We start from the raw sequence: 115,343 nt of genomic DNA on the forward strand, positions 1-115,343 counted from the left end.
AAGGCCACTGACCCAGCGGCCGTCTGCCCACTGGGCATGAATGCGCGCGTTCAACGCCTGCCAATCGAGGTGTGAATAGTCGCGCTGAAACTCCGCGCTCTGGATGTCGACAAACCGCAAGTGTCCAGTGCCGTTGCGCGAACGCAGGGACTTCATCTCAGCTGCGCATAATGGACATAAGCCATCATAAAAAAGGGTTAGTTGCATAGTGTTACCGTTATTGCTCATTGTCGTGTATACGAACAACCGGCCATTTTAGATTGATTCTGTGTCGGGACTTGAAGATAAGCAATTAATCGCCACAATGATCGGTCTGACCTATCAGTATCCAGTCTACTACAGGAGCCAGCATGGCCAATCTTCAACAAGCCACCCTTGCAGGTGGATGTTTCTGGTGCATCGAGTCGGCGTTTAACAGCGTCAATGGTGTGGTTTCAGCCTTTTCCGGTTACGCCGGTGGTCATACCGATGCGCCGAGTTACGAGCAGGTGTGCAAGGGTGATACCGGTCACGCCGAAGTGGTACGTGTCACATTTGACGCCGACGTTATCGCTTTTCGGGATATTCTGGAAATCTTTTTCGCCCTGCATAACCCTACCCAGTTAAATCGACAGGGCAACGACATTGGCAGCCAGTATCGCAGTGCGGTCTTCTATCACGATGAAGCGCAAAAAGCCGCTGCAGAAGCGATCATTGCGGAAATCACTGATGCCGAAATCTGGCCGGACCCAGTGGTCACTGAGGTTGTGCCGGTCAATAACTATTCACAGGCTGAAGACTATCACCAGGATTACTTCCGCAATAACCCGCAAAACCAGTACTGCAATATGGTCGTCGCGCCCAAACTGGCCAAGTTCAAAAAGAATTTTGCCCAGCGACTGAAATCATAACGAAGTCCCCTGGAACCAGGCTGGATCCAGGGGCATATTGAACAATAACGGGGCCATGCGCTCGAAACGGGCGCGGTTTCCTTCGCATTGGACGTTTTTGAGGTAGTTCACTTTCCAGGGATCATTGATAAGCCATACCCTGCCGTCGACCACCGCCACCCCTTCCAACGAAGCATTGTCCATCATTTGGGCACTGATACATCCCTGCTCCGGATGGGGTGGTGTCATAAACTGCAGGTTGATCCGTTGCACGGTTTGACGTTTTTGAATATCCACCAGCCACAGCTCATCATCGTTGCGCGCGACAGCGAGTAAGTACTCACGCCCCTGATAAGCAAAGTGTTCCAGTCCATTGATGGGGTGGCGACCGCCGTTGAAGGATGGCAACACGAAACCGGGATCCTGCACCGCGATAAAATCGCTGGATTGCCAGAATTGTGGGTCCATCGGCACGGACAATATCCTCGCATTGCCGTGGGCGTCCTTTTCAAGCCCCAGGTACAGCGTACGATCCGGCCCCATGGCGAGCCCTTCGATACCGTCATTGGGAAAATCGCCGATCGCCAGTTGTGGGGCAAAATACAGTGGCCTGACATGGGTCAGGCTGACCTTTTGACGACTTTCATCCACCTGCAGTCTTACCAGCAGAGTGGGATAATCGGTAGAACCGGTATCACCAAAGCGCTCTGCACACTCACCGCTGAGCGGCGTGGTGCGGGAAGCATCTTCGGTGACGAGGTAAAAAACCCGATCATCGTCAGGGTCGACCACAATCGCTTCGTAATCCGGCTCTGTGGTCAGGTACTCACGAAAACAACTTGTCTCCACAGCGGGCTGCATGTCGAACACCCATTTTTGCGCTTCAACCGCTGCACTGCCCGGCAACAACCGTAACCACCGGCGCTGTTGACTGATATCGGCACTGCCATCTGCAATGGTCAGCAGATACCCGCGCCAATGGCTCAATCCGGATGTCTGTGGATCAAGCATCACCTGACCATTCGCTTCAACCACCCATTGGCCTTGCAGTGCGTACGGAGCAGGTGTTACCACAGCACGACTGCTACAGCCGGGTAACAAAATGAAAAACAAAAAAGACAGTACTGCGCTACGGGTCATTTGTCAGGACATCCTTGATTGTGCTAGAAAAGCGGTTATACGGCCTCGCACTAACAAGGTCAAGGATCGGAGGCGACCAGCTCTTTGGCAACGGTCGTTAACTCGCTAACTCGATAGGCATTAATTTGACTTCAGACGTTTCCCTCAGGGATGTTCCGGTTCCCGCACTGTTGTCGGGCCCTATTCTCAGACATGTCTCACACAACATCCTGACGGTGTGGATTGCTACCCGCGAACCGATGGATTGGCACCTCACCGTAACAGCAGATGATCAATCCACGGTCGTTGACGGTCAATTAGGCGACGACTGCGTCAATGCATTGCAGATTGGTCAACGGGCGTGGGTCTATTTGCTTCAGCCCCGTGATCTGTCACTACCCAGTGATCAGGAGCTGCACTATCGACTCCGCTACAGGCCCACTGAAACAACAACCTGGCACAGCATTGAAGGCATTTCCTATGCCGAAGATGACACGGCACGGTTTCGTGTTCCCACGACGTTGAACAATGTACTGCACGGTTCCTGTCGCAAGCCCCATCATGACAGCGATGATGGTTTGTTGCAGGTTGATCGACGATTGCAACAAGCCCACAACCAGCAGGTTGCTTTTCCGGATCTGTTGATGATGTCGGGTGATCAGGTTTACGCCGACGATGTGGCAGGACCGATGTTGTGGGCCATACAGCAAACCATAGACATGCTAGGTTTGTTTGAGGAGCAATTTGAAGGCGCCATTGTCAGCGACAGTCAGGCGCTGCGTCAGCACCCACACTCGTTTTACCAGCGACATCTGATGTTGCCGAAGACCGCGGCGATGAAACACGTTTACCGCACCTTCTTTGCCGCCAAGCGAAAGCCCGTATTCACCTCCGTAAATGCCAACAATCACCTGGTTTCGTTCAGTGAAATGATGGCCTTGTACCTGTTGTCATGGTCCCCTAACGTGTGGCAATGTCTGCCTGATTCGAATCCCGATATCGGCCCTGCATTTCAAGCCCAGTACGACAAAGAAGCCAAGCTCATCAACGGATTCCGCCAAGGCCTGGCAGAGGTACGCCGGGCGTTGGCCAACATTCCCTGCTATATGATTTTTGACGATCACGACGTCACCGATGACTGGAACCTGACCCGCGGCTGGGAAGAAGCCGTTTATCAACAGCCCTTTGCCCGGCGCATCGTCGGCAATGCATTGGCCGCCTACTGGGTATGTCAGGGCTGGGGGAATCCAGGCGGTAATACAGACGCGTTAAAAAACAGTGCACGACAGGCATTGTCTGCACCACTGGGTAGTGAACAGGATGCCTGGATAGATACCTTACTGGATTGGGATGAATGGGATTATCACCTGGATACCACGCCCAAAATGATCGTGCTGGATACTCGCACCCAACGGTGGCGTTCAGAGTCAAGCCTGACCAAGCCTTCGGGATTGATGGACTGGGAAAAGCTGTGTGATCTTCAACAGCAACTCATCGGTCAGCCATCCGTTATCCTGGTTAGCGCAGCACCCATTTTCGGGGTTAAGCTGATTGAGACCATCCAACGCATTTTCACTTTTTTTGGCAAAGCCCTGACCGTTGATGCCGAAAATTGGATGGCGCACAAAGGCACCGCCAGCGTGATGCTGAATATTTTCCGCCACCAGAAAACCCCACCGCACTTTATTATCCTGTCTGGGGATGTGCACTATTCTTTTGTGTACGACATCAGTTTGCGATTTCGCCGTAACAGCCCCCGCATCACACAGATCACCAGCTCGGGGATCAAAAACACCTTCCCTCACGGTCTGTTGCGCTGGTTAGATAGGTTAAACCGGGTGCTGTACCACCGGCGTTCCCCGTTAAACTGGTTTACCCAGCGTCGTCGTATGGTCGTACGTCACCGTCATCCCGATGATCATCCAACCCGGACCTTGCTGAATAGATCCGGCATCGGCTTGTTGAGTCTGTCGGAGAAAAACAATAAAGTTGGCGCCGAGTCGCTGACGTCAAGCGGTACTGTCCGGTTCAAATAACCCGGTTGCGACTAACTGACCACCAGCTTGTAAAAGTGGGTGGTCACCAAATACAGGGCCATCGCCGTCAACAGACCGCTTAGCACCCGTTTGAACACGCGCTGGGGCACGTGTTGCCGCAACCGGGTGCCTGCCCATGAGCCCACAATGGCCCCCAACGCCATCGCCAGCAAGGGGATCCACCAGTGCAGAAAATCAAAACCAATCACTACAAACAAGCCCAGCTTGATGCCATGGGTTAACCACATCAGCAGCGCATTGTTGGCAATTACGGCATCACGCTGAATCAGCCGGTGCTGCAACAAAGCCAGTGTGAGAGGGCCCGTCGCACCGACCACCAGACCGAGACCGGTTTGTACAAAGCCGGCGACATACAGGTTGTTGACCCGCTGCAGGGTGCGGATAAAACCCGGCCACCACTGCATTGCCAGAATGTACAACCCAATCAAAAAGGGGATCCCATCGGCAGACAGCTGTTGCACAAACAGCCAGCCAACACCTATCCCCAGCACAGAACCGATCACAAAAGGTGGCAACAAGCGAGGCTGAACGTCTGGGACGGCAAACAATACCCGACTACCATTGCTGACCCATTGAATCGCGGCGTGCAAGGGGATAATGACCTGCGCGGGAAAAAACGCTGGCATCACCGCGATTAACAACATGCCACCGCCCAATCCCACCACCGCAGCCAGCAATGATGTAAGGCAGGCAACCAGCCCCAGTATCAACTCTGACATTTTCTCTCCCACGCCCATGATCTGACAACAGACTAGTCATCAAACACGCAACTGTCCCATCTATCATCGCAATGTTGGTCATATACAACGATGAATAAAACCCGTGCTGCGGGTAGAACCCGGACGCACAAACCCCCATAATAACGCCATTCAAATTAACACAGGCTCGGCATGACACACGGCAACTTTCGTATCGGACTGTTTTACGGCTCCACCACCTGCTACACAGAGATGGCAGCAGAGAAAATCAAAGCGTCACTGGATGCCCTTTTTGAAGAGGATGTGGTGCACCTGCACAACATCAAGGATACCCCGTTGTCCGACACAACCCACTACGACGTGCTGATTTTCGGCATCTCAACCTGGGACTTTGGCGAACTGCAGGAAGACTGGGAATCTCACTGGGACGATGTGGCAACCCTCGACCTGAACGGCAAGACCATTGCGCTGTATGGCCTGGGCGATCAAATGGGCTACGCGGAATGGTTTCAGGATGCGTTGGGTATGTTGCACGACCTGATCCTGCCTGCGGGCTGTCGGATCATTGGCGCCTGGCCCAATCAGGGCTACGAATTTTCCGCCTCCAAAGCACTGACCGCCGACCAGCAACATTTCGTCGGATTGTCGCTGGACGATGAAAACCAATATGACCTTACCGATCAGCGCATCGCCCAATGGTGTCACCAATTGGTGGATGAACTCTGAACCGTGGATCAGCTTTCCCGCCTGCATCGCCCATACTACCGTAACGGTCCACCGCACAGAGACGGCGCAGATGTCAGTTTTGCTGACGTGCGCAAGTTGTTCTCGTTTCGCAGTATACAGATTGGTCGCTGGGTAACGGCTCAGGAGCAGCAACTCGCTGCGAATCTGTTTTTTGATGCCTTGTGCGACCTGATGGATATCCTTCAGGTGCCGGAACAGGTGATTTCGCTCAACGGCACTCTCGCGCTGGCCTTTGGTACCGGCGGCCAGAAATACAGTGCGGCCCACTATGCACCTGGCCAGCGCATGCTGGCAATGGCCAAGAATGCCGGAGGTGGCGCCCTGGCGCACGAATGGTTTCATGCCTTTGACCACTATATCTGTACCCGCATGTATGCCGATTGCAGCGCTGATCTGTTTGCCTCCCAGGCCTTTTTACAAGACAAGGTTCTGGTACCACACCCGCTCAATCAGCGGCTACAACAATGCTTTCAATACTTGTTCGTGGCCGATGATGGGGAACAACCCACACCTTACGTCATGAACAGCGCCAAAGCGGACAAGGTATTGGGCGCATTTTACTATGCCCAGCCGCAGGAAATGGCCGCCCGTGCGTTTGAGGCTGTCGTCCAGGATAACCCACGTAAAAACGCCTTTCTGGTCCAGGGCACCAAACAAAGTACGGAAGCAAACATCGGCATATACCCTAAAGGCCAGCACCTGGCCCGCCTAACCCAGGCATTTCATCGCTATTTTGTGGCGCTGGGCGATGCGCTGGACGGATGAGGACTGACCACTGGTCATAATTGTTGATTTTTTGTTCATCAGTGCAGGTTTTTGTGAATAAAAAACCGCAACGCATTTACTCCGGGGGGCAACTGCTTCTATACTAGGCGACTAAGAAAAATTAAGGCTGGTTTGTAATATGAGAAAAAAGAAGCACGGCTCGGCAGATGACGAAGCCCAAATCGACATGACGCCGATGTTGGATATCGTGTTCATCATGCTGATATTCTTCATTGTTACTACGTCTTTCGTGAAGGAAAAGGGCATGGAAGTGAATCGCCCTGAACCGAACAACACGCCACCGCCTCAGACCAACAAAAAATCGTTGGCTATCCGCATTGATGAAACCGGTCGGATTGTGATGAACAACCGCGAAGTGGATATTCGTCGCGTAGTGGCAAACGTTCAGACGTTTTTAGCAGAAAACCCTTCCGATTCAGCGGGTATTCTGGCTCACCCCAAAACCAAGCACGGTGTTGTGGTGGAAGTGATGGACCAGGTCAAAGAAGCAGGCATCGACAAAGTGTCGGTACTGGTACAAGACCAGTAACATCATCAAGCGATTACAGAAAAGCCCCGGTCACTGACCGGGGCTTTTTTTGTTTGTCCCCTGCAGTCGCTTAACCGCAGAATGTCATCGGCATCACACAAACGGCGCGACCAATTGTGATACCCGGGGATGATCGGCGCGCAAGCGCGCCTGTTGATTCACATAATCAGCAGGATAGGCATACAGGCCGAACCGGTTGCCTTTGCAATGACTGACCACCACGGCATACGCGGGTTGCTCGTCAAGCGTTCCCTGCAGCGGATCCACCAGCGGTACCCAATAGCGTTTAAGTTTCATCAAACCTATGCGTTTTCCGTCGCGAAACATATAACGCTGGCATACCGGGTTAGGGATAACCGAATAGATGGCAAATCGGGGCAGCTGAAATGCCACACCATGCCAGGTGATATGAGCGATCTGCAGATGCTCCACCAAGGGTTGTAGATTGTCGGGTAAATCGAGCTCTCGCATACACCCTCCAGACGCGCGCAACCAACATGCTGTTAGTCTAACTATAGTCAGTGAGATTTGATCCTGCGAGCCATCGATCAGAAATGCAGATAGTAGTCTCGACACAGGTCGCGGTACGCTGGGGTGTAATCACCGTTTTCATCACGGATAACCAGGGTCTGTGAGCGGGCCTCACTCGCCACACGAGACAGGCGTAGACAGGTACGTAGCGGCTCCCCGCCAGCGGCATGAAAAATCGTCAGCCTATCCTCACAAAACCAGCCTCGTGCAGCTGCCAGCGCTTCAAGATGATGGCTTTCTTCAGTAGGGAGAACCAGTGCCAGAGAACCACTCTCGGTAAGTAGGCGCTCACTAGCAATCAGTAGTTCTGCATGGCTTAGCGTGTGCTGCTGGCGCGCCGCAAAGCGCATTTTTGCCTGTGGGGTGGCACGGTTCGATGCGCCCCCAAGACCGGCATTAAAGTACGGGGGGTTGGACACCAGCAAATCAAACCCCTGCTCGTCTTCGAAATCGAGTACCGACTGGAGCACAAACGTCAGTTGTTGTGGCCACGGACTGTTGCGACCGTTCAGGGTTGCCTGTTGTATTGCATCGGGGTCTATATCAATCCCGGTGATGTGGGTGTCGGCGCTACAGCGTTGCGCCAGCATGATCGCGAGCAATCCACTGCCCGTACCCACATCAAGAATGCGCCCGGCACCTTGAGGCGACAACCAGCTACCTAACACAATACTGTCAGTACCCACTTTCATTGCACACTGATCGTGCGCAATGACAAATTGCTTAAACGTAAAGCCTGCTTTGCTGCTCATGCGCGAAATTCCTGCAAAGCAATCATCTGACCGGCAACGTCTTCACCTCGAACCGGCCGCCATTTAGCCAGCGGCCCGACACACAGCGGCGCGATCAGGGGAGCGACGAGCTGACCAATGGCTTCAGCCGGCCTGCTATCTTCTCGCGCGCCTAACAACAACGAAGGGTTTACATGCCGTATGGGGGTTTGTCCCGACAATCGGGCCAGTTGATCTTCCACCTCACCTTTGGTGCGTAAGTAAAGGTTTCTGCTGCCAGCATTTGCTCCGACCGAGGAAATCCACACTACACTGATGGCCTGCTGCGTTACAGCTTCCCTTGCCACCGCAATCACCAAATCGTGATCAATGGCCCGAAAAGCGGATGCTGAACCGGCTGTTTTCAATGTGGTGCCCAGACAAATATACACATGCACGGGTTTGTCCCATACCGGCAACCTGTCCAGGTGTTTGAAATCGGTACAATGCTGTATGACGTTTGTGTTCCCGGCAGCAAGTTCATTTAGCGCCCCTTCGCGGCGTACCAGGCAATGCACACGGCGGTAGCGGCTGTCGTTGCTCAATTGTTTTACCAGTGCCTGTCCGACCAATCCTGTCGCTCCCGCGACCAGTGCCTGCAAAGGGGGTGTCATGTTGGGTCCATTACTCTTACAATGTTGCGTCTTTTGGCAACAGCATACTGAGAATGATGAAAAAAATCCTCTACCTAATGGCATGCCTGCTCCCTACCAGCGCCATGGCGGCCGAAACACCGCTAAGCATCGATCGCATTTTTCAATCACCGGCACTTGAGGGCGCGGCTCCCAAAAGCCTGAAGATTTCTCCCGACGGCAAACGCGTGACCTTCCTGCGCGGCAAAGTCACCGACTATGAGCGCTACGACTTGTGGGAGTATGACATTGCATCGGGCAAAACCCGTATGCTGGTTAATTCAGATGATCTACATCAGGGTGAAGAGCAGCTTTCTGACGAAGAAAAGGCCAGACGAGAGCGCATGCGTGTACACGGCAGTGGGATCATGGAATACCACTGGTCTGATGATGGTACAGCGCTACTGTTCCCCCTGGCCGGCGATGCCTACTACTACAAATTAAGTGACAAGCGGGTCATCCCCCTGTTGCAAACCGACGCGTTTGAGACCGATATCCGCTTTTCACCCAAAGGCAATTACATTTCCTACGTACGGGCACAAAATCTGTACGTAAAACACATCGCCACTGGCACCGAAACAGCGCTGAGCAAAGACGGCGGTGGCCTCATTAAATACGGCATGGCCGAGTTCGTCGCTCAGGAGGAAATGGGCCGCATGACCGGCTATTGGTGGTCACCGGATGAATCAAAAGTCGCCTTTACCCGAGTCGACGAATCGCCGGTTGAAGTGATCACCCGCAGTGAGATTTACGCTGACAGTATTGAGATGATCGAACAGCGTTATCCCAGGGCCGGCACCCCGAACGTCGATATTGCCCTGGCGGTCAGCGATGTAAGCGGTAAGCACACCGACTGGATTGACCTGGGTATCGACAAAGACATCTATCTGGCACGGGCCAAATGGATGCGCGACAGCACAACACTGACCTATCAGTGGCAGAGCCGCGATCAGCAACAGTTGGAATTACGCGCCTACAACACCCAGACCAAACAGCAGAAGGTGTTGATCAAAGAGAGCAGCAACACCTGGGTAAACCTGCACGATGACCTGTATTTCCTGACCTCGAAGGACCAGTTTATCTGGGCGTCTGAGCGCAGCGGCTTCAAGCACCTCTACCTGTATGATCTGAATGGCAAGATGCTCCGTCCTCTGACGCAAGGCCAATGGGTGGTGGATAATCTGGAGGCCGTGAATGAAAACAGTGGAGAGGTGTTCTTTACCGGTCGCAAAGATACCCCCATCGAAAAACACCTCTACCGCGTGTCCCTCAATGGTGAGGCCGTTGCGCGGGTCAGCCAGCGTGAAGGCTACCATGACATTACCTTTGGTGAAGACGCATCAGTCTACGTCGACAAATACTCAACCATTAACACACCTTTCCAGGTCAGTCTGCACAAGGCCAATGGTGAACAACTCACCTGGCTGGAAGAGAATGTGGTTGACGATGATCACCCGCTGGCCCCTTATCAACAACAATGGGTAAAACCCAGCTTTGGCACCCTGCAAACCGCCGACGGCGCGACGTTGCACTACCGTCTGTTTACACCGCAAAAACGGCAGGGCAAACACCCGGTTATCGTGTTTGTTTACGGCGGCCCACATGCGCAAATTGTCACCAACAAGTGGTACGGCAACCGCGGCCTTTTGATGCAGCATTGGGTCAATAAAGGTTACGTGGTGTTCACGCTGGACAACCGGGGCTCGAACTACCGTGGCAAAGCATTTGAGGAACCTATCTACCAGAAGATGGGCAGTGTGGAAGTACGGGACCAGGTCGAAGGGGTTAAATTCCTGCGTGGCCTGGATTATGTGGATCCAGAGCGCATTGGCATCTATGGCCACAGTTACGGTGGCTATATGGCCCTGATGACCATGTTTAAAGCCGGTGACTACTTCGCCGCGGGTGTGGCTGGCGCACCGGTCACTGATTGGCGCTTGTATGACACCCACTACACCGAACGCTATATGGGCAACCCGAAACAGGTGGATGACGCCTACACGGCTTCATCGGTGTTCCCCTATGCTGATGGCCTGAAGGGTGACTTGCTGATTTACCACGGCATGGCTGATGATAACGTTCTGTTTACCCACAGTACCAAACTGTATAAACACCTGCAGGACATCGCCAAGCCCTTTGAAGTGATGGACTATCCCGGTAAAAAACACAGCATTCGTGGCAAACAGACGGGTATTCACCTGTACAACACGATCACGCGGTTTTTTGACCGCCACCTGGACAACTAACCCCTGGCTGGCGCACAACCCCGTCGGGATGTGCGCCACTCATGATTCAGGGCAGGAATGTCGCCAGGGTCTGCTGGATCCCGACCACCGTGTCCTTTTTCAATTCCTTCTCAATCGGCTCGGATTGACCCGACACCCAAATCTTCAACTCGGCATCTAAATCAAAATGCCCGGCGGTTTCCAGTTTGAACTGCACAATCGCTTTGTACGGTATGCTGTGATAATCCACTTTTTTGCCGGTGAGCCCCTGCTTATCAATCAGAATAAGCCGCTTACTGGTGAACACATACATATCGCGAATTTCTTTAAAAACCCGCTGTATCGCCTCGTTTTCACCCAGCATCGGAGCCAGTTCATCGGCCACTTCACTCACGTCAATTTCGGCCGCGTGGCCGAGCAATCCATCCAATAGTCCCATCAGTTTTCTCCTCGTTTTGGCTTGTAGCTTAGGCGAGTGCCGCCAAAAAACAAGAGGCTGGAGCGTGGATGTTTTTCATGGCAAAGTTGACCACCGCAGCGAGGAGGCACCATGCCAGGTTATGACGACATTCGACGGGCTCAAATCCGTGTACAAGAACACATTAAGCAAACACCGATTGTAGAATCTCATTTACTCAATCAATGGTTAGGTAGCCGCATCCTGTTCAAAGCAGAATGCTTACAAACCACCGGGGCATTCAAAGTACGCGGCGCGCTGAATGCGTTGTCGGCTTACATAGAGCGTCATGGAAAGCCCCGTCAAGTGGTGGCCAACAGTTCCGGCAATCATGCCCAAGCGGTTGCCTGGGCTGCCCACAACCAGGGCATTCCGGCAACCATTTACACAACCCACACGGTGTCTGCTGTCAAAGCGGCGGCAACCCGTCATTATGGCGCACAGTTGTGTCAATTCAGCACCCGGGTGGAGGCTGACGAAGCAGTGCAGCGCGCAGCCGAACAGGACGGTGTGTTCTGGATCCCACCGTTTAATCACGAAGATGTCATCGCCGGCCAGGGCACCCTGGCACTGGATGCATTTTCTCAACTGAACGGGCTAAATATTGATGCCATCTGCACACCCTGCGGTGGCGGAGGCCTGCTTTCGGGAACCCTGCTGACAACCCGCCAACATTTCCCTACAGCCAAGGTGTTGGGAGCCGAGCCTGCCAACGCCAACGATGCCGCCCGTTCGCTGAAACTGGGACACATCGTCGGCCTGGAAGGGACCGCGAATACGCTGGCGGATGGTGCCGCAACCCCAAGTGTGGGTCCATTGACGTTTCCATTGCTACAACAGGTTGATGGTTTCTATGAAGTGGAAGAAACTGCCATTGCTTACTGGACCCAGTGGTTGCAACACTTACTAAAACTGCACATCGAACCCACCTCGGCCATGACACTTGAGGCAGTCGCCCGCTACCTGCAGCAGCAAGGACGGGGACAAACCATCATGGTGCTGATTTCAGGGGGCAATATCTCACCGCAAACCTCACAACAGGTGTGGTCTGTCGACCACTTACAAAAGGTACCGGATGGTCCCTTTATAAGTAGCGGAAGTTGTTGAAATTATAATCGGAACCTGACATAACTAGGGTATGAACGCCATCAAAAAGCTCTTAAAATTGTCTGCCAGGTCGAGACTTGCCGTCGCCTGCCTGCTGTTTTTTGCGCTTTTAAGCCCTTCAGCATTGGCAAAAAAATGCACCATTATTTATGCTCTCGAAGGCATACCCTATCAGAGTTTCAGCAGTCAGCTAGATGCCCTGCATTGGCATCTCAAACAACTCGATATCACCCTGATTGATTTGAACCATTGGCACAGCGCGCCACTGCACGAACCCCTCAGTGGGCGGGAGCGCGCCTTGCTGAGAGATCGCTTTGTACTCAATGCGCCGCACACCGGCGCGGTATTGCTGAACCGTCATGGCACCATTTTGCAACGTTATGAACATATGGTGGATTTGGTTGACTTGTTAATGACCTGTCAGTCGCCGCAACGCTCCCAACCACGGCATCGCCAGATGGCCAGCCAGCAATAGTAGGTTTGTAAACGTTTTCATTTCAGCGTCTGATAACGTACAGTAACCTCCAGTCCTAACAGTCTATCTCCTAACAGAGTCAGGAGTTCAGGTGACGTCTTCATCCCCTTTTCATGTGGTTATCGTCGGTGGCGGCAGTGCCGGATGGCTAACCGCAGGTTTGCTGGCAGCGCGATTTGGCAGCGGCACCAACGGGGCTTATAAGTTTACCCTGATAGAGTCACCGGATGTACCCACCATCGGCGTCGGTGAAGGCACCTGGCCGTCTATGCGCAACACCCTGCAGCAGATTGGCATCCGTGAAGGCGATTTTTTGCGCCAGTGTCACGCCAGTTTCAAACAAGGCTCCCAGTTCATTGGCTGGCGTAATGGCGCTGATGATGATCGGTATTATCACCCTTTCACCACGCCGCTTGGGTATGGACAGCTGGATCTACACGCAGCATGGGCTCGGCAATCGACACAATCATTTGCTGAATGGCTTTGTCCTCAGGTAGCGGTCAGTGAAGCCGGATGTGCGCCCAAGCAACTGGCAACGCCAGACTATGCTGGCGTGACCAACTACGGTTATCACCTCGATGCGGGGCAGTTTTCACGGATGCTGGAAGCGCATTGCACAAAAGTCCTGGGCGTCGATTATTTACAGGACCATGTTAACGGGGTACGCAGTCACAGCAATGGCGATATTGCGGCACTGGACTGCGCCCAACATGGCGAGTTGTCTGGCGATCTGTTCATCGACTGTTCCGGCATGACAGGTCTGTTGATAGACCAGCATTACGGGGTACCTTGGTTGTCGCAAAAATCCGTGTTGTTCAATGATCGTGCGGTGGCTGCCCAGGTGCCCTATGTACAGCCTGATCAGGACATTGTGTCTACGACCCTGAGTACCGCACAGGCGGCAGGCTGGATATGGGATATCGGCTTACAACACCGACGGGGAACCGGCTACACCTACAGCAGCAACCATTGTGATCAAGCCAACGCCGAAGCGACCCTCAGAGACTACCTTGCATTGCCCGAAGACAGCGAGGTGTCATTCCGCCATTTATCCTTTACTCCGGGCTATCGGGAGCAAATGTGGGTCAACAACTGCGTTGCCATCGGCATGTCTTCAGGCTTCATTGAACCATTGGAAGCGTCTGCACTGGCCATGGTTGAATTATCAGCGACCATGCTCGGTGATGACATGCCACGGGATCATCAGCACATGAAAATCGTGCGCGAGCGCTTCAATCAGCGTTTCCGCTACCGTTGGGAACGCGTCATTGAGTTTCTCAAACTGCACTACGTGTTGAGCCAACGCACTGAACCCTACTGGCAACAGAACCGAAATCCGGACACAATCCCTGAACGTCTGCAGACACTGTTGTCATTATGGTCCTATCAACCCCCCAACCGTCATGATTTCATTCAGAACGAAGAGGTATTTCCCTCCGCAAGCTATCAGTATGTGCTGTATGGAATGGGCTTCACCACCCAGCCAGCAGGAGACCACATACTGCAGCGCCAGCAGTCTCGCATCGCTGACATTGTGGCCAGCAATCAGCAGCAAACCCAACGTTTGTTGGGAGGACTACCCAGCAACAGGGCGTTACTTGACGCGATAGTGGCACAAGCTTAGCACCTCGGTTGAACGGTTGCGCGCCACGACTTTTTAAGGCAACGTAACTGCTACCCTATTTCCGGAGGCATTGTTTTGCGCATAATTACGCTCTTGGTTGGCTTTTTCGTTAGCCTGTCTGCATTGGCCAAACCGATCCAATTCGTGAACGTCAATGGCTATACCTACACTCCTCAAGGTGAGCTGCGGACCTTTTCCAGTATCGTTATCGAGGACGACATCGTTCTGGCCACCTACGAACCCGATTCAATGCAACACTGGCCCGAGGCACAGACGATTGATTTGGCCGGTAAAACCATGCTGCCGGGACTCATTGATGCCCATGGCCACTTACTCGGTCTGGGCGACACCCTGCTAAAAGTGGATGTGCGTGACCAGACCAGTGCCGAGCGCGCCGCCCAACAGGTACAGGCGTATGCCCAGGGCCATCCCCAACTGCGTTGGATTGTCGGACGGGGCTGGAACCAGGTGCTCTGGCCAGGCAAGCAATTCCCCACCGCCGCGCAACTGGATGAATACGTCAGTGACAGACCAGTATTTCTGGAACGGGTGGATGGACACGCCGCCTGGCTGAACAGCAAGGCTCTTACGGCAGCAGGCATCAATAAAGACAGCGTGTCACCACCGGGCGGAAAAATTGAAAAGGGCCCGGATGGCGAACCGACCGGGATCCTGATCGACAATGCCATGAACCTGGTTACGCCTTTATTGCCCAAAGCAGACGATGACTACCTGTCCGCCAGCCTTGAGGCGGCTGGTGAGCACCTGTTGTCGGTCGGGATCACCAGCATGCACGACGCGGGCATTCCGGCCAACGTGTACAACTTTTATCAACAACAGGCCACCCAACAGCGTATGCCGGTGCGGGTTTACGCCATGCTTGCCGCCACCGAACCCACCCTACTGACATTGCTGCAAAAAGGTCCGGTTTACAGTGATGACGGCATGCTGTCGATCCGCAGTGTCAAAGCCTACGGAGATGGCGCACTGGGTAGTCGTGGGGCAGCGTTACTCGCTCCCTACAGCGACGCTGCAGACAATCAGGGCTTGTTGCTGACCGCTGAACAGGACATGAAAGACCTGTTTGATACCGTTATCGGCTATGGCTATCAGCTCAACTATCATGCCATTGGTGACAAAGCCAATCGCTATGCTCTGGATCAATATCAGGACACCTTCAAGCGCGTTGGCGGCAAAGCCCTGCGCCACCGTATCGAACATGCCCAGGTGATCGCATTAACTGACATTCCCCGTTTCGCCGAGCTGTCAGTGATAGCCTCCGTCCAGCCTACTCACGCCACCAGCGACATGAATATGGCTGAGGATCGACTCGGCAAAGAGCGATTGAAAGGCGCTTATGCCTGGCAGCGATTGCTGGATGCCGGTGCGACATTGGCATTTGGCTCTGACTTTCCCGTCGAACTGGCCAATCCGTTTTACGGATTGCACGCCGCCGTCACCCGACAGGATCGCAATGATCAGCCAGTCAATGGCTGGATACCCGAACAAGGTGTAACCCTGCAACAGGCGTTTAAAGCCTTTACCCTTGATGCAGCGTATGCCGCCCATCAGGAACACCGATTGGGCACCTTAACGGCGGGGAAATACGCCGATTTTATTGTCATAGATCGAGACATCTTCCAGCGCCCCGCATCGGAATTGTGGCAAGTGAAAGTGGAACAGACCTGGCTGGCAGGTAAACAGGTCTATTCTGCACAATAAGGGCGCAGCGGACAGCCTATTGCTGGCGCAACAACACCATGTACAGGGTTGCGCCATAGTTGTCCGGTAAATCCCCGGGATAAGGGGCCGGGACAAATCCGTAGCGACGGTAACTGTGAATTGCTGCACTATTGTCCTGATGCACAAACAACGACACGCCGTTGGCCGGTTGATGTTGATATGCCTGCTCAATCAACGCGTCCATCAAGTGGTGCACAAGGCCTTTGCCGCGCTGCAAAGGCGAAATGGTCAGGCGGGCCAGGTGGTGCAATCCATGGCGCGAATAGCACTGTCCGAAACCCAACAGCGGGGTTGCAGCGCTTTTCAGCGCATGACTGCGAATACCGGGCATCTGCAACTGTTGAATAAAATCGTCCAATGACGGGGTCAGACGTACATCGGGCCCCGCCCATGCCTGTAAGGCTTGTGGCGTATCAAACCAGTCTTGCAGGGTCTGATAGTCAGACCGGGTGGGGGGCGTCAGATGATAAGACAATGTCATCTCCGATAGGGTAACCGCCGCCGTAGTATACCAATAACCGACGCATCGACACATAAAAGGAGTCAACCCGTACAATGGACATTAAACGCTACCAGGGTTTACTGTGGTTGGTTGCCGGACTGCTGATTGCGCTGATCGTACAGTTCACCTCACAGCCTCAGTGGAACAGCAAAGTTCAACGGGTACCGGTCACACAAGATGCCCAGGGGCAATGGACGTACACCCAGGGAGACACAACAACGGTGATCTCTGCCCAGCCCTATACCCAATCGCCGCTGCATCCGGACAACCTGCGTCAGGCTGCAACGCCGCCGGACGTTGAACAACAATGGGTGCTGATCGCAGGGGAAGAAAAGCCCGTTCGCCTACAAGCCTACAGTCATCAGGGCATGGCTTCGTTGCTGCCGGCCTTCCTTGCGATTGTGTTATGCCTGGTCACCCGGGAGCCGCTGATGGCACTGCTGGGTGGGGTCATCAGTGCCGCCATCTTGTTGGGACGATTCGACCTGAGCAGCGATGTGTTCATCCCCGCGCTGGCCACCGAAAGTGCCGCGGGCATTCTGATCCTCTATTTGTGGTTACTCGGCGGCCTGATGGGGATATGGGGGAAAACCGGTGCAGCACAGGCCTTTGCAGAACTGATGACACGGCGGGTAGTCCGCGGTCCGCGTTCGGCCAAGCTGGTGACCTGGTTGCTGGGCCTGATCTTTTTTCAGGGCGGCACCATGAGTACCGTACTGGTCGGCACAACCGTGAAGCCAATGGCCGACAAAGCCAATGTCAGTCATGAAGAGCTCAGTTACGTGGTCGATTCTACCGCATCGCCAATTGCCATCCTGATTGCCTTCAATGCCTGGCCAGCCTATGTGCAAGCGTTGATCTTTGTGCCGGGCGTGACCTTTCTGGCCACCGAGGCTGACCGCCTGAGCTTTTTCTTCGCCAGTGTACCGCTGAGCTTTTATGCCGTACTGGCAATTCTGAGTACTTTCCTGCTCAGTCTCGACAAACCCTGGTTTTGCAGTGCTGAAATGCGCCAGGCAATGCAGCGGGCCCGACGGGGAGAAGGGCTCAATCGTCCCGATGCCCAACCGTTGAGTGCAAAAGAGTTACATGCCGTGACACCTCCCGCAGACTATGCATCACACTGGGGTGAGTTTGTCTGGCCTCTGGTCACTCTGATCGTCGTCGCTATCGGCACGTTCATGTTCAATGACAGCCCACAAATACACTGGGCGTTTGGCGCCGCACTGTTGCTGGCAACCATCATGGCCATGGTCAAAGGTATGGGATTGCGCCAGGTGATGGAAGGCTTCGCCAACGGCTGGAAAGGTGTGGTTGTCGCGTCAGTGGTACTGATGCTGGCCATCACCCTCGGCGGACTGAGCAAAGAGCTGGGTGGCGGTAACTACCTGGTCCAACTGTTAGGCGACAAACTGCCGTTTTGGTGTCTACCTGTGCTGCTGCAATGGCTGACCATGGTCATTGCCTTTTCAACCGGCACCAGTTGGGGCACCTATGCGGTGGCATTTCCGTTGGCCATGCCACTGGTATGGGCGGTGGCGCAAAGCCAGGGGGTGGCTAATCCTGAGCTACTCATGATGCTGTGTTTCGCAGCGGTTTTAAATGGCAGTGTCTACGGCGATCAGTGTTCGCCGATATCCGACACCACCATTCTCAGCGCCATGACCACCGGTTGTGATTTGATGGATCATGTTCGAACCCAGTGGGTACCCGCAACATTTGCTGCTGTAGGGGCCAGTGTGCTGTGGACCGGCTGCGCACTGGTCTGGGTCTGACTCAACGTAGCATGTCTGCCAAACGATCTTTATTGCGACGAGAAAGGGTCAGGCTGTCGCCGCTTTTGAGGATGACTTCGTAGTCCCCTTTGATATTGGGGCGCAGCTCACAGATACTGTCCCGGCGTACAATACTGGAGCGATGAATCCGCACAAAAACGTCTGGATCGAGTTGCCGCTCAAGGCTGCTCAGGGTCTCCCGATGCAGGATCATGCCATCATCGAGCAGGTGCACTTCTGCATAATTGCCGGCGCCGGCAATGTAGTTAATATTACTGACGTCTATCAGGCGGATCCGTCCCGGCTCCTTGACCACCAGCCGGGACTTGTACGACTGGCGCCGTTCACTCATGGCATATTGCAACAACACCTGTAAGTTTTCATGGTGCTGAGTCCGATGGCTCAATTGCTCCCGGGCCTTACTCAGAGCGACACGGAACCGTTCATCTTCAAAGGGCTTGAGCAGATAATCCACCGCACACAGGTCAAACGCATTAACGGCAAACTCATCATAGGCCGTAACGAACACCACCACACTGTCTGGTGGTAGCTTCTCCGCCAATTGCAAGCCGGTCTGCCCCGGCATCTGGATGTCGAGAAAGATGATGTCGGGTTGCCAGTCATTGGCCAGTTGCAATGCTTCATTGCCGTCGCGTGCTTCGCGGATGTCACTTACCTCACCATCCTGCTCCAGCAACATCACGATAATGTTACGGGCAATCGGTTCATCGTCAGCAACCAAAACTTTAAGCATCATCGCCTCCTACCGGGATGATCAGGGTAGTGATATAGGTATCCTCGTTTTCAGACTGACAGGACAATACAAACTGCTCGCCGTACAAGTGCTTCAGGCGCTGACGACAGTTGTCCAGGCCAATACCGAACCCGCCATGGTTGTCCGTTTTAGATACACGATTGGACAACACCAGAGTAAGCTTGCCATGGTCAACCTTGCCCCTTAACGACAATATGTTCTCATCACTTTCCAACTGGGACCCGTGCTGAACAGCATTCTCCACCAGGGTATGCAGCAGCATAAACGGGAGTTCACATTCCAGCGTATCCGGATCCAGGGCGATGCGAATGGACAGTTTGTTGCTAAAGCGTAGCTGCTGGATTGACAGATAGCTGTCAATGAAGGCCATTTCGGTAGCCAGCGTGGTCAGTTGCTGCTTCTGGTTCTCCAGCACTTTACGAAACATTTTTGATAATTCGCTCAGCGCTTTGACCGCCGCATCGGTCTCTTTCATACGCACCAGGCCTGAAATGGTGTTCAGCGCGTTGAACAGAAAATGGGGGCTTAACTGAGACTTCAGCGCCTGTAGCTCAACACTCAGCAACTGATTGCTGAGTACCTGATTCTGGAGGGCCTGGTCCCGGCTGTGTTGATAGTAATGCAAGGTTAACCCAAAGCTGGCCACCGCCAGGTACACCAGAAGGTCCATGTGCAGCGGGCTGACCATCAGGTGATTGAACACCTCACTGGCTACCGACCAGTGCCATTCACCGCTACCGTGCAACCAGGTCGCAAAAAATACCGTCAGCGCCCAATAAATTGTCATGGAAAGCACCAGGATCAGGGCCTGAAAACCGATAAACCGCGCCCACTTGCCCTCTTGATAGGGGGTCGCGCGGATCGCGGCAATGATGAATGGCGCCACCAGTGCCCAGTTGCCCCACCAGGGCAGAAAATCGAGCCAGGTCGATACAAAATTGGACGGCCGGCCGTAGAACAACCGGGTGCGGTGAGTATGATCCGCGGCAATCGTATTCAGCACCAACCAAAACAGCACATTGGAGAGGCAGAACAGCCGGGAAGGGAAATAGTCAATCAGCCTTTTCATTCACGTACAACTTACTCATGAGCATATCCATTGATGTCTTCATGGCATTAACGCCCATCCTGAAGGCGCAATTATCAGGCACTGAGACGGGTTTTGGCAAATCAGCCCCGGTCCGGGGGCTTGAAAAGCGGGGATTTTAGCGGTTTTGGCTGTCTATTTCTGCACCAGATCAGACCGTTAAACGTCGATATTCGGCAGTTTGTCCCACCGTTCATGCAGACGGTGTATTTGCCCGGCAAACCCCGCATTGGCCAACTAAACTGCGATACGGGGAAGTCCAAGCTGCGGAAAGTGTGATCAGTGGGTTAATTCTTCCAGTTTACTGCGGTTGCGCCGGGACAGAGTCAGGACTTCACCGGAGCGCAAAATCACCGAGTAATCTCCTTTATCATTGGGGCGCAATTCGGTCACTGCACTGCGACGCACAATCGATGATCGATGAATGCGCACAAACACCTCTGGATCGAGCTGGGTCTCCAGCGTGGTCAAGGTTTCCCGTTGCAGCACCTGTTTACCGTCCAACAAATGGATCTCGGCATAATTGCCTGCACCGGTGATAAACTCAATCTGATCAACATCGACCAGACGTATTCGACCGGGCTCACGGATCACGAGGCGAGTTTTGAACGGTTGATGCTGTTCCGCCAGTAAGCCCTGCAGGGCATTACTGATTTTGGCGTAGTCCTGTTGATGATTTTCACGGTACTTGGTCCTGGCCCGCTCCAGGGCGCGGAAAAAGCGCTCGTCTTCGAAAGGCTTAAGCAGATAGTCGATGGCATTCAGTTCAAAAGCAGCAACCGCATGCTCGTTGTAAGCGGTGGCGAAAATCACGATGCTCGACGAAGGTATCTCCCGTGCCACATCAATACCACTTAATCCCGGCATTTCAATGTCCAGAATAACGATATCCGGCTGGTGTTGAATCACCATATCCCGGGCTTGCAGGCCGTCTTCCGCCTCCAGCACCATTCCAATATCAGACTGTTCTTCCAGCAACAACTTGACCGTGTCCCGGGCCAGGCCTTCGTCGTCTGCAATCAATACTTTAAGCATCCAGCTCCCCTATGGGTATTGCCAGCAGTGTTTCAAACAAGTCATCGTCCAACGGGCGTAATTCCAATAAATAGTGGCTGTAAAGGCGTGATAAGCGTTCGCGGGTGTTGGTCAGTCCTATGCCAAACCCTTCGTGCTTGTCGTTCTTGGCCACTTTATTGGTGAGCCTGATGTTCAGTTCACCGCTGTTTATTCTTATGTCCAAACTGAGGAGGTTTTTGTTCGATTCAAGCTGCGAACCATGTTGAACCGCATTCTCCACCAAGGGATGTAATATCATGTTCGGAATTTCAATGTCCAGACAATCTGGCGCGATGGTAATTTTTGTATCCAACTTTTCTGTAAATCGAAGTTTCTGAATCGCCAGATAGCTGTCAATAAAGGCCACTTCATCACGCAATTTCACATCGGTACTGTTTTTATGTTCGAGGATTTTCCGCAGCATGTTGCTCAATTCAGACAGAGCTCTGACCGCCTCTTTTTCACGCTTAAGTCTGACCAGACTGGCGACCGTATTCAGGGCATTGAACAGAAAGTGTGGATTGAGCTGCGAATGCAGAGACTTCAGTTGCTCGTCGAGCAGTGCAGCCTGTAACTGGCGAATCTCAACCCGCTCTTCCAGACGCTTGCGGACATAACAAATGCCGATACTGACAAACACCGTACACCCGTACAGCAAGATGTCCAGCTGAAAGGCAATCTTGGTCAGGTTCTCCCAGTAGTAGCTCATGTCTGGCGACACGATCAGGGTTTTAAAAAACACCGCATTGGGGAAGTACACCAGACTGACCAGGGGAATGAACAGCGCATGCTGTAACACAGCGCGCACCAGGTTGGTGAACGTTTCGTATTGCCAGCGCACAAAGGCATAGGTGAGCGGTGCAATCCAGATCCAGTTGAAATACCACGGACTGAACAACAGCCAGGCATCCAGCCAGCTCATTTTGGTGTCGACAGCGACCATGGCCCGGTATTGCAGATTGGTAAACAGGGCGTGAAAAGCCAGCCAAAAGAAAACGTTGGCGATAAAAAAGGGCCGTCGTGGCAGGTATCCCAGTATGCGTTCCAACATAGGTGTTGCGGTTCATTCTCAAAAAGGGCCAATCAACATACCTTGTTCACGCACGTTGCACCAGCCCCCAGAAACCTCCTGTTACAGGTCATTCATCCCTGAAATCTGTTCACTCTTCGCAAGTTTCCCCGTTTTGTCCCTTCGCAGCGACCATTTATCACCCCGTTCTGACGATTAGCGGAATGGCACTAGTGAAGACTGCGCCATGGGCATAGCTTAACGTCAGATAACTACCGTTATCGACAACAAAAACGCTTATCGGGCGATTCATCGTTCGGTAACAGGGAGAAAATACATGTTTAATAACTCTAAGCTCGCTCGATCTGTTCGTCGGGCCATTGTACTGGGAGCGGCCTCGGCGGCAGCGCTCAGCACAATGCAACTGCAGGCTCAGGAAGCTGATGCGGCAGCAGAAGAAGCTGCCAATCTTGAAGTCATCGCCATTACCGGTAGCCGCATTCGTGCACCGGGTGTCGAATCCTCCAGCCCGATCATGAGTATCGGCGATGAGGAAATCGGCAAACTGGGTACACCAGAATTTGAACGGGTTATCCGTTCACTGCCCTCCACCATTCCTGCCGACGGCGGTAACGTGAACAACGGTACTGCCGGTGCGGCCACCATCGATTTGCGCGGCCTCGGTGCACAGCGTAACCTGGTGCTGCTGAACGGCAAACGTATGGTGCCATTTAACTTTAATGGCCAGGTAGATACCGCCAACATCCCCACGGCATTGATTGAGCGTATTGATGTACTGACCGGTGGTGCGTCCACCGTGTACGGTTCCGATGCGATTTCCGGTGCGGTCAACGTTATCCTGAAAAACAACTTTGAAGGTGCGGCGCTGGACATCAATCACTCCCAGACGTCGGAAAGCGACGGTGATCAGGACAACATTGCCCTGACCCTGGGTGCAAACTTTGATGGTGACCGCGGTAACGCAGTACTGTCAGTCAGTTGGATGGACCGTAAACCCATTCTGTTGGGTGACCGTCCATTGGGTCAATTCGGTATCAACTCCAACAGCGGTTCTGGCCTGGCTGAATACCTGGCGGGTGAAGAAGCCATCCTGCCACCGGCAGGCTGTCAGGGCCCTAACGTGGTCGACATCAATGGCTCCGGTTCAACCACCGCCATTCCGACCCGCTTCGAGCTGATTGGTACTGGTGTGAGTGGCCAGTTCCGTGAAGACGGTACTCTGGGCGCCAACTGTAGTTTGTTCAACTTCAACCCCTTCAACTACTACCAGACGCCAGCCGAGCGCTACAGCGCAACCGCACTGGCTCGCTACCAGATCAACGATGATCACGAGTTCTATTCCTCGTTCAACTTCACCAACACCACGGTAGAGCAACAGGTAGCACCGTCAGGTACCTTCGGTCAGGCGTTTAACCTGCCGTTGTACAACCCGCTGATCGGTTCTCAGGCGCTGGACTTTATCATCGACGGTGCTAACGCCGCAGTATTGAGTGGCACCCTTCTCGACGGTGGCAGCTGGACCGATGCCAATGGCAACGGAGTGGTTGATACCGAAGATTCACTGAACGTACGTCTGCGTCGTCGTACCCTGGAACTGGGACCACGTACCGAGCGTTACGATTCTGAAATCTGGCAGTTGAACACCGGTGTTCGTGGTGCCTTTTACGGTGACTGGAACTATGACTTCTCCTATCAGTATGGCGAAGCCAACCGTACCACCGTGCGTGACGGCTACACCAACCTGCCCAACATCCAGAACGCGCTGGACACCCGTGACGGTGTAACCTGTGCGGTCGGCGGCAACTGTGTGCCGATCAACCTGTTTGGTGGCTTCGGTACCATCACTGAAGACATGGCAGCCTATGCCCGTGCCATCGCGATTCAACAACAAAAATACGAACAGGAAATCATCTCTTTCGTATTGGATGGCCCGGTAGACGGCATCGAGTTGCCGACTGCAGCCGGTCCTCTGGCCATGAGTGTGGGTTATGAGCACCGTAAAGAAACCGGTTTGCTTGAGCCTGACGAGTGTCTGAAAGAGTCACCTGCCAGCTGTCAAGGTGGTGCCGGCGGTAACCTGTTACCGATCAAAGGTGGCTTCACTGTGGAAGAGTTCTTCCTCGAAGGTATCCTGCCAATCTTCGATGGTCAGCCCTTTGCTGAACGTCTGGACGTAGAGTTCGGTTTCCGTACCTCCGACTATGACTCTGTCGGCTCTGTTGATTCCTGGAAGTTAGGTTTCAACTGGCGCCCGGTTGAAGAAGTGATGTTCCGTGTTATGCAGCAACGCGCAAACCGTGCTCCTAATGTTGGCGAGTTGTCTTCTCCGGTAACCACCGGTCTGGACAATGCGGTACAGGATCCCTGTTCAGTTGCCAACGCGGCTAACATTGACGCAAACCTGCGTCAGCTGTGTGTATCCACCGGCATGAGCGAAGCACAGGTTGGTGTGGTACCGGACATCATCTCCGGTCAGATCAATACCTTCAACGGTAGCGATCCTGCTAACCCTCCAGGTCCTGAGAAAGCCGATACCACCACAGCCGGTATCGTGTGGACACCTGATTTTGCCTGGGCCAATGACTTCACCTTGTCTGTTGATTACTACAACATCGAAATCGAAGACATCATTGGTAGCTTCTCTGCCCAGGAAATCATGGACGCCTGTTACAAGAACGGCGATACCGCTGAGTGTGCCAAAATCATCCGTGTGGGTGGTGACCTGACAGGCTCTTCCGCCGGTGTGCAGCAGTTCATTACCAACCTGAAGTATCTGCAGGCTGAAGGTATCGAAATCGGCTTCAACATGAACTTCGATTTGGATGACATGGGTAGCCTGGCGTTCTCCGGAACCATCAACAAGTACCTGACCCAAGAGTCTCAAAGCTCTGACACCGTACCGGTACTGGATTGTAAAGGTTACTACGGCACCAGCTGTGACCCTATCTCCGACCTGCGTTGGATCCAGCGGACTACCTGGAGCTATGACGATTTCGAATTGTCATTGCTGTGGCGTCACATTGACGGCGTAGACGTTGAACCAGGCGAAGCATCACTGCGCTTTGAGCAGTTCCGTAAGATTGATTCTTACGATTACTTCGACCTGTACGGTAGCTGGGCGTTCCATGAGAACATGACGTTCACCCTGGGTATCGACAACATGTTCGACAAAGATCCACCGGTTGTGGGTAACGATGTAGGTGACACCAGCTCTAACTCTGGTAACACCTTCCCCAGTAACTACGACGCCATTGGTCGTGTTTACAAAGCGGGCATCCGTTTCCGCTTCTAATCCAGCATGGTCGCAAGACCTCGCAAAAGGGAGCCTTAAGGCTCCCTTTTTTTATCCTTCTATGCGGGCAAACCGCGGTATGGATTTGCCATCCACCTCAACGGTTTCAGTAAACATCGATAACGGACGCACCCACAAGGCACGTTCGCCATAAAAGGGACGATACACCACCAACTGCGACTCATCTTCCGAGTGCGTCGCCACACCAATCACCTCGTAGTCGTTGCCCTTGTAATGGCGATAACGCCCAGGAGCTATGCTCATATCAGTTCTCCTCCTGAAGCTGCCACTGGGGTCTGCGCAGGCGTTGCAGTTGCCATAGCATCAACAGTGCCTGCACACCCAGTAACAGTAAGCTTATCATCAGCATGCCTTGCCAACCGGTCATGGTCAGCACCACACCGGCGCCTAAAGACGCCAGCGCCTGCATGGAAAACACCACCGCATCATGCAAGCCCTGCACCTTCGCCTTGTGCGTGCCGTCCTGCATCTGGTTGAGGATCACCGTACCGCCCAGGAACAAGAAGTTCCAGCCAATGCCCAACAACACCAGCGCAGTGAAATAATTCATCCAGGCCTGACCGGCAAACGCCATCATGATGGTCAGCACATAAGCGACACTGCCCAACCAGGCAACCCGAACAGGGCCCCACTGACGGATCAACCAACCGCTGAACAGACTGGGTAAAAACATCGCCACAATGTGACTTTGTATTACCCACTTAGTGTCTGCCAGCGAATGGCCACTGTGTACATGCATGTGCACCGGCGTCGCGGTCATGATAAAACTCATCAAACCGTAGCCCAGTGCCGAGGCACACAATGCCAGAATAAAACGGGGGTGGGTCAGTGTACCGGATGGCACAACAACGGGGCCGTGGTGGTTGACCCGTGACGCCTGAGGCTGACGATAGAACAGGAACAATATGCCGCATAACAGGCCGATCATGGCCAATGCGTAAAACGCGCCGGCATAGTCAACGTCAGACAGCAGTTTACCGAACACCGCCAGTTCCGGGCCTAAAAACGCTGCCACAAGTCCTCCCAGCAGCACCTTCGAAGCGGCATTGGGGGCCTGTTCAACTGGGACACTTTCCATCGCTGCAAAGCGCAACTGTTGAAAACCACTGATGGCAAATCCCAGCAGTGTGGTCGCTGCAAGAAATACGCTAAAAGCCTGTTGATTGACCGCGTAGGCAGCCACAAGTGCCGCCGTGACCGCCAAACCGGCGCTGCCCAGAAAACCGGCTTGTCGGCCATAGCGGGCCATCGCTCGGGTCATCGGGATCACCGCCACGGCAGTTCCGATAATCATGGTTGCCAGCGGCAATGTCGACAGTGACGGTTGCGGCGCCAGGTGGGCTCCGACTACGCCCCCCAACAACGCCATCATTGCCCCGCCGCTCATCGCCAGGGCCTGGATGACGGTTAACAGCCAGACTTGCTGGCGACCGTTCATTTAGCGACCACGCAAATAAGTGGCAGCCAAGGCTACCACCGGTGCAGCGGTTGGCTTGCCATGCTGCCAGTCACCTTTCTCTACACCACTACCGGCGATGTCGACATGGGTATAGGCCAGCGGATTGGCGTTGTGTTGATTGTGCCGATCCAGACCGGACGCGATGGCCAGAAAGGCCATCGGGAATTGGTGGCCACGGGGCGTGCTCACTGAAGGTGCATTGTTGGACGACAACACATCATCCGCTTTGCTGCGAGGGCGAATAAAGTCAAAGTCTTCGCGCCGTGACAGCGATTGTTCAGCCGGGTCGCCCCACACCTCTCCGGCAGCAATGATCCGCGGTGCAACCTGCTGCTGTTTGGCGGCGCCGTTTTCAACCAACGCGGTGTACGGGCCAAAGGCAATCGCAGCATGACCCGTCAGGGTCGCTACCGAAAACAATTCCGGCGCCTGTGCGCTGACGGCCTCCTCGCGCAGGTGGGACAGAATGTCGGCTAACACCATACGCCCTTCCGCATCGGTATTACCGACCCGTACACGCACCCCTGCATGACTGGTAATGATTTCATCCGGCACAAACGCATCGGCACCGATACTGTTGCGCACGGCGCCCAGTTCAGCCACCACTTTAAGACCTTTGGGTTTGCACTGTTCTACCACTTTCATGAAGCCAGCGACGGCGGCAGCGCCGCCTTTATCGCGACTCATACCGGCCATGTGGCCGCCCACTTTAAGATCCGCGCCACCGGTATCAAAGGTGATCCCTTTACCGGCCAGATACAGGGTTTTGTCGACCGCTCCCTCGGGAGTATATTCCAAACGGATCACTCTCGGCTGGTGACGCTCAACGGCCACAGACGCGCGAGCCACTGCGTGTAACAGCGGGTACTCATTGCATAACCGGGCATCATCTTCGATCACTGACACCGCAACGCTGCCGTCGGTGAAGTGCTCCTGGCAATAGCTGGCGAAGCCGGGAGGCGCCATGCGCTCAGGTTCGGTGCCACACAAGTCCCGCGCAACCCGACGGCCAGCTTCCAATGCACTCAACCAGGCGGTATCAACCTCTGTTTGGGCCAGCAGGCCAATCGCCTCAACCGGTTCTACTGCGTCTTCACCCAGCGACTGGCGGGCTTCAAGCGGCTGCCACAATGCCTGACAAGCACCCAGGTAGGCGACTTCCAGGGCATGTTCAAAGGCGACCGAGGGGGCAGTGACATTCACCACCACCAAGGGTTTGATACTGCCCGCCTGCGCAGCGAGTTGCATGCCGTCCCGTGCCGCATCATACACCCGACGCACATCGTCATAATCCCGATGCAACGGACCCGTCGGCGCAACAATCATACGAGAGCCAGGCAACGCCGTTGCGGTGATCATCAGCGCTTGCTGACCGAGGCGCTGATCGACTTTGGCATGGGCACTGAGCAAATCATTCAGTGGTGCCGGAGCAGCCTGAATGTCTGGATCAGTGATCAGCAGAATGCTGTCCCATTGTGAGGTTTTCAGTGCTGCAGAAAGATCCGCTACATGGTGCGCGCGTGGAAAAGCCATAATTGTCCTGTTGGTAAATTACTGAAGGCCTATTTTGCCTGTCCTTGACCATCCTGCTCAACCTTCTCGAACACAAAACTCAGTTGTTCGGTGTCAGTCTTTGTTGGCAGGGCAACGTGCAGGCCGACCAGACGCACGCCACGGCCTTTGGCCCGTGCCCAGGCTGTTTCCAGCAAGGTGTAGAAATAGTCAGGATCCCAGTCACTAAGCCGGTGTTCAACCGTGGTTTGCTGAAAGTCGCTGAACTTCAGCTTCACGCCCTGACTGGCTATTCGACAATGGGGATCTTTAGCCCGCAGGCGCTGGATGAGTTTCGGCAGCAGCGCCGCTATCATTTGTTTGCAGCCATCCAGATCGTCTAGATCATCGGGCACCGTGCGCTCAACACCGATGGATTTGCGTTCCCGGGACAAGGTCAGACCCCGCTCATCGATACCGTGACTGCGTGACCAGATCACCGGACCAAACTTACCAAACTGCTTCACCAGGTGTTCTAACGGATACCCACGCACATCCGCACAGGTGTAGAGGCCCAGATGGTGGAGCTTCTCCACCGTGACTTTTCCAACCCCCGGGATCTTTCCCAGCGGCAGGTGTTTAACAAACTCGTCCAACTTATCCGGAGTGATCACACACAACCCATCAGGTTTGTTTTCGTCGCTGGCGACCTTTGCCACAAATTTGCACGGCGCCACACCGGCTGATGCCGTCAGACCGGTTTCCTGGTGAATGGCGCGGCGGATATCCTCGGCAATCAGGGTGGCGCTGCCACCAAACAGGGTCACGTCGGAAACATCAAGGTAGGCTTCGTCCAGCGACAACGGCTCAATCTTATCCGTATAGCGTTCGAAAATGGCGCGGATCTGCTTTGACACCTGCACATAAACGTCCATGCGCCCGGGGATCAGCAATAGATCCGGGCACAGTTTCAATGCCAGGCCACTGGCCATCGCCGAACGCACACCAAACTGGCGGGCAAGATAGTTGCAGGTCGAAATAACGCCGCGGCGATCGGCACTACCGCCCACGGCAATGGGTTTATCGCGCAGTGCAGGATTATCGCGCATCTCTATCGCCGCATAGAAACAATCCATGTCAATGTGGATGATTTTTCGCACCGTCAATTAACCACTGTACTTTAATACAGTGCTATTGTGCGGGTATCGCGATAAATTGCAATAAAAAACGCCGCTTGATGCGGCGCTTTATAGGGATGTGACAGGAACGTCAGATGATTTGATTTTGTTTCCACTCTTCGAGCTTTTTGTCTCGAAGGGCTTCTTTTTCCATCCGGGCTTTCTTGCGATCACAAGGCTCAGGGCAATCGCAGGCCTTTTCAATACCCAGCGCACCCAAGCCGCCGCAGCTGCCGGAAATGGTCTTGCGTTGTACCAGATAGCCCACTGCCATCGCGGTGACAACGATCAGAAAAAATACAAAAGCCAGAAAAAAAGTGCTCACGGTGAATCCTGTTACAGCTGGTAAGTTTTAACGTTTTGTTCAAAAGCGGGACTAGTATACTCGAAAAATCCATCGGATTCGCGGCTAATCAACAATACTGCCAAGTGCTCTTTTTCCGCCAGCGCAATGGCCGCTTCTTTGCCCATCACGTTCAGTGCCGTGGCCAGGCCATCAGCGGTCATTGAAGAGGGATGCACCACCGTTACCGCAACCAGATTGTGCTCAATCGGGTAGCCTGTGCGGGGGTCAATCAGATGTGAATAGCGCTTGCCATCCTCTTCATAATAATTGCGGTAATCACCCGAGGTCGCAATGGCATTGTTTCCAATCGAGATCAGACGCTGAACAAGCCGTTGTTCAGAGACCGGTTTCTCCACTGCGATTCGCCACGGCTCATCATTGGCCTTGTGACCTGCCACACGCATTTCGCCGCCAATTTCGACCAGGTAATTTGTGATCCCACGCTGTTCAATCAGGTCGGCCACCACGTCAACCCCATACCCTTTGGCAATGGTCGACAAATCGACGTACAAATCGGTATGGGTCTTTTGCGCGGTGGTATCACCTAACAGGAGCTTATCCAAACCCGTTTGCCCTTTTACCTGTGCAATCAACGCAGCATCAGGCACAGTGACCGGACGCGCTTTAGGGCCAAATCCCCACAGGTTGACCAAGGGACCCACCGTCACGTCAAGCACACCGCCGCTCAGTTCACCGAGTCGCTTGGCTTCGCGCATCACCTGCAGGGTCTGTGCAGACAGTGGAAATGGCTCAACACTGTTCCATTGGTTGAAACGCGACAATTCCGAATCTGCTATGTACGTCGACATTAACTGGTTAACGTTAACCAGCAGTGCGTCGATATCCGCCTGCAACGCGCTACCGTCGACTTTGTCTGCCGTCACCACTTTGACATTGTACGTGGTGCCCATGGTATGGCCCTGCAAATGCAGGCTGTGTAACGCCGTCATTTTCTGGAGGATCATCATCATCACAATGAACACCACCAAGCCCATGACGGCCGCTTTTAATTTCAACATCATTGTTCCAATACAGGTGACACCACTGTGGTGCCTTTGACCTAATAAAAAAGGGGCAAACTGCCCCTTCCTTTGTATTTTGCGGGGTCTGCAAATGCAGCCCCTCATCCTGCATCAATGACTAGCCGCCAAAGTCATCCAACAGGATGTTTTCATCTTCAACGCCCAAATCCTTGAGCATGTTGATAACGGCAGCGTTCATCATCGGTGGCCCACACATGTAGAACTCACAATCTTCAGGCGCAGGGTGATCCTTCAGGTAGTTTTCCAGCAACACCTGGTGGATGAAGCCTGTGTGACCTTCCCAGTTGTCTTCCGGTTGCGGATCAGACAAGGCCACGTGCCACTCAAAGTTGTCGTTTTCTTTGGCCAGCATGTCGAAATCTTCTACATAGAACATTTCGCGCAATGAACGGGCACCGTACCAGAAGGTGATCTTACGATCCGTTTTGATACGACGCAGCTGGTCGAAAATGTGCGAACGCATCGGCGCCATACCTGCACCACCGCCGACGAATACCATTTCGGCGTCGGTTTCTTTGGCGAAGAACTCACCAAAGGGTCCGGAGATGGTCGCTTTGTCACCTTCCTTCAGGCTCCAGATATAGGAAGACATTTTACCGGCCGGCAGGCTCAGGTTGTTGGGCGGCGGCGTTGCGATCCGCACGTTCAACATGATGATGCCTTCTTCTTCCGGATAGTTAGCCATCGAATAAGCACGGATGGTTTCGTCGTCGACTTTTGACTCAATGTCAAAGAAGCCAAAGCGTTCCCAATCGCCGCGATATTCTTCTGGAATGTCGAAGTCTTTGTATTTGACGTGATGAGGTGGCGCCTCAATCTGAATGTAGCCACCGGCACGGAAAGGTACACTCTCACCGTTAGGGATTTTCAGCTTCAGTTCTTTAATGAACGTTGCTTTGTTGTCATTAGAAATGACTTCACAATCCCATTTACGGATACCGAACACTTCTTCCGGCAGTTCAATGTCCATGTCTTGCTTAACCGCAACCTGACAGGACAAACGGCAGCCTTCACGAGCTTCACGCTTGGTGATGTGGTCCAGCTCAGTTGGCAGGATTTCACCGCCACCGGATTTAATGTCAACACGACACTGGCCACATGAGCCACCGCCACCACAGGCGGAAGAGACAAAAATACCACTGTCGGCCAATGCGCCCAACAGCTTGCCACCCGGTGAAGCAGTAATTGCCTTGTCTGGATCACCGTTGATGGTAATGGTTACGTCACCTGAGGGCACCAGCTTGGATTTGGCGAACATGATAATGAACACCAACGCCAATACGATGGCGATAAACATGCCTACACCCAGGTAAATTTCTACTTGATTCATCGTTAAAACTCCTCAGTGTCGCTGTTTACAGGGCTACGCCGGTGAACGACTGGAAACCCAGCGCCATCAGGCCTGCAATCATGAAGACCGATCCCAGACCACGAATGCCTTCAGGCATATCTGCGTACTTCAGCTTCTCACGCACGGCTGCCAGCAGGGTAATGGCAATCGCCCAGCCCAGGCCACTGCCCACGCCGTACACGATGCTCTCTGTGAAGTTATATTCACGCTGAACCGCGAATGCGACACCACCGAAAATGGCGCAGTTAACCGTGATCAATGGCAGGAAAATCCCCAATGCGTTGTACAACGCCGGGAAAAACTTATCCAGACTCATTTCCAGGATCTGTACCAGAGCGGCGATAACACCGATGAAGGTCAGGAAGTTCAGGAAGCTCAGGTCAGCATCCGGAAAGCCTGCCCATGCCAATGCACCGGGCGCCAGAATGTTAACGTAAATCACCTGGTTAACCGGTACTGAGATACCCAGCACCACAACCACTGCGACACCAAGGCCCATGGCGGTTTTTACTTTCTTTGACACTGCCAGGAATGTACACATCCCGAGGAACAGTGACAGGGCCATGTTCTCGATGAAAATCGAGCGAACAAACAAACTCAGATAATGTTCCATCACTTACTCCTTGGGCTCAACCTGGGCAGGGCGAATCGTACGGATAAACCAGATCATACCGCCAATCAGGAAGAATGAACTGAACGGCAAAATCAACAAGCCGTTACCTTGATACCAGCCACCGTTTTGGATCAACGGCAGGATTTCAAAGCCCAGGATGGTGCCGAAGCCCGCCAGTTCTTTGATCGTACCGATCACAATCAGGATGAAGGAATAACCCAGACCATTACCAATGCCGTCCAGGAAGCTCATCAGCGGTGGACTCTTCATCGCATACGCTTCTGCACGTCCCATCACGATACAGTTAGTGATGATCAAGCCAACGAACACCGACAGCTCCTTGGCAATCTGATAGGAGTAGGCCTGCAGGATCTGGTCTACAACGATTACCAGTGACGCAATGATGGTCATCTGAATGATGATCCGCACACTCGAAGGAATGTGATTACGGATCAGCGAGATAAACAGGTTGGAGAAAGCCACAACCGAGGTCAATGCCAGAGACATTACCAGCGCCGTTTCCAACTTGGTGGTGATTGCCAGCGCTGAACAGATGCCCAGAACCTGTAATGCAATCGGGTTGTTGTCCAGGACAGGCCCGAACAATACCTTTTTCATTTCTTTTGTATCAGCCATTGTTCAATACCTCTCTAGGATTTCCAGCTCTGGCGCTTCAGGAAAGTGCCATAACCGTTTTCACCCACCCAGTAGCTCAGGGTGTTTTGCACACCATTACTGGTCAGGGTTGCACCTGACAGGGCATCAACGGAATATGGGTTATCGGCGGCAGCGTTTTTCTTCACCTGAATGGCAACGTCACCATCCTTGTAAAGTTTCTTGCCGTCCCACTTCGCTTTCCAACTGGGGTTTTGAACTTCACCGCCCAATCCGGGGGTTTCTTTGTGCTTGTAGTACACCAACTCACGGGTGGTATTGCCGTCAGCATCTACCGCCAGGAAGCCGTACATCAGATCCCACAATCCACTGCCGTGCACCGGCAACACAATGCGACTGACCGCGCCACTTGGGTCTTTGACCAGATACACACTGGCGACGTCAGGACGGGTCTGGAAGCCCACGTTGGAGTTCTCTACGCGGCTGCTGTACTCGGGCATTTTCGCCGCTTTGTACATGTCATAGCCTTCATAGGGAGCGTCCACGAACTGACCTGTATTGAGGTCGACGAAACGCTCTTCAACCAACGCATCGTAGGTTTCCATGATTTTGCCGTTAGCTTGCTCAAGCAGGCCAGCGGCTTCGAGAATATTGGTTTGCTTGTCCAATGCTGCATTGGTCTGTTGCAACGAACGCAGACCGACCGCGGCACCCGATACAACAATGGAGCACACCAAACACACTGCCAGCACGATGCCGACGGTTTTTCCTAAGGTTTCCTTCTTAGCCGACACGTGCAACCCTCCGCTTGATGTTACTTTGTGCAACGAAATAGTCGAATAGTGGCGCCCACAGGTTGGCAAACAGAATGGCCAACATCATTCCTTCAGGGAATGCAGGGTTAAGTACACGGATCATTACGGTCATGAAACCGATCAGGATACCGTATGCCCACTTGCCTTGGTTGGTAAAGGACGCCGACACCGGATCGGTCGCCATAAAGAACATACCAAAAGCAAAGCCACCCAATACCACGTGCCAGTACCACGGCATGGCAAACATGGGGTTGGTGTCGCTACCGATCATATTCAGCAAAGTGCTGAAGAACATGGCACCGAGCAATACACCCAGCACGATGCGCCATGAGGCGATGCGCAGGTAAATAATCGCCAGGCCACCAATCATCAGCATCAGGGTGGAGACTTCACCCATGGAGCCTTGAATGTTGCCGTAGAAAGCGTCCCACCACTGGGCGTTGATGCTCCAGTCGGTGAATTCACCGGCCGCGGCTTTACCCAACCATGTTGCACCCGAGAAACCGTCGGCAGCCGTCCAGATCGCATCACCGGAGATTTGTGCCGGATAAGCAAAGTACAGGAACGCACGACCAGACAAGGCGGGGTTCAGGAAGTTACGGCCAGTACCGCCAAACACTTCTTTGGCGATAACGACACCGAAGGTAATACCCAATGCGACCTGCCACAGTGGGATGGTAGCGGGCAATGTCAGCGCAAACAGGACCGAGGTAACGAAGAAGCCTTCGTTCACTTCGTGCTTACGCACAGAAGCAAACAACACTTCCCAGAAGCCACCGACCACAAAGGTGGTCAGATAAATCGGCAGGAAGAAACAGGCGCCGTAGGCCATCATGCCCAGCCAGGTCACACCATCAACACCCAGCTCACCGCCCAGGGCAGTAAACAAGGCCGCCTGCCACATGTCAGGCAAGGTGCCTGCACCGGCGGCAATCGCCATGTGCGCCTGTGCACCGATATTGTACATGCCGTAGAACATGGCCGGGAATGTTGCCATCCAAACCATGATCATGATGCGTTTCAGATCGATGCTGTCTTTTACGTGGGTGGTCGATTTGTTGACCTTACCCGGCGTGTAGAAAATGGTCGCGGCTGCTTCATACAGGGCGTACCACTTTTCATACTTACCACCCGGTTCAAAATCGGGTTCAATTTTCTCTAAAAATGCTTTCAAACCCATGAATTAGCCCTCTTTCTCAATCGTGGTCAGACAGTTACGCAAGATTGGGCCGTAATTGTATTTGCCAGGGCAAACGTACGTACACAACGCCAAATCTTCTTCGTCCAACTCCAGACAACCCAGTGACTGCGCACCGTCGGTGTCACCGGAAATCAAGTCGCGCAACAACAAGGTTGGCAAAATGTCCAATGGCATGATCCGCTCATAGTTGCCAATCGGCACCATGGAACGATCGGAGCCGTTGGTGGTGGTGGTCATATTGAACAGACGCTTGGGGCTCAGGTGGCCCAGATAGGCACGGGTCACAGAGTGTTTGTCGCCGCCTGGACGCAGCCAGCCGAACAGCTCTTTTTCACGGCCTTCCAGCAAAGCTGAAATCTGGGTGTGATAGCGTCCCAGATAGCCATGTACGCCATAGGCGTGGCTACCTTGCAACACAGAACCGGATACCACACGCACTTCACCGTCTTTAAGCTCATTGGCAGTGATTTGCGCAGTATCCGCGCCCATCACCGTGGTCAGCAAACGGGGATTCTTCACCGCCGGGCCGCCCAATGCAACAACACGACGGTTGTCGATCTTACCGGTGGTAAACAGGGCACCGATTGCAATCACATCCTGATAGCCAACGTGCCAGACGGTTTTACCCGCGCCAGCGGCATCAATGAAGTGAATGTGGGTACCCACCAGACCGGCAGGGTGTGGGCCGTCAAATTCGCGAACCTCAACGCTGGCGTCACCGGTGGCAACGTCGCTACCGTAGGCTTTGGTCACATAGACCGTGCCTTCGGTGAGATTTTTCAGCACCTTCAGACCGCTGATAAAGTCATCTTTACGCGCAGCAATCACAACCGCAGGATCGGCGGCCAGAGGATTGGTGTCCATGGTGTTGACGAAAATCGAACGGGGAGCACTGCCCAGCGCAGGGATCTTGCTGTAAGGACGGGTACGAATACCGGTCCACAAGCCAGAATCCACCAACTGCTTCTCAACCGCGTCGCGGTCGATGCTGGTCAGTTGTGCCTGCTCATAAGCGGTAAACGTTTCTTCGTCATCACCCTGTACATCAATCACAACGGATTGCAGTACACGCTTGGCGCCACGGTTGACTTCAGAGACGGTACCGGCTGCGGGTGCTGTGAATTTAACCCCAGGATTCTTTTTGTCTTCAAAAAGAACCTGACCTTTTTTCACAGTGTCACCTACCTGAACATACATGGTAGGCCGCATGCCGACGTATTCTTCACCCAAAACTGCCACACGCGTAATCGCGGGACCGTCGTGGATTTGCTGTGTTGGCGCACCCTCAATGGGGAGGTCCAAACCTTTCTTGATTTTTATCATACGCAATCGCACTACTTTTAAACTAAAGACAAATCACGATTAGACTCTCAGCCCCACCACCCACAGTGGAAAGCCCAATCGTGATACGGTAAATGCTTTGCCGAGAAAACGACGAAAAGCGAACGGCACCTGCACCGTATATCCGGCCACGCCTCCTGTGCTGTACAGGGTAGCAAGCCATCCCAATAAGCGCTAAATAATTCCGCTACGCTTAACTACGGGATTTTAGCATTAATCCCCTTGGTTTCGCTATGCCTATTACAGCTAATCACTGATATCACCGGCTTTTTTGCACAAATTATCACCAACACCCCTGCATGAAGCGTGTTCGATTGCTGACAATTCCATGCTGTCGTCATGCGCCAATAAAAAAGCCGTCGAATGACGGCTTTTTCTTCTGCTTACCAATCTGCCAGTGGATTGACATCAGCGTCGTAATCCACCGACGGGATATCAAAACCAAACAGCTTAAGAAACTCGTGATGGTAGCCGGCATAGTCACTCAGGGTGTGGAAGTTTTCCTGGGTCACCTGATCCCACAGGGCTTTGATTTTCGCCTGTGTCGCTTCATTGGTCTCTTTGCCGTCCATACGCAGACGGTTCATGTCATCGGTCTGCGGGTTTTCCAGCAACAGTTTTTCACGGAACAATCCGGTGATTTGCTCGATGCAGCCCTCATGGGTGCCCTCTTCTTTCATGACTTTATAAATCAATGAAATGTACAGTGGCATCACCGGGATCGCCGAGCTGGCTTGTGTCACTAAGGCTTTTAGCGAGGAGACATAGGCCTTAACCGCCTTGTCGTTGTGCCGGGTCTGAATAGCGGCAGCAGCGCGATCCAGGTCTTCTTTGGCTTTACCGATGGTCGCCTGACCATAAATCGGCCAGGTCAGCTCCTTGCCAATGTAGGTATACGCGGTGGTCTTACAATTATCCGCCAGCAAATCTGCATCAGCCAGGGCTTGCAACCACAATTCCCAATCCTCACCGCCCATCACTTTGATGGTGTTTTGGATTTCTTCTTCATTGGCCGGTTCCAATTCGACTTCATGGATCAGATCTTTGTCGGTGTCGTAGGTTTTGGTCTTATAGGCCTGACCAACCGGCTTAAGCGTCGACTTGTAGACTTCACCGGTCTCGGGATCGGTGCGTCGTGGCGAGGCCAGGCTGTAGATAACCAGATCAACCTTGCCCATGTCGGCTTTTAATGTGTCGATGACTTGCTGCTTCATCTCTTTGGAAAACGCATCGCCATTCAGGGTCTTAGCGTACAAGCCAGCCTGCTGAGCTTGTTGATGGAACGCCGCAGTATTGTACCAGCCGGCAGTGCCTGTCTTGCGGTCGCTGGGAGCTTTTTCGAAACAGACACCCAGGGTTTTGGCACCGTAACCGAACGCTGATACGATGCGTGACGCCAGGCCATAGCCGGTTGAACAACCCAACACCAATACATTCTTTGGTCCGTCGCCCAACGCCCCTTGCTGTTTCACGTAGTCGATCTGTTCCTGCACGCTGGCGGCACAGCCCACCGGATGGGCATTAGTGCAAATGAAGCCACGTACTTTGGGCTTGATAACCATAAGTCATATCCTTGTTTGAAATGTGCGCCTATTGTAATCGGCGCACTTCATTAAACAACTCTGAGCAGCTACACACTGTCTGAACCTAAGGCTCCTGGTATTGCTGACGGTTTTTGTAGTATTCCTGTTCAGACAGGGCATGGAACTTCCAGATACCGTCCTGGAATGCTTTATAGGAGGCATACACCTTGGCAAACACCGGATCGGCAGCCACCTGTTCAGCCATGACCTGTTCAGTCGCCTCCCGCAACGCATCCATGACATCTTCAGGCAACGCACGTAGTTGCACCCCGTGCTTTTCTACCAGGGCCTGCATGGCTTCATAATTGCGCGCAGTGTACTCGTCCAGCATATCCTGGTTGGCCGCTCTGGCTGCCACTTCAATGATGGCCTGTAAGTCTTCGGGCAGCGCTTCATAAGCCGCTTTGTTGACCGTGAATTCAAGAGTAGCGCCGGGCTCATGCCAACCACTGTAGTAGTAATAGTCAGCGGCTTTGTACAAACCGAAGGCCAGGTCATTGTATGGACCTACCCATTCTGTTGCATCAATTGCGCCGGATTGCAGTGACGTAAACAACTCTCCACCTGTTAATGCCACGGGCACACCACCCACTTTTTTGAACACCTCACCACCCAGACCGGGGATGCGCATTTTCAGGCCCTGCATGTCTTCGATGCTGTTGATTTCCTTTTTGAACCAACCTGCCATCTGCACGCCGGTATTGCCACCGGCAAACGGGATCACACCAAACGGCTCATACACTTCACGCCACAGTGCCAGGCCGCCGCCGTAGTGCAGCCAGCCATTGAACTCCTGTACGTTCATGCCAAACGGAATGGCGCCGAAGATTTGTGCCGCGGGGGCTTTGCCTTTCCAGTAGTAAGCACCGGAATGGCCCATCTGCACGGTACCGGAAGACACCGCATCAAACACTTCAAATCCGGGCACCAACTCGCCGGCACCATACACTTTGATGGTCAGACGTCCGCCGGACATGCGCTCAACATACTTGGCAAATGTCTCGGGCGCCCGGCCCAGACCAGGAAAGTTCTTCGGCCAGGAGGTGACCAGTTTCCACTCGTAGGTTTGCTGTGGCGCTGCCGTGGTGGTGCTATTACTTTGTGGGCTGTCGCCAGAACACGCGGCCAACACCCACGCCAACAATGTTGCAACCATCACACGGCCGCAGACGTTCATAAGCATTTTCACAATCAGTCTCCATACACTAAATTAGGCAACCAGGTCACCAGCTCTGGCCATATGGCCAGACTTATCAACAATAACAGTTGCATCACAATAAACGGTATCACACCACGATAGATTGCCGTGGTTGGTACGGACGCCGGGGCAACGCCGCGCAGATAAAACAGCGCAAAGCCAAACGGGGGGGTCAGAAATGAAGTCTGCAAATTGACCGCAATCATGATCCCCAGCCAGATCGGATCCACCCCCATGGTTAACAACACCGGCGCCACCAAAGGCACCACCACAAAGGTGATCTCGATAAAGTCCAGGATGAAGCCGAGCAGGAAAATCACCAGCATCACCACCAGCATCGCCATCCATACACCGCCCGGCAACTGTTCAAACAGTTCCTCGATCAGCGTTTCACCACCCAGGCCTCTGAATACCAGTGAAAATATCGACGCACCGATCAGGATCAGGAACACCATCGCCGTCACATGGGTAGTTGACTGGCACACCTCACGCAGTCGCTGCCAATTCAGTGAACCTTGTATCGCAGCCAAAAGCATGGCGCCAAAGGCACCGACACCCGCCGCTTCGGTCGGGGTCGCATAACCCGCCAGTATCGAGCCCAGAACCACCACCATCAGGACCAGAGGCGGTAGCAACGCTTTCAGCAGCCCGGACAGGGAAGCGTGTTCCGGTGTGTCTTTTTCGACATCACCGGCATCTTGGGGACGCAGCACGCTGATCAACAGTACATAACCAATGTACAAGGTGACCAGTAACAGCCCAGGCACCATGGCGCCCACGAATAAATCCCCCACAGAGACCGACTCGGGCGAAAAGATCCCCATGTTCAATTGCGCCTGCTGATACGCACTGGACAACACATCCCCCAGTAACACCAGCGCAATCGACGGCGGAATGATCTGCCCCAGCGTGCCGGTAGCACAGATACTGCCGGTTGCGAATGCCGGTGAATAGCCCCGCTTAAGCATGGTTGGCAGCGACAACAATCCCATGGTCACCACCGTTGCACCGACAATACCGGTACTGGCAGCGAGCAACATACCGACCAGGATCACTGACAGCGCAAGACCGCCATGGAAGCGCCCGAACAATTGCGCCATCGCGGTGAGTAAGCGTTCGGCAATACGGGATTTTTCCAGCATAACGCCCATAAACACAAATAAAGGCACAGCTAACAACGTCTGGTTGGTCATAATGCCGTACAGGCGACTGGGTAGGGCATGCAGGAAGGCACTTTCCAACTGACCGGTCCAAACCCCGATACCGGCAAACAGCAACGCGACACCGGCCAGCGATAAGGCCACCGGATATCCCGCCAGCAGCACCACACACACAACAGCAAACAGGATCAACGGCATAAACTCAATCATGCAGTTTCTCCCTTGTGTAAAGTCAGGGCGTTGCGGATGACCTCGGCAACCCCCTGTAAACACAGTGACGTGGCGAACAATAACAGCAACGACTTAAGGGCATAGACCAACGGCAGCCCACCGGCTTCTCCGGAACGTTCCATCATTTGCCAGGACGTCATCACGTAATCCCAGCACATGACAAAAATGAACACACTGACCGGCATTAGCAACAACACAGCACCGAGCAGATCAACCCAGGCCTTACGCCGCCCGCTGAAGCCCCGATAGAAAATGTCCACCCGCACATGCTCATTTTTCTGTAATGCATACGAACAGGCGAGTAAAAACAGGCTGGCGTGCAGGTACATGACAGACTCTTGCAGGGCTATCCAACCGAGGTTAAAACCGTAACGCAACACCACGATGGCAAATGTGAGAACAACCATCAGCACGCTAAACACGCTGACCATACGGCCCAGCCAGGCGTTGGCCGTGTCGATGCCCGAACGTACAGCGGACAACCAGGAAATGAGGTTCATTGACTAACGCTACTCGGGGCACCCCACAGGGCTTCCCTATCCAATTGAGTTATGTAGCGTTTTTTTAACAAAAAAGGACTGTAAAAGAAACAAAACCAGCGCGGAATCGCGCTGGTCGGGGCAGGCGATCAGGACGCCTGGCGATGCATGCCTCCCAGGCAACGTGGTGAATCCGGGGCTTCACCATACAGGCTGTGCCACTCTTCATCGGTGTAAGTGTGCAATGCCAAGGCATGAATTTCGTTGGCTAATTCATCTTTGAGCACTGCGTTCACCGCACGGTGACGGTTGATCAGACGTTCGCCACTGAATTTGGGCGTCACCAACACCACTTTAAAGTGGGTTTCCGCGCCATCAGGAACGTTGTGCATGAAGCTTTCATTGATCACCTCCAGATGCGCCGGTTCAAAGTGATCCAGTAGCTTTTTTTCGATGTTGTTCTGAATATTCATAGTCGCTCCTGTCCGGTTACTGCATGTTGGGCGAAACTTCCTTTTCACCCTTAAAGTTAGTCTGAATATGCCAAGGACAAAAACCCAATTCCAGCGAGAATTGATAAGCCTTTGTCCTTACTTGTTATATTTTTTTCAGGTTGTTTTTGTGCCGCTTATAACACCTTTCTCTCAGGCCTGTATCCGCCTGAACGTCAGGTTAATACGGCCGTTGTCAATCGATTTCCGCTTCGGCACGGCGTGCTGCCAGTACTGTTGGGTGGTGCCAGACATAATCAGTAAACTCCCGTTTTGTAAAGGAATTCTGATTTTTTGCCCGGTCACTTTGTGGCGCAGATCAAAGTCCCTGCAGCTGCCCAACGTCAACGACGCAATCACAGGCTGGGCGCCAAGCTCGGGTTCATCGTCACTGTGCCAGCCCATGCTGTCGTCTCCGTCCCGATACCAGTTCGCCAGCACCGCATTGAACACCTGACCGGTGTGAGACTGACAACGCTCGCGCAACGATTGCAAATGTTCCGTCCAGGGTTGTGGCAACATCCACAAACCGGAATAACGATAGCGGGCTTGCGGATCGCCGTAATAGGCCTGCAAACGTGGTATCCTTACCGTTCGACCAAACATTTTGATATTATCCTGCCGCCAGTTGAGGCTGTCACACAACGCGCGGTAATGGTCATCGGCATCCCTGACATTCAGAAACGCTGGCACGTACTGCAAGGTGGCGTCCGGTAAATCCAGCGTTTGCAGCGCTGAACTATCATTTGTCGCAAACATATCACCTTGCATCACATCAACCATTGATCGAAGACACATGAACACAGAACTGACCCTGGCAGGGCGCACTCTGCACCTGACACGCTACCCGACAGCTGCCCAACACCCCAGTTTGCAGGCCTGGGATGCTGCTGACGAACTGTTGATAAACCATGTCGTTGAAACCTACGGCGAGCAGTTTAACGGTCGCTGTCACATTTACAATGACGATTTCGGTGCCCTTGGGTGTTGGTTTGCCGCCTGGCAGACCGACTGGGTCAATGACTCGTTTGTCGCCCGTCAGGCCCTACAGGCAAATCTCGATGCAAATCAGTTGATGGCCGCCGAGGTAAACTGCCATGATCCCCTGTGGCAACCTGCATCTCCAGTCGATCGGGTATTGATCAAGATCCCTAAAACCACCGCACTGCTGGAGCACCAGTTAGCACAATTGCAGCCTTGGGTCGGACCGGAAACGCAAATCATTGCTGCAGGTAAAGTCAAAGCCATACACACCTCGACCCTGAAATTATTTGAACGCTATCTGGGGCCAACCACCACATCCCTGGCGAAAAAGAAAGCCAGATTGATTTTCTGCACCCCAACTGCGTCGGGGATTGTACCAATGCCTCCCCCTACCGAGTGGTATACCGACAATCCGCGCTTTCGGATCAGCAATCATGCCAACGTATTTGCCCGTCAGCAGCTCGATATCGGCGCCCGTTTCCTGCTCGATAATTTGCCAGACTGCAGTGGCCAGCGGATCATCGATTTGGGCTGCGGCAACGGGGTGCTGGGATTGCACGTGCTGGCACAGTGGCCCGACAGTCGCGTAACCTTTGTGGACGAATCTTTTATGGCCATTGCCTCCGCACGGGACAATGTCACCGGCAACCTGCAAGATGGGCTACAACGCAGTGAATTTCTGGTCAGCAACTGTCTGGAGCAGTTCAGTGGCGGCCAGGTCGACCGAATACTGTGCAATCCCCCCTTCCATCAACAAAACACCATCACCGACCACATTGCCGATCAGATGTTTGCTGATGCTCGCCAACACTTGCGTCCCGGCGGTGAGTTACGCATCATTGGCAATCGTCATTTGGATTACCCGGCCAAGTTGAAGCGGTTGTTTGGTGGCTACACGGTTGTGGCTGCCAATCGAAAATTCAGCATTTTATCGGCCATTAAACGATAAGGAATTGGTATGTTTCGTTTGTTCCCAATGTTGTGTCTGCTGCTCACCAGTCATAGTGCCAACGCGGCGCAGGACGGTTCCCACATTCAGCCCGACAACTTTTATCCGCGAGTAAAACTGGAAACCACCATGGGTGATATTGTGGTCGAGCTTGATCGCACCCGTGCGCCCCGTTCAGCCAATAACTTTTTGCGCTATGTCGACAAACGTTCCTTTGAAGGGACCATTTTCCATCGCATCATTGAGGGTTTCGTGGTGCAGGGCGGCGGCTATGATGAAGAATTCCGTGAAAAACCCAAATTTCCGCCGATCATTAATGAGTCCGGCAATGGCTTGAAAAATGACATGTACACCATCGCCATGGCACGGGAGAACGATCCCCACACGGCGACACGGCAGTTTTTCTTTAATGTAAATGACAACGACAGCCTCAACCCAGGCAGGGATTGGGGCTATGCAGTGTTTGGTATGGTGGTCGAAGGCTACGATGTGGTCGATGCAATGGCCCAGGTTGAAACCTTCTATAAAGCCACCATCGGCTGGGCCGACGTGCCCCGTGAACCGATCATACTGACCAAAGCAACGGTATTACCCCCCTTTTCACCGACGACTGAGCAAAGTGCTACCAACGACGGCGATACACAACCGTAGGGCCATCGAATTCGTCACACTGACAATCATCACAGTGTGACATGCCCAACCGTTGCAATACTTTGATAGACGCCCCGTTGTGAGGGGCCGCCAGTCCGAGTATTTCAGCGGTACCAAAACGGGCGACTGCTTCGTCAATCACCGCCTGGGCTGCCTCAAAGGCATAGCCCTTACCGCGGTATTCAGGCAAAAAGGCAAAGCCAATGTCCGGGCTATCGAGGTTAGGGCGCTGCAGCAAACCACACAAACCGACCGGCACGCTGTCATGTCGCTGTACCACACACTTCAGCCCCAACGGCGGCTGCCGATAGTGTGTCAGCGGTCCTTTTTGAAGATAGTCACGGGCCGTTTCCTCATCGCGAACCCCCCGATCACCAATGTTTCGGATCCAGTCGGGATCCCGCTGCAATGCATGAATAAATGCGGCGTCATCCAGGGTCAGGTGACGAAGCAATAGACGCGAGGTTTCCAGGATTGTGTGGGTATTCAACACGACGACCTTCTAACGATTGGGTTTCAGTAGCGCATCAATCACCTGCCAATGGGGCTGAGTATTGCGCGCGCGACGAGGGTAAATGGGCTCATGCCGATCCCAATGCCAATGTACATCCTGCCAATGGGTGGTGTCGATAAAAGCCTGGGCAAAATCATGTCCACCGACTTCCAGACAACCGGTCAGGCAGGTATCCACGTAACTCTGCGACACCGGATAATCAGGGTTGGCAGGCTGTCTCGCCCGGGTATGGCAAATCCATATCCGGCTGTCACGCAACGTTACAGGCAATGGGTCTTGCGGCTGGGCACTGCTCACCTGGGCAGGATCAACCTGCTCAAAGGTGTAATCCTGTTCACGCTTGCGAAAATCGGCACTGAAGCCGTCTACTGGCAGCAGCACGGCATTGAGTGTGGCATGGGCAACCGGCCAGGCTCCGACGTAGGTTTGCAGCTCGGTCATTGAGCGGGTCACCCAGCCCCGTTGCCACCCCTTTACGTTAACCGCCACGGCGTGGTCAGATAACGCCGAGTAGTGGGTTCGGCTGTCGTGGCTGAGCAGACTGCCATAGCCCAGTAAAAAATCAGACATATCGGGTTTTCCTCAGGTACGTACGGACGATACCACAGCACGTGCCATTTGCACCCGGTCCTTACCCTTTTGCTTAGCCTGATAAAGGGCTTTATCAGCCCGTTCGATCAACGCAATTAAGCTCTCCCCCTCAAATTGCGCATGCCCGACACTGACGGTCAGCGTGGGTAGCCCGGCTACCATAGGAATTTTACTCACCTGCTGGCGCATTCGCTCGGCCACCTGCAGGGCATGCCGTTTGTCGGTTTCGATCAGGATCACGATAAATTCATCCCCGCCCAGGCGACCGACAAAATCAACATCCCGTACGTGCTGCTGCAAACAATGGGCAATACTTTTCAGTACTTCATCGCCCTGCACATGCCCAAGCGAATCGTTAATGTGTTTAAAGTTGTCAACATCCAGCATCAGGATCGACAATGCATGACCAAACCGTTCGCTGCGGGCTATTTCCTGTTCAAGGGTGCGATCAAGCGCCCGGCGGTTCAGCAGGCCGGTGAGGTGATCCTGATTTGACAACCGCTGCAACTGCCGGTTTTCCGAATGGAGTTTTTGCTGCAGTTCGAACTGCGTGATCCGCGAACACTCAGTCATGTTGGCAACCATGATACACGCCAGTGCGGCCGTGAAGCTGATGGCAATCTCCGGCGATAACCACGGCACGCCCAGCAACAGCACCAATGCAACGGCCAACGCACCCCAACTGAACAAAACCAGGCCAACCACCAGCAGATACTGACCCTGCAGCAATACACTGATCAACATCATCATGACCGGATAGGTCGTAACCCCCTGCTGATTACCGGCCGAAAGCACCGACAATGCCACCGCAATCAGTGCCATAAAGACCGGAAATGCTTGTTCAACGAACACCGCCAATGGCCCCATGGCGGGATACTGTTTGACATAACGGAGGGTCAGCAAAATAACTGCGGGATAGCCGATACCAAAGGTATACAGAAGGGTATAGGGCATCATCTGTGCACTGAGCACGTCAACACCCAGACGAGCGTGGTGCAGTAAATGCAGACCGAAGACGATACAGGCAAGCAGGGCAAAGCGCTCCACACAACGCATGTTGTGTTCATTACAGGCGCGTCGATAAACATCCCGCAACGGGGTTGTTGGCCTTGGAAAAAGAGTCATTCGCTTCACGCTGAACATTGCTTCCGTTTTGCAACCACAGTAGACCGCCACGACGGTGACGGATTGAGCAGCGCTTCCAGCGGAAGTTGCTCTTCCAACGCTAAGTGTAGGTCGCCTTACGGCATTCGTCAGGCATTGTGGTACGAAAAACTTAAAACCTCTTTAATTTCGCGAGCGCCGCAGGCCAGCATCACCAGTCGATCGACCCCCAATGCAACACCCGCACAATCCGGCAATCCACTGCGAAGGGCATCCAACAAATAGTGATCCAAGGGCACTTGCGGCAGACCCAGGCGCTGGCGCTGCTGGTTATCCTGCTCAAAACGCGCCTGTTGCTCATCGGCATCCGCCAATTCATGAAACCCATTCGCCAATTCCATGCCCTTGTAATAAAGTTCAAATCGTCTCGCCGTGCGTGGGTCTTGCTCATCAATGCGCGCCAGGGCCGCCTGGCTGGCAGGAAAGTGAGTCACAAAGCACGGTGCCTGCTGACCAATGCGCGGCTCCACTTCCATGCAAAACAGCAACTGTAGCAGCGTGTCTTTATCGGTCTCGTTCTCGGCGACATCACCGTGACCTCTCTGCATGGCTACATCCCGCAATGCCTCGATGTCCGCACAGAGTGGATCCACACCAACATGATCGACAAACACCTGTTGGTAGGTAAAAATTTCGGCGCCCGGGCAAGCCAGCACGTGCTGCATTAATGCGTCAACTTCGCTGATCAACTGTCGATGGTCAAACCCCGGCCGGTACCATTCCAGCAAGGTAAACTCGGGGTTATGATGCCGCCCGGCTTCCTCGTTTCGGTACGCTCTGAACAACTGGAAAATAGGGCCACTGCCGGCACACAACAGACGTTTCATGGCATATTCCGGCGATGTTTGCAGGAACAACTGTTGTCCCTGCTGCTTGCCGGGCATGTGTAAGTGTGTGGTAAAGGCCTGCAGGTGCACGTCGGTCACCCCCGCAGCACACAAACTGGGCGTCTCAACCTCAAGGACACCACGGGCAGCAAAAAACGCCCGAATACGCTGCATTACCTCTGCCCGGGCCTGCAAACGGGTCAGTGTTGCACTGGGTTGCCAATCACTCATGCTGTCCTCCAAGGCACAAAAAAAGCCCACCAGGTGAGCTTCTTTAACGGTCTGTCGATGTGACTATTTCTGTGCCCGTGACACATACTCACCGCTACGGGTATCGACCTTGATCACTTCGCCGGTTTGCACGAACAGCGGAACGCGCACAACAGCACCGGTTGCCAGGGTTGCTGGCTTACCACCGGTACCGGCGGTGTCACCCTTGAGGCCAGGATCCGTCTCAGTGATTTCCAGCTCAACGAAGTTGGGCGGTGTTACAGCGATAGGAGAACCGTTCCACAACGTCAGTGTGCAGGTGTCATTTTCCACCAGCCATTTGACCGCGTCGCCTACGGCTTTTTCATCAGCAGCGATTTGTTCGAAGGTTTCATTGTTCATGAAATGGAAGAACTCGCCATCGTTGTAAAGATAGGCCAACTCGGTATCCAACACGTCGGCACCTTCCACAGAATCCCCTGATTTAAAGGTTTTCTCCAACACTTTGTTGGAAATCAGCTTGCGGATTTTGACCCGGTTGAACGCCTGACCTTTGCCCGGCTTTACATATTCGTTCTCAAGAATGTTGCAAGGTTCGCCATCGAGCATTATTTTAAGGCCCGCTTTGAACTCGTTTGTGCTGTAATTAGCCATATTTCCTCTAATCCAATTTACTGTTGAGCACTCAGTTGGCGCAAATAATACCTAAAAATCCCATTGCTGTAGAGAATAACTGGCAAAAAGAACTGGCGATGGCCTTTACCGACCCGGATCGCTTGTTGTCACATTTGCAATTGGACCCTCAAGCCTACCGCGAACACAGTAAAGCCCGGCGTTTATTTCCGATGCGCGTACCCCGTCCATTCGTCGCCCGAATGAGCAAGGGCAATCCCGACGATCCGCTGCTGCGACAGGTGTTGCCGCTGTCCGATGAATTTGTCGCAGCCCCCGGTTTTGGTCACGATCCACTGCAAGAACAAAACAGCCCGCAAAAAGGCCTACTACACAAATACCACAGCCGCGTTTTGTTGTTGGTACGTGGCGGTTGTGCGGTCAATTGTCGCTATTGCTTTCGTCGCCATTTCCCGTATGCCGACAACAAAGTCAACAAGCAAGGATGGCTTGAGGTATTGGACTACATCCGTGCTGACCACGGGATCAATGAAGTGATTTACTCCGGTGGCGATCCGCTGATGGCCAATGATGAGCAGCTGGCCTGGCTCACCGAACAATTACAGGACATTCCTCATCTCACCCGATTGCGCATTCACACACGCCTGCCGGTGGTCATTCCAAGCCGCATTACGCCCTCGCTGATTGACTGGTTTGCACGCCAACGGCTGAAGCCGGTCATGGTATTGCACATCAATCACAGTAACGAAATCGATAAGGCCTTACGCGAGCGTCTCGCCCAACTGCGGGATGCGGGGGTAACCTTGCTGAACCAGGCGGTTTTACTGCGGGGTATCAATGACAGCGCAGACGCCCAGGTTGCGTTGAGTGAGGCGTTGTTTGCAGCCGGCGTATTACCCTATTACCTGCATATGCTGGATAAGGTTGACGGTGCCAGCCATTTTGATGTGCAGGAGGACGATGCCAGAAACATCATGGCAGAGGTGATAAAGCGCCAGCCAGGTTTCCTGGTGCCGAAACTCGTGAGAGAAATCGGCGGCCAGCCTGGCAAAACGCTGTTGGACTTACATCTTCAACCGTAATCAGGCGTAGGTATCGATCGTCGAACCTACTGCCGGATTTGCGGATGAAGTTTTTGGTACGTCAGCGGCTGATTCCAGCAGCTGAAGCGTGGCCTGACCTTCCTGCTCCTGACGAGATTTCGCCAGTTGCAAGGCTTTCAGTTCCAACGCACCGGACGTTCCAGAGGTGTTTGCACCTTGAAGTTCCATACCAATTTCCTCTATTGCTTGTGGCAATGCTTAAAAACAGGCAGAATTGCCCGCCTTCGGTCCTGTATCGGCCACACTTAACCAGACTTTAGCGTTTTTTTTGATTTTTTTTACAAGGCTTTTTCATGCAAGGCATTCTCGACAAATTGGCAGAAAATCTTCAGCACATTTACCGCCAGGCAATTGATGCCGATGATGCGCTGGCCAAACTGGCCCAACAGGGACACGGCAAGTTTCAGAATGTGTTCGCCGCAGACGCCGGTTTTAGCGTAGCCAGCAAACGCTTTATGCCCTATGTAGAAGAAGTTGCAAAGCAGGTAGCTGAGTTGTCAGACGCGGATGATAAAGTCCTTAAAGCGGCATTGCCAGCGCTGGTGAAAAAAATCGAACTACTGCACGTCACCCTGGCAAACTTCAAATCGTCGTTGAAAGCAAAGCCCTGATCCTGCCAGCACCACAGGTTGAATTTTCACCAATTTGTCGCATACTTAAAGTGAGTAATTGGGTGAGATTAAACGATGGAAATTGGTGGCATTACTGCATTTCCCACCGTGACGGTGAACACGGGCACTGCCCGTCAGGCCGAGCCGTCTGACAGCAGCCCGAATGCGTTTGGCATTGGTCGTGCCAACCAGCCTGAAGTGCAATTGTCCCCCCAAGCCCGGATTCTGCAACAAAACGAGCAAAACGACAGCGCCCGACGTGAAGCCCTCGGCCAGGACCGCAGTCAGCAAGATTCTCAACCAAGTCAGGACGTGGCCGGTAACGATTACGTGCGGGTATCCAGTAGCGTAGGTTCTGCCCAGCGCAACAATCTCACCACCGAACAAGCCACTGAGGTGTATCGCTCGATACAAGATTTACTCTGAGGGATCAGCGGATTGTCGTTGGCGGAGTTGCTGAAACAACGGGACCCTGTTAACACGCTGTTCAATCTGCGCTACCTGCTGTCGATACGCCTGACTGTCAATATTACCGTAAGTCATCTGAAACTGTCGTTTGTCGAGTCCTTCCGGCAGCCCCTCAATACCGGGAAAATAATCAGCCGAGCTTTCCACACTGGCAAGATGCCGCTGAATGTCCTGAGCAACCGTCGGCTGCGCCAGCCAACGGGCGAGAGAAATACCGGCCATATCGGCTGCCAGATCAACAAAACTGTAGCCACTGCCGCCATTGGCCCGATCCATCAGTTCCTTGAATTCACCAATCGCACTGCTTACGCCCTGTTGGGCGAGGATCTGTAATGCCGCGGAGATCAGAAAATGCTGGGTCAAATCGGTTCTTCCATGCAAGGTAGGCCGACGCTTGGGCAACAACACCTGATCCGGTGGCTGTACTGCGCCAATCAGATTGGCCACCCGATGGTGGCCCGCATACACGGCCAATGCCAGAATCGCTGCCTGGTTTTCTTCCATGCTGCGACACACGTCTGCGGCTTCGCATTCGCGGCGCACCCGCTCAAACAACGGCTGTAAAAAGGTGTTTAAATCACTGGCGCTGGACAAGCTGGCAGCAGGTAAGCCATGCAAAAAGCGCAGGTAGGTCGCCACACGCTGGCGTTGAAACTCATTTTCTTCACCGGCAATCCCGGTACGGATCGTGTTGAGCTGTTGCAGCAACGCATCCACAGGCTGCAGCGTCAGGACCATCTGCTCAGGTAAAAACCGGACCTGGCTGATTTTACTCACAAACTGGCTGGCAATGTCACTTTGGGTGTGCCAATCCGCCAACCATACCAGCAGCTCAAGCACCGTATTGGCAGGCAATGGAAGTCTGCCCACAGACACGGCGTCCAGTTGCACACCATCGCTGTCTTTGGCGGCGATATGAACATTCAGATAACGGGGTGATGCCCCTTTCCAGACCTGCCAGGTAAACGCCACATGACCGCGCTGTTCGCGCAATGAAACGTTGCCGCCCAGATGTGGACGTGCACGTTGCACAAGACCCATTAAGCTGTTCAATTGGGCTTCGTAAAGGGACACGTGCTGAGTTTGATTGCGCCGTACACTGCTGAGCTGCAGTTGCTGCATCAGCGCTTTGACCGTGTCCGCGTCTTCCAGTTGCTGGGCGGAGTTCGCCTGCACTGCCGGCTCGGTTTCCAACACCCACCAGAACAACGCGCAGGCGGCGCCAACAAAGACAAGCAAAGCAACCACAAATCCACGCAACACTGCAAACACCGGTATCCTATCCGACCGTCAGAAGATGGAAAGGATGCTAGCATGAATCTGCCCATCCCTGTAGCGTCAAACACCTTTTCCTGACTCAGATGTGCATCCCTAGCCACGGTTGTTCAAGGTTGTGTTGCTCCAGGTGGGACTTGATGGACGCCAGATCGCAGGGCGCCTTGGCACATTCGGCCAACAACGCGTCGGAGGATTTGCCCAGTGCATTGGCCAACGCCCATACATGCATCACCCGATTGCCCGAACGGCAATAGCTGTGTACACGATGGTTACACCCATTCAAGGTGGTTCTGAGCATATTGACCGCATCCTCTGCATACATACCGGGTACAATGGGCAAGTACACATAAGCCATATTCGCCTGCTGGGCAGCTGCTGCGATGGCATCACTGCGCAAATGGGGCTCCACTTCTTCATCCGGGCGCATATTGACCAGCTCGGTGACCCCCTGTTGCGCCAGTATTGCCACATCGTCAGGGGTGATTTGATCCGACACCGAAAACCGATCATTGATAAGACTGACTTGCATACCCTTCTCCTAACCCAACCATTGCCCAACGAGCATGCCACTACCGAGCAGCAACAACGTCACGGCAAACACCTTTTTCAACACCGGGGCCGGTACTTTATTGGCAATAGCTTGTCCGATGACAGCTCCCAGCACCCCCAACAAAACCACCTTGAGGATTAGCCCAAAGTCCACTGCTAAACCAAGCCCCAGCAGGACATGGTAATGCTTAGCAAATCCGACAAACGACTGCAGGGCAATCACCACCAAAGACGTTGCCGTTGCATGTAACATGCTGAGACCCGCCAGCCCCACCAGCGCCGGTACAATCAGAAAGCCGCCCCCGATCCCGACCAGGCCGGCCAGTATTCCGACCCCCAGCCCCCCCAACAGCATGGCAAGCCAGTGTGGCTCAGCTGAGGTATTTTGTTGTACTTTCAGTGGCCTGAACATAAACCCGGCAGCGATCAACATCACTAGCGCAAAGATCATCAACTGCACCTGACCACTCAACCACTGGGACAACCAGGCCCCCAGCAAGGTAGCCAGCATACTGGGTATTCCAAATCCCAGTACCATTGACCACACAACCCGCCCCTGGCGGGCCGGTGCTATGCTGCTCAGGGCGGCGATGATACCGACAATTAACAGCGCCTGTGCAATCGCCAGTTTGCCGCCCTGATCAAACCCGTAAACCAGCAGTGGCACCGTAACGATCGACCCTCCGGCACCGAGAATACCCAGCAACAGACCAATGATCAGCGCCCCTAACCAACCCAGCATCGCCGTCATCAGACGTCCAGACCACTCAGCGGTAACTTAAGGTAACGCACACCGTTGGACTCCGCCGGTGGCAGCTGTCCGGCCCGGATATTAACCTGTAGTGCCGGTAGTAATAACCGGGGCGCACCAAGGGTGGCATCACGGCTTTCCCGCTGTTGAATGAAATCCGTTGCAGAAACACCGTCGTGGACATGGATATTGCTACGCTTCTGCTCCATGACCGTGGTTTCCCAGGCGTAATCCTCTCGCCCTTCAGGCAGGTAATCATGGCCGACAAACATGCGCGTCGACGGCGGCAATGCGAGCAGCTTTGAAATTGAACGGTGCAGCGTTTTGGCGCTGCCATCGGGGAAATCGGTACGGGCAGTGCCATAGTCCGGCATGAACAGGGTATCGCCGACAAACACCGCATCTTCAATGTGGTAGGACACACAGGCAGGGGTGTGTCCGGGCGTGTGCAATACGGTGATATCAACGTGGCCCACGGTGATCACTTCACCATCGGCCAATAAGTGATCAAATTGTGAGCCATCACAAGGAAAGTCATCCGGCAAATTAAACCGCCCCTTGAAGGTACTCTGAACCCGGCGGATGTGTTCACCGATACCAATACTGCCACCCCGACGCTGGCGTAAAAGGTGGGCTGCACTTAAGTGATCGGCATGCACATGGGTTTCCAGGATCCATTCGAGGTTCAAGCCCTCCCGGTCAAGAAAGGCGATAACACGATTGATCTGGGTATCAGAAATCACCCCAGATGCAGGGTCGTAGTCCAGCACCGGGTCGATCACCGCAGCAAGTCCACTGGCAACATCCGCGACCACGTAAGTCACCGTGTGCGTCACGGGGTCAAAAAAGCTTTGTATACGTATTTTACTCATCTCGTACCTCCGAAAATCGAACCCCGTTCACCTGACACCGGCTCACAATGCGCGAGCTCCATAGCACACGACATTCAAACCGATTATTCAACCGGAGTAAACGTCAGCGTAAAAGCGCCGCGTAGCTCACCGGGCTGAAACCCGGTTGCCTGATCCAGCGGGTAGTGACGTGCAATGGCCTGCTGCACCTCTGGCGCGATTGAGCGTCCGTGACATTGCATACACAGCTGACCTGTCGGGATCCCCTTCATCATGCGAAAACGGCCGTCAATCAATGTTGCCTGACGCCATTGTTGCGGTGATTGTTGCAAAAAGTCCTGTAACACACGGTTTTCCCAGGCATCCGGCGCATTGTCAGGATTGCGGGTTTTGTGGCTGGTACGGCCAATCAGCCAGCCGTCGGTTGACAGCTGTCGGGCAATGACGGGCGCCCGTTGATGACACACATCCACCGCCGCAGCGAGCCCACCTTTGCCGATGGCCCCAAGCAGCTCACTTTTAAGCTGTGCAGAAAACTGCGCAATACGCTGCTCGCCCCCGGCAATTAATGCCTCCGGCGGCGCTTGCGCCATGGTGCGGCTGGCCAATAGCGCAACCATCAATAGTACTGTCCATTTCATTTGTCGGACTCCAGTCGTTCGATACCCAATGCCTTGAGGACATATTTTTCGTACACCGGCTCGCTGGTACCGGTTTTCATCTTACGCATAAAGTACTTCTCAAACGCTATTTTCGCCAGGTGCACCCATTTGCCTTTTTTAAACCAGGTCACATTGCGCGGTGGGATCTGCGGCATGGCCACAAACGCAGCACCCGTGTCTCCCATGTCTGCTAGGCAGATAGCATGCCAGGTGCCTTTGGCATGGGGTTGTTTGTCTTCCAGCAGTATCGCCTTCAGATTGTGCGCAATCGCGGTCATCATGGTCTCAATCATGTAGCCGGTTTTAGGCGTTCCGGTCGGTACCGGTGTCGCTTCTACCGGTGGCAATGCCACACACACGCCGCCGGAGAAAATAGTCGGGTATGTTGGTGAACGCTGGAATTCATCAGTGATCACAAATCCCTTGGGATTGCACAACCCCTCCACATTGGCCACCGCCTCAACACCCGAGAAAGGGGGGATCAGCATGCTGTGATGGAAGGGCTGCGTGTGCTCAAACGCCACGTCGCCCTTGCGATCCAGCTCACTGATGTGCATGGTTTGTGGCTCCACCCGGTCAACCCGCGCATTGCAAATCCATTTGATGTCCCGTTGCCGCAACTCTGATTCCAGCAGTGATTTCGAGTCTCCCACACCACCCAGCCCCAGGTGGCCGATGTAGGGTTCACTGGTGACAAAATGCATCGGTACTTTGTGACGGATTTTGGCGTCCCGAAGCGCCTTATCAAGGATAAACGCATATTCATAAGCGGGCCCGAAGCAGCTGGCCCCCTGAAAGGCGCCCACCACCACCGGCCCGGGTTTCTCAATCAGACGTTGCACATCCTCATAGCATTGCACGGCATGATCCAGGGTACACACCGACTGTGTATGTCCTTTGGGACCCGCGCCTTCGATCGCTTCAAAAGCGAGTTTAGGCCCGGTCGCGATAACCAGGAAATCATAGTCCAGCACCTCGCCACTGTCGGTATGCAGTTGTTGCTTGTCAGCGTCAATCCTATCGACACGGGCACACACAAATCCAATCCCTTTTTTGGACAGGTACTTCTCGATCGGTATGCAAATCGCTTCTGGCTCTCGCCATCCCACAGCGACCCAAGGGTTAGAAGGTACAAAGCGGAATTCAGGGCGTTCATTGACCATGACGACGTCATGGGCTTTGCCCAACGCTTCTTTGATTTCATAGGCGGCAGGCATGCCCCCCGTTCCCGCACCCAGCACGATGATCTTGGCCATGTTCAGTTCTCCGTTGTGCGCCTTGCCGGCGCGAGTCATGTAAACAGACTGTTAACAAGACCCGTGCCATGTCCCACCAATTTTTTATCTTATTGTTTTAATTAGCTTTAATGCTGTTATGACTAATTTGGCATTGCATCACCGCAGAACCTATGCCATTTTTGACAGTACATTTTTGACACCGGCGCCAATTTTGTCAGACACTGTCAATACCTCTGTGATCCAATCGATGATCGATGCCATCGATAAACCGGCCATTTACATCACTCCGGATTACGTTATCCAGGCCGTCAATGCCGCCTATGCTGAGACCTATCAGACGCGGGTGAAAATCGGCAGCAGCAAGTGTCACCAGGTCTCCCACAAGCAGGAACAACCCTGTGATCAACACGGTGAGGATTGTCCCCTTCAACAATGTCGCGTAAGTGGACGCGCCACAAGCGTGGTGCATATTCACACGCTGCCTGGGGGCAAGCAGTACTGCGACATATTGATGAAACCCGTGCGCGACGCATCGGGCATGACAGTGGGCTTTCTCGAAATCCTGGAAAACATCGACTACGCATCCGCCGACCCTGACAAGGACAAAATGATTGGCCAGTCCCCGGCCTTTCGCAGCCTGCTCAACCAAATCAACCGCGCCGCCCGTTCAGACATCGCCGTTTTGCTGCAGGGCGAAACCGGCACCGGAAAAGAACTGGTGGCACAAGCCCTGCACGACTCCAGTCATCGGCAGGAAAAGCCGTTTGTGGTGATCGAATGCACCGGATTGAATGAGAGCCTGTTTGAGTCTGAGCTGTTTGGCTATGAAAAAGGCGCTTTTACTGGCGCCACCGCGCCCAAAAAAGGCTTGGTCGAGGTGGCCAATGGCGGCACTATTTTCTTCGATGAAATCGGCGACGTACCGCTCAACATGCAGGTTAAATTGTTGCGTTTGCTGGAAACCCAGTGTTTCCGGGCAGTCGGAGGCCTGAAGCAGAAAAAAGCCGACTTTCGCCTGATCTGTGCGACGCACAAGGATCTGCTGGCATTGGTTGAGCGCGGAGAGTTTCGAAAAGACCTGTACTACCGTATCGCCGGTTTTCCAATCCATCTGCCGTCTTTGCATGAACGCACCGAGGACATTGACCAATTAGCCGACCATTTCCTCCATTACAGCAACCAGCCCAACCGCCGTTTCAGCGCCAACGCATTAGCAACGCTGCGCCAGTATCCATTTCCGGGTAACATTCGCGAGTTAAAAAGCGCGGTAGAGCAAGCCGCCCTGCTGGCCGACGAAGATATCATCAACGTCACGGACCTGCCCCCCCGAATTCAGAACTGGCAAGCAACCTCAGCCACTCAACAACCCACAACACTGATGCCGCTGGATGCAGTCGAAAGGGATTATTTGCGCCGCGTTGTTGCCCAGCATGAAGGAACTGCGGAAACACTGGCCAGTGCACTGGGGATCAGTCAGCGTACCCTGTATCGCAAACTGCAGCGCTACGGCATCCGCCTGAAGCATGCTTAATGCTCGGTGCTGATGGTCTGGGGTGAAGGCGCGTAAAAACCTTTGATCAGCTGTTGTTCGAGGGTTTCCAGCGTGCCATCACGCCGACATTGGGCCAATCCAGCGTTAAAGGCAACTTTCAGTGACTCACCGTCAGGGTGCTTGCGGGAAAAAAGCACATGCCCTTGCTGCACGCCCAATACGGGCTGCATCACCTCAATCAACTGGCGCTGCTCCGGCGCAAATCGTGAGTGCAGAATATGCCATAGCATCAATTCATCAACCGGGAACACGTCAATTCGATCGAGTAACAACATTTCAATGTTTTGCGCGTCGGTATTGACCACGGAAACATGATTTTGATGCTGGCGGGCAAATGCCTGCCAGTCCGGTGTATAGGAATATCCACGGGTCATGCCAATTCGCACATCACTGAAACTGTCCAGTCCGGACCAGGTCGAGGGTATGGGGTTGCGGCGGCGCTTCACAAGCACCAGTGTTTCTTCGTGCATCGGGTCGCTGTAGTAAAAGTCTTTGGCCCGCTCGTCAGTGTAAAACCAGTACGCCGATGCCGGGTACTCGCCATCACGGGCCAAATCATAAGCCCTGACCCAATTCACAAACAGGAATTTAACGCCAATGCCCTGTGTGCCGAAAGCACACCGCACCACGTCGGCAACAAACCCCTGGTGCGGATGTTCTTCGCTCATGTAAGGCGGATATTCGGATGTAGTGATGGTGATTCCGTCAGCTGTCGCAGCTGGGTGAAAGCTTCCCAACAGCAGGAGCGTACAAACATAACTGAAGGTTTTTAACATCGCAGCGAGATCATTTAGGCGCATGGTTAAAGTATGGGCCATACCGATAAAGTTGCCACATTGTGTCTGAAGTAGCCCGCCATGAGCGGGTAAACTTTATTACCTTCAAGGTTGTGTTATATTGGCAGCCAGTCTGTGGTGAATGGCCTTTCGCAATCTGCGTATACCCATTGCAACTGAAGGTGTGTGGAAATGATAAGGAATGTGATTTTACTCTCCGCGCTTGTTCTGACCTCAACAAGCGCTTCGGCGGACTCATTTCGCTGCAACAATAAGGTGGTAGTTGACGGCGAGTCGACCGGAGAGGTGCTGGCAAAATGCGGGACACCCAAGATGCAGGAAACCGTGGGGTATGTGAAGATTGATGATGCATACGTTAACGTGGTTAAACTCTACTATGACAAAGGCAAAGGCAAATTGCTGCATATCCTCGAGTTCCACAACGGAAAACTATTCAGCATTACAACGGGTGCCCGTCAGTAATGGATAACGGGGCCGCTGGCGGCCCCCGTCCTGGCACTCATTGCGACTTAATACCTTTCCCAACGTATGACACCGGTGGCGTCATAGATTGTCGCATTCTGGCTTCTGCCATAATTGTTGATCAAGACCTCTTTGCCCGCTTTATTATCGATGTTTTGAGCACCGTTAACAAAATATGCCCCACTGATCCCATAATTTCGCCACCGGTAGTCACGCAGATCAAACAGGGTAAAATAGCCAGAGCTCACCACCCCCAATTCAACACCGGGATCGCCATCGGTGTCGTAATTGCCATTGATGGACCATGAATTCCAGCTCAGATAAAAGTCTGTTGTATCTTGATCAATATCCTCAATGAACACCAGGTGGTGGGACTTTACGATGCCGATTTCGTTACCACTACGACCATTGGCATCGTAGTGACCATTGATCGCCCAATTGCTACCGAGGTAGTAACTTCTTTTGCGATCATCGGCGGCATCGACTATTTCCAGGTACGGTGCATTGACGACGACGATTTCGACACCCGCCTCACCGTCGGTATCATAGACCCCATTGATTGCCACGTTGCCGGAAAAATTGTAATACCGGGTTCTGCTGGCGCAGGGCATGGTGATTGAAATCCGATCACCATTGACGGTTGCGGTGTCAGTACAGCCATCACCGTTAAAATCACCGCTCAAGTTGTAGCTGTAAGCCTGGGGCGATGCTTTGCGACTGTTTTTCCCCTTTAGTCCGTTACTCCCCAGTGATTCAGTCACCGCAATGTTAAGGTTGGCCCGCTCAATCGAATAGTCGCCGTCATCGGTAGCACCCATTGACTGATTGATAGAACGCAGAGTGGTATTTGAGCCGTGTGGGCTGATTTTCTGTGTGCCTTGCTGGAAAACACCATCAGCGGTCTGAATGACATACTCCCCTGTCTCTTTAACATACCGCGCGCTTTCAACTGGCTCCTTCGCGAAAACAAACGTCGATGCCAGTAGACCAATCAACAATGCAGAAATCTGCTGCGGATATACCTTTCTCGTCGGTGCTGCACTATTTACATTCTTCATTCCATTTTCCTTTGCTTGTAAATAATTAAATGGGTAAATATCTTTACCCTTCACTATTCAAGCATGGATGGAGGCAACCAACAAGTCAGTACACATGTTGCAATAAAATCAAAAGCTAACTCGCCACTGAATGGGAGCAATTCACCCATACACAGTGAATGTATGAAAAATTAAGCTGATACGGACGAAGACCTGACCCATCAGAATACTCTCAGCATGGTTCAGCCTGGAGGAGCGTCCAATTGATATTAGCCCCCTTACTAAAATCAGCCTTGTTGAATGGATTTGGCTTCAGCCCCAGCGTCACACAGTGTGTAGTAACGTCTTTGCTCACTCGGCAGTTGCGCAATGGTCAGGAAAATCGAGATATTAAAGCCGCGCTGCTCACTCACCGGACTCCTGACATCGACCCTGCCCTGATATTTTTGCATGACCACGTTGTAAATAATGCTTAGTCCTAATCCGGTACATTGCTTGCTGCGGGCCGTGGTGTAAAACGGTTCAAAAATATGCTCCAGTGCCTCTGCATCTATCCCCATACCGTCGTCCTGAAACGATAACACCAATTGATCTGCCTCTACACGGGCTGATATATCAACCTGACCACCTTTCCCCTCAACCATGCCATGCTGCAGTGCATTGGTCACCGCGTGCCGAGCGATGTTCATGAACTCCAGAGAAGATCCTTTGATCATCAGTCCTTCAGGTATATCAATGGATAACGTCACATTGTTTCGATCCAATGCATCCTGTAGTGAGTAAACGGCAGAGTGAATCGCCTCCGCCAAAGAAAAAACCTGCTCCTCACCCGCCTGCTTGTTAACCGCCAATAACTTAAAGTCATGGATCAAGTTAGACAGGCGTTTAAGATTTTTGTCCACCAATCCCCCGGACTCTTCGGTATAGCGCAGATATTCTTTAAGACACGACTTTGAAAGCAAACCATCCGTATATTTCTTTTCAATTTCCGCCGTCGATGAAAGCAAACAGCTGTTTGCCGTTATCGCCACCCCCAACGGGGTGTTTATCTCATGCGCCACACCAAATACGATCTGTCCCAGAGACGCCATCTTTTCCTTCTCGACAATGTACGCGAGCATGCTTTGCTTGGCCTGTTGACTTTGTTTTAATTCAACGTCTTTCTGTGCAACGACCTTGGCCTTTCGTTGCAGCTTGACCAATGACAAGTTGAGTAGCACGGTAATCGTTAACGCCGCGATCAATGTCCCACTGGCTAACCACCATGCATTATTTTTTGACTGTTGATAAAACTGCCGATCCATTCTCACAACAACAGCCCCGATCACCTTGCCGCTGAAGTCTTCCAGTCTGTCAGCATATAACCGGTAGTGAACCTCCTCCTGCTCAGTAAGCCACTGAACAGGTTCGACGATGGCATGCGCCAGCGCTTGCTCATCGATTGATGCTCCTTCCCATGTGCTGATGTAGGGTTGCAATTGCCCGTCCCGGAGCAGATACAGTGCCACGTCTGCTCCTCTTCGTTGTCTGAAACCCTCAAGGAAGGTTTCATCAACCGCAAAGCCGATCTCCACTGAGCCGACATTCTGCTTGCTAACGGGGTCAGTGAGCGGCTCAACCCCGCGTATTCCGACACCGTATACGCCTTTTTCGAGACCCACTACAGGTTGATTGGTGTTTTGAGACTGGACAACCGTAAACCGAAAATCAGCCAGTGAATCACCATACTCATCAGGGGAGTGTAAACGCAAAAAGGAATCTGCGTCGGGGGCATGAAACTGAAACTGTCTGACATTGAATCGTTGATTCAGCATCGTCCATGTATCGGATAATTCGCGCCGCAGATAAGCACGATCACCACGGATAACCGCATCGATGTACAAAGGCATGCTTGAGATTGTGGCCGCAACCGTCAACGCACTGTCACCTTTGTTCTGGATCTCAGCAACAAACCCCTGATAAAGATCCGACACCTTGCGGCTCTCGGCTTCCTGTAGAAACCCCAGGGATTGCTTCAACAACAAACCAACACAGATGGTCAAAAACAAGAAAAAGGCTAAGCTGTAAAGTGCCTTTGGACTGACTTGCATACCTTTTCCTGTTCACACGTTCTAAATTTTAAAACTACCAACGATTTTATTGAGTTGATAACTGAGTTCCTGAACCTTCTTCGTGCCGCTCTGCGCCTTCATGACATCGTCCAATGACAGCGTCGCCAGTTCATCAATCTTGCTGGTGTTGCGATTAATTTCATCCGACACATAGGTTTGCTCTTCCACCGCCGTCGCGATCTGGTAGTTCAGATCCCTGATCTCCACCGCGGATTGCTTCACGGTCTGCAGCGCTTCAGCCGTCTCCTTAGTAAGGGCGACACCGCTGCTGGCCTGCTCACGACTTTGTTTGATGGTACTCACCGCTTCCGAAACCCGGTTTTGCAAACTACTGATCATGGTATCAATTTCTTCAGTTGAGGATTGCGTCCTGCTAGCCAGAGTTCTGACCTCATCTGCCACCACGGCAAAGCCGCGTCCCTGCTCACCGGCCCGGGCGGCTTCAATGGCCGCATTCAGCGCCAGTAAGTTGGTTTGCTCAGCGATACCACGAATGACATCAAGTACGCTACCGATGTTGGTGCTCTCATCACTGACCTTGGAGATCACGTCATTGGCTTGTGAAATTCGCGCGTCTAATTGTTGGATCTGGTCGCTGGCTCTATCCAGCAATTCGACACTGCCACCTGATTCCTGCTCAACTCTGTCCGCCGCTTTGGCGGCGTCAGAACCACTTTTAGAGACCTCGTGAATCGTTGTGGTCATCTCCGTGATGGCGGTCGCAACAGAGCCGATCTCTTCACGCTGCTTGGCAGTGTGATCGGTAATACTGACCATCATTTGATTCACTTCCTGCACGGCTTCATCGAGGACCTTGGTCGAGCCGCTGACGTCAAAGATGGACCCTCGAACCTTCTCGGCAAAATCGTTGAATGCCTCAGCCAATCGGCTGAACTCGTTGTTACCAACCACCGGCAATCGTTTAGTAAGATCCCCTTCGCCCTTTGAAATGTCTTTCATGGCATCGACGGCACGGTTCAACGGCGTGGTAATCAGCACCGAAAGGAAGTAAGCAATCGCAACGCCAACGGCCACGATCAATACGCTGATAATGGCAATATTGCGTTTTGCAGCGCTGATTTGCGCTTCATAATCCCGCCGGTCCATTGCCAGGGTTACCGTTCCGATAACCTCTCCGGCGTAATCTGTCAGGACGGACGCAAATAAAGCAAAGCTCTGCTCCCCCTGATCCAGATCAAACACCACAGGGCTGGAGCGCGCGGCCAGGATCTGGTCAGTTGAGAGATCAATAACCTCTTTGTCAGTATTGGCCAGCAACCTTACCTTGCCGTTCTCGATGGCGTGCATACTGATATCAATGTCGTATTTGCTTTTTATCATCTCCAGGAACGCCTCATTCAAGGACAGGCCAAACTCGACACTGCCGAGATGGCTCCCCTGATAGGAAACAGGCACGACGCCACGAATACCAAAGCCGGCAACCCCTTTCTCAATGCCAGACACCGGGTTACGCCGCCGATTGACATCAACAACGGTGCTGCGGAACTCGGACAGGTCATCGCCAAACTTTTCGGTCCTGTGTAAGCGCAGGAATGACGTTGCAGGCGGCAAATGAAACTGGGCCTGCTTAACCCCGTAATCCCGGGCCGCCAGAAGGTAAAAGGGTTCAGTTAATTGTTGCAGCGTTGCTCTGTCCTGGTCTTGAAATGCCTGTTGAACGGGCGGGGAGCTGGCGAAGGTTTGTGACAACGCGGTGGCCAATTTTCCCTGAGATTCAATCTCAGACAAAACCGCCTTGTATAAGTTGGACAATTCTCTCAACTCCGCCTGCCGCGACATGCTCACCAATGTTGTGACGGACGAGATGGCAAACACCGTTGCAATCAGCACCACCAGCACGGTAAATACACCGATCAAGGTTTGCTTCATTCCAAGGCGTTGAAATAGTGCGGTAATTCCCATAGTCGTGTATCCCTGCGTTCACCATTACTAGGTATAGCAGAGAGTGAGATGCTTCGGAGACTATCAGGGCTAGGAATAGACAAAAGTCTGAGAAAAAGACGCAGGCCTGATCACAATAGCGGTTTGGTTGTGTCGCTGTGCAAACAGGCCATCGGTGACGACCCACCCCCGAACGACCTGAGTGATAACCGGATAAACAGCCAGCCCTTCGCTGGCACTGGGTGTTGTGCCTCTAAAGCTGAGAAACTAACTATACAACCGCCATATTGCCCTTGGCTTCCAGCCAGGCTTTGCGATCGCCGGCGCGTTTCTTGGCCAGCAGCATGTCCATCAGCTCCAGCATGCCTTCGGCATCATCGATGGTCAGCTGGACCAGACGTCGCGTGTTGGGATCCATGGTGGTTTCACGCAATTGCAGCGGGTTCATTTCACCCAGACCTTTAAAGCGCTGAACGTTGACTTTGCCACGCTTATTCTCGGCTTCGATACGATCCAGGATGCCCTGCTTTTCACCTTCATCGAGGGCGTAGTAAACCTCTTTGCCCACGTCGATGCGGAACAACGGCGGCATCGCCACATAAACATGGCCCTGATCAACCAGGGTTCTGAAGTGTTGTACAAACAACGCGCACAGCAAGGTCGCGATATGCAGACCGTCGGAGTCGGCATCGGCCAGAATACAGATTTTACCGTAACGCAGGCCGCTTAAATCATCGCTGTCCGGATCAATGCCCAGCGCCACCGAGATGTCATGAATTTCCTGCGAAGCCAGTACCTGAGAAGAGTCCACCTCCCAGGAGTTAAGGATCTTACCCCGTAGCGGCATGATGGCCTGAAACTCCCGGTCCCGGGCCTGCTTTGCAGAGCCACCGGCCGAATCCCCTTCGACCAGAAACAGTTCGGAGCGGGTGATGTCCTGACTGGAGCAATCGGTCAGTTTGCCAGGCAGGGCCGGCCCCTGAGTCACCTTCTTACGCGCCACTTTCTTATTCTGACGCATGCGGCGCTGGGCATTGTTGATGCACATTTCAGCCAGCAATTCGGCCACATCAGTGTGCTGATTCAACCACAAGCTGAAAGCATCCTTGACCACACCGGAGACAAACGCGGCCGCCTGGCGGGATGACAAACGCTCTTTGGTTTGGCCAGCAAACTGGGGGTCCTGCATTTTGGTCGACAGGATATAACAACACCGGTCCCAGATATCTTCCGGGGTCAGCTTGACGCCACGGGGCAGCAAATTACGGAACTCACAGAATTCACGCATTGATTCCAACAGGCCCTGGCGCAAACCATTGACGTGAGTTCCGCCCTGGGCGGTGGGGATCAGGTTGACGTAACTTTCGTTGACCATGTCGCCCCCTTCCGGTAGCCACATGACCGCCCAATCCGCCGCTTCATGATTACCGGAAAACGTGCCGACAAACGGGCTGTCTTCTGGAATACAGGTAAACTGCTGCACAGATTGGTACAGGTAGTCTCTCAGACCGTCTTCGAAATACCATTCATCACTTTGCTTGTTGACCTTATCGTCAAATCGGATCCGCAAACCGGGGCACAAAACGGCTTTGGCGCGCAGAACATGACGCAATTTGCTGACCGAAAACTTGGCTGAATCGAAATACACCGCATCTGGCCAGAAGTGCACCGATGTGCCGGTATTGCGTTTGCCGCAACTGTCGACGACCGTCAGTTCTTCGACCTTGTCACCGTTTTCAAACGCCATCCTATACACATTGCTGTCCCGACGAATGGTCACTTCCACCCGTTTTGACAGCGCGTTGACCACCGAGATACCGACACCGTGCAAACCACCGGAGAACTGGTAGTTTTTGTTCGAGAACTTGCCTCCGGCGTGCAGCTTGCTCATGATCAGTTCGACACCGGAGATCCCCTCCTCGGGGTGGATGTCCACCGGCATGCCTCGCCCGTCATCGATCACTTCCAGCGATTGATCTTCATGCAGAATCACTTTGATGTTGGTGGCATGCCCGGCCAGTGCTTCGTCCACACTGTTGTCAATGACTTCCTGACTTAAATGGTTAGGGCGTGTGGTGTCTGTGTACATGCCTGGGCGGCGTTTCACCGGTTCCAGACCGTTTAAGACTTCAATGGCATCGGCTGTGTATTGATTGGACATATTATTGTTTTCGTTGGTCACAAAAGAGGGCGGCAGATCACCACCGGAATGCATTGATGTTATCAACTAACCTACCCCCCCGCAATGTACTTGCAACGGGGTCTTCTGCTCACCTTCAGGGACTGATCAGAAAGTCCAGGATCGGGGTGAGAAAACGCTCATAACCGACAAAGCTGTGATCACCATCAGGCTCTATGGTGAGTTTGGCGCCCTGGTATTTGGCTTCGGCCTGACGATAATCCAGGGTCTCATCACCTTGTTGCAATAACACCCAGTAGTCACCCCCGTGCTGCAGTGTTGGTGTGTCCAGCGCCAGCAATTCATCCAGGTGTTGATTGGTGAGTGTGAATCGCTGACCGGTGTACGGATTTTCATGGTCACCCAGATAATCCTTGAGCAGGGCATAGGGCTTAACCGCAGGGTTGATCAGGACCCCTTTGCCGCCATACTTTTCCACAAAGTGGGTACTCAGAAAGCCGCCCATAGAGCTGCCGATAAAGCGCAGTCGTTTACCGCGGTGCTTTTTCACCACGTCTTCAACCTGCTGTGCAGCCTCGCCAGGGTAATTGGACAATTGCGGCACCTCTATGTTGAGGTGAGGGAAATACTGATCAATGAAGGCGACAGTTTGTTGTGCCTTGACCGATTGGGGTGAGCTTAAAAAGCCGTGTAGGTAAATCAGCTGATAGTCCATCTCATACCATCACTACGCGTTTCACTGTTGTGGTCCATTGACCGTCCGAGCCCAAGTGTATCATACGGTAGCCCGGACGCTCATCACTGACGGCAAATTCCGCCCCGTTGGCCCACTGCCAGCACGTTGAGGGACAGCCCAATATCGCCGTCGACGCCAGGGTTTGCTCCGTTGCCATGTGGGTATGGCCATGCAGCACAAATTTAACCTGCGGGTGGGCAGCCAGCCAGGTGGCAAAGGCCTCCCGGTTGACCCAGGCATGGCGGTCCATCCAACCGTTCACCGCCACCGGGTGATGATGCACGGCAACGGCATGATGCCGTTCAGGGTGCCCGGCGATCCGCGCGGACAAACGGTCTAATGCGTCCGGCGTCACCTGTCCCAGGGTGCCACGATAGTGACTGCTCAGCCCATGCAACATCCAATGGCTGCCAATCGGTATCCCTTGGTCCACCATGCTCTGAACAGACGATGTCGCCATCAGCGCGTCCGGCTCATCATGGTTGCCGGGAATGGCATGCAGCGGTAAGCCAATATCCGCCTGCTGCCACAGCTGACTCAGGTGTTGATAACCGGTGGTATCATGTTCGCCCAGTACATCGCCGGTCAGCACAATGGCGTCTGCCGGTTGCCTGGCGATATCCGCCAATACTGCAGCAAGACTGTGATAGGGATTGCATTGCGCGTAGCCGCTGCGTTCAACATCGGCAAACAGGTGACAATCACTGAACTGGATCAGCGTACACGGGTTTTGCATCAACGATCAGGCCTGAGTCAGTGTGCGGGTCGCATTGTTTTGACAAAACACCAACCACTCGGCCAGAAAGCGGTTAACCATTTCTTTCTCGTTACGCTGATGCATGCGCTGGTTGGGGTAGGCATAGCTGGCTTTGAGGGCACCGATATGCTGGGATTTCAATACTTCAGCCATTTGCGCATCATGGTACATGCGTACCTGCATGACCGGATTCAGATAGCCCGGATTACCCTGGGTTATCTGACGGCATTCCAGAGTACTGGTATAGCGGCTGCTGTCGAGAATTCGGATCTGGTAGTACAAACGGTCATTGACACTGAAGCGGTAACATAAATCTTCGGAGTCACAATCGGGTAACAGGCGCAACAAACGGGCATAGTTCACCTCGCACACCGCCAACAACGTTGGCAAATGCGGTACATACTTGGTTTGTAGCCGTTGCTTATTGACCCCAGTCATCCAGCACCTTTTGTTTATTCAACAAGAACCATTGTACTGCAATCAGGGTGGCAGCGTTATCAATTTTACCGCCATCCAGCCAATCGCGAATTTCCGGTTCAGGGATAACATGCACCAGAATGTCTTCACCTTCGTGGTCCAGACCATGCACGCCACCCGCCTGGCTCGCATCCACACAACCGACAAATACGTGCAAACGCTCTGTGGTGCCACCAGGGCTGGACAAATAGGTCAGTGCAGGTGTGAGGTGTTGCAATGTCAGGCCAGTCTCCTCGACTGTTTCACGATAGCAAACCTCGCGAGCATCCTCGCCCGGTTCAATAATACCGGCCACCACTTCCAACAACCACGGACAGTCAGAGGTGGCCATTGCGCCGATACGAAACTGCTCGATCATCACAAAGGCTTCCTCGCGGGGATCGTACAACAGCACCGCCACAGCATGGCCGCGCTCAAACACCTCGCGACTCAGGATTGGTGTCCAGCCACCTTCAAACAGGCGGTGCTGAAACTGGTACCTGACCATCTTAAAGAAGCCCTTGAAAAGGGGGGTCTTCGTCTCAACTTTTACATCGTCAGTGGAAAATCGAAATGGACGTTTCAACGGGAATATCCTCAGTCTTGTCGTAATTGCCTTTTTCTTGCACATATTCTGTTACACTTGAGAGCCTTGTGTTACGTCTGATCAGTTTTGTTTAGCAATTGATTTCCTTAGACTTTGCAAGGGAAAAGAAATTACACTGAACATAAAGCATACTGAAATTGCAACCTTAACAGGAAAACCCATGAAAAAATCGATTCTGTCTCTGCTTGTAGGTTTTAGCGTGGCCTCACAAGCGCTCGCAGACGATCTATACCAGGTCTATCAACAGGCTCTGGCCAAGGATCCTACCATTAACCGTGCCAAAGCAGAGCGCGATGCTGCCTTTGAAGGCATCGGTATCTCACGGGCGAATTTGTTGCCACAAATCTCAGGCTCCGTCAGCTACTCTGACAGCAGCCGTGAATCCCTTGATCCCGTTGTGACTGAAAACGATGATGGTAGCTCTACGTTAGAAGGCTTCAATGTGATCAAAACCGATACCACCGGCGTCGGCCTTGGTCTGCAACTGGACTTGTCCATCTATGATCACAGCAACTGGATCAATCTGGGGCGTGCCGAGAAGGTAGCCCAGCAGAGCGATACCCAATATGCCGTGTCCAAACAAGACCTGATTGTGCGTACCACCACAGCGTACCTGAATGTGTTGCGGGCATTGGACTCTCTGGAGTTTGTTCAGGCCGAAAAACGCGCCATTGAGCGTCAGCTGGAACAAACTAAGCAGCGTTTTGAAGTGGGTTTGACCGCCATCACCGATGTGCATGAAGCCCAGGCTAACTACGACAACACCCTGGCGCAGGAAATCCGTGCCCAGAATACTGTCGAACTGCGCCGCGAAGAACTGCGTGAGATCACCGGTAAATACCATGACGGACTGTCGGTACTGAACACCGAACGATTCGAAGCTACCCGACCTACCCCTGCCGATGTGGACAGCTGGTTAGGTTTGGCTGAGGAACGTAACCTTGACCTGATGGCCCAGCGCCTGGGTGTCGAAATTGCCAAAGATGACATCGAATCCAGCCGTGCCGGACACTACCCGACACTGGGTTTACGTGCTACCGCTTCTCGCGATGACGACGAAGCCAATGGTGTTTCTTTGCCAAAAACCGATGCTCACTCGATTAGCCTGACACTCAACGTGCCCATTTATTCCGGCGGCGCTACCAGTGCCCGTACCGACCAAGCCCGTTACAACTACGTGGCTGCCAGTGAAAACATGGAACTGACTTACCGTACCACCGTGCGTTCGGTACGCAGCTCCTACAATGATGTCACGGCTGCCATCTCGACCATCCGGGCATTGCAACAAGCGGTTGTGTCAGCGGAAAGTGCACTGAAAGCTACCGAGGCAGGTTTTGATGTTGGTACCCGTACCATCGTTGACGTATTGAACAGTACCCGTAACCTGTTTGACGCCCGTCGCAACCTGGCCGGTGCCCGCTACGACTTTATCTCGTCGATCCTGGCGCTGAAGCGAGCAGCAGGTACCCTGACCGAAGAAGACCTGGTTGCCATCAACAGCGGTTTGAAGAAAGCCTCTTAACGGGTCTTGATGAAACAATAAAAAAAGCGAGGCTATGCCTCGCTTTTTTGTGTCTTGGGTACAGCCTTCAACCTGCGTTGACTTCATGACCGTCCAGTTGTGACGCCAGATCATCCAGCGCACTGGCGGTACTATCAAAGCGACCTTCTCCGTAGGTATAGCGCACCCTGACCCTGTCGCCAGCGCCAGCAAGGCGCGCGTCGACTTTGCTCACCGACCAGCTGGTCAGCGTATTCAGAAAACGATTGGCAATCTGTGCCGAGGGAAACTCATAGGTGATTTGCGCGCTGATCATTTCAATGACTCCCGATCATTCGACTGATTGTCAGTCAGGGTTTTCAGCATGCGCTGCACATCATTCAACTGCGCCTGCAATTCCCCCAGGGTTGGCTCCCGCGTTTCCGCGTCTTCCTGGCGCGCACGGGTGTGCTCCTCTTCCATCACATTCACCACAATGCCGATCACCATGTTCAGAAACGCAAATGCGGTAAAGAAGATAAAACTCATGTAGTACATCCAGCTCATCGGATACACGTCCATGGTTTCATATTGAATGTCCGTCCAGTCCTCAAAGGTCATCACCCTGAACAGGGTCAGCATGGAAATGGCGATGTTGCCCCACAACACCGGGTTGATGTCCTTGAACAGGTAGCTGCCAATGGCGGCATAAATGTAGAAGATAATGAACATCAACAGCACCACGTAGCCCAATTGCGGCAGCGCCTTGATCAACGAGTTGATCAGTACCCGCAATTCCGGGATCACGGACACCATCCGCAGTACACGGAAAACCCGCACCAGTCGCGCCAGCAACGCCATCTCTGAATCTTGCACCGGGATCAGGCTGATCACCACAACCAGGGTGTCAAACACGTTCCAGCCAGAACGGAAAAAGCCCTTTTTATTCGGTTCAGCAAGAAATCGAATGGTGATTTCAAACAGGAAAAACAGGGTGATAAACACATCCAGATACTGGGTTATCAGCGCAGCCCAGCCTGGTAAGTCGTAGGTTTTGGCGCCGATTTCCAGCGCCGAAATGATAATAACGCTGACCACAAACAGCTCAAAAATGCGGTTATTTTTCAGGCGTTGCAGTTGATGTTGAAACCGTTCGTACATGACTCAAACTCGAAATAATTACAGCGATACAAACATAAAAGAGCCTCCCGGCATGGGAGGCTCTTCCAGGGTGGAGCATTAGTGGGGCAAAATCTCGCGATTTTCAAGCCCCGTCGATCAGATACCGTATTCAGCCTTTAGCGTGGCAAGACGGGCCTGGGCATCAGGATTTGACACATTGCGTGCTGCCAAACGACGTTTAGCCTGGGTATCCCTACCAGCCTTGAGCAACGCTTCAATGTAATTCAGGAAGATTTCATCATTCTCCAGTGACGCAAGGTCAATGCGCTGATACAGGGTCAACGCTTCGTCCAGATCATCCTGTCGCACTCGAATTTGCGCCAGCGTGTCCACCGCAGCAATGTTTTCAGGCTGCATTTCAACCGCTTTATTGGCCAGGGCTGCAGCCTGGGACAGTTGCCCTTCTTCCATATACAGGTAGGCAAGATTGTTCAGCGCGACAAAATTGTTCGGATTCTGCTCCAGCGCTTTCACGTAGGTTTTGATCGCGGAGGCATTGCCACTTGCGCCGCCGATCTGACGCTCAGCCAGCAACATTTGCGCAGCAATATCCTCAGGCGCGCGTTGCAGGTGGCGCTCAAGCAACGCGATCCCCTCTGCGGTTTTGCCCTGCAGTTCCAGTGCTGCCAGCAACACAATCAAATTGCGGCTGTTGGGTAGTGCTTCATAGGCATCGCTGGCCAACGGCAGAGCCGTTTCACCGTCCCGCTGAGACACGCTAATCCGCGCCGAAATGCTTTTCACGAAGGGTTGGTCCAACACATCCTTGGACAATCCCTGCAACGCATTTTGCGCCTGATCAAACTGGCCGGTTAATGTCAGGAAATGAGCGCGCAACAGGTGTAATTGCTGATCGTCTCGCTGCGTTAACACCTTGTCGAGCAAGCCAAGGGCTTCCTTGGCTTTATTTTGTGAATCCAACAACAGTAACTTGCCCACAACGGCCTGCTTGTTATTGGGCATCTCCGTCAACCAGGCATCGTAATGTGCTTGTGCCTGTTCGACTTTTTGTTGCTTTAACAGCGCTTGTCCACGCAATGCCCAATACACCACTGGCACATCATCGCTCACGGTGACGTTACCGGTGACGGACTCAACATCGCTCCAACGCCCTTCGGTGGCGTAGATACGGGCCAGCAACAAGGCCAAATCGGTACGTTGTGGCGCCTTCTGATAAGCCGCTACGGCCGGCGCCATGCCTTCTTCACCCTGTTGCTGACGTTTAAAGAACAGGTAATGGGTGGCGAGACCGGGCAAATAGTCTGGCGCCTCGTTAATCACCGCAGTCACTTGCTGTTGAGCACTGTCCATATCCCCTTGCTTGAAGGCCAGGTTCGCCAGTGCCAGTTTGGCCTGCAACATATCAGGCTGGGCAGCCAGCGCCCGTTCAAAAGCCTGCTGGGCAGCGGCCCAATCATTATTGCGCGAGGCCACTTCACCGAGTAGCAGGTGGGCTTCGGCATCATCAGGGTTTGTGCTCAACCACTGGTTAGCCAACGCCTCTGCCTTGTCTAGCTGACCCGCAGCAAGATACGCGGTCGCCAGTGTGGTACGCACACCCGGCAATTGAGGAGACTGACTGACCGCTTGCTCAAGGTCGACAATGCCTTCAACGTCATTGAGGGACAATTTCAACACACCCAGCCGCGCCAGATCATCGGCACTGCGAGAAATGTCGGCCGAACGCTCAACCATCTCTCGGGCTTGCTTGAGACTGCCCTGCTTGATCAATGCAAGACCAGTACTGCTGAACAACGGCGCATCCTGTTCGGTGATCGAGTCCAGTCGGGTCAACACATCTGATGCTTCACCACTCTGGCCCAACTGCAGTTGAGCAGCCGCCAACATTTTCAACGCGGGGTGGTTGTCAGGTAGCGAACTGGCGACAAAACTCAGGTGTTCGGCAGCCGATTCAAAGTCTTTGTTCTGATAGGCGGCATAACCGGCAATCAAGCGCAACGCAGGATCGCCTCTGCCCAGGGTGATTGCCCGCTCGGCGTGTTGCTGCGCCAATGCATGTTGTCCTTCACCTGCGGCGATGGTGGCTTTCAGTTGGTTCAACATCGGATGGTCAGGGTGATCGGCCAGCAGGCGATCGACATGCACCTGGGCTTCATCCATTCTTCCGGCTTCAACCAATAAACTGCTCAGGATAAAGATGATTTGTTTGTCGTCAGGAAATTGCTGCACATAGACCTGATAAACGTCAGCCGCCTGTTCAGGGCGTTGTAGCATCAACAGCACCTGACCCTGTAGTTTAAGCACATCAGGGTTGAACGGCGACTGCTTACGCAAGGCTTCTATGGCTGTCAGTGCGCCCTGGGTGTCATCCTGCAACAGGGGCTGGTAGGCCAAAATCAGTCCTTTGTAGACCGAGTTGGTATCCAACGCACCCAGTTCTTCAATCTGGGCCAGCGCGTCTTCACGGCGATCCAGTTGCACCAAAGACTGTAGTTTAAAAAACCCTGCTTCGGCCTTTTCTGCATCTGACATACCGGCGGCGGCAACATCAAGCTCGGTCAGGGCAGCATGGGCACCGGTGCGCTGATAGGCTTTGGACAACAAAGGAATGACCTCAGAGGCTGGCTGGCCGTATTCCAACGCGCGATTCAATTCCTTTTCAGCGCTGTCGAAGTCATTCATGGCCAGATACACTTTGCCCAGCTCAAAGCGGGCTGTGGCAGATTGCGGGGATTGCTGTACGGCGTTTTTCAGTTCAACCACCGCCGCTTCAAAATTATTTTGCGCAACGAATTTCTGAGCATTTTCAATATGTTCTTCACTGGTTTGCCCCGAGCACCCCATCAGTGCACTTAACAGAATCAACCACAACGCCTTTTTCATCTTACTTTCCTTATTATTGTGATGCGGGATACCGCAGAGGTTACCTTACCGCGAAGCAGGCGAGCTGTGAACGTCAATTTTCTGATAAGACACAATCAATGTCGCGGTTGTTTGGTATATCCGTACCATATGGAATATAATTGCGGTTTTAAATAACCCGGCGTATTAAGCGGGCCGTTCTCACGCCATGCCCCCCTACTGACCAGCCGGCAACCAGGGATCTTAAATGACCACCACCACTGATATAACGTTCCGCGATCTAGCATTGCCTGAACCCATTCTGCAAGCGCTGGAAAAAGTGGGGTATGAAAAGCCTTCGCCCATCCAGGCTGAAAGCATTCCGCTGTTGTTAGAGGGGCATGACCTGCTTGGACAAGCGCAAACCGGTACGGGTAAAACCGCCGCCTTTGCATTGCCCATGCTGGCACAAATCAACAGCGAACAAACAACACCGCAACTACTGGTACTGGCGCCTACCCGCGAACTGGCCATTCAGGTTGCGGAAGCCTTTCAGGTTTACGCCAGTTTTTCCAATAAAATCAAAGTTCTGCCTGTTTACGGCGGACAATCCTATGACAACCAAATTCGCCAATTGAAACGGGGTGTTCAAGTGGTTGTCGGTACACCTGGCCGGGTGATTGACCACATCAAGCGCGGCACACTGAAGCTCGATCAGTTACGCTTCCTGGTGCTCGACGAGGCCGACGAAATGCTGCGCATGGGATTCATCGACGACGTCGAATGGATCCTCAGCCACGCGCCAGAGACCCGTCAGACAGCGCTGTTTTCCGCCACCATGCCGGAGCCGATCCGTAAGATCACGCAACGTTACCTGAACGATCCAAAGCAGGTCAAAATCGCCGCTAAGGTTTCCACTGCCAGCACCATTCGCCAGCGTTACTGCCAGGTTGCCGGACACCACAAACTGGAAGCACTGACCCGTATTCTGGAAGTCGAGCCTTTTGACGGTGTGATCATCTTCGTGCGTACCAAAACCGCCACCGTTGAACTGGCGGAGAAATTGTCTGCCCGCGGCTATGATGTGGAACCCCTCAATGGTGATATTCCACAACAAGCCCGTGAGCGCACGGTCGAACGCCTCAAAAAAGGCACCATCGATGTATTGGTCGCCACCGATGTTGTGGCGCGGGGTTTGGATGTTGAGCGGGTTAGTCACGTGATCAATTTTGACATTCCCTACGACACGGAATCCTACGTTCACCGTATCGGCCGAACCGGGCGAGCCGGCCGTCAGGGGGATGCCATTCTGTTCATCTCACACCGCGAAAAGCGCCTGTTGTTTGCGATTGAAAAGGCCACCAAGCAAAAGATCGATGTGATGCCAATCCCATCGGTGTCTGAGCTGAACGAAAACCGCCTGACACGTTTCAAACAAAACGTGATCAATGCCCTGGAAGACGACAGCATCGAAAGCCTGATCCCGATTGTTGAATCAATTCAGCAGGAATCGGAAGCGTCTCCTGAGAAAATCATGGCTGCGCTGGCCAAACTGGCGCAAGGTGACGAGCCACTGATCCTGAAAGAGAGTGACCGTCCGGATCTGACAGCCAAGCCACCGCGCCGTGAAAACGGTCCCCGTGACCGCAATGACCGAAATGACCGCGGTGGTCGGGATGATCGTAAGGGCAAAGGTCGACAACGGGGTAAGCCGGAAGCCGGCATGCAACGCTACCGTATTGAAGTGGGCCACAGTCATGGCGTCAAACCCGGCAATATCGTCGGTGCCATCGCCAACGAAGGGAACATTGACAGCAAGCACATCGGCGCGATCGAAATCTTCGACCGTTTCAGCACCGTGGACTTGCCCCAGGGTATGCCGCCAGAAACCCGTGATGCATTGCAAAAAGCCCGTGTTTCCGGACAACGTCTGGGCCTGCGGGAGTGGCGCGACGAGCCACCAAAACGCAAAAAGCGTAAAGACTAAGTTTTAAAGGCGGCATTGACCGCCTTTTTTATTTCCTAATGGAATAAAATTTAACTTTTAAATTCTTTATTGAAATACTTGATTCAGGCAAACTGCGCACACTGAACAGAGAGTAGGCCCGATGCGTTATTTCCCCTTATTTATCGATACCCAACACTTACACTGCCTGGTCGTCGGCGGTGGGGAAGTCGCTGCACGCAAACTGGAACTGCTCGCCAATACTGAAGCCGCCATAACGGTGGTTACCCGGGAAGCCTGTCCGACGGTACAAAAAATGGCCGAGGAAGGACGCATTACCCTGCATCTTCGCCCATTTGAGGACAGCGACATTGTCGCTGCGCGGGTGATCTTCGTGGCCACCAATGATGGCGAGCTCAACGGCCATATTCAATCCCTTGGGACCGCCGAGGGCGCGCTGGTCAATGTGGTGGATGACGTTAAGCGCTGCAATTTCATTACGCCGTCAATTGTTAATCGTGGTCCGGTCACCATCGCCATGGCCAGCGGTGGCGTTGCACCGGTACTGTTGCGCTACCTGCGTCAGAAGCTGGAAGCCTGGATCCCACAACGCATTGCGCGACTGGGCGAGTTTGCCGAGCGTTTCCGTGATCAGGTTAAAGGCCGCTTTAACACCGTGACCCAACGGCGTTACTTCTGGGAAGAAGTGTTCGATGGCCCAATTGCCGAAGCGATTTTGCAGGGCAACGATGCACAGGCGGAACAAGCGATGCTGGACAAGCTGAACAGCGAGCGGCCCGAACAACCCGGCGAAGTGTATCTGGTCGGTGCCGGTCCGGGCGATCCGGAATTGCTGACCTTTCGTGCACTGCGCCTGATGCAAAAGGCCGATGTGGTTATCTACGACCGGCTGGTGTCCCCCGAAATTCTCGCCATGGTAAGACGTGACGCTGAGAAGCACTACGTGGGCAAAGCCAAGAGTAACCATACCCTTCCACAACAGGACATCAACGCCTTACTGGTCAAAGAAGCCAAAGCCGGCAAACGGGTCGTACGGCTCAAAGGTGGCGATCCGTTTATTTTCGGCCGAGGTGGCGAAGAACTCGAAACCCTGGTTGAGCATCAGGTGCGTTTTCAGGTCGTGCCGGGGATCACCGCTGCCAGTGGCGCAGCGAGCTATGCCGGTATCCCATTGACCCACCGGGATCATGCCCAATCCGTAGTGTTTGCAACCGGTCATTTACGCGACAATTCCATCGACCTGGATTGGCCAGCGCTGGTACAAACCGGTCAAACCCTGGTGTTTTACATGGGCCTGACCGGCCTGCCGATCATCTGCGAACAATTGGTGAAGCATGGCATGTCGGCACAAACCCCGATCGCGATGATCGCCAATGCCACCACGGCGCAACAGCGCGTGGTTACCGGTAACTTAAACACCATCTGTGCGAAGGCCGAAGCGGCAAACATTCAACCTCCTGCATTGATTGTGATCGGTTCGGTGGTCAGCCTGCACGATTCACTCAACTGGTTTCACCCTGCACCAGAGGCCCTTGCTTAATACTTTGTCGTATAGACGCCGCTGAAGTTGTCGATATACTGAGTATAACGACCAGTCAGGTGAGTCATGCGCGGCATTACACTCGTCATGGCAATCTTGTTGGCCGTGCTGTCGCACGGTAACGGGTTTGCCAAACAACTCAGCTTTCAACGGACACCGCAGGAAAACGGGGTGGCCCTGCGCTATGTATGGCAGGACCATGCGGGCCGGCAGCGGGAACTGTCGTTTGTGCTCGACAATCAGGAACTGGACAAGCAATTTCGCAATACCGTGTTGTACAAACCCGATGTGGCCACCCGCTACCTGTACATTGAACTGCTCAAGCATGCCCGTGAAGTCAATCCCAGAGAAGCCCGTGTTTCGGTACAACGGTTAGGCAAAGACGTACGGATTGTGGTCAAGGGGCGCAACGAAACCCTGCGCGAAAAATGGCAAGACTTTATGCTGACTCAGCAAGATGTGGCGTTTCGCGACTACCTGGCAATCCAGTATTTCGTGCCCTGGACCAATCATATGGGGCAAAAAGGCATCAAGCCGGATCACATCCGCTACCTGCAGGAAAGCCGCCAGATCCTGATGCCCGTCGCCCAAGCCATTTACAACATGCTAGAGCCCGGCAGCAACACCAGGGATTACGTTAACTTGCTGCTCAGTTGGATACAGAGCATTCCCTACAACCCATTGGAAAACCGGCTGACCTCAAACGGTGCGGGCTATCTGGCCCCGGTCGAAGTGCTACTGAGCAATCAGGGCGATTGTGACAGCAAAACCACCCTTATGGCGGCACTGATGCGCTCGCTGCTGCCCCGCCTGCGCATGGAATTGGTGTACCTTCCCCGCCATGCCTTAATGGCAGCGGCATTGTCACACCGGGAGGAAGAACAAACCCTGCAGGTCGGCAAAAGTCGCTTGTTGTTAATGGAACCCACCGGACCAGCCCCCTTGCCGGTGGGTGAAATCTCGACCCAGTCAGCCAGCAAACTCGCCAGTGGCATGGTGACCCATGAAACTATTCCGCTGTATCAGCAGGCTGCGGTTCAAAGCGACGAATAGCCAGGCGGTTACGACCGGCTGATTTTGCTGCATACAGCTGCTCGTCGGCAGCCTCCAGCGCGGCCATTTTGTCCATGCCCTTTTCAGGAACCACCACCACAGCACCGAAACTCAGGGTCACATGCTCTGCACAGTCCGAATACTCATGAGGAATGGCCAGATGACTGAGGTTTTCAATCAGCTTTTGAACAAAGCCTTTGGTGGCTTTTTCGTCACTCTCGGGCAACAACATGACAAACTCTTCACCACCATAGCGGGCCACAAAATCTCCGGCCCGTTTGGCCACCTTGGCCAATAACCCCGCGACGCTGATCAACGCATCGTCGCCCACCGCATGACCGTATTTGTCGTTGTATTGTTTGAAATAATCGATATCCGCCATGCAGATCCCCAGCGGCTTGCCGTGTCGCTTGGCGCGTCGCCACTCCTCTTCAAAGCGCTTATCGAACGAACGACGATTGGGGATGTCGGTCAAACCATCCATGTCCACCAGCGACTCCAGCAGATCCGTTTTGTGCTTCAACTCCAGTTGCTTGGCGATGCGGGCCCTGGCCAGCGGCATTTTAATCGGCTTGGTAAAATAGTCCGCCGCGCCCATTCTGAGACCCTTGACCTCATTTTCGTCTGAATCCTGACCGGTGACAAAAATGATCGGAATGGATTTGGTGTCGGGGTGGTTTTTGAGGGATTTTAGCACCGTATACCCACTCATATCGGGCAAACGGATGTCCAACAACACCAGATCGGGTTTTTCCTCACAGGCCAGTTCGATGGCACGTTTTCCCGTATCAGCCATGATCACCCGATAATCTTCAGACAAGCCCTGGCCGATAATGCGCAGATTGATCTGCTCATCATCGACAGCAAGGATCACCGGTTGTGACTTCTTTCGTGGCATCGTAACCTCTTAACAAAACGGTCAATACTGTATCGGCCCACAATGGCCAAGTCTTACTGCTCTCATCACCAGGCAGGTAAAAAGAACTTGTCCACGGGCATCGCACGGTGTGCCCGAAAGTAAGGCCGCTCGCAACTGCTCACCGCAACATTTTTACCTGTGAGACCGCGATTTCGATCAATCCCACAGCCAATGAAGTGCAAGACTACAGTTGCGTTTCAGCAAACTCCGCCAGGCGGCTACGCACCACACCATCCAGGTTCATGGTTGCACTGCCGGAAAAGTTCTTAAATTTTTCCACCAGATAAGTCAGGCCCGACGTGACTGCAGACAGGTAGTTGCTGTCGATTTGCGCCAGGTTACCGCTACAAATCAATTTGGTGCCTTCACCACAACGGGTAATGATGGTTTTCAATTGGGATGCAGTGAGGTTTTGTGATTCGTCCAGGATCACAATGGCATTCTGAATACTGCGCCCACGCATGAAATTCACTGACTTGAACTGAATGTTGGCTTTTTCCATGATGTAATTCATCGAGCCTTTCACGTTCTCATCATTTTTATGCAGCACTTCCAACGAGTCGGTGATAGCCGCCAGCCAGGGGGCCATCTTCTCTTCTTCGGTGCCCGGCAAAAAGCCGATCGACTCGGCAATTTCCGGTGTGCTGCGGGTCACGATGATCTTGTCATACATGTTTTTCTCGACCACCATTTCCAAGGCAGCAGCCAATGCCAGCAAGGTTTTACCACTGCCCGCCGGGCCGGTCAGGATGACCAGATCAATGTGTGGGTCCAATAGCGCATGCATCCCCATCGCCTGACCGATATTCTTGGGTGAAATCCCCCACGCACTGCGCCCCATCATGCGCTCATAGCCCAGATCTAACACCTCAAGGCTGTCTTCAGTAATCGACTCTACCAGTCCGGCAAAACTGTGGCTTTCGTCAATCAGAAACTCATTCACATAGGCTTCCGGCAACAGCTTGCGGTCGATGGTGTGAATGGTATCCCGACCTTCGCTGCGGCTGTCCACCGATTTAACTTTGTCCCAGAAATTGCCCGGAAACACGTGATAACCCTTGGACAGGTATTTGATGTCACTGACCAGCTGATCGGTGCGGTAATCCTCAACATGTGCCAATCCGGCGCCTTTGGCTTTCAGTCGCATGTTGATGTCTTTGGTCACCAGTACCACCTGGCGGGGCGCTTTCATCCCCTGCAGATGCAACGCCGCATTGATGATGCGGTTATCGTTTTCATTACTGGTGAACACCTGCTGTTCAATGGGCAGCCCATGGTCGGCGAAGATCGACAGGGTGCCTGAAGGCGCTGATACACCGGAGCCCCGTCCGGCCATGGAAACACCGGCCACTAACTGCTCTGGTGTAGCGTTGTGCAGCAAATCTTCCATTGAACGAATCGACACCCTGGCATCCCGGGCGACGTCTTTTTTGCTGTCTTTGATGTAATCGAGTTCTTCCAGGACCGTCATCGGAACGACAACGTCGTGTTCTTTGAAAGAGAGAAAGGCGAGTGGTTCGTGTAGCAGAATGTTGGTGTCCAGAACGTAAATCTTGGTGTCTGTCACTTTCTTTTTAGGCATCCGTCACCCCATAGCAATAAATGGCACAAAGAGGATAAGCGCTCATTAGACCATGCATCGGTGCGACGCCGAGCTTTTCGCCGCAACCCCTGCATCACTGAAAAGCCCTTAAGACCACAATAAACCACTTTTTGCCGATCTTCACCTACTTTTATAGCATCCGTGAACGATTGCGTTACAATGCGCGCCCCCAACGCTATCAAACCCTGTCAGGAGGTATCATTTTGACCACACAGCCCCCCTTTGCACCAGGACAACGCTGGCTCAGCAACGCCGAATCCGACTTGGGACTGGGGTTGGTGATTGAAGTGAGTGATCGCACTGTCACTTTGTTGTTTCCGGTCACGGGTGAACAGCGGGTTTACGCGCGCAACAATGCACCACTGACCCGCATTCGTTTTGCACCGGGCGAAACCATCACTGCTGCCGACGGCTTCACGTTGCGTATCGTAGAGTGTCTGGAGCAGGATGGGTTACTGATCTACGCCGGCACCCGGGAAGATAGTGGCAATCATGAAACACTGCCGGAAACCCAGCTGGATCACGAGTACCAGCTCGACAACCCGATTGATCGCCTGCGCGCCGGGCACAGCGATCATCCTCGCTGGTACAGTCTTCGCCAGGACTGCCTGACCCATCGCTATGACTACGACAGTTCACCACTGCAAGGCATGCTGGGGGCCCGGGTGACGCTCATTCCTCACCAGCTGCACATCGCCAATGAAGTGGCCAATCGCTACGCCCCACGGGTACTGCTGGCCGACGAAGTCGGGTTGGGTAAGACGATTGAAGCTGCGCTGATCATCCACCAGCAACTGCTGACCGGACGCGCGCAGCGGGTCTTGATTGTGGTGCCCTCCTCCCTGGTCCATCAATGGTTGGTGGAAATGTTACGCAGGGTCAATCTGTCGTTTGCCATCTTTGACGAAGAACGCATAAGCGCGTTAAAGGAGCAAGGCGATAACCCGTTTGATACCGAACAATGTGTGCTGTGCAGCCTGGACTTCATTCAGCAACCTGAGCATCTCGACGCCGCAGCACAGGCAGGTTGGGATCTGCTGGTGGTGGATGAAGCCCATCACCTGCAATGGTCTGCACAATCACCATCAACCGAATATCAGGCCATTGAGACATTGGCACAAGCGACCAAAGGGGTTTTACTGTTGACCGCCACGCCCGATCAACTGGGCCACGAGAGTCATTTTGCGCGCTTACGCCTGCTCGATCCCGCTCGTTTTCCCGACTACCAGCAATTTGTTGAAGAAGAGCAGGACTATGCTGCGCTGGCCAGTGCCATTAAGCCGCTACTCAATAACCAGCCACTCAGTGAACAGGACAGTCAGCACATCGCACGCTTTTCACGCCACTACGATGCAACGCAGCTGCAACAGCTTGACCCCAGCCAGCAACAACAGCTGGTCAATGAACTGCTGGACCAGCACGGCACTGGCCGGGTGTTGTTTCGCAATACCCGTAGCGGCATCGCCGGCTTCCCGATGCGCCATCTGAACGCCTATCCATTGGCCTTGCCTGGTGAATACCAATCGCTGACCTTTGCCGACCCGTTCGAGGCACTCACGCCGGAGCATCACGGACAGGTCAACGAACAATGGACCAGCATCGACCCCCGGGTCGACTGGCTGATTGCACTGCTCAGCGAGCACAAACAGGAAAAGATCCTGACCATTTGTCATCATGCCAGTACCGCCTTACAGCTGGCAGAGGCTCTGCGGGTTAAGGCCGGCATTCACGCCGGCGTATTCCATCAGGGCATGAGCATCGTGGAGCGGGATCGCACCGCCAATTTCTTTGCTCAATCCGAAGGTGGCACGCCGATACTGATCTGCAGTGAAATTGGCAGTGAAGGGCGTAATTTCCAGTTTGCCCATCATCTGGTGCTGTTCGACCTGCCCCGCCTGCCAGACCTGCTGGAACAGCGTATTGGTCGATTGGATCGCATTGGCCAGCGTCACGATATCCAGTTGCACGTGCCCTATTTCAGCGACAGCCCGCAGCACATCATGCTCAACTGGTATCACCGTGGATTGGATGCCTTTGAACACACCTGTGCCACCGGCACTGCGGTATTTGAGGCCCTGGGTGAACAGCTCAAAGACGCGCTAGGCAATCCTGACAACGCCGAAGCCATTATCACCGCGTGTCAGCAGCGCCACCAGGCCCTCAAAGCCGAACTGGAAGCAGGCCGCGACCGTCTGCTGGAACTCAATGCCAGTGGTGTGGGACGGGTGGAACCGGTGTTGCAAGGATTACAGGACGCGGATGATTCCCCCACCCTGGAGCGCTTCATGAGCCGGTTGCTCGACGCTCTGGGGGTTGTGCAGGAAGAAAAAGACGATGCCTGTTACCTGCTGCGACCGGGCGAATCCATGCAGGCGCCGCTGCGCGGACTGGACGAAGAGGGCATGACCGTGACCTTCGAACGCCACACCGCAACCGCACTGGAGCAGGTACACTTTCTGAGCTGGGATCACCCGATGGTTCAGCATGCGATGGATCTGGTACTGGATGATGCGCAGGGCAAAAGTACCGTGGCCCTGACCAAAGAACCGGCGCTGCCGGCGGGCGCGTACTGGCTGGAATGCTTGTTTGTGCTGGCACCGAAGGCCCCGCCGCAACTGCAGGCGAACCGTTTTATGCCGGTGACGCCAATCACGCTGTGCATCGACAGCAAAGGCCAGATCATCGATAAAACCTTTACCGTGCTGAGCAAAGTCAATCAACAAACCGCCAACCAGTTGATCAAAGCCCTGAGCGCACAGATTGATCAGGCCCTGAGTGTGGCAGAACAAGGCGCCAACCAACGTGCCGAGCAATGCCGTGCTGACAGTGTGGAAAAACTCAACGCCCTGTTGGGCGAGGAAATTCAGCGTCTGACCCAGTTAAAAGAGGTCAATCCGGCGATCCGACAGGAAGAAATCGACTTTATCGTGCATCAGCAGACAGCCCTGAAAGACGTGTTGCAGGACGCCAAGCTGCGCCTGGATGCCGTGCGCCTCGTGATCAACAACCCCGGATAAACCATGGCTTTGCTTCACTATAACCCACCGACCACGCCATACCTGCAGATCGTTTACCGGGATGATGATCTGATCATCCTCGACAAACCCAGTGGCTTGCTCAGCGTGCCGGGCAAAGCAGCCGAACACAAAGACAGCCTGGCACTGCGGGTTGCACGAGTCTGGCCCGAAGCGCGCATTGTGCATCGTCTCGACATGGCAACGTCGGGACTTATCGTCATGGCACTGGGCAAGGACAACCACAGAACCTTGTCACGCCAGTTCGAACTGCGCCAGACCCACAAACGTTACGAAGCACGGGTATGGGGTGTGCCACAGGACACTACCGGAACGGTCAACCTGCCGCTGATTTGTGATTGGCCGAACCGTCCCAAACAGAAAGTCGATATGGACAATGGCAAGCCCTCAGAGACCCATTGGCAGGTGCTGGCGCGGGGCAACCATCAAACCCTGATGTCACTGACACCGATCACCGGACGTTCTCACCAGTTGCGGGTGCATATGTTGAGCCTCGGTCATCCTATCCTTGGCGACCGTCTGTACGCCCATGAACAGGCGCTGGCGATGGCGCCCCGGTTGCAGCTTCACGCCTGCGAGCTGGGCCTGACCCACCCAAGGACCGGGGAAGACCTGCACTTTCACAGTCCCAGTGGATTTCGGGTGGATTGCGCTGATTAACTGAAACGTTGTTTCAGGGACTCTTTGTAACGCCGGGATAAACTTACCACCTGACCGCTTTGCAGGGTAATTTCGCCGTCGCCACTGGGCAAATAGCTGATGTGGGCTATGGCGCTGTGGTTCACCGCCGCAGAACGGTGTACACGACTGAAACCACCAGCGGCCATCCGCTCTGACAACGTGCTCAGAGTACCCCGTAGTGGATAGATCCGACCGCCACTGTGCAAATTGACATAGTTTCCGGCCGCTTCCATCCACTCAATATCCCGCACTTTAACCAAAAACTCCCGATCCAGTTTTTTAACCAGAAAATGCTCCGGAATGTCGCTATCCGCGCTCGGTTTTTCCGGGGTCTGACCAACAAAGTCCGCTTCGCCGCGCAGCCGACGGTAGATGAACGAACCACCCTGATACATCACGAAGAAGGTCAGATATCCCCACACGTCTTTGCGGTATTCGTAGAAAAACTCTCGCCCCCAGGGACCAAACTCATAATTCCCACCGGCCAGGGCATACACCCCTTCGCGTATCGCGACCATCAACACCACATGCAACACACTGACCAGGGTTGCCAGTAACAGGTGCATAACCAGTTGACGACGCCAGTGTTCGAAGCGCAGAGGCATGCGCTTCCAGGCCAGGTACATGGGTACCAGCAGGATCAGGGTCGCGATGGCACTGGAATACTCCCAGCAAAAAGGTTCCCACAGCGCAAACTCGGCAACCCCGTCACGGGTGGCTTCCATCCAGGCTGATGTGGCATTGATGGTGTTGTTGATCAGAATGTACAGGCTGACCGCCACACCCGTGTAAAAATAAGGTCGTTGTTCGAATCGACTGAATAACGTCATTGGTCCCTGTATTCCACCGTTTGTCCCCAGAGCACACCAGGTCAGCCTTTGACACTGGCAGCAGCGCTGTTGCTCGGGCTTACTTGGTGTAAGCATTTAACCTGAGAGACGACCATGACTCAAGTCCAATCCACCCGCCGCGTCGACCTAGACTGGCTGCGCTTCCTCGCTTTTTGTCTGCTCATCCTGTATCACGTGGGCATGTATTATGTGGCCGACTGGGGCTGGCACATCAAAAGTCCTCATCAAAGCGAGCCATTACAGGATGTGATGATCCTGTCCAACCAATGGCGCATGTCGATGCTGTTTTTTATCTCTGCCATGGCCCTTGGACTGGTCAGTGAACGCTATAGCGCCGGGCGACTGCTGAAATTACGCAGTCATCGCCTGTTGGCACCCTTACTGTTAGGTATGTTGGTGATTGTCCCACCGCAACTGTTTTACGAACTGGTTTACCGGGGAGATTGGCAGGGCGGATATCTGGGCTTTCTGGCAGAGTATTACAACATGGACACCACACTGGCCCCGGACAAGCAGTCAGACATCGGTCTGTTGACCTGGAATCACCTGTGGTTTTTGCCCTATTTGTGGGTGTATACGCTGATCTGGATAGTACTGAAACCGGCGCTGGATGCCGTGGCCACATCGCTCAACGCACGCCCCGTGTCACCGTTGATATGGGTGGCAACGATGGTGATTGGTCTGGCCGTCATCTGGCAACTGCTGCGCCATTTGTACCCAACTACCCACGATTTGATCCATGACTGGTACAGCCATGCGAAATACGGATTCGTATTTGTGTGTGGGTACTTACTGTCTAAAAATGATCAGGTTTGGGAGGCCATCGCCCGTTGGCGCTGGTATTTCCTGGGCACCGCAGTCGTTGCCTACGGCGTGATCATCGCGGACCGTCACGGCATGCTGCCGTTTCTGAACGAAAACACCGTTCAGATTGTGTGGGTGCGCAGTCTGATCGCTGCCGTATTGAGCCTGAATCACTGGGCCTGGATCCTCACACTGGTGGGTTTCGCCGCCATTCACTTGCGTGTCGCGCCAGCATGGTTGCCCACCGCCAACCGAGCCATTCTGCCATGCTATGTCTTGCACCAGAGCGTGATCATTGTGCTGGCGGTGATGCTGGCCCCGTTTGCAATCCCTATGGCACTGGAAGCCGTGACCCTGATACTGCTCACCACAGTGGTGTGCTGGTTGGGCTTTCGATGGGTCGATAAGACCCGCATCAGTCGCTGGTGGTTTGGCCTGGGTACCCCCAAACCCGAATCATCCGACCCAGTAGCGCCGATCCCTGCATTGTCACCTCAAGTATCAGCCCAGACTGACCGATAATAAGAGGATGACTGTAAACACCCGATATCGCCATTTGCTACATTGTCTGAACCTTGCTGCGCTCCTGTTGTGGTCGAGCGCGGCACCGGCGCGGGTGGGTGATGAGCGCCAGTTGATGCAGGACATCGCATCTCAGCGGCTGCCCGATACCTATCAGACACTGCTGGTCGGCGATCGGGAAGTGGTGATGGTTGAATATCCGGCCAGGACCCCCATCACTCGCGGACTGGCGGTTTTGATCACCGAGGCCGGTGGCGTACCGCAGGATGACCATCAGTTGGCCCGTCTTGCCCGTCAACTGACCCACTATGGCTGGCACACGCTGACCATGGCAGCACCACCACTGGGCGATCCACAAATACTTCTGACATTGCCTCCAGCGACGGATGCGGCGCCTCAAGCTGCCCCCGAGCAAGAAGCTGAGGCAGCCCTGCATGGGCGTGCCGATCTGCTTCACTCCCCCGTCCAACACCTGCAGGCTCAACAGTACGCCCTGCAACAACAAATGTTGCAACTTGAAGACCGGCGTGCCGAGGTGGCGGGTTTCTACCTGATCATCGCCCAGGGCACCACCGCGGCCTCACTGGCCCGCCTGTACACTGAGCAGGCGATCCCGCAACCGGATGGACTGGTCAGTCTGGGGGCGTTTTTACCCGAGCGGAACCTCAACAAAGCGTTGCCAGAAATGTTTGCCCAATTACAGCCCGCGTTACTGGACGTTTATTCTGCCTGGGATAACCGCTGGACCCTGTCGACCACCGACGCCCGTCGGGTCGCCGCAACCCGGGGGCTTAAACTGCACTACCGGCAACAGGAACTGGTGGGCCAGCCCCGGGATGAGCAGCAAACCCTGCGTCTGGCAAAGATGATTTATGGGTGGTTAACCTACATGGGTTGGTAGCCGGGTGAAAAAATTATTTCACGAAATTTCAATTGGATAATTTATCCAACCTGTCGAAGGTCGCGTAAATCACTAATCCACGGCTATAATAGGGGCAAACCATGATAATAACCGCCGGGAAGAGAGTGGACGTACAAAGGTTTATTGACCGTAAAGCCAAACAACTGACGTTTTTTGTGCGCGGCTTCTGGGAACTACGCATCCCTTACCGGGAAGTCGACCTGTACTTCTGGGATACGCTGGAAGAATGGGCCCATATTGAATCACGTTGTGACGCCCCCTACAGCCAGAAAGAGCGGGTGTTCTGGCATTTGCTCCATCAACTGCATTACTGGCCGGAACAGAAACTGTTGCGCGACCCTTACCTGCGTAGCGAACTCACCACCTGTATTGAATACCTTGAAGGCGAAGGCCAATATCCACTGGACTGCATCGGTATCCGTCCCTAGTTCACTGCCACACAAAATCCTGTCACTGACATTGCCTTTCAGGGTCAACCATGATCCAATAGCCCTTTGTTACTTGTCTACCCGGTTTGGTTGTCTGTGATCCGTCATACCCTGTCCTACTACCGTGATCGTCGTCTGTTGACCATTTTTCTGTTCGGCGTTGCATCCGGCTTTCCCTGGGTCATGATCAGCTCAGCCATGTCTGCGTGGCTGAAAGAGGAAGGACTGACCCGCTCGGCGATTGGGCTGTTCGGCTCCATCTTCATTGCCTATTCGATCAATTTTCTGTGGTCACCGTTACTGGACCGTTTGCGTCCACCGTTTCTGGGCCAGCGACGGGGCTGGATTTTCATTACCCAATTTTGCATCGTGGTGTTTTGTGGCCTGCTTGCCACCACCAACATTACGCAGGATATCGCGCTGGTGGCGTTGCTTGGATTTGCCATAGCCATCAGCTCAGCCACCCAGGATATCGCGATTGATGCCTACCGCATCGATGTGATTGCTACCCATGAACGGGAAAAACTGGCGGCAGCATCCGCCATGGCAACAGCGGGCTGGTGGACTGGCTATGGCGGCTTAGGTGCCGTACCGTTTTTCATTGCCGATTTGCCCGGCTGGCAATGGTCCGAAATTTACTGGGTACTGGGTGCAATGATGTTGATGCTGATGGCAACCTGCCTGTTCAGCCGCGAACCCCAAACCCACCGTGAAGCACAACAACAGGCCGCTACCGCACGTTATCAGGCAATGCTGGGGGGACAAACGCCGACCCTGGCAACCCGCATGTCCAGCTGGTTGCTGGTCACTCTGGTGGAGCCGTTCCGGGAATTTTTCACCCGCAATGGCACCCGTCTGGCGTTGTCGATTCTGTTGTTCATATTCCTGTTCAAGATTGGCGAAGCCTTCCTTGGCCGCATGAGCATCGTGTTTTACAAGGAAATCGGCTTTACCAATACCGACATCGGCAATCTGTCCAAACTGTTGAACTGGTGGGTTACCCTGGTGTTTGCAGTGTTGGGCGGCATGGTCAACATCCGCTACGGCATTTTCAAAGGCCTGATGACAGGTGGTATTGCGATGGCTGCCAGTAACCTGATGTTTGCCCTGATGGCGCAGGTGGGACCGGACAAAGCCCTGTTCGCCGCGACCATCTTTGTGGATGGCTTCACCGCCGCCTGGAGTTCAGTCGCGTTGGTGGCGTTTATCTCCTTGTTGTGTAACCAGGCGTTTTCTGCCTCACAGTATGCGCTGATGGCGTCATTGGGGGTACTGGGCAGAACCATGCTGGCATCGGGCAGTGGCTTCCTGGTCGACGGTCTGGGCGGTAACTGGACGGTGTTTTTCATTCTCACCGCCATCATGGTGATACCCAGCTTGGTGTTTTTATGGTCTATCCGTCATCACATCGACCATCTGGAGGCCAGACAAGCGGCACAAAGCGCGCCTTCTACGACGGGCTGATACACACCCGATTGCGGCCACTTTCCTTGGCTTCGTACAGGGCCTGATCGGCCTTCTCAAGCCATACAAGCGGTTGCTGGTAACTGTCTTGCAGTTCAGCGATGCCCAGGCTGACAGTAAACACAATGGTATGCTCTTCGTGTTCTACCGGCACATGCTCAGCCAGTTTTCGGATGCGCTCGGCGACAATACGTGCCTGCTTTGCCGTTGTATCCGGCAGCAGGATGGCGAATTCTTCGCCCCCATAACGACCGCAAACATCGGTCTCACGCACCGACTTTTTGATGATCCTGGCAAGCATTTTGATCACGTCATCCCCGCCGGGGTGACCATAGGTATCATTTACCCGTTTAAAATGATCAATGTCCAGCATGATCAACGATGCCGGATGGCCTGCACGCTTGCTGCGCTTATACTCCAAATTAAATTGCTCTTCCCAGAAACGGCGATTATACAGGCCGGTTAAGCCATCAACCCGGCTCATATTTTCGAGGGTCTCGTTGAGTCGTTGAATCTGCAGTTTACCCAGTGCCTCATCGGTAACGTCGTACACCACCAGACAAATTTGCTCCACCTGATCATTCAGTGAGGTCAGCGGAAACACCGTGACATTCTGGAACATGTGTTCTGAGGCCGACGTGATGGGTCGATTACTTTCAAACTTAAACAGGTAAGGACGTTGCTCCCAGATCATGAACGCTGAACTGCGCAGGTTGAACACCGGCTCGGCTTTGCGTTGAAACCAGTCCCGGTCAATTTCCTTGAAAAAATCGAACAGGCACTTGCCTCTGATTTGACTGGGCAATATGCCGCTGTGGTTTTCCATAAACTGGTTCCACACCAACACGTTGAATTGTTTGTCGAGCACTGCCAGGCCGACTTCAATCGAGCCCAGCAGATCATGCTGCCAATGCAATTCGTTGAAGGTCTCGTCGCTACTCATTCATCACCTGTGAGGTCGACCAATCTTTCGAACATCAGATCCATCGAATGATCGGGAAACAACAACAATAGGTCAAAGTTAATGCCATGGCTCTTGATCGCATAGCCGATTTCAACCGCCATGATCTTACTCCAGCGCGACACATTGTTGCTCAGCAAGGCATCGACGTCACAGTGGCGGCCCAACACAATCGGGTGATTGTGGCTGAAATTGACGTGCAATTGGGTCGACAATGCATGCAGACAGGCACTGATCAGGATATTGGACACATCCAACAGGGCTTCCAGTTCCAGCTCTTCGGTGACTACGGTATTTTTATAATCCAGCAATTTGACCATATCGGCGAAGTTCGCATCATTGAAGATCAGCAGCGCTTCTCCCTTAATGCCGGCGCTGATAAAGCCCTGGGAAATTGCCGACACCTGTGCATTGCGCTGCACTTCTGCAATCGCCATATGCAGCTCGGTGGACTCAATCAGGTTAACGTTGGGGATCGGTAAATCGATAAACTCATCCAACAGCGTCGCCAGCTTTTCACCGGCCTGTCCCATGGCCACGTTGGCCATTTCGCGAAAAATGTCGAGCTTCTCCGACATTGGACTGTCGATACTGACGACCTGCTGTTGCTCTTTTTCCCGTCGTGACGCACCTTGATCACCGGCATACAAACCGTATTGTTCGAGGATTTCCGACAGTTTCAGGTTATCAATCGGCTTGCGAATGAAATCCAGCGCACCCAGCTTCAGCATGCGCTCCCGGGCTTCGGGCTGAACATCGCCGGACACCACAATCACCATGGTCGGCAAATCCTGATCCTTGATCGCCTGCATCGTCTGGTAACCATCCATGACCGGCATGTTCAGATCCAGAAACATCACGTCAGCTTTGCCCTGATGTATCTGTTCCAGCGCCATTTTGCCATTTTCAGCGAAGGAAATGTCGACATCCCAGCCATCTGGGATCGAACGCGCCATTTGCCGCCGTGCAAAACCGGAGTCATCGCAAATTAACACTGCCGTACTCATGTGGCGCCCGCACCCCTCGATTGATCACATTTTCGCCAAACCGGCGACATTTAACCCTACAACCGTACTCTGTACAAGGCTAGAGCATAATTTAGGCATATGAAAGAGAAGACTTTTTTATTCCTATGCGAATTCCGGAAAGAGCATCACACCGAGAAAAGATGCTGTATGGCAGGGTGGTACTGATTCGCCTTTACACAGAAATCGTCAGACGATACTCGCGTCTCCAGATCCCGAAGCGGATTGATGTTCAGGCGCGGGGGTCACAGGGCGTGCGTTTACGTTGAACGTCACGCATCAATTCGAGCAGCTTCTGATAGATGTACGCAATGATAAAGGCTGATAATGATGAGTAGCCAATACTTCCCTGTATGATCAACTTGCTGTCTTACAATCTTCGACGGTTAAGTTGACCAGAACACCATTTCTTAAACAATAAACCTGCTCTGCCATGGCAATCGTTTCTTGCCGATGAGCGATCATAATGCGTGTCATCGGAAAATGTTGAATCTGTTCGCTGATCTTGGCTTCATTATCTTTATCTAAATGACTTGTGGCTTCATCCATGAATAGTACGCAAGGCGATCGATACAAAGCCCGGGCCAGTAATAATCGCTGCACTTGTCCACCGGATAGGTTTGAACCCATATCACCTACCAATGAGTTATACCCCATCGTCATTTCAGTGATGTCATCATGAATGACGGCTAATTTGGCACAGTGTTCAATTTTCAGATAATTCGGCTGCGGGTCAAAAAAACTGATGTTATCGGCAATAGACCCCGCCAATAACGTATCATCTTGCATGACAGCAGCAATCTTTTGTCGATACATCTTCAGGCCAAGCTGAGTAATATCTTTACCGTCGAGCGATACTTTGCCCGAGGTTGGCTGCAATAGACCCAACATAATTTTCATCAATGTCGTTTTACCCGCCCCGGAAGCCCCGGTAATGGCGATTGACTCGCCAGCAGAAATTGTCAAGTTGACGTTATTTAGGATTGGCTTTTCTTGTTCAGAATAACGGAAGCAAATATTCTCCAGCTTGAGTTCACCGGTATAACTATCAGATAAATTTTCATCGGCTAGATACATTGCCTCGCCTTCGCGATTTGCTTCTTGTTCAGATAATGCGATATCGGAAATACGATCGAGGTGTAAACGCATCATCCTAAACTGAATAATCTGCTCAATTAAATTGGTATAGCGTTCAGTAAGCTGCCCTTTGTACGCAATGAAGGCCAATACCATTCCAACCGTTAAACTATTTCCCATCACCATCACTGCGGCAAAATATATGACTAACACATTTTCTAACCCAAACAGCAGTTTGTTGAATGATTCAAAACTAATATCTAACCGGCCTAAACGGATTTCACTATTAATCACTTCAGCATAGCGATTTTGCCAGATGCCTTGACGTTGAGACTCATTGCCAAAGAGCTTTATCGATTGAATACCGCGAATATTTTCCAAAAAGTAGGACTGCTCTTTGGCTGACGCCTGAATCATTTCTTCGGTTGCATGATGAAGAGGACGATACAATGCTAAGCGAACTAGCGTGTAGAGAACTATTGCACCCAGTACTACAGCCGTTAGTTTCAGAGAATACAGCGACATCATAACCAACACACTGATCGCCATAACACCATCGACCAGGGTTTCCACAAAGCCCGTCGTTATTCGTTCCCGAATGTGTGCCAACGAGCCGAATCGGGATACAATATCGCCAACATGTCGCGACTCAAAATAGTTCATTGGCAAGCGCAGTAAATGTCTGAGCAGGTTAATGCCCATTTGCATGTTGAGTAAGCTGGAAAGCCTTAGAATCAACCAGCTTCTTACCGCGTTAGTTACTACACTAATAATGGCAATGAGTGTAAATCCTATCGCCAATACTGTAAGCAATGGTTTGTCAAAGCTGACTAAAACTTCATCGACAACCCACTGCATATAGTACGGTGTCATCAATGCAAAGAGCTGTAGCACCAAAGACAGACCAATCAGTTTTACCAAGCCTGTTTTTAAGCCTGACATTGAAGACCACAGCTGGGTAAACTTCATTTTGGCTTTTTCTTCTTTGATTTCGAACTTACTCGTCGGCGTAAGCTCTAAACAGATTCCAGTGAAATGCTTACTAAACTCTTCTCTCGTAAAGCTGCGCTTACCAACTGCAGGATCGTTGACAAAATATTTGCCACCCTTTCCTTTACCGGAAACCTTGGTTAAAACAACAAAATGATTCATATCCCAATGCAAAATACAGGGCGTTTGCAGTTTATGAACTTCATCAAGGGGACATTGTAAAGCACGGCTTGCCAGACCTAAGTTGTCACCCAGCTCAATTAGCTGTTGAAGATCCATACCCTTCAAATTTGCGGAATAGCGTTTGCGCATTGCAGGCATTTCGATTTGGTAACCATAGTAGCCTGCAATCATTGCTAAGGAAGCAAGGCCACACTCCGCCATTTCTGATTGCAAAATCAACGGAGTTACCGTGCTCACTGAGAAGTTTAATGAATGTTCTTTTATATCCGAAGTCATTATGATGGAACTACTAGAGCTATAAACCCAAACATTAGGAACATGTAAATCACAAACAACACTACTAACGTTTTAGACCGCAGTAGGGAAGATAAAAAGGCAAAGCTAACTTCGTGTTGAGCTGCACTTCTCAACATATCTTTAGGACGTTTCATTTTCTTCATTATTAACACGCAACCTTCTTCTAAAAGCGTTTCCAAAAATACTTTCACCCCTAATTAGCTGAACTAGAACATATATATTAAATGCAATTAGTAATAAGAAAATGCTGACAGAAAAAACGCCTAACGAACCATGCGTAATAGCTAAGGTTAAAGATAGTTTTAGAGCAGAAAATGAAAACAGAGGTATCAGGAGTGCTTTAATCATATCACCAACATCAAGAAGAATATAAATATCACATTATTAGAGGCATGAACAATTGTTGGCGATAAAATTGAATCGCTCTGTATTCTTAGCACACCTAAAATCCAACCTAAAACAAATAGCATTATGGGGACCAGCAAATTACCGCTATAATGCAACACAGCCCAAAGGGCAGACGAAACAGTCAAAACCAATATCATTTTTAAGGCGCTTAATAGCTTAAAAAGTAGATATCTAAAAATGAACTCTTCAACCAATGGTCCGATCAGGCCAATAAAAATCAGGCTCCACCATACGCCATACTGGTTAAGCACATTTTTACTGCTAGTTACCTCTGAACTGAGATAGTCGGTATTCAGGTAAAGAAAATATAGAGTAATTAAGTATATAGAAAATAGAACGTACGCCTTATTCGAAGAAAAAATTAAAAGACGTCTTAATTTTTCCGAATCCATATTCATGTATACATCCGCACCAGAAAAATACCGTTCAATTTACAACGTGGTATTGAAAAAAGGCGGCCAAGACAACCGCCTTATAGGGTTCGACCATTACAGTCTGTTTGTAGCAGCTCTCATGCTATCTGAATTGTGGCTTGCGCCACTCCAGTTTAAAGAACTCATGGTGTTGTAAGCGCCAACGGCTCGATTGGCCAACCAACCCCAAAAACCGCCTTGAACTGCTTTGATTTCTTTACTTGATAGTTCTCTCATCTTGACAGCTCCTTAAGGTTTCATGCTTTTTGCGAATTTGTACCAGCCATAAATGCTTGCAGCGTTGCCCGCTAGGTGGATGGCCAGGGCAACTCCAATTGGAATTACACCACCATTGACTTGCTTAATTTCATTCACGCTCAATTCACGCATAATGTTATACTCCATGTATCCAACGACACGAGTGTGGTTGGGTATCTAAATTTCTCAATCTCGTAAGAGAATGAGGGTTTACTAAGGCTGGCTTTCGTTTTGCTCGCTAAAGTTGACGTGAGCCAGCCGCACTTTTCTGACAAAGCCTCTTCCGACGAAGTGCTTTGCCAGAAAATCACTTTAAATCTATTAGCTTACGCGCCCCTTCAGGCTATATATGGGCTCAAGCAGCCATTCAATGAGCGTTCGTTGCTCTAACATAATATCCGCCTCAAACAGCATGCCGCTTTTTAATTCAAACTCTTGCCCGTATGCTTGTATTTTCTGTTGGGCTAATTTTGCCCGTAAGCGATATACGGCTTCCTGGAATGGAATCGGTAACTGTACTTCGTTTGGTGTGATTAGTGCCCGGTCGATACGTACAATTTCACTTTCAATAAAGCCAAAACGTTGATAGGGAAAAGCATCAAAACGCAGACGCGATATTTGCCCCTTGGCGATAAAACCAGCACTTCGGGTGGGTAAAAGTAGCTCTGCCACCAGCTCAGAGCCTTCAGGCAAAATATGAAGCAGCGGCTTAGATTGAGCCTTTGAAGGTGAAAGCGTTTCCCCCTCGACCACTTGAATACCCGTGACCGTGCCTGCATGACTAGCAGCTATCGTGTAGCGATGGCTGTTCTGAACTTGAGCCAGTTGATTTTCAATAGCCGACTTTTCACGCAACAAGCTATTAATGCGTAATGTATATTGTTGAGGTAAGTTTGCTTTATCAAAAACGGCTTGGTTAATCTGATTGTTTTGCTGTAACAGTAAACGAGCAATGTTTTGTTTTTCCTGCTGCGCTTCTAATAAAGATTTCTTTTGATTTTCTTTCTCATATTTTGAAACATACCCGCTGCTATTTAACCGCTCAACATCTTCTTGTTGTGCCAATAATAGCGCCAGCTTTTCGTTAGCAAGAATCAATTGCCTTTCCAAGGCTAACTTTTCGCTATTTAATGCTATTACTTTGTTTTCGAGGTTCCTGTTTTCTTCAACTTGAATTGTTTTATATTGTTTTATTTCTTCATCAATCAGCGCTAGTTGTGAGATCAGCTCACCTTGCAACTTACCACTTAAGCTTTTGCCATCCGCGCTATTTTTATGAACTACCATGGTTGCTAAGGGCTGACCCTTTTCGACTTTATCGCCCTCACTTACAAATAAACTATCTACCGTACCACCTTGAGTCGCAAAGCTTTTTATGACGCCTCCATTAGGCATTAAAAAGCCGCGAACCGTCTCTTTTCGAGAATATTCTGCATTAATTAAGAATGCGACTATGGCAATAGCAATAGCCGCTACAATCGAAACAGTTAGCTTAATAGATAGTGGCTGTGCAAGAATAATAGCACCAGTCAAGCGCTCACTTTGATGGGAAACAGCTTCCTTTCTGAACAACGACATAACAACCCCTCAACCTCAGGGTCATATTAATTCCCATATAATATCGGAGTCAACCGAGTTTACTATAAATTGTTAGGTCAAATTTAATACCCATCCTATTCTTCCCAGCAAAAATCAGCACCCCATTAATTTATATACATTTTATTGGATTGCTGCATACCTTGAGTTTGTACTGTTCTCACACATCAACCGGCTAATTATCGTTCAACAATGTGTATGTAAATCCCTCTTGATACACATCGCACTGCATTGCGGCAGATGTGTTATTCGGATGGTTGATAAAACCCGGACACGCTTCAACGCATTCATCAGGTTTTGTCAGCGGTTGCTTGGAGTGACGAGTGATATGCAACCTCACGCTACCGATGGGTACAAGTCTGGAGCACAAAAAGACATGTGAAAGAGGTGTTTTTTATACCACCAATGACATTGCGCGTTTGATCACACAGAGAAGGGGTACTGGATCGCAGGGTGACACTGATACCCTTCCACACTGAAATCGTCAGTGGAGACCCAGGTTTCAATGTCTTGCAGCGTTTTGATGTCCGGATTGATGTTCAGACGGGGCGGTTCAAACGGTTCGCGGGTCAATTGGACATCACGCATCAACGGCAACTGATTCTCGTAAATGTGTGCGTTAACAATCTTATGGTACGCCTTACCGGGTTTATGGCCGGTGATCTGCGCCACCAGCGCCAGAAAAACAAACACCTGAATCTGGTTGAAGTTGAGTCCCAGCGGCACATCACAGGAACGCTGATAGCTGGTCAGGTGCAAAGTATCACCCAACAATGAAAAGGTGTGGGTGTGCATGCAGGGTCGCAAACAGCCACGGTCAAATTCACCGGGATTGTAGAACGTCACGATCTCACCCCGATCATCAATGCCACGGCTGAGGTTATCGATGACCTTTTTCAACTGATCCAGGTGCCCGCCATCCGGCGTCGCCCAGGCACGCCCCTGCACACCGTACACGCGCCCCATATCATCCTCGCCTTTGCGGTGAGGGTTATTCAACCAGGCCTGGTTTTCATTGGCGTTGGCATTCCAGGTGTTACAACCGATGGCACGAAACTGAGCGGCGCTGTCGTAACCGCGCAGATAACCCAATAATTCGGCGATTGCCGCCTTGTAAAAACTCTTGCGGGTGGTGATCAGGGGGAACACATTGTTACCGACGTCGTATTCAAGATCGGCATTGATCACGGTCAGGCAGCGCTGGCCGGTACGGGCATTTTCGACCCAGTGTCCCTGCTCAACAATGCGACGGCACAAATCCAGATACTGCTTCATGATGACCCCTTGACCGCATGATTGGATGCACCACGTCGAAACGCCCACACCATCAACGCCAATCCACCCAGCACCATCGGCAGTGACAGGATCTGGCCCTGGGAAATCAGCCCGCCATACAGGCCAATGTGCGCATCGGGCTCCCTGAAGTACTCGACAATAAAGCGGAAACTGCCGTAGCCGAGCAGGAACAATCCACTCACGGCGCCCATTGGTCGGGGCTTACGACTGAACAGCCACACCATCAGAAACAGCACAACCCCTTCCAGGGCAAACTCGTACAGCTGTGACGGGTGACGGGGTTCTGGCCCTGCACCGGGAAAGATGATCGCCCAGGGAACGTCCGAGGTGCGCCCCCACAGTTCTGCGTTGATGAAATTGCCGATCCGGCCAGCACCCAGGCCGATGGGTACCAGGGGAGCGACAAAATCGCCGACCTGCAGAAAGTGGCTGCGGCTCTTGCGGGCGAACCACCACAATGCCACCAGCACACCCAGCAAGCCACCGTGGAACGACATCCCTCCAGTCCATATCTTGAACAGGTACAGAGGGTCATCCAGAAATGCACCGAACTGATAAAACAGCACATAACCCACCCGACCACCGAGGATCACCCCCAGGAAGCCCAGGAACAACATGTCACTGAGCTGGTCTTTCGACCAGTCGGTGCGCGAAAGACGGGCGCGGGCCAGTAACCAGGCGGCAATGAAGCCCACCAGATACATCATTCCGTACCATTTCGGACTGAAAAATCCCCATTCTACGATGGATGGATTGATTTCGGGCAGGGTGTAATGGCTATCCGCTAACATTCAACTTCTATCCTAACAACATGCGCAAGCTGACCAGGATCAGAAAGCCTGCAAAAATTCGTTTTAACCGCCGGGTATCCAGGCGATGGCCTATTTTAGCCCCGATACGGGCCGTAAATACAGAGGTAATCACAATCCCGACGGTGGCAGGCAGATAGACATAGCCAAACGCGCCGGGGGGCAAATCATGCAGTTGCCAGCCGGTTACTACAAAGCTGGCCGAGCCAAACAAGGCAATCACCAGACCGCAAAATGCCGCACATCCGATGGCCTGCTTCATATCCACCCGGAACCACATCAGTGCAGGCACCAGCAACGCGCCGCCACCAATCCCCATGAATGCCGAGATACAGCCAACCACCAGACCAATCAGTACCAGCGCGGTTTGTGAAATGGCCGTTTCTGAGCGCCGTTGACCACCGAACACCATTTGCGCGGCAATCGCCATCACCAGATAGGCAAACACCGATTTCACCACTTCACCGGGTAACACACTGGCCAACCAGGCACCGACCATCGCGCCCAGCACGATACCAATACTGCAGCCGGTGACAATGTGTCGCGACAGGTTGCCCAGTTTATAGTGGGCCCGCGCCGATGACATGGCGGTCAATACGATGGTCGATAACGACGTGGCAATCGCCATTGGCATGGCCACGTCCAGCGAGACATCCAACACGTGGGGCAACAGGTACACCAGCGCCGGCACGATCAATAATCCACCGCCGATCCCCAGCATCCCGGCCAATACGCCCACCAAAGCACCGAGCGCCACACAGGCAAAAAAGATGATGAACATCAGTACCCCTCAGGTTTCCTTAACTACCGGCCCTCACCAGACCGCCTAATCCCACAGACTCGAGGTAAGCATTTACCGCTTCGCGCACCGCAGCAGGATGCTCATAGTGCATAACCCTTTCCAATAACTGATGGGTGTCTGCCAGCGCGACACTGCGGATCACCCATTTAACCTTCAACAGGTTGTGACTGTTCATACTCAGGCGTCGATAGCCCATGGCCATCAGCAAAATTGCACCACCGGGTTCGCCGGCCATTTCGCCGCACACGGTGACCGGCACGTTAAGACGCTGCGCTTCATCCACAATGTGCTGCAATGCCATCAAAACCGCTGGGTGATAACTGTCATACAAGCCCGCCACCCTGGCATTGTTACGATCGACAGCCAGCAGATACTGGGTCAAGTCGTTGCTGCCAACGGAAAAGAAATCGACAATGGGAGCCAGTTTATCGAGCTGATAAACCAGCGCAGGGACTTCTATCATCACCCCGACCTTTGGCATCACTACCCGATTATCGGTTCCCCGACACTCTTCGGTCACTTCGTGAAATGCCTGACGAATGAGACGTTTGGCCTCTTTAACTTCAGACACCGACGTGATCATCGGCAACATGACCTGCAGATTTTCCAGCCCCAGACTGGCGCGCAACATGGCGCGAACCTGAACCAGGAAGATTTCCGGGTGATCCAGGGTCAGGCGGATCCCACGCCAGCCAAGAAAAGGGTTTTCCTCGTTAATGGGAAAATACGGCAGGGGCTTGTCCCCCCCGACATCCAGGGTGCGCATGGTGATTTGTTTGTCCGGACTGACCGACAGCATGGCGCGGTACAAATCATGTTGTTCCTGCTCCGACGGAAAACGTTCGCGCATCATAAACGGCACTTCGGTGCGGTATAGCCCCACTCCATCACCCTGGTTAAAGTGATCACTTTCCAGCTCAGCGGACAAACCAGCGTTAATGTACAGGTCAAGCGCACAATTATCGGTTGAAATGGTCGGCAATTCTGCCTGTGCCTGAATACGATCAGACAACTCCATTTCTTCATCAACCAATACCCGAAATTCCCGCTGTATTGCATCACTGGGCGAGACAATGACTTCACCGGAATAGCCGTCGAGTAACACCTGACGGCCATCCAGCATGGATAACGGCACATCGGTCAATCCCATGACGGCAGGCACGCCCATGGCCCTGGCCAGAATGGCAGCATGAGAGTTATTCGAGCCTCGCATCGACACGATACCGCGCACCCGATCTTTGGGGAACTCTGCCAGCATCGGTGCACTGACTTCTTCCGCCACCAGGATCACATCGCCTTCAGGCATGGTCGGCGTCACTGCACCTTTGTCCGGTTGCAGAATGTTGGCCAGGATTCGGTTAGACAAATCTTCCATGTCCACAGCCCGCTCTTGCATGTAGGGGTCGCTCATGTCGCGGAAGCGTTGAATGTACGCATCAACCACGTATTTGAGTCCGCTGGCAGCATCCCAGCCTTCGCGAATACGCGCTTCCACTTCATGCCCCAGGCTGTTGGCATCCAGCAGGTGATGATAGATCTGGAAAATGGCCAGTACGTCAGAGGGTACTTCTCCTTCAATCCGCGCAGACAGCTCGTCAACCTGACTGCGGGTCGCATACACGGCACTTCTGTAACGCTGAATTTCACTATCGACAGCCAACGAACGGCGGGGCACATGATTGTTCAGACTGACCTTGTAGCCAGGCACGAAACCAACCCCCATGCCCAGTCCGGTTGCCCCGGGAACGCCGCGCAAGGTTTTTTGCCATTGGCGACTGCTGGAGGCCGTTGTTGGATCATTCAGGGTCATCAAACCACGGGCTTCTGCGTGCTTGATCTCCAGCGCCAATTGCGCCGCCAAGGTAACCAGGAAGGCTTCTTCATCTTCGCTGAAACGGCGCTTACCGCGTTGCTGCAATGTCAGTACGCCGAGCACCTTACGCTGATGAATGATCGGCGCGCCTAAAAATGCGTGGTATTTTTCTTCTTTGACTTCAGGGTAATGCTTGAAGCGCGGATGCGCTCTGGCATCGCTGATATTGAGCGGTTCCTCGCGCTGACCAATCAGGCCGATCAAGCCTTCTGAGAATCCAATCGCCACTTTGCCAACCGCGTCGGCTGCCAGACCCTCAGTGGCCATCAACAGAAAATGCTGCTTCTCATAGTCGGCCAGGTAAATAGAACAGGAATCAACCTTCAGTGCCGTGCGCAAACGGTTCGCCAGGCATTGCAGCGCATCCTCCAACACCGGTATTTGGTTGACTTCCTGGACAATGCGCTTGAGGGTTGTGAGCATCGATCAGCTCGAGTTGGAGCGACGACGTCGTCGCGATTTATTGTTTTGGCCCTGCGAACGGGTTGGATTGCGCCCGACCTGACGTCCACCGACCGGCATGGTCACTGGCGCAAACTCTTTCATCACGCGACGGTACACATCGCGCTTGAACGAAACCACATGCCGTACCGGGTACCAGTAGCTGACCCATCGCCAGTCATCGAATTCAGGATGACTGGATTTGAGCACATCAACGTCCTCTTCGTTGCACGTCAATCTCAGCAAAAACCACTTTTGCTTCTGACCGATACACACCGGATTGCTGCCCTGACGAATCAATCGCTTAGGCAACTTATAACGGACCCAATTTTTGGTCACGCCGAGTATTTCAACTTGCTCCGGCTGTAACCCTACTTCCTCGTGCAGCTCCCGATACATGGCTTGTTCGGCAGTTTCACCTTGATCAATTCCGCCTTGTGGAAACTGCCATGAATGTTGGCCATAGCGTTTGGCCCAAAAAACCTGCCCTAACCGATTGCAGATTACGATGCCAACATTCGCGCGGAATCCTTCGCCATCAATCACCTAGACTCCCGGGCGTATAAATGTGTTATATCCCTGCATTCTTCCACAAACTTGCCACCTTTCAAAGCAATAAAACGTTTACGCCTATCCCCTTTTGCCGTTAGCATTCTTGCCATAACAATTGCCCGAATCTGCTTTGCTTATGTCTCAACAACGGTTTCTTGCTCTTTATGCCCTGCTCGCCCTCAGCTACCTGTTTGTCATGGGCACAGGACAATACCCCCTGCATTATCTGCACAAAGCAGCGCCGGTACTGATGCTGCTATGGATGGTGTGGCGTGCCGGAGCCCATTGGCTCGGCGCCGGACTGGCGGTGTTGTTGTCTGCTACCGGGGATATTCTACTGGCGCTGCCGTTGGCGAGTAGTTTCATGCTCGGACTCAGTGCCTTTTTACTTGCCCATCTGGCCTACATGGCTGTGCTGTGGCCAATGGCCGACCGACAACGCTGGCGCCATCCCGCACTGATTGCGTTGTTTCCTGCCCTCATCGGCATGGCCTTTTGGGTATTGCCCAGTACCGGTGAACTGATGCTCCCCGTCGCGGTGTACATGCTGGTGTTAAGCATCATGGCCATTACTGCCATGCTGGTGCCAGCGCAGCAGCCATGGCTCCTGGCGGGTGCCTGGCTATTTGTGGTATCGGACGCGTGCATTGCGATCAATAAGTTTACCCTGCCATTCGCCGCGTCAGGATGGGTGATCATGGTGACCTATTACCTGGCCCAATACTGTCTGATCCGGGGGATCTGTGCCCATGCTTCCCGTTCCCGCTGATCGCGCGCCGGACAGCGTTAACACCCTGATCAAGCGCGCCCAGGCACTGGCCGGTCTTAGCCTGGGTGAGCTGGCATTACAGGCCAATGTTCAGGTACCTGAGCATTTTCGCCGTGAAAAAGGCTTCACCGGACAACTGTTGGAGCGTTTCCTCGGTGCTGAGGCGGGGGCCAAAGCCCAGCAGGACTTCCCTGACCTTGGCATCGAACTGAAATCAATCCCCATCGATCCGAGCGGTCAACCGCTGGAAACCACGTACGTGTGCTACGCCCCACTGCTGGGGGTGGCCGGGATAGATTGGGCTTCGAGCAATGTGTGCAACAAGTTACGTCATGTTCTGTGGGTGCCGATTGAAGGCGATCGCAGCATCCCTCCCGCCGAGCGGCGCCTGGGTACCCCCTTTCTGTGGTCACCCAACGCCGATCAATACGCCATCCTCAAAGCCGACTGGGAAGAACTGATGGAACGGGTCGCGTTAGGGCACGTCGACAGCATCACAGCCCGTCTCGGCCAGGCCCTGCACATGCGGCCCAAAGCGGCAGACGGCAGCGCCCTGACCGACGCCATTGGCCAGGAAGGGCAGCGTATCCGAACCCGTCCCCGGGGTTTCTACCTGCGCACCACCTTTACCGCCCAAATCCTCGCTGACCAATTCGGCTAAGCGCCGGGGGTGCGGATCACCATCAGGCGCAGTTCGGTCATGTCCTCAATGGCATAGCGGATCCCTTCTCGTCCCAGTCCGGATTCCTTCACGCCACCGTAAGGCATATTATCCACCCGCCAACTGGGGACATCGCCGATCACAACACCGCCAACGTCCAGCACATCCCAGGCCTTGTGGGCTTTGTACAAATCGCGGGTAAATATCCCCGCCTGCAAACCAAACTGGCTGTTGTTGACTTCCTCAAGGGCCGCATCAAAGTCGGAGAAAGGTGCGATGATGGACACCGGACCGAAGGCTTCTTCGGCACACACCTTGGCATCGGCCGGAACATTTTCCAGCACCGTTGCCTGCAGCATGGCGCCGTCGCGCTGACCACCACACAACACTGTAGCCCCTTTATCCCGTGCTTCATCAATCCAGGCCGCCAGTCGTCCCGCTTCACCCTCGCTGATCATCGGCCCGATAAAGGTCTTTTCATCCGCCGGATCGCCATGCACCAGTGCCGCAACTTTTTCCACGTAGCGCTGTTTGAAGGTCGCGTAGATGTCCTGATGCACCAGTACCCGCTGCACACTGATACAGCTCTGGCCGGATTGATAGTAGGCCCCAAAGACAATGCGCTCAATGGCATCCTCCAGGTCGGCATCGGCATCCACCACACACGCCGCATTCCCACCCAGCTCAAGTACCACCGGCTTCTTGCCGGCGCGGGCTTTCAGATCCCAACCCACATCAGGCGAGCCGGTAAAGCTGAGCAGTTTGAAGCGATCGTCAGTAGTGAACAGGTCCGCACCATCACGACTGCACGGCAAGATTGAAAATGCCCCTTGGGGTAAATCGGTCTCGGCCAACACCTCACCAATGATCAACGCACCAATGGGTGTGCGGCTGGCCGGTTTGAGCACAAAAGCACAGCCTGCAGCGATGGCCGGCGCCACTTTGTGTGCGGCCAGATTCAACGGAAAGTTGAACGGTGAAATGAACGAACAGGGCCCGATGGGAACGCGCTTCACCATGCCCTGATAACCACGGGCACGGGGCGTCACTTCAAGGTTGATCACTTCGCCGTTGATCCGCACCGCTTCTTCTGCGGCAATCCGGAAGGTATCGATCAGACGGGTCACTTCTCCGCGGGCATCTTTGATTGGCTTGCCCGCTTCCACGCACAGGGCATCTGCCAACTCATCAAATCGATCTTCAAACCGCTCCACACAATGCTGCAAAATCGCCTGACGCTCATAAGGCTTCATTGCGTTCAGTGCCGGTTGGGCAGCTTCTGCCGCCGCAATCGCACGATCAATCACGTCGGCATCGGCCATCGCGACCTGGGTCGCGGGCTCGCCAGTGTACTTGTTGGTCACCGTGAGATCCTGATTGGCAAACACGGCTTCATTGGCCAGATAATAGGGGTAAGCTTTGGCTAACATGCTAAATCCTTACAGCGATTGACTGAGGTTACGAATGGATTGGTTGAGGGTCTCATCATTGAGACTGTAGTCAACCGGAACGTCGATCACATGAACAGCCGGGTCATCCAGACATTCATTGATCCGCGGCAACAGCTCTTCGGTGGCCGAAATGCGCCAGCCTTTAGCACCGTAACTGTTGGCGTACATAACAAAATCCGGGTTGCCGTAATCAAGGCCAAAATTGGCAAAGCTCATGTGGGCTTGCTTCCACTTGATCATGCCGTAAGCGTCATCACGCAGAATGATCACCACAATGTGCAGGCCCAGGCGCACCGCGGTTTCCAGCTCCTGGCTGTTCATCATAAAGCCACCATCTCCGCACACCGTAATGACCGGCTTGTCAGGATACACCAGCTTCGCCGCCATCGCAGAGGGCAGGCCCGCGCCCATGGTTGCCAGGGCGTTATCCAACAACAACGTGTTGGGGAAGTAGGCCGGATAATTACGCGCGAACCAGATTTTGTAGACGCCGTTGTCCAGGGTCACGATGCCGTCTTTGGGCATGGCCTTGCGCACATCACGCACCAGCCGTTCAGGCAAGACCGGAAAACGGTCATCCTGTTCGCTGGCCGTGCGGTGCTCTACGTAAGCGGCATGCACTCGCTTGAAAAACTCAAATGACCACTTTGGCGACGGGGTGATTTTCTCTTTGATTTGCCAGATGCTGTTGGCGATGTCACCGGTCACTTCGAGCTGCGGGAAGTACACCGGATCGACCGCTGCACCGTCGAAATTGATGTGGATGACTTTCTTGCCGTTCACATGCATGAAAAACGGTGGCTTCTCGACCACGTCATGACCCACATTGATGATCAGGTCTGCATAGTGGATCACGCGGTGGACAAAGTCACCGTCAGACAACGCCGTATTGCCCATGAACAGCTCGCCACTCTCATCCAGCACTCCTTTACCCATCTGGGTAGTGATGTAGGGGATACCCGTCTTGGCGACAAATTCACGCAGCATCTTGGCGGTCAGCTTGCGGTTCGCCCCCGCACCGATCAGGAGTACCGGAGCAGTGGCCTTTTCAATCATCTCCACCGCCGCGTTGATGGCCTTGTACTCGGCAATCGGACGGCGCATCATGCTGGCCGGTAACAATGCCGCCTGCGTGGCCTCTGCAGCAATGTCTTCCGGCAATTCAATGTGCACGGCCCCGGGACGCTCATCGTGGGCCAGACGGAACGCCTCTCGCACAATCGACGGGATCCGGTCACCACTGACCACCTGTGAGGTGTATTTGGTGATAGGGCGCATCATGTCCACCACATCGATGACCTGAAAACGCCCCTGCTTACTGGTTTTAATTGGTTTCTGACCGGTGATCATCAACATTGGCATCGCCCCCAACTGAGCATACGCGGCTGGCGTCACCAAATTGGTGGCCCCGGGACCGAGGGTCGACAAACACACGCCAACCTTGCCGGTCAGGCGACCATAGGTGGCAGCCATAAACCCTGCGCCTTGTTCGTGGCGGGTTAAAATTAACTCAATGGAGGAGTGACGTAATGACTCCAACAGGTCGAGGTTTTCTTCGCCGGGAATACCGAAAATATACTCAACGCCTTCGGCTTCCAGTGCTTTGACCATTAAATCCGATGCTTTCATGTCGTCCTCTTGATGGTTGACCACGTCAGATGTGGTTAGCCCCAGTATAGACGACTCAAACTTATTCGATATTTCAATTAGTTATTGTTCATCATAGGTCGTCATGTGCAGGCCTTAAAAGTCCCCCTTGATGCAGATCAAGGGCACCATGAATAGTCCTTGAGGACAGCAACGCTGGCACCTATGCTGATCCCGAAAGTGGAGGATAACCCCATGGCATTACGTATTGCTGAAGACTGTATTAATTGTGATCTGTGCGAGCCTGAGTGCCCCAACGAGGCCATCGCGATGGGCGACAGTGTCTATCAGATTGATCCTGAACGCTGCACTGAATGTGTTGGGCACTATGATGAACCCAATTGCATGACCGTCTGCCCCATCGATTGTATCGAACCGGATCCCGAACGGATCGAAAACAAGGTGCAGTTACTGCAAAAGTTTAATCGTCTGCACTGAGGTCGGATGGCTCAGTTTCCGTGATAAACGGCTTGGCGATATAGACTGCCCAGTACTCGACATGGGGACTGGGCCACTCTCGGATAAACGCCACACCCATTTCATGTTGCTGGGCAAAAAAGGGATGTTCGGCCAGTAAATGCGTGCGATGCACAGGCGAGTCTTTAAATTGTCGCCAGGCCTCCTCTGCGGTGGCAAAACCGCCGGCCACCGCTTCCACCTGATTGTGATAAAAGCTCGGATAGTCGGGGTCCAGTGGATAACCGGCCTCGCGCAGGCGGGCGTTCGCACCGAGGTTACCGGCATAGTGCGTCACCATGCCCTTGCGCGCCATTTCCTGCGCTTTTGCCAATGCCACAGCATTCAGTAGCGGCACACAGGTCAATTGTGTACGTTGCTGGCCGTAATCCGTCATGATCAACCGAGCCAGTTTGCGCGCTTGCGGTGAGTTACCACAGTCTTGCACGTCTACATCGCTCACCGGCATGCTACCCAGTTGATAAGCCAGCACTTCGCCTTCGCTGGGAACGGGACCCGCAATCGCAGAGCAGGCCAGACAACAGGCAAAAGTCAGCGTCGTGACCAATCCCTTTTTCATGGTTCCTCCTGACCAACCGCTGCAGGTGGCTTACCCATGTGGTGGATGTATTTCACAAACACCTGGGACAGAAATTTCTCCGATTGGAAGCCCAGTCGTCGAGCCACGGTCGATACCCTGGCATCGGTGCGCATCAGTATCTTCTTGGCGTATTCCAGCCGGTAATGGTACATAAACGCGCGAAAGTTTCGCTTCAGTAACACCCGGGTGGCCTGTGCTAATACAATGGGGTCCACCTTTGCTGCGGCGGCAAACTGGTCGAGGCGCAGACCGATGTGCTTGTAGGCCTTGTCACGGATCAACGCATGTTCGGCCTTGTTCAGCGTGTCCCGCATTACACTCTCAGCATACACGTGCGTGTCCCGATACTCCGGCGGCAACGGCGAAGGCGCAAAAGGACGTAGTTCTAATAACACCAGCAGCGTGGCCAGAAAGGCAGCGGCATAAAACAGGTTGTTGACCACCTGCCAGAACGTCACGTTAAGCAAACCAAAAGTCGCAAATGTGGTCAGTATGATGGCCACAAAAGCAACCCCCATCAGGCCCATGAAACAGCCTGGCGCGACATGAAAACGGTACAGATGCACATCCACCACCTGATCAGACAGCTGGCCATGATACTGATAAAACAATTCCACACACCGGGTGGCCATCACCAGAACGATAAACCCGGTCAACAGGTGCGGACCATACACGTACCAGTATTCGAGCAACTGCCCAACCGGTGGATGCTCAAGCATGTCCAGCCGGGCAGTCGCGGTCTGAAACAGCAGCGGAAACTGACCAACCAGAATAACCAACGGGGGTCCATAGCGCAGAGCAGGGGAATAGCGTGGCGATTTCTGCACCATGGCGTTGACACAGCTCAGCAACAATCCGGCCGACAACGCCGGTAAACACTGAAACAAGCCAGCCAGAAACACCCACGCCGTGGACACACCAAACGCGCGCATCCATTCATCCACCAGCATGCCGGGCCATATCAATACGGCGATGAGGAGATATTTACCGTGTACCAGCCGATCAAAACGGGCCCAAATCAATGCCAGCGTGATCAGCCAGACGCCCAGTAGCGCCAAAACCACACTTTGGTAAGGATTCAGGTTTTCCACATTCAATCACCAGTATGCGTCGACATCCATTGCGACATTGCGACTCTTTTCCATCACTGCCAGCAAGGCATGGATTTGCTCATTGCTCCACAATAGCAGCTCGGACTTATTGGCCAGATCGGCATGACTCAGTTTTTCCTGCAGGAACAACAACACTTTGAGTTCAGCAATGCCATCCAGCAAGTCTAGCCAAGGCGCGCGGAAACGGTCACGGTTTTCTTCATCAAACAGATTACCCAGCAGAAACCCATTGTACAGGGTCTGACGCAACGCCGACTGCTGATAAACGTAATCCTGTGCGGTCAGGCTTTGTGAAAAGGGCATGCTCTGCAGCACATTATGCCAGCCTTGGGATAACCAGCCTTTGGCGTGTTCAATCAGGGTTGAATGCCAGTTTTCAGACGCTTGCCGCCAGGGCCGCGTAACCAGCAATTTAACCAACGCCAGTTGCACCGATACATAGCGTGGCTGCATCAGCAGTTGCTGCGGATGATGACGATTTAACAGGCTATCGCTGCAGCCCCTCAGGAACGCCACCAACTCATCATTTTTACCCAGCCGTTTGCGGTAGGGGCCTTTACGGGAACGCAGCAGTTTCAGGTGAACCGCCTGTTCCAGCCAGTGCCAATGACTGACTTGTGCCATCAGCGCTTTGTGCAACGACAACAAGGGCTCACATTGCAACGAGGGCAAGTACAGGGTCAGTGCCTGCAATGCTACCCGCATGCCTTCCACCACACCGTCCAGGTCAGTCACTTTACCGCTTTGCAGATAAACCTGCTCATGGTGTTGCCAGTGAGCCAGGGCACCTTCGAGACCCCGACAAAAACCCGTTTCACAGGTGTCCTGTGGGCGCACGGATAGAAAGGCCGGCAACGGCCTGGCGCGCAACAACTGATCGGCGGCCAGCATGTAGCCTCGCGCAGCCTTGCTGAGCTGGCCCAACTGACACGGCGTGCCCTGGACAATTTTTTCTGCCAGCTCGAACAGGGCCGACGGATCGCCCTTTTTTAATTCCAATTCAATTTCGCAGATCGGCAGCGTGTGACTGCCGCTGCGAATGACACCTTCGTCAAGGACCATTTCAATCACACAGTCTTCGGACCAGGCGATGTCATAACAATGGCGGGTAAAATCAGTGCTGAACAGCGGCGTCAGGCTCGCCTGCAAGCGACTGACGCTGACATCCGCCGGCCAGACTTCAGCCGGAAAAGCCTCCAGGTCCGGTGTGTCGCCATCCAGTGGGACATTGTATTCTGGTCGTTGATGGAGGCCGCCTATGATCTTGCCGGCAGTCTTGATGGTTTGCTCATATTGCCCTTCCCGACAGCGCACCCGCAGACCGATGTCATGCCCGCGCAAGTCCTTTCCCGGCGTATCAAAATACTGATTAAACAGGTGAAAATGGTGGGGTTCTCCGGTCAGCGTCAACGACTGCAGCAAGCTGGACTGAATAAACCCTTTGGCCTTTTCAGTGACTAACAGCTTGAGTTCAATTTCCTGTTCCATCGGGTCTCGGTGATTGTATCAGGGGGATAAAACGCAACGATACTCTTTCCCCCAGACCTTGGCAACGATGCCCCTGTACAATCAAGCACTTGCCTTTGTTCTGCTCACGCCATACCATTTGTGGCTCAACAAGGAGATGAACAACAATGAGCCGAACCACACGGGTGTTGAGTCGCCTGGTATTTGCTTGTGTTTTGCTGACCCCCCTGAGCCATGCTCAGGAAGGCAGCGAGGCCGACGGTGAAGTCCGTTATGTCACCGACAACCTGTACACATTCCTGCATGCCGGACCGGGGCGAAATTACCGTATCCTGGGATCGGTCGAAGCGGGAACACGCGTCACCCAACTGCAAGTGGACGCAGAAAACAATTTCGTTGAAGTCATCGATGATAAGCAGCGCACCGGCTGGGTGGATGGCACCTTTATTACCAGCGAGCTCACTATCAGAGAGCGCGTTCCAATCCTTGAGCAGCGATTGCAGGAGGCCAACGAGCAATTGGCGGAACAAGAGGCGCTCAATCAGCGCCTGAATCAACAGGTACAAACCCTGACCACCCAGAACGAGCAGGTGAACAAGCAGTTGTCAGAACTGCAAAGCCGTAACCAGGACATTCAACAGGAATTGAACACCAGCGATCAGACCGCACAAATCCAATGGTTTACCCGCGGTGGCATCGTCGCCCTGGCGAGCATCATTCTTGGCGTCATCATCGCTTACCTGCCCAAAAAACGTCGTCGCAACGACCAATGGATGTAGCATTCAGTCAATGACCCTGCCCGCTTTAGCGGGCAGCTGTTATTGTCATAACTCCCAGCTCCCTTGATCCTCCCCGTAATCAGTAAACTTGTGCTTACACCATCACCGCTTTGGGGCCCTGTCACTTTTGTACCGACTTCCATTGTCCCTGTTGGTTTAGGTAGCTATACTCCACCGAAAATTTAACCTGTGGTAACGCCCCTCGGCGTCGTGGTTTACAACAGCAGGCAGCGCCTGTTACATCCGATGTTTTCGGTAGCGCGTACCGAAAGCAAACAGCAACGGCAATTCAGTCTTTGGAGTCTTACATGTTGTTCAACGGCAATCTCACCACCACCAGCCTGACCCGTCAGAAAATCCGCAACTTTTATCGGATTGACGAGAACATGGCCGTGGATCAGATACTGCCTGATGCAGAAGTGAATATGCGCGCCCGCAGCCGAGCGTGGGAACGGGCCCGCAAGATGGTCTTACAGATCCGCCGAGAGCAGGAAGGTAATGGCCTGGTAGAAGCCCTGTTGAACGAATATTCGTTGTCCTCCGCCGAAGGTGTGGTGTTGATGTGCCTGGCGGAAGCTTTGCTGCGGGTACCGGATAAGAAAACCCAGGACGAACTGATCCGCGACAAATTGTCGAAAGGAAAATGGAGTAGCCACCTGGGTAACAGTGAACACCTGTTCGTTAACGCGTCCTCCTGGGGCTTACTGCTGACCGGATCGATGGTGAACTTTGCCGATGCCAAAAAGCGTGAGCAATTTGGCTTTTTGAAGAAAACCCTCGGTAAAGTGGGCGAGCCGGTGATCCGTAAAGCCATGAACGTGGCCATGAAGGTCATGGGTCAGCAGTTTGTGATGGGTGAAACCATTGAAGCCGCCGTGAAACGAGCCGAGGACAAAGAACGCAAAGGCTATGTGTATTCCTATGACATGCTCGGCGAGGGCGCCCGCACCCAAAAGGATGCTGACCGCTACTTCGACAGCTACGCCCGCGCCATCGAAGCCATCGGTAAGGCCGCTGCCGGCCGTGGTCCCCGCCGCAGTCCTGGCATTTCGGTTAAATTGTCGGCGATTCACCCTCGCTATGAGTTTACCCACCGTGACCGGGTCATGGCGGAGCTACCGGAAAAACTCAAAGCCCTGTGCCTGCTGGCCAAAAAACACGACATCGGTCTGACCGTGGATGCCGAAGAGTCAGAGCGTCTGGACATTTCCCTGGATATCATCGAAACCGTCTTCAGTGATCCGGATCTGGATGGCTGGCAGGGCTTCGGCCTGGCCGTACAGGCCTACCAAAAGCGTGCCCTGTTTGTGATTGACTGGTTGCGCGAACTGACCGAATCAGTCGGCCGAAAAATGATGGTGCGGCTGGTCAAAGGCGCCTATTGGGACTCGGAAATCAAAAACGCCCAGAAAGACGGGCTGGAGCACTTCCCGGTGTTTACCCGTAAGTCGTCGACCGACGTTTCTTACCACGCCTGTGCCAACCGTTTGCTGGATTACCGCGACACCATTTATCCACAGTTCGCCACCCACAACGCCTACACGGCGTCGGTCATTATTGAACTGGCAGGGGATGACAAAGAAGGCTTCGAGTTCCAGTGCCTGCACGGCATGGGTGACAGCCTGTACAACCAAATCGTTACCGAAGAAGGCATTCAGTGCCGGGTGTACGCACCGGTGGGATACCATGAAGACCTGCTGGCCTACCTGGTGCGCCGCTTGCTGGAAAACGGCGCCAACTCGTCGTTCGTGAACGCCATTGTCGATGACACCAAACCGGTCGAAGCATTGCTCGAAGATCCGGTCGAAAAAACCCAACGGATGGGCGACAAATACAACGAACAGATCCTGATGCCCATCGAGCTATACGGCAAGGAACGGGACAACTCCCGTGGCCTCGATTTGACCGACATTAATCACATCACGCCATTGCGTGACAACATGCAGCGCTGGTTCAATGACCACCTGCTCAACGAGGAAGACGTTCCCAGCGGATGTCACCCGGTGCGCAACCCCGCTCGTCAGAATGAAATTGTCGGTTACCACCACTACACCACAGCGGAAGAAATGCTCAGCAAGTTGACACTGGCCGACAATACCTTTGCCGAGTGGTCACAGACCCCGGTTGCAGAGCGTGCCGACCTGTTGCGCCATACCGCCAACATCCTTGAACGCCACATGGATGAGCTGATGGCGCTGTGCGTCAAGGAAGCCGGTAAAGTCGCTCAGGACAGCATTGACGAAGTCCGCGAAGCGGTTGATTTCTGTCGCTATTACGCCGCCAGGGCGGAAGAGCTGTGCCAGGATGATCGTCTCGAATCCCGTGGCGTGGTGCTGTGTATCAGTCCGTGGAACTTCCCGCTGGCGATTTTCCTCGGCCAGGTTGCCGCGGCGGTTGTCACCGGCAATACCGTGCTGGCCAAGCCTGCCGAGCAAACCAGTCTGATCGCAAAACGTGCCGTACAGTTGATGGAATCGGTCGGCATGCCTGAGGGCGTGGTGCAGCTGATCATCAGCGAAGGGCCTGCAGTGGGCGAAACACTGTTACCGGATGAACGGATCAAAGCGGTGATGTTCACCGGCTCTACCCAAACCGGTACTCTGATCGCCCGTGCGCTGTCCAATCGAGGTGGTGAGCCAGTACCACTGATTGCCGAGACCGGTGGTCAGAACTGCATGATCGTGGACTCCACGGCTTTGCCCGAGCAAGTGGTCGACGATGTGATCAACTCCGGCTTCCAGAGTGCCGGACAACGCTGCTCCGCGTTACGGGTATTGTTCCTGCAGGAAGACATTGCCGACACCGTCATCGATATGCTGGTAGGTGCCATGAAAGAGCTGCATATTGGTGATCCGGCCATGCTGAGCACCGACATCGGTCCGGTGATCGATCAAAAAGCGCTGAACAACCTGAATGCCCACAAAGAGGCGATGCAGTCGAAAGGTAAACTGATCCACGCCTGTCAGACACCGGATTTGGACGGCCACTTTTTCGCCCCACACCTGTACGAGATTGACAGCATTGATGTGCTGGAAAAAGAGGTGTTTGGTCCGTGTATTCATGTGGTGCGCTTC

The 115,343-nt window shown here is 53.2% G+C and carries 107 protein-coding genes (2 of these 107 cut by a window edge); 34 read left to right on the forward strand and 73 right to left on the reverse strand.

Annotated elements, in window-relative coordinates; all coding sequences use genetic code 11:
• A protein-coding gene (locus tag LJ739_RS16520; RefSeq protein ID WP_229162268.1) for a thiol-disulfide oxidoreductase DCC family protein crosses the window boundary here: on the reverse strand, positions 1 to 207 show its 5' portion. The gene continues 189 nt to the left of window position 1, outside the view; only the first 207 of its 396 coding nucleotides appear in the window; it begins with the start codon at positions 205 to 207; the stop codon falls past the left edge of the window.
• 143 nt (positions 208 to 350) lie between these two features.
• Here LJ739_RS16520 and msrA point away from each other — a divergent pair, with 143 nt between their 5' ends.
• Positions 351 to 890 carry a peptide-methionine (S)-S-oxide reductase MsrA gene (msrA, locus tag LJ739_RS16525; protein WP_229162270.1) on the forward strand — a complete coding sequence of 180 codons (540 nt, stop codon included), beginning with the start codon at positions 351 to 353 and terminating at the stop codon, positions 888 to 890.
• Here the strand turns inward: msrA and LJ739_RS16530 are convergent.
• Positions 885 to 2,009 (reverse strand): hypothetical protein, encoded by a 1,125-nt coding sequence (locus LJ739_RS16530; RefSeq protein WP_229162272.1) that lies wholly within the window; start codon positions 2,007 to 2,009, stop codon positions 885 to 887. The genes msrA and LJ739_RS16530 overlap by 6 nt on opposite strands.
• 125 nt (positions 2,010 to 2,134) lie before the next feature.
• Here LJ739_RS16530 and LJ739_RS16535 point away from each other — a divergent pair, with 125 nt between their 5' ends.
• Complete coding sequence (locus tag LJ739_RS16535; RefSeq protein WP_229162274.1) at positions 2,135 to 4,024, forward strand: metallophosphoesterase family protein; 1,890 nt, start codon at positions 2,135 to 2,137, stop codon at positions 4,022 to 4,024.
• A gap of 11 nt (positions 4,025 to 4,035) precedes the next feature.
• On the opposite strand, the gene LJ739_RS16540 is transcribed toward LJ739_RS16535, so the two are convergent.
• On the reverse strand, positions 4,036 to 4,764 hold the full coding sequence (locus LJ739_RS16540; protein WP_229162275.1) for a sulfite exporter TauE/SafE family protein: 729 nt from the start codon (positions 4,762 to 4,764) through the stop codon (positions 4,036 to 4,038).
• A 171-nt stretch (positions 4,765 to 4,935) separates the two neighbouring features.
• Here LJ739_RS16540 and fldB point away from each other — a divergent pair, with 171 nt between their 5' ends.
• The 3 genes from fldB to LJ739_RS16555 all read left to right on the forward strand — a co-directional run bounded on the left by fldB (position 4,936) and on the right by LJ739_RS16555 (position 6,805).
• Entirely contained in the window at positions 4,936 to 5,469 is a 534-nt protein-coding gene (gene fldB, locus LJ739_RS16545) for a flavodoxin FldB (RefSeq protein ID WP_229162276.1), read from the forward strand.
• Positions 5,470 to 5,472: 3 nt separating this feature from the next.
• A complete protein-coding gene (locus LJ739_RS16550; RefSeq protein ID WP_229162277.1) occupies positions 5,473 to 6,255 on the forward strand; it encodes a CLCA_X family protein in 783 nt (260 codons plus the stop codon).
• A gap of 139 nt (positions 6,256 to 6,394) precedes the next feature.
• Positions 6,395 to 6,805 (forward strand): ExbD/TolR family protein, encoded by a 411-nt coding sequence (locus LJ739_RS16555; protein WP_229162278.1) that lies wholly within the window; start codon positions 6,395 to 6,397, stop codon positions 6,803 to 6,805.
• A gap of 93 nt (positions 6,806 to 6,898) precedes the next feature.
• Here LJ739_RS16555 and LJ739_RS16560 read toward each other — a convergent pair whose 3' ends face one another.
• The 3 genes from LJ739_RS16560 to LJ739_RS16570 all read right to left on the reverse strand — a co-directional run bounded on the left by LJ739_RS16560 (position 6,899) and on the right by LJ739_RS16570 (position 8,720).
• Entirely contained in the window at positions 6,899 to 7,276 is a 378-nt protein-coding gene (locus LJ739_RS16560) for a hypothetical protein (RefSeq protein ID WP_229162279.1), read from the reverse strand.
• A 77-nt stretch (positions 7,277 to 7,353) separates the two neighbouring features.
• On the reverse strand, positions 7,354 to 8,088 hold the full coding sequence (locus LJ739_RS16565; protein WP_229162280.1) for a tRNA1(Val) (adenine(37)-N6)-methyltransferase: 735 nt from the start codon (positions 8,086 to 8,088) through the stop codon (positions 7,354 to 7,356).
• Positions 8,085 to 8,720, reverse strand: a complete 636-nt coding sequence (locus LJ739_RS16570) for an NAD-dependent epimerase/dehydratase family protein (protein ID WP_229162281.1) — start codon at positions 8,718 to 8,720, stop codon at positions 8,085 to 8,087. Before LJ739_RS16570 ends, LJ739_RS16565 begins: the two co-directional genes overlap by 4 nt.
• 56 nt (positions 8,721 to 8,776) lie before the next feature.
• On the opposite strand from LJ739_RS16570, the gene LJ739_RS16575 reads away from it, so the two are divergent.
• Positions 8,777 to 10,984, forward strand: coding sequence for a S9 family peptidase (locus tag LJ739_RS16575; RefSeq protein WP_229162484.1), 2,208 nt, complete (start codon positions 8,777 to 8,779; stop codon positions 10,982 to 10,984).
• A 46-nt stretch (positions 10,985 to 11,030) separates the two neighbouring features.
• On the opposite strand, the gene LJ739_RS16580 is transcribed toward LJ739_RS16575, so the two are convergent.
• Entirely contained in the window at positions 11,031 to 11,402 is a 372-nt protein-coding gene (locus LJ739_RS16580) for a PH domain-containing protein (protein WP_229162283.1), read from the reverse strand.
• A 111-nt stretch (positions 11,403 to 11,513) separates the two neighbouring features.
• Here LJ739_RS16580 and LJ739_RS16585 point away from each other — a divergent pair, with 111 nt between their 5' ends.
• From LJ739_RS16585 to LJ739_RS16600, 4 genes are all read left to right on the forward strand, one after another.
• Complete coding sequence (locus tag LJ739_RS16585; RefSeq protein ID WP_229162285.1) at positions 11,514 to 12,527, forward strand: serine/threonine dehydratase; 1,014 nt, start codon at positions 11,514 to 11,516, stop codon at positions 12,525 to 12,527.
• A gap of 124 nt (positions 12,528 to 12,651) precedes the next feature.
• The gene (locus tag LJ739_RS16590) at positions 12,652 to 13,002 is read left to right on the forward strand and encodes a hypothetical protein (protein WP_229162287.1); all 351 of its coding nucleotides are present in this window, start codon (positions 12,652 to 12,654) and stop codon (positions 13,000 to 13,002) included.
• Positions 13,003 to 13,093: 91 nt separating this feature from the next.
• Complete coding sequence (locus LJ739_RS16595) at positions 13,094 to 14,626, forward strand: tryptophan halogenase family protein (RefSeq protein WP_229162288.1); 1,533 nt, start codon at positions 13,094 to 13,096, stop codon at positions 14,624 to 14,626.
• A gap of 75 nt (positions 14,627 to 14,701) precedes the next feature.
• Positions 14,702 to 16,348 (forward strand): amidohydrolase, encoded by a 1,647-nt coding sequence (locus LJ739_RS16600; RefSeq protein ID WP_229162289.1) that lies wholly within the window; start codon positions 14,702 to 14,704, stop codon positions 16,346 to 16,348.
• A gap of 16 nt (positions 16,349 to 16,364) precedes the next feature.
• On the opposite strand, the gene LJ739_RS16605 is transcribed toward LJ739_RS16600, so the two are convergent.
• A complete protein-coding gene (locus LJ739_RS16605; RefSeq protein ID WP_229162290.1) occupies positions 16,365 to 16,844 on the reverse strand; it encodes a GNAT family N-acetyltransferase in 480 nt (159 codons plus the stop codon).
• An 80-nt stretch (positions 16,845 to 16,924) separates the two neighbouring features.
• Between LJ739_RS16605 and LJ739_RS16610 the strand changes: the two genes are divergently transcribed.
• Complete coding sequence (locus LJ739_RS16610; RefSeq protein ID WP_229162291.1) at positions 16,925 to 18,646, forward strand: Na+/H+ antiporter NhaC family protein; 1,722 nt, start codon at positions 16,925 to 16,927, stop codon at positions 18,644 to 18,646.
• A gap of 1 nt (position 18,647) precedes the next feature.
• Here the strand turns inward: LJ739_RS16610 and LJ739_RS16615 are convergent, their stop codons facing one another.
• The 4 genes from LJ739_RS16615 to LJ739_RS16630 all read right to left on the reverse strand — a co-directional run bounded on the left by LJ739_RS16615 (position 18,648) and on the right by LJ739_RS16630 (position 22,615).
• Positions 18,648 to 19,400 (reverse strand): LytR/AlgR family response regulator transcription factor, encoded by a 753-nt coding sequence (locus tag LJ739_RS16615; protein ID WP_229162292.1) that lies wholly within the window; start codon positions 19,398 to 19,400, stop codon positions 18,648 to 18,650.
• Positions 19,393 to 20,490, reverse strand: coding sequence for a sensor histidine kinase (locus LJ739_RS16620; protein WP_229162293.1), 1,098 nt, complete (start codon positions 20,488 to 20,490; stop codon positions 19,393 to 19,395). Before LJ739_RS16620 ends, LJ739_RS16615 begins: the two co-directional genes overlap by 8 nt.
• Before the next feature lie 297 nt (positions 20,491 to 20,787).
• Positions 20,788 to 21,543: a LytR/AlgR family response regulator transcription factor gene (locus LJ739_RS16625; protein WP_229162294.1), complete on the reverse strand. Its 756-nt coding sequence runs from the start codon at positions 21,541 to 21,543 to the stop codon at positions 20,788 to 20,790.
• Positions 21,536 to 22,615: a sensor histidine kinase gene (locus LJ739_RS16630; RefSeq protein WP_229162295.1), complete on the reverse strand. Its 1,080-nt coding sequence runs from the start codon at positions 22,613 to 22,615 to the stop codon at positions 21,536 to 21,538. Before LJ739_RS16630 ends, LJ739_RS16625 begins: the two co-directional genes overlap by 8 nt.
• A gap of 295 nt (positions 22,616 to 22,910) precedes the next feature.
• On the opposite strand from LJ739_RS16630, the gene LJ739_RS16635 reads away from it, so the two are divergent.
• Entirely contained in the window at positions 22,911 to 25,886 is a 2,976-nt protein-coding gene (locus LJ739_RS16635) for a TonB-dependent receptor domain-containing protein (protein WP_229162296.1), read from the forward strand.
• A gap of 51 nt (positions 25,887 to 25,937) precedes the next feature.
• Here LJ739_RS16635 and LJ739_RS16640 read toward each other — a convergent pair whose 3' ends face one another.
• The 18 genes from LJ739_RS16640 to LJ739_RS16725 all read right to left on the reverse strand — a co-directional run bounded on the left by LJ739_RS16640 (position 25,938) and on the right by LJ739_RS16725 (position 43,261).
• A complete protein-coding gene (locus LJ739_RS16640) occupies positions 25,938 to 26,150 on the reverse strand; it encodes a DUF1653 domain-containing protein (protein WP_229162298.1) in 213 nt (70 codons plus the stop codon).
• Between the two features lies 1 nt (position 26,151).
• On the reverse strand, positions 26,152 to 27,345 hold the full coding sequence (locus LJ739_RS16645; protein ID WP_229162300.1) for an MFS transporter: 1,194 nt from the start codon (positions 27,343 to 27,345) through the stop codon (positions 26,152 to 26,154).
• Positions 27,346 to 28,899, reverse strand: a complete 1,554-nt coding sequence (locus LJ739_RS16650) for a M17 family metallopeptidase (protein ID WP_229162302.1) — start codon at positions 28,897 to 28,899, stop codon at positions 27,346 to 27,348.
• Between the two features lie 29 nt (positions 28,900 to 28,928).
• Positions 28,929 to 30,017 carry a DNA polymerase IV gene (dinB, locus tag LJ739_RS16655; RefSeq protein WP_229162304.1) on the reverse strand — a complete coding sequence of 363 codons (1,089 nt, stop codon included), beginning with the start codon at positions 30,015 to 30,017 and terminating at the stop codon, positions 28,929 to 28,931.
• 109 nt (positions 30,018 to 30,126) lie between these two features.
• Positions 30,127 to 30,360, reverse strand: coding sequence for a (Na+)-NQR maturation NqrM (nqrM, locus tag LJ739_RS16660; RefSeq protein ID WP_229162305.1), 234 nt, complete (start codon positions 30,358 to 30,360; stop codon positions 30,127 to 30,129).
• Positions 30,361 to 30,371: 11 nt separating this feature from the next.
• Complete coding sequence (locus tag LJ739_RS16665) at positions 30,372 to 31,352, reverse strand: FAD:protein FMN transferase (RefSeq protein ID WP_229162485.1); 981 nt, start codon at positions 31,350 to 31,352, stop codon at positions 30,372 to 30,374.
• A 169-nt stretch (positions 31,353 to 31,521) separates the two neighbouring features.
• The gene (nqrF, locus tag LJ739_RS16670; RefSeq protein ID WP_229162306.1) at positions 31,522 to 32,754 is read right to left on the reverse strand and encodes an NADH:ubiquinone reductase (Na(+)-transporting) subunit F; all 1,233 of its coding nucleotides are present in this window, start codon (positions 32,752 to 32,754) and stop codon (positions 31,522 to 31,524) included.
• Positions 32,755 to 32,779: 25 nt separating this feature from the next.
• On the reverse strand, positions 32,780 to 33,388 hold the full coding sequence (gene nqrE / locus LJ739_RS16675; RefSeq protein ID WP_229162307.1) for an NADH:ubiquinone reductase (Na(+)-transporting) subunit E: 609 nt from the start codon (positions 33,386 to 33,388) through the stop codon (positions 32,780 to 32,782).
• A 3-nt stretch (positions 33,389 to 33,391) separates the two neighbouring features.
• Entirely contained in the window at positions 33,392 to 34,024 is a 633-nt protein-coding gene (locus LJ739_RS16680; protein ID WP_229162308.1) for an NADH:ubiquinone reductase (Na(+)-transporting) subunit D, read from the reverse strand.
• A gap of 14 nt (positions 34,025 to 34,038) precedes the next feature.
• On the reverse strand, positions 34,039 to 34,797 hold the full coding sequence (locus LJ739_RS16685) for a Na(+)-translocating NADH-quinone reductase subunit C (protein ID WP_229162309.1): 759 nt from the start codon (positions 34,795 to 34,797) through the stop codon (positions 34,039 to 34,041).
• Positions 34,787 to 35,998: an NADH:ubiquinone reductase (Na(+)-transporting) subunit B gene (locus LJ739_RS16690; RefSeq protein ID WP_229162310.1), complete on the reverse strand. Its 1,212-nt coding sequence runs from the start codon at positions 35,996 to 35,998 to the stop codon at positions 34,787 to 34,789. The genes LJ739_RS16685 and LJ739_RS16690 overlap by 11 nt, the downstream gene beginning before the upstream one ends.
• A 3-nt stretch (positions 35,999 to 36,001) precedes the next feature.
• Entirely contained in the window at positions 36,002 to 37,342 is a 1,341-nt protein-coding gene (locus LJ739_RS16695) for a Na(+)-translocating NADH-quinone reductase subunit A (protein ID WP_229162312.1), read from the reverse strand.
• 401 nt (positions 37,343 to 37,743) lie between these two features.
• Complete coding sequence (gene fabV, locus LJ739_RS16700; protein ID WP_229162314.1) at positions 37,744 to 38,922, reverse strand: enoyl-ACP reductase FabV; 1,179 nt, start codon at positions 38,920 to 38,922, stop codon at positions 37,744 to 37,746.
• Between the two features lie 85 nt (positions 38,923 to 39,007).
• Entirely contained in the window at positions 39,008 to 40,126 is a 1,119-nt protein-coding gene (locus tag LJ739_RS16705; RefSeq protein ID WP_229162486.1) for a TRAP transporter substrate-binding protein, read from the reverse strand.
• An 8-nt stretch (positions 40,127 to 40,134) separates the two neighbouring features.
• Complete coding sequence (locus tag LJ739_RS16710; RefSeq protein WP_267494432.1) at positions 40,135 to 41,511, reverse strand: TRAP transporter large permease; 1,377 nt, start codon at positions 41,509 to 41,511, stop codon at positions 40,135 to 40,137.
• Positions 41,508 to 42,032: a TRAP transporter small permease subunit gene (locus tag LJ739_RS16715; RefSeq protein WP_229162316.1), complete on the reverse strand. Its 525-nt coding sequence runs from the start codon at positions 42,030 to 42,032 to the stop codon at positions 41,508 to 41,510. The genes LJ739_RS16710 and LJ739_RS16715 overlap by 4 nt, the downstream gene beginning before the upstream one ends.
• Positions 42,033 to 42,160: 128 nt before the next feature.
• Positions 42,161 to 42,484, reverse strand: coding sequence for a BolA/IbaG family iron-sulfur metabolism protein (locus LJ739_RS16720; protein ID WP_229162319.1), 324 nt, complete (start codon positions 42,482 to 42,484; stop codon positions 42,161 to 42,163).
• Positions 42,485 to 42,655: 171 nt separating this feature from the next.
• Positions 42,656 to 43,261: an alpha-ketoglutarate-dependent dioxygenase AlkB family protein gene (locus tag LJ739_RS16725; protein ID WP_229162321.1), complete on the reverse strand. Its 606-nt coding sequence runs from the start codon at positions 43,259 to 43,261 to the stop codon at positions 42,656 to 42,658.
• 604 nt (positions 43,262 to 43,865) lie between these two features.
• On the opposite strand from LJ739_RS16725, the gene LJ739_RS19205 reads away from it, so the two are divergent.
• Positions 43,866 to 44,435: a class I SAM-dependent methyltransferase gene (locus LJ739_RS19205; protein ID WP_407646805.1), complete on the forward strand. Its 570-nt coding sequence runs from the start codon at positions 43,866 to 43,868 to the stop codon at positions 44,433 to 44,435.
• A 9-nt stretch (positions 44,436 to 44,444) separates the two neighbouring features.
• On the forward strand, positions 44,445 to 45,086 hold the full coding sequence (locus LJ739_RS16735; RefSeq protein WP_407646796.1) for a peptidylprolyl isomerase: 642 nt from the start codon (positions 44,445 to 44,447) through the stop codon (positions 45,084 to 45,086).
• Here the strand turns inward: LJ739_RS16735 and LJ739_RS16740 are convergent.
• The 5 genes from LJ739_RS16740 to efp all read right to left on the reverse strand — a co-directional run bounded on the left by LJ739_RS16740 (position 45,058) and on the right by efp (position 49,046).
• Positions 45,058 to 45,576: a GNAT family N-acetyltransferase gene (locus tag LJ739_RS16740; RefSeq protein WP_229162325.1), complete on the reverse strand. Its 519-nt coding sequence runs from the start codon at positions 45,574 to 45,576 to the stop codon at positions 45,058 to 45,060. The two genes, LJ739_RS16735 and LJ739_RS16740, sit on opposite strands and share 29 nt — an antisense overlap.
• A gap of 12 nt (positions 45,577 to 45,588) precedes the next feature.
• On the reverse strand, positions 45,589 to 46,170 hold the full coding sequence (locus LJ739_RS16745) for a hypothetical protein (RefSeq protein ID WP_229162327.1): 582 nt from the start codon (positions 46,168 to 46,170) through the stop codon (positions 45,589 to 45,591).
• Between the two features lie 12 nt (positions 46,171 to 46,182).
• Entirely contained in the window at positions 46,183 to 47,247 is a 1,065-nt protein-coding gene (locus LJ739_RS16750) for a GGDEF domain-containing protein (protein WP_229162329.1), read from the reverse strand.
• Between the two features lie 197 nt (positions 47,248 to 47,444).
• The gene (epmA, locus tag LJ739_RS16755; protein WP_229162331.1) at positions 47,445 to 48,413 is read right to left on the reverse strand and encodes an elongation factor P--(R)-beta-lysine ligase; all 969 of its coding nucleotides are present in this window, start codon (positions 48,411 to 48,413) and stop codon (positions 47,445 to 47,447) included.
• A 63-nt stretch (positions 48,414 to 48,476) separates the two neighbouring features.
• A complete protein-coding gene (gene efp, locus LJ739_RS16760; protein ID WP_229162333.1) occupies positions 48,477 to 49,046 on the reverse strand; it encodes an elongation factor P in 570 nt (189 codons plus the stop codon).
• A gap of 35 nt (positions 49,047 to 49,081) precedes the next feature.
• Between efp and epmB the strand changes: the two genes are divergently transcribed.
• Positions 49,082 to 50,107, forward strand: a complete 1,026-nt coding sequence (gene epmB / locus LJ739_RS16765; RefSeq protein WP_229162335.1) for an EF-P beta-lysylation protein EpmB — start codon at positions 49,082 to 49,084, stop codon at positions 50,105 to 50,107.
• Here epmB and LJ739_RS16770 read toward each other — a convergent pair whose 3' ends face one another.
• Positions 50,108 to 50,296, reverse strand: coding sequence for a hypothetical protein (locus LJ739_RS16770; protein WP_229162337.1), 189 nt, complete (start codon positions 50,294 to 50,296; stop codon positions 50,108 to 50,110).
• Positions 50,297 to 50,421: 125 nt separating this feature from the next.
• Between LJ739_RS16770 and LJ739_RS16775 the strand changes: the two genes are divergently transcribed.
• Together LJ739_RS16775 and LJ739_RS16780 are read left to right on the forward strand one after the other, a co-directional pair.
• Positions 50,422 to 50,739 carry a hypothetical protein gene (locus LJ739_RS16775; protein ID WP_229162338.1) on the forward strand — a complete coding sequence of 106 codons (318 nt, stop codon included), beginning with the start codon at positions 50,422 to 50,424 and terminating at the stop codon, positions 50,737 to 50,739.
• Positions 50,740 to 50,814: 75 nt separating this feature from the next.
• A complete protein-coding gene (locus tag LJ739_RS16780) occupies positions 50,815 to 51,165 on the forward strand; it encodes a hypothetical protein (protein WP_229162340.1) in 351 nt (116 codons plus the stop codon).
• Here the strand turns inward: LJ739_RS16780 and LJ739_RS16785 are convergent.
• From LJ739_RS16785 to LJ739_RS16810, 6 genes are all read right to left on the reverse strand, one after another.
• Positions 51,157 to 52,479, reverse strand: a complete 1,323-nt coding sequence (locus LJ739_RS16785; RefSeq protein ID WP_229162342.1) for a hypothetical protein — start codon at positions 52,477 to 52,479, stop codon at positions 51,157 to 51,159. The genes LJ739_RS16780 and LJ739_RS16785 overlap by 9 nt on opposite strands.
• 85 nt (positions 52,480 to 52,564) lie before the next feature.
• Positions 52,565 to 53,014, reverse strand: coding sequence for a TIGR01244 family sulfur transferase (locus LJ739_RS16790; RefSeq protein ID WP_229162344.1), 450 nt, complete (start codon positions 53,012 to 53,014; stop codon positions 52,565 to 52,567).
• 9 nt (positions 53,015 to 53,023) lie between these two features.
• Positions 53,024 to 53,785: a sulfite exporter TauE/SafE family protein gene (locus tag LJ739_RS16795; protein WP_229162346.1), complete on the reverse strand. Its 762-nt coding sequence runs from the start codon at positions 53,783 to 53,785 to the stop codon at positions 53,024 to 53,026.
• Positions 53,785 to 54,657 carry an MBL fold metallo-hydrolase gene (locus LJ739_RS16800; RefSeq protein ID WP_229162347.1) on the reverse strand — a complete coding sequence of 291 codons (873 nt, stop codon included), beginning with the start codon at positions 54,655 to 54,657 and terminating at the stop codon, positions 53,785 to 53,787. The genes LJ739_RS16795 and LJ739_RS16800 overlap by 1 nt, the downstream gene beginning before the upstream one ends.
• 83 nt (positions 54,658 to 54,740) lie before the next feature.
• The gene (locus LJ739_RS16805; RefSeq protein WP_229162348.1) at positions 54,741 to 55,277 is read right to left on the reverse strand and encodes a Tll0287-like domain-containing protein; all 537 of its coding nucleotides are present in this window, start codon (positions 55,275 to 55,277) and stop codon (positions 54,741 to 54,743) included.
• Positions 55,274 to 56,554, reverse strand: coding sequence for an NAD(P)/FAD-dependent oxidoreductase (locus LJ739_RS16810; RefSeq protein WP_229162349.1), 1,281 nt, complete (start codon positions 56,552 to 56,554; stop codon positions 55,274 to 55,276). The genes LJ739_RS16805 and LJ739_RS16810 overlap by 4 nt, the downstream gene beginning before the upstream one ends.
• A 229-nt stretch (positions 56,555 to 56,783) precedes the next feature.
• On the opposite strand from LJ739_RS16810, the gene LJ739_RS16815 reads away from it, so the two are divergent.
• The gene (locus LJ739_RS16815; RefSeq protein ID WP_229162489.1) at positions 56,784 to 58,067 is read left to right on the forward strand and encodes a sigma-54 interaction domain-containing protein; all 1,284 of its coding nucleotides are present in this window, start codon (positions 56,784 to 56,786) and stop codon (positions 58,065 to 58,067) included.
• Here LJ739_RS16815 and LJ739_RS16820 read toward each other — a convergent pair.
• Positions 58,064 to 58,906 (reverse strand): substrate-binding periplasmic protein, encoded by an 843-nt coding sequence (locus LJ739_RS16820; RefSeq protein ID WP_324254913.1) that lies wholly within the window; start codon positions 58,904 to 58,906, stop codon positions 58,064 to 58,066. The two genes, LJ739_RS16815 and LJ739_RS16820, sit on opposite strands and share 4 nt — an antisense overlap.
• Before the next feature lie 150 nt (positions 58,907 to 59,056).
• Between LJ739_RS16820 and LJ739_RS16825 the strand changes: the two genes are divergently transcribed.
• Positions 59,057 to 59,347 carry a DUF2845 domain-containing protein gene (locus LJ739_RS16825; RefSeq protein ID WP_267494434.1) on the forward strand — a complete coding sequence of 97 codons (291 nt, stop codon included), beginning with the start codon at positions 59,057 to 59,059 and terminating at the stop codon, positions 59,345 to 59,347.
• A gap of 47 nt (positions 59,348 to 59,394) precedes the next feature.
• Here the strand turns inward: LJ739_RS16825 and LJ739_RS16830 are convergent, their stop codons facing one another.
• The 8 genes from LJ739_RS16830 to nudF form a co-directional block, all read right to left on the reverse strand.
• The gene (locus tag LJ739_RS16830) at positions 59,395 to 60,405 is read right to left on the reverse strand and encodes a hypothetical protein (RefSeq protein ID WP_229162354.1); all 1,011 of its coding nucleotides are present in this window, start codon (positions 60,403 to 60,405) and stop codon (positions 59,395 to 59,397) included.
• Between the two features lie 266 nt (positions 60,406 to 60,671).
• Entirely contained in the window at positions 60,672 to 62,474 is a 1,803-nt protein-coding gene (locus LJ739_RS16835; RefSeq protein WP_229162356.1) for a cache domain-containing protein, read from the reverse strand.
• 21 nt (positions 62,475 to 62,495) lie between these two features.
• Complete coding sequence (locus LJ739_RS16840) at positions 62,496 to 64,418, reverse strand: methyl-accepting chemotaxis protein (RefSeq protein ID WP_229162357.1); 1,923 nt, start codon at positions 64,416 to 64,418, stop codon at positions 62,496 to 62,498.
• Between the two features lie 250 nt (positions 64,419 to 64,668).
• On the reverse strand, positions 64,669 to 66,558 hold the full coding sequence (gene parE / locus LJ739_RS16845; protein WP_229162490.1) for a DNA topoisomerase IV subunit B: 1,890 nt from the start codon (positions 66,556 to 66,558) through the stop codon (positions 64,669 to 64,671).
• 115 nt (positions 66,559 to 66,673) lie between these two features.
• Positions 66,674 to 67,252 (reverse strand): YqiA/YcfP family alpha/beta fold hydrolase, encoded by a 579-nt coding sequence (locus tag LJ739_RS16850; protein ID WP_229162358.1) that lies wholly within the window; start codon positions 67,250 to 67,252, stop codon positions 66,674 to 66,676.
• A 1-nt stretch (position 67,253) separates the two neighbouring features.
• Positions 67,254 to 68,009, reverse strand: coding sequence for a metallophosphoesterase family protein (locus LJ739_RS16855; RefSeq protein WP_229162359.1), 756 nt, complete (start codon positions 68,007 to 68,009; stop codon positions 67,254 to 67,256).
• Positions 68,010 to 68,015: 6 nt separating this feature from the next.
• A complete protein-coding gene (locus LJ739_RS16860) occupies positions 68,016 to 68,468 on the reverse strand; it encodes a DUF1249 domain-containing protein (protein ID WP_229162360.1) in 453 nt (150 codons plus the stop codon).
• On the reverse strand, positions 68,452 to 69,117 hold the full coding sequence (gene nudF / locus LJ739_RS16865) for an ADP-ribose diphosphatase (RefSeq protein ID WP_407646798.1): 666 nt from the start codon (positions 69,115 to 69,117) through the stop codon (positions 68,452 to 68,454). Before nudF ends, LJ739_RS16860 begins: the two co-directional genes overlap by 17 nt.
• Before the next feature lie 136 nt (positions 69,118 to 69,253).
• Between nudF and tolC the strand changes: the two genes are divergently transcribed.
• A complete protein-coding gene (gene tolC, locus LJ739_RS16870; protein WP_229162362.1) occupies positions 69,254 to 70,615 on the forward strand; it encodes an outer membrane channel protein TolC in 1,362 nt (453 codons plus the stop codon).
• A gap of 67 nt (positions 70,616 to 70,682) precedes the next feature.
• Here the strand turns inward: tolC and LJ739_RS16875 are convergent, their stop codons facing one another.
• The 3 genes from LJ739_RS16875 to prsT form a co-directional block, all read right to left on the reverse strand.
• Positions 70,683 to 70,910, reverse strand: a complete 228-nt coding sequence (locus tag LJ739_RS16875) for a hypothetical protein (protein WP_229162363.1) — start codon at positions 70,908 to 70,910, stop codon at positions 70,683 to 70,685.
• The gene (locus LJ739_RS16880) at positions 70,907 to 71,734 is read right to left on the reverse strand and encodes an ion transporter (protein ID WP_229162365.1); all 828 of its coding nucleotides are present in this window, start codon (positions 71,732 to 71,734) and stop codon (positions 70,907 to 70,909) included. The genes LJ739_RS16875 and LJ739_RS16880 overlap by 4 nt, the downstream gene beginning before the upstream one ends.
• Before the next feature lie 117 nt (positions 71,735 to 71,851).
• Positions 71,852 to 74,599, reverse strand: coding sequence for an XrtA/PEP-CTERM system TPR-repeat protein PrsT (gene prsT / locus LJ739_RS16885; RefSeq protein WP_229162367.1), 2,748 nt, complete (start codon positions 74,597 to 74,599; stop codon positions 71,852 to 71,854).
• Positions 74,600 to 74,825: 226 nt separating this feature from the next.
• Between prsT and LJ739_RS16890 the strand changes: the two genes are divergently transcribed.
• From LJ739_RS16890 to LJ739_RS16900, 3 genes are all read left to right on the forward strand, one after another.
• Positions 74,826 to 76,544, forward strand: a complete 1,719-nt coding sequence (locus LJ739_RS16890; protein ID WP_229162369.1) for a DEAD/DEAH box helicase — start codon at positions 74,826 to 74,828, stop codon at positions 76,542 to 76,544.
• Between the two features lie 121 nt (positions 76,545 to 76,665).
• The gene (gene cysG / locus LJ739_RS16895; RefSeq protein ID WP_229162371.1) at positions 76,666 to 78,063 is read left to right on the forward strand and encodes a siroheme synthase CysG; all 1,398 of its coding nucleotides are present in this window, start codon (positions 76,666 to 76,668) and stop codon (positions 78,061 to 78,063) included.
• Positions 78,064 to 78,129: 66 nt separating this feature from the next.
• Positions 78,130 to 79,116 (forward strand): transglutaminase-like domain-containing protein, encoded by a 987-nt coding sequence (locus tag LJ739_RS16900; RefSeq protein ID WP_229162373.1) that lies wholly within the window; start codon positions 78,130 to 78,132, stop codon positions 79,114 to 79,116.
• Here the strand turns inward: LJ739_RS16900 and LJ739_RS16905 are convergent.
• Together LJ739_RS16905 and LJ739_RS16910 are read right to left on the reverse strand one after the other, a co-directional pair.
• The gene (locus tag LJ739_RS16905) at positions 79,073 to 80,014 is read right to left on the reverse strand and encodes a GGDEF domain-containing response regulator (protein WP_229162375.1); all 942 of its coding nucleotides are present in this window, start codon (positions 80,012 to 80,014) and stop codon (positions 79,073 to 79,075) included. The two genes, LJ739_RS16900 and LJ739_RS16905, sit on opposite strands and share 44 nt — an antisense overlap.
• Before the next feature lie 205 nt (positions 80,015 to 80,219).
• On the reverse strand, positions 80,220 to 81,617 hold the full coding sequence (locus LJ739_RS16910) for a PhoH family protein (protein WP_229162376.1): 1,398 nt from the start codon (positions 81,615 to 81,617) through the stop codon (positions 80,220 to 80,222).
• A 224-nt stretch (positions 81,618 to 81,841) separates the two neighbouring features.
• Here LJ739_RS16910 and rapA point away from each other — a divergent pair, with 224 nt between their 5' ends.
• Both rapA and rluA read left to right on the forward strand, forming a co-directional pair.
• Positions 81,842 to 84,655: an RNA polymerase-associated protein RapA gene (gene rapA, locus LJ739_RS16915; protein ID WP_229162377.1), complete on the forward strand. Its 2,814-nt coding sequence runs from the start codon at positions 81,842 to 81,844 to the stop codon at positions 84,653 to 84,655.
• Between the two features lie 3 nt (positions 84,656 to 84,658).
• Complete coding sequence (gene rluA / locus LJ739_RS16920; protein ID WP_229162378.1) at positions 84,659 to 85,333, forward strand: bifunctional tRNA pseudouridine(32) synthase/23S rRNA pseudouridine(746) synthase RluA; 675 nt, start codon at positions 84,659 to 84,661, stop codon at positions 85,331 to 85,333.
• On the opposite strand, the gene LJ739_RS16925 is transcribed toward rluA, so the two are convergent.
• Positions 85,330 to 86,184 (reverse strand): LytR/AlgR family response regulator transcription factor, encoded by an 855-nt coding sequence (locus tag LJ739_RS16925; protein WP_229162379.1) that lies wholly within the window; start codon positions 86,182 to 86,184, stop codon positions 85,330 to 85,332. The genes rluA and LJ739_RS16925 overlap by 4 nt on opposite strands.
• 114 nt (positions 86,185 to 86,298) lie before the next feature.
• On the opposite strand from LJ739_RS16925, the gene LJ739_RS16930 reads away from it, so the two are divergent.
• From LJ739_RS16930 to LJ739_RS16945, 4 genes are all read left to right on the forward strand, one after another.
• A complete protein-coding gene (locus tag LJ739_RS16930; protein WP_229162380.1) occupies positions 86,299 to 87,531 on the forward strand; it encodes an acyltransferase family protein in 1,233 nt (410 codons plus the stop codon).
• 7 nt (positions 87,532 to 87,538) lie between these two features.
• Positions 87,539 to 88,432, forward strand: coding sequence for a DUF3530 family protein (locus LJ739_RS16935; protein WP_229162381.1), 894 nt, complete (start codon positions 87,539 to 87,541; stop codon positions 88,430 to 88,432).
• Positions 88,433 to 88,533: 101 nt separating this feature from the next.
• On the forward strand, positions 88,534 to 88,881 hold the full coding sequence (locus LJ739_RS16940) for a hypothetical protein (RefSeq protein WP_267494436.1): 348 nt from the start codon (positions 88,534 to 88,536) through the stop codon (positions 88,879 to 88,881).
• A 66-nt stretch (positions 88,882 to 88,947) separates the two neighbouring features.
• Positions 88,948 to 90,345 (forward strand): AmpG family muropeptide MFS transporter, encoded by a 1,398-nt coding sequence (locus LJ739_RS16945; RefSeq protein WP_229162382.1) that lies wholly within the window; start codon positions 88,948 to 88,950, stop codon positions 90,343 to 90,345.
• Here LJ739_RS16945 and LJ739_RS16950 read toward each other — a convergent pair.
• The 11 genes from LJ739_RS16950 to rppH form a co-directional block, all read right to left on the reverse strand.
• On the reverse strand, positions 90,332 to 91,288 hold the full coding sequence (locus LJ739_RS16950) for a sensor domain-containing diguanylate cyclase (protein WP_229162384.1): 957 nt from the start codon (positions 91,286 to 91,288) through the stop codon (positions 90,332 to 90,334). The two genes, LJ739_RS16945 and LJ739_RS16950, sit on opposite strands and share 14 nt — an antisense overlap.
• Positions 91,285 to 92,313: a response regulator gene (locus tag LJ739_RS16955; RefSeq protein WP_229162385.1), complete on the reverse strand. Its 1,029-nt coding sequence runs from the start codon at positions 92,311 to 92,313 to the stop codon at positions 91,285 to 91,287. Before LJ739_RS16955 ends, LJ739_RS16950 begins: the two co-directional genes overlap by 4 nt.
• 375 nt (positions 92,314 to 92,688) lie before the next feature.
• Positions 92,689 to 94,857 carry a peptidase domain-containing ABC transporter gene (locus LJ739_RS16960; protein ID WP_229162388.1) on the reverse strand — a complete coding sequence of 723 codons (2,169 nt, stop codon included), beginning with the start codon at positions 94,855 to 94,857 and terminating at the stop codon, positions 92,689 to 92,691.
• Positions 94,858 to 95,222: 365 nt separating this feature from the next.
• On the reverse strand, positions 95,223 to 95,684 hold the full coding sequence (locus LJ739_RS19210) for a CPBP family intramembrane glutamic endopeptidase (RefSeq protein WP_407646801.1): 462 nt from the start codon (positions 95,682 to 95,684) through the stop codon (positions 95,223 to 95,225).
• Positions 95,685 to 95,948: 264 nt separating this feature from the next.
• A complete protein-coding gene (locus tag LJ739_RS16965; RefSeq protein WP_229162390.1) occupies positions 95,949 to 96,089 on the reverse strand; it encodes a class IIb bacteriocin, lactobin A/cerein 7B family in 141 nt (46 codons plus the stop codon).
• A gap of 189 nt (positions 96,090 to 96,278) precedes the next feature.
• Positions 96,279 to 97,535, reverse strand: a complete 1,257-nt coding sequence (locus tag LJ739_RS16970; protein WP_229162392.1) for an HlyD family efflux transporter periplasmic adaptor subunit — start codon at positions 97,533 to 97,535, stop codon at positions 96,279 to 96,281.
• A 441-nt stretch (positions 97,536 to 97,976) separates the two neighbouring features.
• A complete protein-coding gene (locus LJ739_RS16975) occupies positions 97,977 to 98,828 on the reverse strand; it encodes a thymidylate synthase (protein WP_229162394.1) in 852 nt (283 codons plus the stop codon).
• Entirely contained in the window at positions 98,825 to 99,640 is an 816-nt protein-coding gene (gene lgt / locus LJ739_RS16980; RefSeq protein WP_229162396.1) for a prolipoprotein diacylglyceryl transferase, read from the reverse strand. The genes LJ739_RS16975 and lgt overlap by 4 nt, the downstream gene beginning before the upstream one ends.
• Positions 99,641 to 99,647: 7 nt before the next feature.
• Entirely contained in the window at positions 99,648 to 100,439 is a 792-nt protein-coding gene (locus LJ739_RS16985) for a sulfite exporter TauE/SafE family protein (RefSeq protein WP_229162398.1), read from the reverse strand.
• 19 nt (positions 100,440 to 100,458) lie between these two features.
• Complete coding sequence (ptsP, locus tag LJ739_RS16990; RefSeq protein WP_229162399.1) at positions 100,459 to 102,756, reverse strand: phosphoenolpyruvate--protein phosphotransferase; 2,298 nt, start codon at positions 102,754 to 102,756, stop codon at positions 100,459 to 100,461.
• Positions 102,757 to 102,759: 3 nt separating this feature from the next.
• On the reverse strand, positions 102,760 to 103,320 hold the full coding sequence (gene rppH / locus LJ739_RS16995) for an RNA pyrophosphohydrolase (RefSeq protein WP_229162401.1): 561 nt from the start codon (positions 103,318 to 103,320) through the stop codon (positions 102,760 to 102,762).
• A 142-nt stretch (positions 103,321 to 103,462) separates the two neighbouring features.
• Here rppH and LJ739_RS17000 point away from each other — a divergent pair, with 142 nt between their 5' ends.
• Both LJ739_RS17000 and mutH read left to right on the forward strand, forming a co-directional pair.
• Positions 103,463 to 104,095, forward strand: a complete 633-nt coding sequence (locus tag LJ739_RS17000) for a lysoplasmalogenase (RefSeq protein WP_229162403.1) — start codon at positions 103,463 to 103,465, stop codon at positions 104,093 to 104,095.
• Positions 104,076 to 104,756: a DNA mismatch repair endonuclease MutH gene (gene mutH, locus LJ739_RS17005; RefSeq protein WP_229162405.1), complete on the forward strand. Its 681-nt coding sequence runs from the start codon at positions 104,076 to 104,078 to the stop codon at positions 104,754 to 104,756. The genes LJ739_RS17000 and mutH overlap by 20 nt, the downstream gene beginning before the upstream one ends.
• On the opposite strand, the gene LJ739_RS17010 is transcribed toward mutH, so the two are convergent.
• Positions 104,753 to 106,186 (reverse strand): aldehyde dehydrogenase family protein, encoded by a 1,434-nt coding sequence (locus tag LJ739_RS17010; protein ID WP_229162407.1) that lies wholly within the window; start codon positions 106,184 to 106,186, stop codon positions 104,753 to 104,755. The genes mutH and LJ739_RS17010 overlap by 4 nt on opposite strands.
• Before the next feature lie 9 nt (positions 106,187 to 106,195).
• Positions 106,196 to 107,836, reverse strand: coding sequence for an acetolactate synthase large subunit (locus LJ739_RS17015; protein ID WP_229162409.1), 1,641 nt, complete (start codon positions 107,834 to 107,836; stop codon positions 106,196 to 106,198).
• A gap of 213 nt (positions 107,837 to 108,049) precedes the next feature.
• Between LJ739_RS17015 and LJ739_RS17020 the strand changes: the two genes are divergently transcribed.
• Positions 108,050 to 108,292, forward strand: a complete 243-nt coding sequence (locus tag LJ739_RS17020; protein WP_229162410.1) for a YfhL family 4Fe-4S dicluster ferredoxin — start codon at positions 108,050 to 108,052, stop codon at positions 108,290 to 108,292.
• Here LJ739_RS17020 and LJ739_RS17025 read toward each other — a convergent pair.
• Genes LJ739_RS17025 through LJ739_RS17035 form a run of 3 tightly spaced genes read right to left on the reverse strand, consistent with a single transcriptional unit; the run spans position 108,276 to position 111,511 of the window.
• A complete protein-coding gene (locus tag LJ739_RS17025; protein WP_229162411.1) occupies positions 108,276 to 108,890 on the reverse strand; it encodes a CAP domain-containing protein in 615 nt (204 codons plus the stop codon). The two genes, LJ739_RS17020 and LJ739_RS17025, sit on opposite strands and share 17 nt — an antisense overlap.
• Positions 108,887 to 110,002, reverse strand: a complete 1,116-nt coding sequence (locus LJ739_RS17030) for a helix-turn-helix domain-containing protein (RefSeq protein ID WP_229162412.1) — start codon at positions 110,000 to 110,002, stop codon at positions 108,887 to 108,889. Before LJ739_RS17030 ends, LJ739_RS17025 begins: the two co-directional genes overlap by 4 nt.
• A gap of 6 nt (positions 110,003 to 110,008) precedes the next feature.
• Complete coding sequence (locus LJ739_RS17035; RefSeq protein WP_229162413.1) at positions 110,009 to 111,511, reverse strand: CYTH domain-containing protein; 1,503 nt, start codon at positions 111,509 to 111,511, stop codon at positions 110,009 to 110,011.
• Positions 111,512 to 111,657: 146 nt separating this feature from the next.
• Between LJ739_RS17035 and LJ739_RS17040 the strand changes: the two genes are divergently transcribed.
• Positions 111,658 to 112,269, forward strand: coding sequence for a TIGR04211 family SH3 domain-containing protein (locus LJ739_RS17040; RefSeq protein WP_229162414.1), 612 nt, complete (start codon positions 111,658 to 111,660; stop codon positions 112,267 to 112,269).
• A gap of 308 nt (positions 112,270 to 112,577) precedes the next feature.
• Positions 112,578 to 115,343, forward strand: partial view of a bifunctional proline dehydrogenase/L-glutamate gamma-semialdehyde dehydrogenase PutA gene (gene putA, locus LJ739_RS17045; RefSeq protein WP_229162415.1) — the 5' portion only. 1,029 nt of this gene lie beyond the right edge of the window; the window shows 2,766 of its 3,795 coding nt (coding positions 1–2,766); its start codon is at positions 112,578 to 112,580; the stop codon falls past the right edge of the window.

The organism is Fluctibacter halophilus (assembly GCF_020687825.1).
Classification (GTDB): domain Bacteria; phylum Pseudomonadota; class Gammaproteobacteria; order Enterobacterales; family Alteromonadaceae; genus Fluctibacter; species Fluctibacter halophilus.

What these genes read in the sequence shown, in the direction of transcription:
- msrA (WP_229162270.1), top strand. Translation starts at nt 351, where the DNA reads ATGGCCAATCTTCAACAAGCCACCCTTGCAGGTGGATGTTTCTGGTGC.
- LJ739_RS16530 (WP_229162272.1), bottom strand. Translation starts at nt 2,009, where the DNA reads ATGACCCGTAGCGCAGTACTGTCTTTTTTGTTTTTCATTTTGTTACCC.
- LJ739_RS16540 (WP_229162275.1), bottom strand. Translation starts at nt 4,764, where the DNA reads ATGTCAGAGTTGATACTGGGGCTGGTTGCCTGCCTTACATCATTGCTG.
- fldB (WP_229162276.1), top strand. Translation starts at nt 4,936, where the DNA reads ATGACACACGGCAACTTTCGTATCGGACTGTTTTACGGCTCCACCACC.
- LJ739_RS16555 (WP_229162278.1), top strand. Translation starts at nt 6,395, where the DNA reads ATGAGAAAAAAGAAGCACGGCTCGGCAGATGACGAAGCCCAAATCGAC.
- LJ739_RS16560 (WP_229162279.1), bottom strand. Translation starts at nt 7,276, where the DNA reads ATGCGAGAGCTCGATTTACCCGACAATCTACAACCCTTGGTGGAGCAT.
- LJ739_RS16565 (WP_229162280.1), bottom strand. Translation starts at nt 8,088, where the DNA reads ATGAGCAGCAAAGCAGGCTTTACGTTTAAGCAATTTGTCATTGCGCAC.
- LJ739_RS16570 (WP_229162281.1), bottom strand. Translation starts at nt 8,720, where the DNA reads ATGACACCCCCTTTGCAGGCACTGGTCGCGGGAGCGACAGGATTGGTC.
- LJ739_RS16575 (WP_229162484.1), top strand. Translation starts at nt 8,777, where the DNA reads ATGAAAAAAATCCTCTACCTAATGGCATGCCTGCTCCCTACCAGCGCC.
- LJ739_RS16580 (WP_229162283.1), bottom strand. Translation starts at nt 11,402, where the DNA reads ATGGGACTATTGGATGGATTGCTCGGCCACGCGGCCGAAATTGACGTG.
- LJ739_RS16585 (WP_229162285.1), top strand. Translation starts at nt 11,514, where the DNA reads ATGCCAGGTTATGACGACATTCGACGGGCTCAAATCCGTGTACAAGAA.
- LJ739_RS16610 (WP_229162291.1), top strand. Translation starts at nt 16,925, where the DNA reads ATGGACATTAAACGCTACCAGGGTTTACTGTGGTTGGTTGCCGGACTG.
- LJ739_RS16615 (WP_229162292.1), bottom strand. Translation starts at nt 19,400, where the DNA reads ATGCTTAAAGTTTTGGTTGCTGACGATGAACCGATTGCCCGTAACATT.
- LJ739_RS16620 (WP_229162293.1), bottom strand. Translation starts at nt 20,490, where the DNA reads ATGAAAAGGCTGATTGACTATTTCCCTTCCCGGCTGTTCTGCCTCTCC.
- LJ739_RS16625 (WP_229162294.1), bottom strand. Translation starts at nt 21,543, where the DNA reads ATGCTTAAAGTATTGATTGCAGACGACGAAGGCCTGGCCCGGGACACG.
- LJ739_RS16630 (WP_229162295.1), bottom strand. Translation starts at nt 22,615, where the DNA reads ATGTTGGAACGCATACTGGGATACCTGCCACGACGGCCCTTTTTTATC.
- LJ739_RS16635 (WP_229162296.1), top strand. Translation starts at nt 22,911, where the DNA reads ATGTTTAATAACTCTAAGCTCGCTCGATCTGTTCGTCGGGCCATTGTA.
- LJ739_RS16640 (WP_229162298.1), bottom strand. Translation starts at nt 26,150, where the DNA reads ATGAGCATAGCTCCTGGGCGTTATCGCCATTACAAGGGCAACGACTAC.
- LJ739_RS16645 (WP_229162300.1), bottom strand. Translation starts at nt 27,345, where the DNA reads ATGAACGGTCGCCAGCAAGTCTGGCTGTTAACCGTCATCCAGGCCCTG.
- LJ739_RS16650 (WP_229162302.1), bottom strand. Translation starts at nt 28,899, where the DNA reads ATGGCTTTTCCACGCGCGCACCATGTAGCGGATCTTTCTGCAGCACTG.
- LJ739_RS16665 (WP_229162485.1), bottom strand. Translation starts at nt 31,352, where the DNA reads ATGATGATGATCCTCCAGAAAATGACGGCGTTACACAGCCTGCATTTG.
- nqrF (WP_229162306.1), bottom strand. Translation starts at nt 32,754, where the DNA reads ATGAATCAAGTAGAAATTTACCTGGGTGTAGGCATGTTTATCGCCATC.
- nqrE (WP_229162307.1), bottom strand. Translation starts at nt 33,388, where the DNA reads ATGGAACATTATCTGAGTTTGTTTGTTCGCTCGATTTTCATCGAGAAC.
- LJ739_RS16680 (WP_229162308.1), bottom strand. Translation starts at nt 34,024, where the DNA reads ATGGCTGATACAAAAGAAATGAAAAAGGTATTGTTCGGGCCTGTCCTG.
- LJ739_RS16690 (WP_229162310.1), bottom strand. Translation starts at nt 35,998, where the DNA reads ATGGGTTTGAAAGCATTTTTAGAGAAAATTGAACCCGATTTTGAACCG.
- LJ739_RS16695 (WP_229162312.1), bottom strand. Translation starts at nt 37,342, where the DNA reads ATGATAAAAATCAAGAAAGGTTTGGACCTCCCCATTGAGGGTGCGCCA.
- fabV (WP_229162314.1), bottom strand. Translation starts at nt 38,922, where the DNA reads ATGGTTATCAAGCCCAAAGTACGTGGCTTCATTTGCACTAATGCCCAT.
- LJ739_RS16705 (WP_229162486.1), bottom strand. Translation starts at nt 40,126, where the DNA reads ATGCTTATGAACGTCTGCGGCCGTGTGATGGTTGCAACATTGTTGGCG.
- LJ739_RS16710 (WP_267494432.1), bottom strand. Translation starts at nt 41,511, where the DNA reads ATGATTGAGTTTATGCCGTTGATCCTGTTTGCTGTTGTGTGTGTGGTG.
- LJ739_RS16715 (WP_229162316.1), bottom strand. Translation starts at nt 42,032, where the DNA reads ATGAACCTCATTTCCTGGTTGTCCGCTGTACGTTCGGGCATCGACACG.
- LJ739_RS16720 (WP_229162319.1), bottom strand. Translation starts at nt 42,484, where the DNA reads ATGAATATTCAGAACAACATCGAAAAAAAGCTACTGGATCACTTTGAA.
- LJ739_RS16725 (WP_229162321.1), bottom strand. Translation starts at nt 43,261, where the DNA reads ATGTTTGCGACAAATGATAGTTCAGCGCTGCAAACGCTGGATTTACCG.
- LJ739_RS19205 (WP_407646805.1), top strand. Translation starts at nt 43,866, where the DNA reads ATGCCTCCCCCTACCGAGTGGTATACCGACAATCCGCGCTTTCGGATC.
- LJ739_RS16735 (WP_407646796.1), top strand. Translation starts at nt 44,445, where the DNA reads ATGTTTCGTTTGTTCCCAATGTTGTGTCTGCTGCTCACCAGTCATAGT.
- LJ739_RS16745 (WP_229162327.1), bottom strand. Translation starts at nt 46,170, where the DNA reads ATGTCTGATTTTTTACTGGGCTATGGCAGTCTGCTCAGCCACGACAGC.
- LJ739_RS16750 (WP_229162329.1), bottom strand. Translation starts at nt 47,247, where the DNA reads ATGCGTTGTGTGGAGCGCTTTGCCCTGCTTGCCTGTATCGTCTTCGGT.
- epmA (WP_229162331.1), bottom strand. Translation starts at nt 48,413, where the DNA reads ATGAGTGATTGGCAACCCAGTGCAACACTGACCCGTTTGCAGGCCCGG.
- efp (WP_229162333.1), bottom strand. Translation starts at nt 49,046, where the DNA reads ATGGCTAATTACAGCACAAACGAGTTCAAAGCGGGCCTTAAAATAATG.
- LJ739_RS16770 (WP_229162337.1), bottom strand. Translation starts at nt 50,296, where the DNA reads ATGGAACTTCAAGGTGCAAACACCTCTGGAACGTCCGGTGCGTTGGAA.
- LJ739_RS16775 (WP_229162338.1), top strand. Translation starts at nt 50,422, where the DNA reads ATGCAAGGCATTCTCGACAAATTGGCAGAAAATCTTCAGCACATTTAC.
- LJ739_RS16780 (WP_229162340.1), top strand. Translation starts at nt 50,815, where the DNA reads ATGGAAATTGGTGGCATTACTGCATTTCCCACCGTGACGGTGAACACG.
- LJ739_RS16790 (WP_229162344.1), bottom strand. Translation starts at nt 53,014, where the DNA reads ATGCAAGTCAGTCTTATCAATGATCGGTTTTCGGTGTCGGATCAAATC.
- LJ739_RS16795 (WP_229162346.1), bottom strand. Translation starts at nt 53,785, where the DNA reads ATGACGGCGATGCTGGGTTGGTTAGGGGCGCTGATCATTGGTCTGTTG.
- LJ739_RS16800 (WP_229162347.1), bottom strand. Translation starts at nt 54,657, where the DNA reads ATGAGTAAAATACGTATACAAAGCTTTTTTGACCCCGTGACGCACACG.
- LJ739_RS16805 (WP_229162348.1), bottom strand. Translation starts at nt 55,277, where the DNA reads ATGAAATGGACAGTACTATTGATGGTTGCGCTATTGGCCAGCCGCACC.
- LJ739_RS16810 (WP_229162349.1), bottom strand. Translation starts at nt 56,554, where the DNA reads ATGGCCAAGATCATCGTGCTGGGTGCGGGAACGGGGGGCATGCCTGCC.
- LJ739_RS16815 (WP_229162489.1), top strand. Translation starts at nt 56,784, where the DNA reads ATGATCGATGCCATCGATAAACCGGCCATTTACATCACTCCGGATTAC.
- LJ739_RS16820 (WP_324254913.1), bottom strand. Translation starts at nt 58,906, where the DNA reads ATGGCCCATACTTTAACCATGCGCCTAAATGATCTCGCTGCGATGTTA.
- LJ739_RS16825 (WP_267494434.1), top strand. Translation starts at nt 59,057, where the DNA reads ATGATAAGGAATGTGATTTTACTCTCCGCGCTTGTTCTGACCTCAACA.
- LJ739_RS16830 (WP_229162354.1), bottom strand. Translation starts at nt 60,405, where the DNA reads ATGAAGAATGTAAATAGTGCAGCACCGACGAGAAAGGTATATCCGCAG.
- LJ739_RS16835 (WP_229162356.1), bottom strand. Translation starts at nt 62,474, where the DNA reads ATGCAAGTCAGTCCAAAGGCACTTTACAGCTTAGCCTTTTTCTTGTTT.
- LJ739_RS16840 (WP_229162357.1), bottom strand. Translation starts at nt 64,418, where the DNA reads ATGGGAATTACCGCACTATTTCAACGCCTTGGAATGAAGCAAACCTTG.
- parE (WP_229162490.1), bottom strand. Translation starts at nt 66,558, where the DNA reads ATGTCCAATCAATACACAGCCGATGCCATTGAAGTCTTAAACGGTCTG.
- LJ739_RS16850 (WP_229162358.1), bottom strand. Translation starts at nt 67,252, where the DNA reads ATGGACTATCAGCTGATTTACCTACACGGCTTTTTAAGCTCACCCCAA.
- LJ739_RS16855 (WP_229162359.1), bottom strand. Translation starts at nt 68,009, where the DNA reads ATGCAAAACCCGTGTACGCTGATCCAGTTCAGTGATTGTCACCTGTTT.
- LJ739_RS16860 (WP_229162360.1), bottom strand. Translation starts at nt 68,468, where the DNA reads ATGACTGGGGTCAATAAGCAACGGCTACAAACCAAGTATGTACCGCAT.
- nudF (WP_407646798.1), bottom strand. Translation starts at nt 69,117, where the DNA reads ATGTGCAAGAAAAAGGCAATTACGACAAGACTGAGGATATTCCCGTTG.
- tolC (WP_229162362.1), top strand. Translation starts at nt 69,254, where the DNA reads ATGAAAAAATCGATTCTGTCTCTGCTTGTAGGTTTTAGCGTGGCCTCA.
- LJ739_RS16875 (WP_229162363.1), bottom strand. Translation starts at nt 70,910, where the DNA reads ATGATCAGCGCGCAAATCACCTATGAGTTTCCCTCGGCACAGATTGCC.
- LJ739_RS16880 (WP_229162365.1), bottom strand. Translation starts at nt 71,734, where the DNA reads ATGTACGAACGGTTTCAACATCAACTGCAACGCCTGAAAAATAACCGC.
- prsT (WP_229162367.1), bottom strand. Translation starts at nt 74,599, where the DNA reads ATGAAAAAGGCGTTGTGGTTGATTCTGTTAAGTGCACTGATGGGGTGC.
- LJ739_RS16890 (WP_229162369.1), top strand. Translation starts at nt 74,826, where the DNA reads ATGACCACCACCACTGATATAACGTTCCGCGATCTAGCATTGCCTGAA.
- cysG (WP_229162371.1), top strand. Translation starts at nt 76,666, where the DNA reads ATGCGTTATTTCCCCTTATTTATCGATACCCAACACTTACACTGCCTG.
- LJ739_RS16900 (WP_229162373.1), top strand. Translation starts at nt 78,130, where the DNA reads ATGCGCGGCATTACACTCGTCATGGCAATCTTGTTGGCCGTGCTGTCG.
- LJ739_RS16905 (WP_229162375.1), bottom strand. Translation starts at nt 80,014, where the DNA reads ATGCCACGAAAGAAGTCACAACCGGTGATCCTTGCTGTCGATGATGAG.
- LJ739_RS16910 (WP_229162376.1), bottom strand. Translation starts at nt 81,617, where the DNA reads ATGCCTAAAAAGAAAGTGACAGACACCAAGATTTACGTTCTGGACACC.
- rluA (WP_229162378.1), top strand. Translation starts at nt 84,659, where the DNA reads ATGGCTTTGCTTCACTATAACCCACCGACCACGCCATACCTGCAGATC.
- LJ739_RS16925 (WP_229162379.1), bottom strand. Translation starts at nt 86,184, where the DNA reads ATGACGTTATTCAGTCGATTCGAACAACGACCTTATTTTTACACGGGT.
- LJ739_RS16930 (WP_229162380.1), top strand. Translation starts at nt 86,299, where the DNA reads ATGACTCAAGTCCAATCCACCCGCCGCGTCGACCTAGACTGGCTGCGC.
- LJ739_RS16935 (WP_229162381.1), top strand. Translation starts at nt 87,539, where the DNA reads ATGACTGTAAACACCCGATATCGCCATTTGCTACATTGTCTGAACCTT.
- LJ739_RS16940 (WP_267494436.1), top strand. Translation starts at nt 88,534, where the DNA reads ATGATAATAACCGCCGGGAAGAGAGTGGACGTACAAAGGTTTATTGAC.
- LJ739_RS16950 (WP_229162384.1), bottom strand. Translation starts at nt 91,288, where the DNA reads ATGAGTAGCGACGAGACCTTCAACGAATTGCATTGGCAGCATGATCTG.
- LJ739_RS16955 (WP_229162385.1), bottom strand. Translation starts at nt 92,313, where the DNA reads ATGAGTACGGCAGTGTTAATTTGCGATGACTCCGGTTTTGCACGGCGG.
- LJ739_RS16960 (WP_229162388.1), bottom strand. Translation starts at nt 94,857, where the DNA reads ATGACTTCGGATATAAAAGAACATTCATTAAACTTCTCAGTGAGCACG.
- LJ739_RS19210 (WP_407646801.1), bottom strand. Translation starts at nt 95,684, where the DNA reads ATGAATATGGATTCGGAAAAATTAAGACGTCTTTTAATTTTTTCTTCG.
- LJ739_RS16965 (WP_229162390.1), bottom strand. Translation starts at nt 96,089, where the DNA reads ATGCGTGAATTGAGCGTGAATGAAATTAAGCAAGTCAATGGTGGTGTA.
- LJ739_RS16970 (WP_229162392.1), bottom strand. Translation starts at nt 97,535, where the DNA reads ATGTCGTTGTTCAGAAAGGAAGCTGTTTCCCATCAAAGTGAGCGCTTG.
- LJ739_RS16975 (WP_229162394.1), bottom strand. Translation starts at nt 98,828, where the DNA reads ATGAAGCAGTATCTGGATTTGTGCCGTCGCATTGTTGAGCAGGGACAC.
- lgt (WP_229162396.1), bottom strand. Translation starts at nt 99,640, where the DNA reads ATGTTAGCGGATAGCCATTACACCCTGCCCGAAATCAATCCATCCATC.
- LJ739_RS16985 (WP_229162398.1), bottom strand. Translation starts at nt 100,439, where the DNA reads ATGTTCATCATCTTTTTTGCCTGTGTGGCGCTCGGTGCTTTGGTGGGC.
- ptsP (WP_229162399.1), bottom strand. Translation starts at nt 102,756, where the DNA reads ATGCTCACAACCCTCAAGCGCATTGTCCAGGAAGTCAACCAAATACCG.
- LJ739_RS17000 (WP_229162403.1), top strand. Translation starts at nt 103,463, where the DNA reads ATGTCTCAACAACGGTTTCTTGCTCTTTATGCCCTGCTCGCCCTCAGC.
- mutH (WP_229162405.1), top strand. Translation starts at nt 104,076, where the DNA reads ATGCTTCCCGTTCCCGCTGATCGCGCGCCGGACAGCGTTAACACCCTG.
- LJ739_RS17010 (WP_229162407.1), bottom strand. Translation starts at nt 106,186, where the DNA reads ATGTTAGCCAAAGCTTACCCCTATTATCTGGCCAATGAAGCCGTGTTT.
- LJ739_RS17015 (WP_229162409.1), bottom strand. Translation starts at nt 107,836, where the DNA reads ATGAAAGCATCGGATTTAATGGTCAAAGCACTGGAAGCCGAAGGCGTT.
- LJ739_RS17020 (WP_229162410.1), top strand. Translation starts at nt 108,050, where the DNA reads ATGGCATTACGTATTGCTGAAGACTGTATTAATTGTGATCTGTGCGAG.
- LJ739_RS17025 (WP_229162411.1), bottom strand. Translation starts at nt 108,890, where the DNA reads ATGAAAAAGGGATTGGTCACGACGCTGACTTTTGCCTGTTGTCTGGCC.
- LJ739_RS17035 (WP_229162413.1), bottom strand. Translation starts at nt 111,511, where the DNA reads ATGGAACAGGAAATTGAACTCAAGCTGTTAGTCACTGAAAAGGCCAAA.
- LJ739_RS17040 (WP_229162414.1), top strand. Translation starts at nt 111,658, where the DNA reads ATGAGCCGAACCACACGGGTGTTGAGTCGCCTGGTATTTGCTTGTGTT.